The 115,343-nt window shown below is 68.6% G+C and carries 102 protein-coding genes, 2 tRNA genes and 3 pseudogenes (2 of these 107 cut by a window edge); 55 read left to right on the top strand and 52 right to left on the bottom strand.

Translation table 11 applies throughout. From position 1 onward, the window contains the following. Window positions 1-34, bottom strand: the start of a protein-coding gene (locus ACJH71_RS04915; protein ID WP_406756892.1) for a TetR/AcrR family transcriptional regulator. Its footprint begins 656 nt before the window's first position; only the first 34 of its 690 coding nucleotides appear in the window; it begins with the start codon at window positions 32-34; its stop codon lies beyond the left edge, outside the window. Between the two features lie 112 nt (window positions 35-146). Here ACJH71_RS04915 and ACJH71_RS04910 point away from each other — a divergent pair, with 112 nt between their 5' ends. Continuing rightward, on the top strand, window positions 147-584 hold the full coding sequence (locus ACJH71_RS04910) for a nitroreductase/quinone reductase family protein (RefSeq protein ID WP_406756891.1): 438 nt from the start codon (window positions 147-149) through the stop codon (window positions 582-584). Here the strand turns inward: ACJH71_RS04910 and ACJH71_RS04905 are convergent. Continuing rightward, the gene (locus ACJH71_RS04905) at window positions 573-1,562 is read right to left on the bottom strand and encodes a TerC/Alx family metal homeostasis membrane protein (protein ID WP_406756890.1); all 990 of its coding nucleotides are present in this window, start codon (window positions 1,560-1,562) and stop codon (window positions 573-575) included. The genes ACJH71_RS04910 and ACJH71_RS04905 overlap by 12 nt on opposite strands. Window positions 1,563-1,715: 153 nt before the next feature. Between ACJH71_RS04905 and ACJH71_RS04900 the strand changes: the two genes are divergently transcribed. The 4 genes from ACJH71_RS04900 to ACJH71_RS04885 all read left to right on the top strand — a co-directional run bounded on the left by ACJH71_RS04900 (window position 1,716) and on the right by ACJH71_RS04885 (window position 4,324). Beyond that, on the top strand, window positions 1,716-2,915 hold the full coding sequence (locus ACJH71_RS04900) for a hypothetical protein (RefSeq protein ID WP_406756926.1): 1,200 nt from the start codon (window positions 1,716-1,718) through the stop codon (window positions 2,913-2,915). Between the two features lie 27 nt (window positions 2,916-2,942). Then, window positions 2,943-3,641: a glycosyltransferase family 2 protein gene (locus tag ACJH71_RS04895; RefSeq protein ID WP_406756925.1), complete on the top strand. Its 699-nt coding sequence runs from the start codon at window positions 2,943-2,945 to the stop codon at window positions 3,639-3,641. 36 nt (window positions 3,642-3,677) lie between these two features. Beyond that, entirely contained in the window at window positions 3,678-4,031 is a 354-nt protein-coding gene (locus ACJH71_RS04890; RefSeq protein WP_406756889.1) for a DUF2304 domain-containing protein, read from the top strand. Window positions 4,032-4,153: 122 nt separating this feature from the next. Further along, window positions 4,154-4,324, top strand: a complete 171-nt coding sequence (locus tag ACJH71_RS04885; RefSeq protein ID WP_406756888.1) for an Rv1535 domain-containing protein — start codon at window positions 4,154-4,156, stop codon at window positions 4,322-4,324. A 43-nt stretch (window positions 4,325-4,367) separates the two neighbouring features. On the opposite strand, the pseudogene ACJH71_RS04880 reads toward ACJH71_RS04885, so the two are convergent. The 3 genes and pseudogenes from ACJH71_RS04880 to ACJH71_RS04870 all read right to left on the bottom strand — a co-directional run. Further along, window positions 4,368-4,475: pseudogene (locus ACJH71_RS04880) on the bottom strand (hypothetical protein); the annotation flags it as partial. A gap of 84 nt (window positions 4,476-4,559) precedes the next feature. Continuing rightward, window positions 4,560-8,897: pseudogene (locus ACJH71_RS04875) on the bottom strand (HAD-IC family P-type ATPase); the annotation flags it as partial. Window positions 8,898-9,044: 147 nt separating this feature from the next. Further along, window positions 9,045-9,989 (bottom strand): NAD-dependent epimerase/dehydratase family protein, encoded by a 945-nt coding sequence (locus ACJH71_RS04870; protein WP_406756887.1) that lies wholly within the window; start codon window positions 9,987-9,989, stop codon window positions 9,045-9,047. A 32-nt stretch (window positions 9,990-10,021) separates the two neighbouring features. Here ACJH71_RS04870 and ACJH71_RS04865 point away from each other — a divergent pair, with 32 nt between their 5' ends. The 7 genes from ACJH71_RS04865 (at window position 10,022) to ACJH71_RS04835 (ending at window position 22,097) form a co-directional block, all read left to right on the top strand. After that, window positions 10,022-11,815 carry a hypothetical protein gene (locus ACJH71_RS04865; RefSeq protein WP_406756886.1) on the top strand — a complete coding sequence of 598 codons (1,794 nt, stop codon included), beginning with the start codon at window positions 10,022-10,024 and terminating at the stop codon, window positions 11,813-11,815. Window positions 11,816-11,833: 18 nt separating this feature from the next. Beyond that, window positions 11,834-13,117: an APC family permease gene (locus tag ACJH71_RS04860; RefSeq protein ID WP_406756885.1), complete on the top strand. Its 1,284-nt coding sequence runs from the start codon at window positions 11,834-11,836 to the stop codon at window positions 13,115-13,117. Between the two features lie 80 nt (window positions 13,118-13,197). Next, complete coding sequence (locus tag ACJH71_RS04855; protein ID WP_406756884.1) at window positions 13,198-17,127, top strand: Pls/PosA family non-ribosomal peptide synthetase; 3,930 nt, start codon at window positions 13,198-13,200, stop codon at window positions 17,125-17,127. Then, window positions 17,124-18,467, top strand: a complete 1,344-nt coding sequence (locus ACJH71_RS04850; protein WP_406756883.1) for a M1 family metallopeptidase — start codon at window positions 17,124-17,126, stop codon at window positions 18,465-18,467. Before ACJH71_RS04855 ends, ACJH71_RS04850 begins: the two co-directional genes overlap by 4 nt. 106 nt (window positions 18,468-18,573) lie before the next feature. Then, a complete protein-coding gene (locus ACJH71_RS04845; protein WP_406756882.1) occupies window positions 18,574-19,785 on the top strand; it encodes a PPE family protein, SVP subgroup in 1,212 nt (403 codons plus the stop codon). Window positions 19,786-19,812: 27 nt separating this feature from the next. After that, on the top strand, window positions 19,813-20,577 hold the full coding sequence (locus ACJH71_RS04840; protein WP_406756881.1) for a response regulator transcription factor: 765 nt from the start codon (window positions 19,813-19,815) through the stop codon (window positions 20,575-20,577). After that, window positions 20,574-22,097, top strand: a complete 1,524-nt coding sequence (locus ACJH71_RS04835) for a sensor histidine kinase (protein WP_406756880.1) — start codon at window positions 20,574-20,576, stop codon at window positions 22,095-22,097. The genes ACJH71_RS04840 and ACJH71_RS04835 overlap by 4 nt, the downstream gene beginning before the upstream one ends. Here the strand turns inward: ACJH71_RS04835 and ACJH71_RS04830 are convergent. After that, the gene (locus ACJH71_RS04830) at window positions 22,077-23,372 is read right to left on the bottom strand and encodes a TQXA domain-containing protein (RefSeq protein ID WP_406756879.1); all 1,296 of its coding nucleotides are present in this window, start codon (window positions 23,370-23,372) and stop codon (window positions 22,077-22,079) included. The two genes, ACJH71_RS04835 and ACJH71_RS04830, sit on opposite strands and share 21 nt — an antisense overlap. A gap of 287 nt (window positions 23,373-23,659) precedes the next feature. Here ACJH71_RS04830 and ACJH71_RS04825 point away from each other — a divergent pair, with 287 nt between their 5' ends. From ACJH71_RS04825 to epsC, 4 genes are read left to right on the top strand one after another with little or no spacing between them, the layout of a single operon-like run. Beyond that, window positions 23,660-24,583: a family 2A encapsulin nanocompartment shell protein gene (locus tag ACJH71_RS04825; protein WP_220694953.1), complete on the top strand. Its 924-nt coding sequence runs from the start codon at window positions 23,660-23,662 to the stop codon at window positions 24,581-24,583. Further along, window positions 24,570-26,222, top strand: a complete 1,653-nt coding sequence (locus ACJH71_RS04820) for a family 2A encapsulin nanocompartment cargo protein cysteine desulfurase (protein WP_406756878.1) — start codon at window positions 24,570-24,572, stop codon at window positions 26,220-26,222. The genes ACJH71_RS04825 and ACJH71_RS04820 overlap by 14 nt, the downstream gene beginning before the upstream one ends. A gap of 34 nt (window positions 26,223-26,256) precedes the next feature. Next, window positions 26,257-27,192: a cysteine synthase A gene (gene cysK, locus ACJH71_RS04815; RefSeq protein ID WP_406756877.1), complete on the top strand. Its 936-nt coding sequence runs from the start codon at window positions 26,257-26,259 to the stop codon at window positions 27,190-27,192. An 8-nt stretch (window positions 27,193-27,200) separates the two neighbouring features. After that, on the top strand, window positions 27,201-27,788 hold the full coding sequence (epsC, locus tag ACJH71_RS04810; protein ID WP_046300258.1) for a serine O-acetyltransferase EpsC: 588 nt from the start codon (window positions 27,201-27,203) through the stop codon (window positions 27,786-27,788). A gap of 8 nt (window positions 27,789-27,796) precedes the next feature. Here epsC and ACJH71_RS04805 read toward each other — a convergent pair. Together ACJH71_RS04805 and ACJH71_RS04800 are read right to left on the bottom strand one after the other, a co-directional pair. Then, window positions 27,797-28,567, bottom strand: a pseudogene (locus ACJH71_RS04805) (class I SAM-dependent methyltransferase); the annotation flags it as partial. 136 nt (window positions 28,568-28,703) lie between these two features. Continuing rightward, entirely contained in the window at window positions 28,704-29,336 is a 633-nt protein-coding gene (locus ACJH71_RS04800; RefSeq protein ID WP_406756876.1) for a TetR/AcrR family transcriptional regulator, read from the bottom strand. 74 nt (window positions 29,337-29,410) lie between these two features. On the opposite strand from ACJH71_RS04800, the gene ACJH71_RS04795 reads away from it, so the two are divergent. Together ACJH71_RS04795 and ACJH71_RS04790 are read left to right on the top strand one after the other, a co-directional pair. Then, a complete protein-coding gene (locus ACJH71_RS04795) occupies window positions 29,411-30,307 on the top strand; it encodes an alpha/beta hydrolase (RefSeq protein ID WP_406756875.1) in 897 nt (298 codons plus the stop codon). Next, window positions 30,294-30,929, top strand: a complete 636-nt coding sequence (locus tag ACJH71_RS04790) for a maleylpyruvate isomerase family mycothiol-dependent enzyme (protein ID WP_406756874.1) — start codon at window positions 30,294-30,296, stop codon at window positions 30,927-30,929. The genes ACJH71_RS04795 and ACJH71_RS04790 overlap by 14 nt, the downstream gene beginning before the upstream one ends. 24 nt (window positions 30,930-30,953) lie before the next feature. On the opposite strand, the gene ACJH71_RS04785 is transcribed toward ACJH71_RS04790, so the two are convergent. Next, window positions 30,954-31,029: transfer RNA gene (locus ACJH71_RS04785), tRNA-Thr, on the bottom strand. A 29-nt stretch (window positions 31,030-31,058) separates the two neighbouring features. Then, window positions 31,059-32,285: a DNA polymerase III subunit delta' gene (locus ACJH71_RS04780; RefSeq protein ID WP_406756873.1), complete on the bottom strand. Its 1,227-nt coding sequence runs from the start codon at window positions 32,283-32,285 to the stop codon at window positions 31,059-31,061. Window positions 32,286-32,336: 51 nt separating this feature from the next. On the opposite strand from ACJH71_RS04780, the gene ACJH71_RS04775 reads away from it, so the two are divergent. Beyond that, window positions 32,337-33,980 (top strand): adenylate/guanylate cyclase domain-containing protein, encoded by a 1,644-nt coding sequence (locus ACJH71_RS04775; RefSeq protein WP_406756924.1) that lies wholly within the window; start codon window positions 32,337-32,339, stop codon window positions 33,978-33,980. Window position 33,981: 1 nt separating this feature from the next. Here the strand turns inward: ACJH71_RS04775 and topA are convergent, their stop codons facing one another. The 3 genes from topA to ACJH71_RS04760 form a co-directional block, all read right to left on the bottom strand. Next, a complete protein-coding gene (gene topA / locus ACJH71_RS04770; protein WP_406756872.1) occupies window positions 33,982-36,798 on the bottom strand; it encodes a type I DNA topoisomerase in 2,817 nt (938 codons plus the stop codon). Between the two features lie 116 nt (window positions 36,799-36,914). After that, entirely contained in the window at window positions 36,915-37,526 is a 612-nt protein-coding gene (locus ACJH71_RS04765; protein WP_406756871.1) for a hypothetical protein, read from the bottom strand. A gap of 126 nt (window positions 37,527-37,652) precedes the next feature. Continuing rightward, window positions 37,653-37,856 (bottom strand): cold-shock protein, encoded by a 204-nt coding sequence (locus ACJH71_RS04760; RefSeq protein WP_005138711.1) that lies wholly within the window; start codon window positions 37,854-37,856, stop codon window positions 37,653-37,655. Between the two features lie 382 nt (window positions 37,857-38,238). Between ACJH71_RS04760 and ACJH71_RS04755 the strand changes: the two genes are divergently transcribed. Both ACJH71_RS04755 and ACJH71_RS04750 read left to right on the top strand, forming a co-directional pair. Next, entirely contained in the window at window positions 38,239-40,602 is a 2,364-nt protein-coding gene (locus ACJH71_RS04755) for a DEAD/DEAH box helicase (RefSeq protein WP_406756870.1), read from the top strand. 298 nt (window positions 40,603-40,900) lie between these two features. Continuing rightward, window positions 40,901-41,968, top strand: a complete 1,068-nt coding sequence (locus tag ACJH71_RS04750; protein WP_406756869.1) for a PAS domain-containing protein — start codon at window positions 40,901-40,903, stop codon at window positions 41,966-41,968. On the opposite strand, the gene ACJH71_RS04745 is transcribed toward ACJH71_RS04750, so the two are convergent. The 6 genes from ACJH71_RS04745 to ACJH71_RS04720 form a co-directional block, all read right to left on the bottom strand. Then, on the bottom strand, window positions 41,965-42,282 hold the full coding sequence (locus ACJH71_RS04745) for an Rv3654c family TadE-like protein (RefSeq protein WP_406756868.1): 318 nt from the start codon (window positions 42,280-42,282) through the stop codon (window positions 41,965-41,967). The two genes, ACJH71_RS04750 and ACJH71_RS04745, sit on opposite strands and share 4 nt — an antisense overlap. A 16-nt stretch (window positions 42,283-42,298) precedes the next feature. After that, window positions 42,299-42,649: a TadE family type IV pilus minor pilin gene (locus ACJH71_RS04740; RefSeq protein WP_406756867.1), complete on the bottom strand. Its 351-nt coding sequence runs from the start codon at window positions 42,647-42,649 to the stop codon at window positions 42,299-42,301. Window positions 42,650-42,652: 3 nt separating this feature from the next. Continuing rightward, window positions 42,653-42,844 (bottom strand): DUF4244 domain-containing protein, encoded by a 192-nt coding sequence (locus ACJH71_RS04735; protein WP_406756923.1) that lies wholly within the window; start codon window positions 42,842-42,844, stop codon window positions 42,653-42,655. A gap of 90 nt (window positions 42,845-42,934) precedes the next feature. Beyond that, window positions 42,935-43,525, bottom strand: a complete 591-nt coding sequence (locus ACJH71_RS04730; RefSeq protein WP_406756866.1) for a type II secretion system F family protein — start codon at window positions 43,523-43,525, stop codon at window positions 42,935-42,937. Continuing rightward, on the bottom strand, window positions 43,522-44,334 hold the full coding sequence (locus tag ACJH71_RS04725; protein WP_406756865.1) for a type II secretion system F family protein: 813 nt from the start codon (window positions 44,332-44,334) through the stop codon (window positions 43,522-43,524). The genes ACJH71_RS04730 and ACJH71_RS04725 overlap by 4 nt, the downstream gene beginning before the upstream one ends. Beyond that, window positions 44,331-44,507 (bottom strand): hypothetical protein, encoded by a 177-nt coding sequence (locus tag ACJH71_RS04720; protein ID WP_406756864.1) that lies wholly within the window; start codon window positions 44,505-44,507, stop codon window positions 44,331-44,333. Before ACJH71_RS04720 ends, ACJH71_RS04725 begins: the two co-directional genes overlap by 4 nt. Window positions 44,508-44,678: 171 nt before the next feature. Here ACJH71_RS04720 and ACJH71_RS04715 point away from each other — a divergent pair, with 171 nt between their 5' ends. The 5 genes from ACJH71_RS04715 to ACJH71_RS04695 all read left to right on the top strand — a co-directional run bounded on the left by ACJH71_RS04715 (window position 44,679) and on the right by ACJH71_RS04695 (window position 50,548). Further along, window positions 44,679-45,380, top strand: coding sequence for a hypothetical protein (locus tag ACJH71_RS04715; RefSeq protein WP_046284843.1), 702 nt, complete (start codon window positions 44,679-44,681; stop codon window positions 45,378-45,380). Between the two features lie 64 nt (window positions 45,381-45,444). Beyond that, window positions 45,445-46,698, top strand: a complete 1,254-nt coding sequence (locus tag ACJH71_RS04710; protein WP_052741218.1) for an ImmA/IrrE family metallo-endopeptidase — start codon at window positions 45,445-45,447, stop codon at window positions 46,696-46,698. A gap of 22 nt (window positions 46,699-46,720) precedes the next feature. Continuing rightward, window positions 46,721-47,926, top strand: coding sequence for a tyrosine-type recombinase/integrase (locus ACJH71_RS04705; RefSeq protein ID WP_109401152.1), 1,206 nt, complete (start codon window positions 46,721-46,723; stop codon window positions 47,924-47,926). After that, the gene (locus tag ACJH71_RS04700) at window positions 47,910-50,138 is read left to right on the top strand and encodes a tyrosine-type recombinase/integrase (protein ID WP_046284844.1); all 2,229 of its coding nucleotides are present in this window, start codon (window positions 47,910-47,912) and stop codon (window positions 50,136-50,138) included. The genes ACJH71_RS04705 and ACJH71_RS04700 overlap by 17 nt, the downstream gene beginning before the upstream one ends. Then, entirely contained in the window at window positions 50,135-50,548 is a 414-nt protein-coding gene (locus ACJH71_RS04695; RefSeq protein ID WP_046284845.1) for a hypothetical protein, read from the top strand. Before ACJH71_RS04700 ends, ACJH71_RS04695 begins: the two co-directional genes overlap by 4 nt. A gap of 112 nt (window positions 50,549-50,660) precedes the next feature. On the opposite strand, the gene ACJH71_RS04690 is transcribed toward ACJH71_RS04695, so the two are convergent. The 3 genes from ACJH71_RS04690 to ACJH71_RS04680 all read right to left on the bottom strand — a co-directional run bounded on the left by ACJH71_RS04690 (window position 50,661) and on the right by ACJH71_RS04680 (window position 54,830). Beyond that, on the bottom strand, window positions 50,661-53,777 hold the full coding sequence (locus ACJH71_RS04690; RefSeq protein ID WP_082108291.1) for an MMPL family transporter: 3,117 nt from the start codon (window positions 53,775-53,777) through the stop codon (window positions 50,661-50,663). A 69-nt stretch (window positions 53,778-53,846) separates the two neighbouring features. Continuing rightward, window positions 53,847-54,281 carry a DUF6188 family protein gene (locus tag ACJH71_RS04685; RefSeq protein WP_046284846.1) on the bottom strand — a complete coding sequence of 145 codons (435 nt, stop codon included), beginning with the start codon at window positions 54,279-54,281 and terminating at the stop codon, window positions 53,847-53,849. A 90-nt stretch (window positions 54,282-54,371) separates the two neighbouring features. Then, window positions 54,372-54,830, bottom strand: a complete 459-nt coding sequence (locus tag ACJH71_RS04680) for a PaaI family thioesterase (protein ID WP_046284847.1) — start codon at window positions 54,828-54,830, stop codon at window positions 54,372-54,374. Window positions 54,831-55,036: 206 nt separating this feature from the next. On the opposite strand from ACJH71_RS04680, the gene ACJH71_RS04675 reads away from it, so the two are divergent. Beyond that, window positions 55,037-55,726 (top strand): TetR/AcrR family transcriptional regulator, encoded by a 690-nt coding sequence (locus ACJH71_RS04675; protein ID WP_046284848.1) that lies wholly within the window; start codon window positions 55,037-55,039, stop codon window positions 55,724-55,726. Between the two features lie 151 nt (window positions 55,727-55,877). On the opposite strand, the gene ACJH71_RS04670 is transcribed toward ACJH71_RS04675, so the two are convergent. Further along, entirely contained in the window at window positions 55,878-56,912 is a 1,035-nt protein-coding gene (locus tag ACJH71_RS04670; protein ID WP_406756863.1) for a TadA family conjugal transfer-associated ATPase, read from the bottom strand. Continuing rightward, a complete protein-coding gene (gene ssd / locus ACJH71_RS04665; RefSeq protein WP_406756922.1) occupies window positions 56,909-57,973 on the bottom strand; it encodes a septum site-determining protein Ssd in 1,065 nt (354 codons plus the stop codon). The genes ACJH71_RS04670 and ssd overlap by 4 nt, the downstream gene beginning before the upstream one ends. Before the next feature lie 445 nt (window positions 57,974-58,418). On the opposite strand from ssd, the gene ACJH71_RS04660 reads away from it, so the two are divergent. Beyond that, the gene (locus ACJH71_RS04660; RefSeq protein WP_406756862.1) at window positions 58,419-59,285 is read left to right on the top strand and encodes an HAD-IB family hydrolase; all 867 of its coding nucleotides are present in this window, start codon (window positions 58,419-58,421) and stop codon (window positions 59,283-59,285) included. 436 nt (window positions 59,286-59,721) lie between these two features. Here ACJH71_RS04660 and ACJH71_RS04655 read toward each other — a convergent pair whose 3' ends face one another. Further along, window positions 59,722-60,468: an oxidoreductase gene (locus ACJH71_RS04655; protein WP_406756861.1), complete on the bottom strand. Its 747-nt coding sequence runs from the start codon at window positions 60,466-60,468 to the stop codon at window positions 59,722-59,724. A gap of 40 nt (window positions 60,469-60,508) precedes the next feature. Here ACJH71_RS04655 and acs point away from each other — a divergent pair, with 40 nt between their 5' ends. Next, window positions 60,509-62,470 carry an acetate--CoA ligase gene (gene acs, locus ACJH71_RS04650; RefSeq protein WP_406756860.1) on the top strand — a complete coding sequence of 654 codons (1,962 nt, stop codon included), beginning with the start codon at window positions 60,509-60,511 and terminating at the stop codon, window positions 62,468-62,470. A 32-nt stretch (window positions 62,471-62,502) separates the two neighbouring features. Here the strand turns inward: acs and ACJH71_RS04645 are convergent, their stop codons facing one another. After that, window positions 62,503-63,219 carry a serine protease gene (locus ACJH71_RS04645; protein ID WP_406756859.1) on the bottom strand — a complete coding sequence of 239 codons (717 nt, stop codon included), beginning with the start codon at window positions 63,217-63,219 and terminating at the stop codon, window positions 62,503-62,505. Between the two features lie 209 nt (window positions 63,220-63,428). Between ACJH71_RS04645 and ACJH71_RS04640 the strand changes: the two genes are divergently transcribed. Then, a complete protein-coding gene (locus tag ACJH71_RS04640; protein ID WP_406756858.1) occupies window positions 63,429-63,986 on the top strand; it encodes a phage holin family protein in 558 nt (185 codons plus the stop codon). After that, window positions 63,986-64,945, top strand: coding sequence for an alpha/beta fold hydrolase (locus tag ACJH71_RS04635; protein ID WP_406756857.1), 960 nt, complete (start codon window positions 63,986-63,988; stop codon window positions 64,943-64,945). Before ACJH71_RS04640 ends, ACJH71_RS04635 begins: the two co-directional genes overlap by 1 nt. Here ACJH71_RS04635 and marP read toward each other — a convergent pair whose 3' ends face one another. The 4 genes from marP to nth are packed head-to-tail and all read right to left on the bottom strand — an operon-like array spanning window position 64,946 to window position 68,282. After that, window positions 64,946-66,139, bottom strand: a complete 1,194-nt coding sequence (marP, locus tag ACJH71_RS04630; RefSeq protein WP_406756856.1) for an acid resistance serine protease MarP — start codon at window positions 66,137-66,139, stop codon at window positions 64,946-64,948. Then, the gene (locus ACJH71_RS04625; RefSeq protein ID WP_406756855.1) at window positions 66,136-66,939 is read right to left on the bottom strand and encodes an NUDIX hydrolase; all 804 of its coding nucleotides are present in this window, start codon (window positions 66,937-66,939) and stop codon (window positions 66,136-66,138) included. Before ACJH71_RS04625 ends, marP begins: the two co-directional genes overlap by 4 nt. After that, window positions 66,939-67,577 (bottom strand): TlpA family protein disulfide reductase, encoded by a 639-nt coding sequence (locus ACJH71_RS04620; protein ID WP_406756854.1) that lies wholly within the window; start codon window positions 67,575-67,577, stop codon window positions 66,939-66,941. Before ACJH71_RS04620 ends, ACJH71_RS04625 begins: the two co-directional genes overlap by 1 nt. Before the next feature lie 24 nt (window positions 67,578-67,601). After that, window positions 67,602-68,282 (bottom strand): endonuclease III, encoded by a 681-nt coding sequence (nth, locus tag ACJH71_RS04615; protein ID WP_406756921.1) that lies wholly within the window; start codon window positions 68,280-68,282, stop codon window positions 67,602-67,604. A gap of 132 nt (window positions 68,283-68,414) precedes the next feature. Here nth and ACJH71_RS04610 point away from each other — a divergent pair, with 132 nt between their 5' ends. Both ACJH71_RS04610 and crp read left to right on the top strand, forming a co-directional pair. Then, on the top strand, window positions 68,415-68,555 hold the full coding sequence (locus ACJH71_RS04610) for a hypothetical protein (protein ID WP_406756853.1): 141 nt from the start codon (window positions 68,415-68,417) through the stop codon (window positions 68,553-68,555). A 104-nt stretch (window positions 68,556-68,659) separates the two neighbouring features. Beyond that, window positions 68,660-69,334, top strand: a complete 675-nt coding sequence (gene crp / locus ACJH71_RS04605; protein ID WP_013830875.1) for a cAMP-activated global transcriptional regulator CRP — start codon at window positions 68,660-68,662, stop codon at window positions 69,332-69,334. A gap of 79 nt (window positions 69,335-69,413) precedes the next feature. On the opposite strand, the gene ACJH71_RS04600 is transcribed toward crp, so the two are convergent. From ACJH71_RS04600 to ACJH71_RS04590, 3 genes are read right to left on the bottom strand one after another with little or no spacing between them, the layout of a single operon-like run. After that, the gene (locus tag ACJH71_RS04600; RefSeq protein WP_406756852.1) at window positions 69,414-70,190 is read right to left on the bottom strand and encodes an MBL fold metallo-hydrolase; all 777 of its coding nucleotides are present in this window, start codon (window positions 70,188-70,190) and stop codon (window positions 69,414-69,416) included. 7 nt (window positions 70,191-70,197) lie between these two features. Continuing rightward, a complete protein-coding gene (locus ACJH71_RS04595; protein WP_406756851.1) occupies window positions 70,198-70,665 on the bottom strand; it encodes a RidA family protein in 468 nt (155 codons plus the stop codon). Then, window positions 70,662-70,823: a DUF4177 domain-containing protein gene (locus tag ACJH71_RS04590; protein WP_109560444.1), complete on the bottom strand. Its 162-nt coding sequence runs from the start codon at window positions 70,821-70,823 to the stop codon at window positions 70,662-70,664. Before ACJH71_RS04590 ends, ACJH71_RS04595 begins: the two co-directional genes overlap by 4 nt. A gap of 47 nt (window positions 70,824-70,870) precedes the next feature. Here ACJH71_RS04590 and ACJH71_RS04585 point away from each other — a divergent pair, with 47 nt between their 5' ends. Beyond that, the gene (locus ACJH71_RS04585) at window positions 70,871-71,893 is read left to right on the top strand and encodes an ArsA family ATPase (protein WP_406756850.1); all 1,023 of its coding nucleotides are present in this window, start codon (window positions 70,871-70,873) and stop codon (window positions 71,891-71,893) included. Next, window positions 71,890-73,047, top strand: a complete 1,158-nt coding sequence (locus ACJH71_RS04580) for an ArsA family ATPase (protein WP_406756849.1) — start codon at window positions 71,890-71,892, stop codon at window positions 73,045-73,047. The genes ACJH71_RS04585 and ACJH71_RS04580 overlap by 4 nt, the downstream gene beginning before the upstream one ends. A 31-nt stretch (window positions 73,048-73,078) precedes the next feature. On the opposite strand, the gene ACJH71_RS04575 is transcribed toward ACJH71_RS04580, so the two are convergent. Next, on the bottom strand, window positions 73,079-73,411 hold the full coding sequence (locus tag ACJH71_RS04575) for a WhiB family transcriptional regulator (RefSeq protein WP_406756848.1): 333 nt from the start codon (window positions 73,409-73,411) through the stop codon (window positions 73,079-73,081). Between the two features lie 447 nt (window positions 73,412-73,858). On the opposite strand from ACJH71_RS04575, the gene ponA2 reads away from it, so the two are divergent. The 6 genes from ponA2 to ACJH71_RS04545 all read left to right on the top strand — a co-directional run bounded on the left by ponA2 (window position 73,859) and on the right by ACJH71_RS04545 (window position 79,657). Continuing rightward, window positions 73,859-76,279, top strand: coding sequence for a transglycosylase/D,D-transpeptidase PonA2 (gene ponA2, locus ACJH71_RS04570; protein WP_406756847.1), 2,421 nt, complete (start codon window positions 73,859-73,861; stop codon window positions 76,277-76,279). A gap of 38 nt (window positions 76,280-76,317) precedes the next feature. Further along, window positions 76,318-77,283: a metallophosphoesterase gene (locus tag ACJH71_RS04565; protein ID WP_406756846.1), complete on the top strand. Its 966-nt coding sequence runs from the start codon at window positions 76,318-76,320 to the stop codon at window positions 77,281-77,283. Beyond that, on the top strand, window positions 77,280-78,386 hold the full coding sequence (locus ACJH71_RS04560) for a PLP-dependent cysteine synthase family protein (RefSeq protein WP_406756845.1): 1,107 nt from the start codon (window positions 77,280-77,282) through the stop codon (window positions 78,384-78,386). Before ACJH71_RS04565 ends, ACJH71_RS04560 begins: the two co-directional genes overlap by 4 nt. 283 nt (window positions 78,387-78,669) lie before the next feature. Further along, a tRNA-Pro gene (locus ACJH71_RS04555) sits at window positions 78,670-78,743 on the top strand. A 183-nt stretch (window positions 78,744-78,926) separates the two neighbouring features. After that, on the top strand, window positions 78,927-79,184 hold the full coding sequence (locus ACJH71_RS04550; RefSeq protein ID WP_406756844.1) for a DUF3297 family protein: 258 nt from the start codon (window positions 78,927-78,929) through the stop codon (window positions 79,182-79,184). Between the two features lie 71 nt (window positions 79,185-79,255). Then, entirely contained in the window at window positions 79,256-79,657 is a 402-nt protein-coding gene (locus tag ACJH71_RS04545; RefSeq protein ID WP_406756843.1) for a hypothetical protein, read from the top strand. A gap of 364 nt (window positions 79,658-80,021) precedes the next feature. Here the strand turns inward: ACJH71_RS04545 and ACJH71_RS04540 are convergent, their stop codons facing one another. Further along, window positions 80,022-80,486, bottom strand: coding sequence for a GatB/YqeY domain-containing protein (locus ACJH71_RS04540; RefSeq protein WP_406756842.1), 465 nt, complete (start codon window positions 80,484-80,486; stop codon window positions 80,022-80,024). A 25-nt stretch (window positions 80,487-80,511) separates the two neighbouring features. Between ACJH71_RS04540 and ACJH71_RS04535 the strand changes: the two genes are divergently transcribed. The 5 genes from ACJH71_RS04535 to ACJH71_RS04515 are packed head-to-tail and all read left to right on the top strand — an operon-like array spanning window position 80,512 to window position 85,783. Then, window positions 80,512-81,768, top strand: a complete 1,257-nt coding sequence (locus ACJH71_RS04535; protein ID WP_406756841.1) for a hypothetical protein — start codon at window positions 80,512-80,514, stop codon at window positions 81,766-81,768. Between the two features lie 10 nt (window positions 81,769-81,778). Then, a complete protein-coding gene (locus ACJH71_RS04530) occupies window positions 81,779-82,387 on the top strand; it encodes a DUF4129 domain-containing protein (protein WP_406756840.1) in 609 nt (202 codons plus the stop codon). After that, entirely contained in the window at window positions 82,384-83,493 is a 1,110-nt protein-coding gene (locus ACJH71_RS04525) for a DUF4350 domain-containing protein (RefSeq protein WP_406756839.1), read from the top strand. The genes ACJH71_RS04530 and ACJH71_RS04525 overlap by 4 nt, the downstream gene beginning before the upstream one ends. Then, window positions 83,490-84,467 (top strand): AAA family ATPase, encoded by a 978-nt coding sequence (locus tag ACJH71_RS04520; protein ID WP_406756838.1) that lies wholly within the window; start codon window positions 83,490-83,492, stop codon window positions 84,465-84,467. Before ACJH71_RS04525 ends, ACJH71_RS04520 begins: the two co-directional genes overlap by 4 nt. Continuing rightward, a complete protein-coding gene (locus ACJH71_RS04515) occupies window positions 84,464-85,783 on the top strand; it encodes a DUF58 domain-containing protein (RefSeq protein ID WP_406756837.1) in 1,320 nt (439 codons plus the stop codon). Before ACJH71_RS04520 ends, ACJH71_RS04515 begins: the two co-directional genes overlap by 4 nt. A gap of 106 nt (window positions 85,784-85,889) precedes the next feature. On the opposite strand, the gene ACJH71_RS04510 is transcribed toward ACJH71_RS04515, so the two are convergent. Further along, entirely contained in the window at window positions 85,890-86,882 is a 993-nt protein-coding gene (locus tag ACJH71_RS04510; RefSeq protein WP_406756836.1) for a stage II sporulation protein M, read from the bottom strand. Window positions 86,883-86,948: 66 nt separating this feature from the next. On the opposite strand from ACJH71_RS04510, the gene ACJH71_RS04505 reads away from it, so the two are divergent. Beyond that, complete coding sequence (locus tag ACJH71_RS04505; protein ID WP_406756835.1) at window positions 86,949-87,779, top strand: RDD family protein; 831 nt, start codon at window positions 86,949-86,951, stop codon at window positions 87,777-87,779. A gap of 205 nt (window positions 87,780-87,984) precedes the next feature. Then, window positions 87,985-88,770: a PadR family transcriptional regulator gene (locus ACJH71_RS04500; RefSeq protein WP_406756834.1), complete on the top strand. Its 786-nt coding sequence runs from the start codon at window positions 87,985-87,987 to the stop codon at window positions 88,768-88,770. Window positions 88,771-88,779: 9 nt separating this feature from the next. Here ACJH71_RS04500 and ACJH71_RS04495 read toward each other — a convergent pair whose 3' ends face one another. Continuing rightward, window positions 88,780-89,514, bottom strand: coding sequence for an HNH endonuclease family protein (locus ACJH71_RS04495; protein ID WP_406756833.1), 735 nt, complete (start codon window positions 89,512-89,514; stop codon window positions 88,780-88,782). Between the two features lie 2 nt (window positions 89,515-89,516). Beyond that, window positions 89,517-91,034, bottom strand: coding sequence for a glycerol kinase GlpK (glpK, locus tag ACJH71_RS04490; protein ID WP_406756832.1), 1,518 nt, complete (start codon window positions 91,032-91,034; stop codon window positions 89,517-89,519). 294 nt (window positions 91,035-91,328) lie between these two features. On the opposite strand from glpK, the gene ACJH71_RS04485 reads away from it, so the two are divergent. Beyond that, window positions 91,329-93,650: a hypothetical protein gene (locus ACJH71_RS04485; RefSeq protein ID WP_406756831.1), complete on the top strand. Its 2,322-nt coding sequence runs from the start codon at window positions 91,329-91,331 to the stop codon at window positions 93,648-93,650. A 19-nt stretch (window positions 93,651-93,669) separates the two neighbouring features. Here the strand turns inward: ACJH71_RS04485 and egtE are convergent, their stop codons facing one another. The 9 genes from egtE to ACJH71_RS04440 all read right to left on the bottom strand — a co-directional run bounded on the left by egtE (window position 93,670) and on the right by ACJH71_RS04440 (window position 102,060). Further along, on the bottom strand, window positions 93,670-94,752 hold the full coding sequence (egtE, locus tag ACJH71_RS04480; protein WP_406756830.1) for an ergothioneine biosynthesis PLP-dependent enzyme EgtE: 1,083 nt from the start codon (window positions 94,750-94,752) through the stop codon (window positions 93,670-93,672). Further along, window positions 94,749-95,717 (bottom strand): L-histidine N(alpha)-methyltransferase, encoded by a 969-nt coding sequence (egtD, locus tag ACJH71_RS04475; protein ID WP_406756829.1) that lies wholly within the window; start codon window positions 95,715-95,717, stop codon window positions 94,749-94,751. The genes egtE and egtD overlap by 4 nt, the downstream gene beginning before the upstream one ends. After that, window positions 95,714-96,406, bottom strand: coding sequence for an ergothioneine biosynthesis protein EgtC (gene egtC / locus ACJH71_RS04470; protein ID WP_406756828.1), 693 nt, complete (start codon window positions 96,404-96,406; stop codon window positions 95,714-95,716). Before egtC ends, egtD begins: the two co-directional genes overlap by 4 nt. Further along, window positions 96,406-97,704: an ergothioneine biosynthesis protein EgtB gene (gene egtB / locus ACJH71_RS04465; RefSeq protein WP_406756827.1), complete on the bottom strand. Its 1,299-nt coding sequence runs from the start codon at window positions 97,702-97,704 to the stop codon at window positions 96,406-96,408. Before egtB ends, egtC begins: the two co-directional genes overlap by 1 nt. Then, window positions 97,701-98,987, bottom strand: coding sequence for an ergothioneine biosynthesis glutamate--cysteine ligase EgtA (gene egtA / locus ACJH71_RS04460; RefSeq protein ID WP_406756826.1), 1,287 nt, complete (start codon window positions 98,985-98,987; stop codon window positions 97,701-97,703). The genes egtB and egtA overlap by 4 nt, the downstream gene beginning before the upstream one ends. Window positions 98,988-99,051: 64 nt before the next feature. Next, window positions 99,052-99,684 (bottom strand): sensor domain-containing protein, encoded by a 633-nt coding sequence (locus ACJH71_RS04455; protein WP_406756920.1) that lies wholly within the window; start codon window positions 99,682-99,684, stop codon window positions 99,052-99,054. A gap of 22 nt (window positions 99,685-99,706) precedes the next feature. Continuing rightward, complete coding sequence (locus ACJH71_RS04450; protein ID WP_406756825.1) at window positions 99,707-101,155, bottom strand: catalase; 1,449 nt, start codon at window positions 101,153-101,155, stop codon at window positions 99,707-99,709. A 122-nt stretch (window positions 101,156-101,277) separates the two neighbouring features. Next, window positions 101,278-101,640 (bottom strand): hypothetical protein, encoded by a 363-nt coding sequence (locus tag ACJH71_RS04445; RefSeq protein ID WP_406756824.1) that lies wholly within the window; start codon window positions 101,638-101,640, stop codon window positions 101,278-101,280. 81 nt (window positions 101,641-101,721) lie between these two features. Next, window positions 101,722-102,060 carry a hypothetical protein gene (locus ACJH71_RS04440; RefSeq protein ID WP_406756823.1) on the bottom strand — a complete coding sequence of 113 codons (339 nt, stop codon included), beginning with the start codon at window positions 102,058-102,060 and terminating at the stop codon, window positions 101,722-101,724. Between the two features lie 253 nt (window positions 102,061-102,313). On the opposite strand from ACJH71_RS04440, the gene ACJH71_RS04435 reads away from it, so the two are divergent. After that, window positions 102,314-103,057 carry a hypothetical protein gene (locus ACJH71_RS04435; protein ID WP_406756822.1) on the top strand — a complete coding sequence of 248 codons (744 nt, stop codon included), beginning with the start codon at window positions 102,314-102,316 and terminating at the stop codon, window positions 103,055-103,057. On the opposite strand, the gene ACJH71_RS04430 is transcribed toward ACJH71_RS04435, so the two are convergent. From ACJH71_RS04430 to ACJH71_RS04420, 3 genes are all read right to left on the bottom strand, one after another. Continuing rightward, the gene (locus tag ACJH71_RS04430) at window positions 103,050-104,156 is read right to left on the bottom strand and encodes a DUF4185 domain-containing protein (protein WP_406756821.1); all 1,107 of its coding nucleotides are present in this window, start codon (window positions 104,154-104,156) and stop codon (window positions 103,050-103,052) included. The two genes, ACJH71_RS04435 and ACJH71_RS04430, sit on opposite strands and share 8 nt — an antisense overlap. A gap of 90 nt (window positions 104,157-104,246) precedes the next feature. Further along, window positions 104,247-105,293, bottom strand: a complete 1,047-nt coding sequence (locus ACJH71_RS04425; RefSeq protein WP_406756820.1) for an aspartate-semialdehyde dehydrogenase — start codon at window positions 105,291-105,293, stop codon at window positions 104,247-104,249. Next, on the bottom strand, window positions 105,294-106,559 hold the full coding sequence (locus ACJH71_RS04420) for an aspartate kinase (RefSeq protein ID WP_406756819.1): 1,266 nt from the start codon (window positions 106,557-106,559) through the stop codon (window positions 105,294-105,296). Window positions 106,560-106,842: 283 nt separating this feature from the next. On the opposite strand from ACJH71_RS04420, the gene leuA reads away from it, so the two are divergent. After that, window positions 106,843-108,660, top strand: a complete 1,818-nt coding sequence (leuA, locus tag ACJH71_RS04415) for a 2-isopropylmalate synthase (protein WP_406756818.1) — start codon at window positions 106,843-106,845, stop codon at window positions 108,658-108,660. Window positions 108,661-108,698: 38 nt separating this feature from the next. Further along, a complete protein-coding gene (locus ACJH71_RS04410) occupies window positions 108,699-110,519 on the top strand; it encodes a sigma-54-dependent Fis family transcriptional regulator (RefSeq protein WP_406756817.1) in 1,821 nt (606 codons plus the stop codon). Here ACJH71_RS04410 and ACJH71_RS04405 read toward each other — a convergent pair. Both ACJH71_RS04405 and ACJH71_RS04400 read right to left on the bottom strand, forming a co-directional pair. Further along, a complete protein-coding gene (locus ACJH71_RS04405; protein ID WP_406756816.1) occupies window positions 110,501-111,610 on the bottom strand; it encodes an alpha/beta hydrolase fold domain-containing protein in 1,110 nt (369 codons plus the stop codon). The genes ACJH71_RS04410 and ACJH71_RS04405 overlap by 19 nt on opposite strands. A gap of 107 nt (window positions 111,611-111,717) precedes the next feature. Next, a complete protein-coding gene (locus ACJH71_RS04400; protein ID WP_406756815.1) occupies window positions 111,718-112,716 on the bottom strand; it encodes a DEDDh family exonuclease in 999 nt (332 codons plus the stop codon). A gap of 74 nt (window positions 112,717-112,790) precedes the next feature. Here ACJH71_RS04400 and ACJH71_RS04395 point away from each other — a divergent pair, with 74 nt between their 5' ends. The 3 genes in view from ACJH71_RS04395 to ACJH71_RS04385 are tightly spaced (at most 14 nt apart) and all read left to right on the top strand, a layout consistent with a single transcriptional unit that may run on beyond the window. Then, on the top strand, window positions 112,791-114,017 hold the full coding sequence (locus ACJH71_RS04395; RefSeq protein WP_406756814.1) for a MurT ligase domain-containing protein: 1,227 nt from the start codon (window positions 112,791-112,793) through the stop codon (window positions 114,015-114,017). Next, complete coding sequence (locus ACJH71_RS04390; RefSeq protein WP_406756813.1) at window positions 114,010-114,726, top strand: type 1 glutamine amidotransferase; 717 nt, start codon at window positions 114,010-114,012, stop codon at window positions 114,724-114,726. The genes ACJH71_RS04395 and ACJH71_RS04390 overlap by 8 nt, the downstream gene beginning before the upstream one ends. 14 nt (window positions 114,727-114,740) lie before the next feature. Beyond that, window positions 114,741-115,343: the 5' portion of a PucR family transcriptional regulator gene (locus ACJH71_RS04385; protein WP_406756812.1), read on the top strand. 660 nt of this gene lie beyond the right edge of the window; the window shows 603 of its 1,263 coding nt (coding positions 1-603); it begins with the start codon at window positions 114,741-114,743; its stop codon lies beyond the right edge, outside the window.

The raw sequence follows: 115,343 nt of genomic DNA, 5'->3' as shown, positions 1-115,343 counted from the left end.
CGATACGTTCGCGCGATTCCTGCCGTCGGCCCATCGCGCCAGTCTGACAGATCCGAGAGCACCGCTCTTGTTTTGATCCGCCCAGTGTGTCACCCTCAAATAAACAAGAGCGGTGCTCTCGAAACTTCCGCTAAGGGGGACGACCCATGGCCGCCGGATACGACCGACCCAATGCAGCCGCCCGATTGGCCAACGCACTGATCCGCAAGCTGGCCGAGGCAGGGATCAGCATTGCCGGCACCCGCGCCCTGTCCGTACGAGGCCGCAAGAGCGGCAAGCGCCGCGGCGTCGTGATCAATCTCCTGACCGTCGACGGGGTGGACTACCTGGTGTCGCCGCGCGGCAACACCGAGTGGGTGCGCAATGTGCGCGCCGCCGGCGAAATCCAGATCGGGCCGCGGTGGCGTCCGAGGCCAGCCCGGGTCAGCGAGGTGGCCGACGATGACAAGCCGGCGGTGCTGCGGCGGTATCTACAACGGTGGTACTGGCAGGTCAAGGGTTACGTGGCGGGGCTGACGCCGGATTCCAGCGACGACGAACTGCGGATCGCGGCGCCGTCCATTCCGGTCTTCTCACTCCACTGAGGTCGATCCGCGGGTCCGGTACAGGCTCGCACCCGTCGTCAGCAGCAACACCCCCACCACCACCCCCAGACTGACCGGGGTCGGAATCTCCGGGACGTTGAAGTTGCGGCCCCCGTTGATGAACCAGACGTCGTTGGTGCGCAGCGCGTGCAACACCATCCGCACCCCGATGAAGCCCAGGATCACCGCCAGCCCCTGCGACAGATACACCAGCCGGCTCAGCAGCTTGCCGAGGATGAAGAACAACTGCCGCAGCCCCATCAGGGCGAACACGTTGGCGGTGAACACCAGGTAGGGCTGGCGAGTCAGCCCGTAGATGGCCGGGATGGAGTCCATCGCGAACACCAGATCGGTGGTGCCCAACGCGAGCGCGACCAGAAACATCGGGGTGACGGCCCACGCCCCGGCGTTGTCCCGGACGAAGAACCGCACGCCGGCCCACCGATCAGTGGCGTTGAAGTGGGTGCGTGCAAACCTCACCACGGCGTTGTTGCCGCCCTCGCCCGCACCCTCACCGGTCGGGTCCTCGTGGCGCAGGAGTTTGATCGCGGTGTAGGCCATGAATGCGCCGAAAACATAGAACGTCCACGACAGCCGCTGCACGGCGACTCCGCCCAGCGCGATGAACACCGCCCGGAACGACAGCGCAAGGATGATGCCGACGAACAGCGCCTCCTGGCGGTACTTCTTGGGCACGTTGAAGCTGTTCATGATGATCACGAACACGAACAGGTTGTCCACCGACAGGCTGTACTCGGTCAGCCAGCCCGCGTAGAACTGCATCCCGTACTTTGCGCCGTGAAAATGCCACACCCAGACGCCGAATGCCACCGCCAGCCCGATGTAGCACGACAGCCGGATCGCGACCTCGCGCATCGTGGGCTCGTGTACGCGGCGGGCCACCAGGAAAAGGTCGAAACCGAGCACCGCGCCCAGGCCCGCGAATGTCACCAGCCATTCCCACAGCGACGGGTCCATCGGGGAGCCTCCGGTCGTCGAGTCAGTTCAGCGGGCTGACCGACCGTACCCCGCGACCCGCTTAGTATTTTCGCCGTGGTGACCGATGTCGGTGGTACCGGATCCCCCGGGTTCCCTCGTGGGGTGGCCACGGGCCCCGTCGCCCGAGCCAGTATGGCCCGGGTCGGCACCGCAACCCTGCTCAGCGCCCTCTGCGGCTACGCGGTGCTGTACCTGGCGGCACGCGACCTGGATCCGGCAGGTTTCTCGGTGTTCGGCGTCTTCTGGGGCGCCTTCGGCCTGGTCAACGGCGCCGCCAACGGCCTGCTGCAGGAGACCACCAGGGAAGTCCGGCGCGCCGGCGAATCCGAGGCCGGGCCCTCCGCCACCGCGCACACTCGCCCGCTGCGGGTTGCCGGGCTGACCGGGCTGGTGGCGGCCGGTGTGGTTGCCGCCAGTTCGCCACTGTGGAGCGGCCACGTGTTCGTCGAGGCGCGCTGGCTGTCGGTGGGGCTGCTGTGCTTCGGTCTGGCCAACTTCGCGGTGCACGCCACGTTGCTCGGCGTGCTGGCCGGCGCCAACCGGTGGACGCAGTACGGCGCCCTGATGGTGACCGATGCGGCCATTCGGGTGGCGGTGGCCACCGCGACGTTCGTCATCGGCTGGGGCCTGCTCGGGTTCTTGTGGGCCACCGTGGCCGGCGCGCTGGCCTGGCTGCTGCTGCTGGCCGCCTCGCCCGCGGCCCGCTCGGCGGCGCGACTGCTGACTCCGGTGAGCACAGCGGAGTTCCTGCGCGGTGCGGCGCATTCGATTACCGCCGCCGGGGCAAGCGCGATCCTGGTGATGGGTTTTCCGGTGCTGTTGCAGGCCACCTACGGCGAATTGGGCGCCGCGGGCGGTGTGGTGATCTTGGCGGTCACGGTGACCCGCGCGCCGCTGCTGGTGCCGCTGACCGCCATGCAGGGCAACCTGATCGCGCACTTCGTCGACCAACGCGGTCGCCGACTGCGGGCGCTGAGCACGCCGGCCGCCGCCGTTGCCGCGCTGGGCGCGGCCGGCGCGGTGGCGGCGGGCCTGCTCGGCCCGTGGCTGCTGCGCACGGTGTTCGGCCCGGATTACCGCGCCGACGGGCTGCTGTTGGCCGGACTGACCACGGCGGCCACCGCGATCGCGCTGCTGACGCTGACCGGGGCAGCGACCGTCGCCGCGGCACTGCATCGCGCCTACGCGCTGGGCTGGGTGGGTGCCACGGTGGCCTCGACGCTGCTCCTGCTGCTCCCGCTGGACCTGCCCACCAGGACCGTGGTGGCCCTGCTGTGCGGTCCGCTGGTGGGAATCGCCGTGCATCTGGCCGCGTTGCGCACCGATTCCTAAGCCGGACGGGCGTGTATTTTCTAAACCATCGATACCCGCTACCCCGATGTCTGGATCATCGTCCCGGCGTTCAACGAGGCGACCGTCATCGGTGACGTGATCGCAGGGATCCGTTCGGTTTTCGACTACGTGGTCTGTGTGGACGACGGAAGCGCCGACGACACCGCCGTCACAGCCCGACGTGCGGGCGCCTATGTCGTGCGCCATCCGGTCAACCTCGGCCAGGGAGCGGCCATCCAGACCGGGGTCGAGTTCGCCCGCCGCCAGCCCGGCGCCCGGCTGTTCGCCACCTTTGACGCCGACGGCCAGCACCGGGTGGCCGATCTGGTGCGCATGATCGACCGTCTCGACGCCACCGACCTCGACATCGTTATCGGCACGCGGTTCGGCGCACCCGAAGCTGCCGCGTCGGTGCCTCCGCTCAAACGAGTGGTGCTGCGGGCCGCCGTGTTGCTCAACCCGCGGATCCGCCGGCTCGGGCTCTCTGACGCCCACAACGGTCTGCGGGTGTTCAACCGGCGGGTCGCCGATCGACTCGACCTCACCATGAACGGCATGAGCCACGCCGGGGAGTTCATCGCCCTGATCGCCGAGAACCGCTGGCGAGTAGGGGAAGAGCCGGTCGAGGTGCTCTACACCGACTACTCGAAGTCGAAGGGTCAGCCGCTGCTCAACGGCGTCAACATCCTTTTCGACGGGTTGCTACGCAAGAGGATGTCGCGATGAACAGGATCGCCATTCAATGAATAGGATCGTTTTTCAGTGAATTGGATCAAGGTGCTGTTGATCGCGGCGGTGCTGGTGCTGCTGATCTACCTGCTGCTGTCGCGACGGTCCGCCCAGTCGCGGGCCTGGGTGAAAGTCGGCTACCTGGTGTTCGTGGTGGCCGGTATCTATGCGGTGCTGCGTCCCGACGACACCACCGTGCTGGCCAATTGGCTCGGGGTGCGCCGCGGTACCGATCTGATGCTGTACGTGCTGATCATGGTTTTCGCGTTCACCACACTGAGCACCTACATGCGATTCCGCGATCTGGAGCTGCGCTATGCCCGGCTGGCACGGGTGATAGCGCTCGGGCAAGCCCAACCACCCGAGCCGGCCGAACCGGCGGTTTAGCGAGGCTCGACGCAGGAGAGGCGAAGCTGGAACCGCCTGAAACACAGTAATTCGGCAACAGTTGTCCCTGTGGTAACAACGGGTTTGCCGCTCGTCCGATTCGAGCCCGCACCGTTGCAGGTATGCGGGGGACCGACATCCTGGCAGAACCTCTGGCCGACGCCACAGCGGCACTGCTGACAGTGCCGATGGTCGAGTTGTACGCGGTGCTCTGGCGCGCCGGGCTGCTCGAGGCGCGAGTTCGCGCATCCAAACGACCGCTTTCGCAGGTGCCGGTGCTTCAGCCGGCGTAACGGGACAGCCTCAGCGCACCAGCTCCAGCTTGGCGGAAGACTTCTTCGCGGCGGCCTTTTTGGCCGGTGCCTTCTTGGCCGGCACGGCCTTCTCGGCGGGGGCCTTCTTGGCAGCCGGAGCTTTCTTGGCAGCCGGGGCCTTCTTCGCCGGGGCCTTCTTGACCGCGGCCTTCTTGGCAGCCGCGGCCTTCTTGGCAGCCGGGGCCTTCTTGGCAGCCGGGGCCTTCTTCGCCGGGACCGCCGCCACCGCCTTGGCGGGGGCCGCAATCTCCTTGGCCGGGGCAGCGATCTCCTTAGCCGGGGTCGAGAACCTGCTCGCCACGGCCACCGCGGCGGTGGCCGCCGCGGCCGTGCCGAGACCCTGCGCCCAGCCGATCGGGCCGACCGGCGTGCAACCCAACAGCTGGCTGACTCCGGGGGTGGAGACTATCGCCGCGAACAGCGCGAACGATCCGGCCGCGGTCGCCAGCACCATCGGCGCCCGTGAGTCGACCACGGTCTGACCGAGTTCGGTGGTCACCAGCGAGATCAGCGCCACCGTTGCGGCCCGCTGCGGCAAACCGGTTGCTGAGGCCATCGCCCAGGCGGCGGTGCCCGCCGCGGCGGTGACACCGCCGCGGAACGCCACCGCACGCCACAGTTTGCCCTCGTCGAGTCCGGGCACCGCGTCACCGATCGGGCCGGCCGGCGTGCTCACCGCCACGGCGGTGGCCGGCAGTGCGTCAGTCAGGGTGTTCATCAACAGCAACTGCCGGGTGTTCAGCGGTGAATTCCCGGTGATCGCAGTGCCGATCACCGAGAACATCACTTCGCCGGCATTGCCGCCCAGCAGCCCGGAGATCGCCAGTTGCACGCCCCGCCACAGTCGCCGGCCCTCGTCGATCGCGTCGACCAGAGCGCCGATCTTGCCGTCGGTCAGCACCACGTCTGCGGTGGCGTGCGCCGAGTCGCTGCCGTGCGCAACGACACCCAGCCCCACCGTGGCGGCCCGGATCGCGGCGGCGTCGTTGGCACCGTCCCCGACCATCGCCGACACTCGGCCGGCGCGCTCCAGGGTCTGGACGATCTGCACCTTGTTCTCCGGTGACATCCGGGCGAAGATCACCCGCTCGCAGACCACGCGCTCTTGTTCCTTGCGGTTCAACGCATTCCACTCCGAGCCGGTGATCACCTGCTCGGCGGCTACGGTCACACCCATCTCGGCGGCGATCGCGGTGGCCGTGATCGGGTGGTCGCCGGTGATCATCCGGATGTCGACGCCGCGGGCGGCCAGATCGGCCAGCAGCTGCGGAGCGTCGGCCCGGGGTGTGTCGGCCAGGCCGAGGAACCCGATCAGCGTCAGCCCGGCGGCGCTGACCTCCGAGAGACGGTCGGAATCTTCCTGCACGGCCCGCACCTGGGCGGCGGTCAGCTTGCCCTGGGCGACCGCGATCACCCGCAGCCCCTGGGCCGCCATCGCGGCCACCTGCTGCTCGACCGCGGCGCCGGCGTTCTTGCAGGCTCCCAGCACCACTTCCGGTGCCCCCTTGACCAGCAGCTCCGATCCCAGCACCGATGCCGAGAAGGCTCGCCCGGAGCGGAACGGCAGGTGCGCGTCGGGTTCGATCCACGGCCGGGAACCGGCCGCGGCCGCCGCGCCTTCCACGATGGCCTGGTCGGTGGCGTGCGCGTGGGCCGCACCGTCGGGGGCCGGCGCCGCCTGCGCGGCGGTGCCCAGCACGTCCTCGTCGGAATACCCCGCGAGCGGGCGCACCGTGGCGACCCGCAGCCGGTTCTCGGACAGCGTTCCGGTCTTGTCGAAGCAGACCACGTCGACCCGGCCGAGTGCCTCCACCGACCGCGGGATCCGCACCAGCGCACCGGTTTTGCTCAACCGCTGCGACGACGCATGCTGGGCCAGGGTGGCCATCAACGGCATGCCCTCCGGGACGGCGGCGATCGCGACCGCGATCGCGTTGCCGAGCGCGACGCGCAGCCCGCCCTGGCGCAGCAGGCCGAGCGCACCGACCGCCACACCACCGGCGGCGCTGTAGGGGAAGGTCCGGTACATCAGCTGGGACAGGTGGTGCTGCAGACCGACCTCGGGCAGCTCGCCGGAGGCCAGTTCGGAGGCCCGGCGGGCCTGGGTGTCGGCACCCACCGCGGTCACCATCGCCAGCGCCTTGCCGGCGATCACCGTGGTGCCCGCGTAGAGCATGGAGCTGCGCTCGGCCAGTTCGGCGCCGGGAGTCGGGTCGAGCTGCTTGCCGACCGACAGCGATTCGCCGGTCAACGCGGACTCGTCGACCTCGAGGTCGGACACCTCGATGACGCGCGCGTCAGCGGGCACCACCTCGTTGCTACGCACCTCGATCAGGTCACCGGGCAACAATTGCTCGGCGACGATCTCGTGGTAATTCGGTGTTCCGTCGGCACCCATCTGCACGACCCGGGCGGGCGGGGCCTGCTGGGCCAGCAAGATGTTCAGGCGGCTCTCGGCCCGCAACCGCTGGTAGGCGGCCAGCATGGCGTTTCCGGTGAGCACCGTACCCACCATCACCGCGTCGATCGGCGAACCCAGCATGGCAGTCGCCGCCGAGCACAGCGCCAGGATCGGCGTCATCGGGTCGGACAACTCCTCACGCACGGCGTGGAAGTACGGCCAGAACATGCCTTGGGTTTCCGTGTCGACCGGCGCGCGTTCGGCAAGCGGCGTCACCGCGTCCGGCGTCAACAGCTCGCGCGCCTGCTCGACCGTCATGGCGTGCCACTCGTAGGCCGGGGCCGGCTTCGGTGCGTGCGCCCGCAGCACCCGGCGGGCCAGCAGATACCCCGAGAGCATTCCGGCGCCGGCACCAACGGTCACTGGCCCCGGACCGCGGCTCTGCCCCGCCCCGACCCCCGGGATGGTCGCCCGGACCCCGCGGACCAGCAGCAGCCCGGCGATAGACGACGCGCCGATCGAGATCGCCACCCCGCGCTCGGTGGCTGACCGGGCGGCCGGCAGCGCGCGCAGCACCTGCCATGCTCCGGCCAGGTCAGCCAGCAACAGGTCGGCATAAAAGGGTGGTGGGGTGTCGGCGTGCTCGCTGGTCGGCATCACACCCAGCGCCAGATCCGCCGACGCCAGCGCCCGCGCCGCCGAGGTGGACAGCACCGCGACGGTGCGGCCGGCCTGCTGCAGGTCGGTCACGGCCGCAGCCAGCGCGGCGTCCAGATCGTCGCCGGAGACCGGGCGGATGTCGTCGAAGCCGGGGCGCAGCTCACCGAGGATCTCGGTGTCCACCGTGACCAGCTCGACGCCCGCGGCACGCCCTTCGAGCACCACCGCCGACGCCAGCGCGTGGTGCGCGGGCAAGATCAGCGCGTCCACCGGCTCCTTGCGGGCCGACCCGCGGACTGTCATCCCGGGAACCCGGTGCCAGCCCGGACGCAGTCCGGGCTTGTCAAGCAGGCTCTGCGCGCTGTTCCAGGCTTTCGGCAGCTCGTGCTCGCTCGCGCCGCGGATCTGCACCACCCGGCGTTGCTCACCGGTCAGCGCCCGCGGGTCGATGACCACGGTGTCGATCTTGTCGAGGCGGCGCAGGCTGTCCGGCCGCAGCGGGAGCACTCCGTGCGTGTCCGCCAGCCCCTGCCCGAGAGTCGCGGCGAACGATTCGCAACTGGTGCGCACCGCCTTCGGCGAGGTGGCCAGGATCGCACTCGAGGTCATGTCCAGATTGCGGGTCAGCGCGCCCACCGCCCCGGCCGCCACCACCTGCGCCACCGCGGTGCGCTTCAGGTAGCGCTCGGCCGCACCGGCCGGCCGCGGGACAGGTCGCGCAGAGGGGTGCACGTCCGGATGGTCCGCGTAGCGGGCCAGCTCCGGCTCGTAGCGGTTCCAGGCCAGCGCCCCGGCGCGGGTCTCGGAGGCTTTCAGCCCCTCCACCATCAGGTCCACCGCCAGAATCGCCGGGGACATGGTGATGACGTGCGACCCGAGCGAGACCAGGGAAAGCACCCTCTCGGTCTTGGCCGGGCCGATCCGGCTTTCCAGCGCGCTGCGGACCAGCGGCTGATAGCGGGCCACCGACGCCGCGGCGTCGAAGATCTTGGGCGCGGCGGGCAGGCGCATCGCGCTGCCCAGGGTCGCGATCGCCAGACCGACCGCGTTGGCGCCCACCATCGCGCCCTTGGTGGCGAGCAGCAGTCCGTCGCCCGGCAGCGCCGCGGTTTCGGTCAATTCGGCATTCTTTGCTTCCTTTTCCAGGGCTTCCACCTTGGCGCACAGATCGGCCAGCGAAACGTGGTCGCCGATCTCGACGACCACCCGGGACAGTGGTCGGTTCAGCCGCACCGAGGTGACACCGGGCTCGGCCCGCAGGGCTTCGAGAACCTCGGCACCGATGTCCACGCCGTCGGGGTCGTCGAGCCCGTGCACCTCGATCCAGGCCCGTCCGGCGCCGCGCCAGCTGCGGCGGCTGGTCAGATCGGAGGGCTCACCGGCCAGGATCTTGGCGCCTTCGCGCAGCGGGATGGCGGCCAGGTCCAGGCTGGCCGATGCGACGGCGCCGACGGCGTCCAGTCCGAAACGACCGATTGCGAACACATCCATGGATTGCCTCCAGCGTTATTGCAGCGCTGGAGGTCTCTTCCGCCGGTTGCCCGGCCCACAGCCCCGGTCACCCGATGACGGGCGACGTGATGACGACACTGCGAATTGGGGAATACTCCCCTCCGACCGGCCAGTATGCCACAAACTTCAGGTGGTCTTCATCTGCCGGAAATATGCGACGGTGCGTGTCACGCCGTCGTCCAACCCGACCTGCGGGCTCCATCCCAGTACTTGTTGCGCCCGCTCGATGTCCAGGCAGGAGCGTCGCAAATCGCCGAGCCGGGCCGGGTGGAACTCCGGGTCGTCGGGCGCTCCGACCGCGGCGGCCACCGCCGAATGCAGTTGCCGGTCCGAGGTTTCCACGCCGGTACCGACGTTGAACCGCTGCCCGTCGCCGTGCTCCCCCGAGGCCCGCACGAAGGCGTCCACCACGTCGTCGACGAATACGTAGTCGCGGGTGTTGGATCCGTCCCCGAACACCTTGGTGGGCCGGCCCTCCAGCAGCGCCTGGGCGAAGATCGCCACCACCCCGGCCTCGCCGTGCGGGTCCTGGCGGGGGCCGTAGACGTTGGCCGGCGCGATGGCCGAACACTGCAGCCCGTAGAGGTGGCGATAGGTGTTGAGGTAGATCTCACCGGCCACCTTGCCGGCGGCATAGGGCGACGCCGGATCAGTGGGGACGTCCTCACCGGTCGGATAGCGCGGCGGGGTGCCGTAGATCGACCCGCCCGAGGAGGTGTGCACGATCTTGCGCACCCCCGCGGCGCGCGCGGCGTCGGCGACCCGGATGGTCCCGATGACGTTCACCGAGCCGTCGAAGACCGGGTCGGCCACCGAGTGGCGCACGTCGATCTGGGCGGCCAGGTGAAAGATCACCTCGGGTCGGTGTTGGGCCACGATCGCGTTCAGGTCGGCGGAGACGATGTCGGCCTCGACGAAGCTGAAGTCGGCGTCGTCGGCCAGGTGCTCGATGTTGCCGGCACGCCCGGTCGCGAAATTGTCCAACCCGACTACCTGGTGTCCGTCCGCCCGCAGGCGGTCGACCAGCGTCGATCCGATGAATCCGGCTGCCCCGGTGACCAGTGCTCGCACCGGCCCACCATACCGACAGGTAAGAAAGACCCATGCGCACCCGGACTGCCGCCCTGCCCTGGGTCTGTTGGGCGGCGCTGGCGCTGATCGCCGCCCAGTTGGTAGTGCGGGCGGTGGTGGCGTTCGGGGGCTACTTCTACTGGGACGACCTGATCCTGGTCGGCCGGGCGGGCACCCATCCGCTGTGGTCGCCGGCATACCTGTTCGACGACCACGACGGTCATGTGATGCCGGGCGCGTTCCTGGTGGCCGGGGCGCTGGCCAAGCTGTGGCCGCTGCAGTGGGCGGCGCCGGCGGTCAGCCTGGTGGTGCTGCAGCTGTTGTCGTCCTGCGCACTGCTGCGCGTGCTGTGGGTGATCCTGGGCTGGCGGCCGGTGCTGCTGGTGCCGCTGACCTTCGCGTTGTGGACTCCGCTGGGCCTGCCGGCCTTCGCCTGGTGGTCGGCGGCGCTGAACTCCCTTCCGCTGTGCGCCGCGATGGCCTGGGTGTGCGCCGACGCGATCCTGTTGGCGCGCACCGGCAACCGGCGCTATGCGTACACCGCCACGCTGACCTACCTGGGCGGCTTGCTGTTCTTCGAGAAGTCTGCGGTGATCCCGTTCGTCGCGTTCGCGGTAGTGGCGCTGCTGGGGTACGTCTGCGGATCGCCGCTGACCAGCGCGATCGCCGGGACGTGGCGGGCCGGTTCCCGGATGTGGACGGCGATGCTGGCGGTGACCGCGGGATGGATCGGGGTCTATCTGGCGGTGGTCAATCAGAAGCGGTGGAGTTTCGATCTCGAGATGACCCGCGACCTGCTGCTGCGCTCGATCACCCACGGCATCGTCCCGAGCCTGGCCGGCGGCCCTTGGACGTGGGCACGCTGGGCACCGGCCTCGCCGTGGGCGCTGCCGGGGCCGGTGGTGATGGCACTCGGCGCTCTGGTGCTGGCCGCGCTGGTGGCGGTGTCGCTGGCGCGCAAGCACCGCTTGGCCCCGGTGTGGCTGGCTGCGGCCGGCTACGCGGCGGCCTGCCAGGTGCCGATCTATCTGATGCGGTCCTCGGCGTTCACCGCGTTAGAACTGGCCCAAACCCTGCGCTACCTGGCCGACCTCGTCGTGGTGCTCGCGATCCTGGGGGCCGTCGGGTTGTGCGCCCCCAACCGGGACTCGTCGCGGTGGCTGGACGCCGCCCGCCCGCGCACCGTGGCGGTGACCGGCCTGGCGGTCGCGTTCACTGCGAGCAGCCTGTACTCGACGGTGACGTTCTTGACCTGTTGGCGGGACGATCCGGCTCGCGCGTATCTGCAGAACGCCCGGCACGGCCTGGCCGCCGCCCACGCCGCCTCCGACGCGCCGATGCTGGATCAGGAGGTCGACCCGCTGGTGCTGCAGCGGGTCGTCTACCCGGAGAACCTGGCCAGCCACATGTTCGCCCTACTTCGTGACCGTCCCGAGTTCGCCTCGGCGACAACGCAGTTGCGGATGCTGACCAACTCGGGAACGGTGACCGACGCCCAGGTGACGTGGGTGCGCTCCCTGGTGGCCGGACCGGTGCCCCGCTGTGGGTATCTGGTGCAACCGGACCTGCCGGCAACACTGGCACTCGACGGCCCGCTGTTGCCCGCGGACTGGACCGCCGAGATCAACTATCTGGCCAACGTCGACGGTGCGATGACGTTGTCATTGTCCGATGGCCCCGACGTGCGGGTCCGAGTGCGACCGGGCCTCAACCGTGTCTTCGTGCGGCTGCCGGGCGCCGGGCACAACGTGTCCGCGCGCGCCGACACCGCAGCGCTGTCGGTCTGCATCGCCGTCGGCCCGGTCGGCTACCTCGCGCCGCGATAGCGACAGTGGGCTGGGTTGATGGAGGATCACGCCACACCTGACCGGCAGCGCAATTCCGGCGAGCTGCGCCGGCAGCTGGGCATGTTCGACGCGGTGACGATTGGACTGGGCTCGATGCTCGGTGCCGGAATTTTCGTGGCGTTGGCGCCTGCGGCACGGGCGGCCGGTGCGGCGATGCTGATCGGTCTGGTCGTGGCAGCGGTGATCGCCTACTGCAACGCCATTTCCTCGGCGCGGCTTGCCGCACGGTATCCGGCCTCGGGCGGTGCCTACATATACGGGCGCGAGCGGCTGAGCCCGTTCTTTGGCTATCTGGCCGGGTGGGGATTCATCGTCGGTAAGACCGCGTCGTGCGCGGCGATGGCATTGACCGTGGGTTTCTACGCGTGGCCCGCGCACGGACACGCGATCGCGGTGGCGGCGGTGCTGGGGCTGACCGCCATCAACGTGCTGGGCGTGCAGAAATCAGCGTGGCTGACCCGGCTGATCGTGGCGGTGGTGCTGGTGGTCCTGACAGCGGTTGTGGTGACCGCCGTGGACACTCCGGGTCTTGCCCCTCTTCGGTTCGACCACTCGCCGGTGTCGGTCCCGGGGGTGCTGCAGGCAGCGGGCCTGCTGTTCTTCGCGTTCGCCGGCTACGCCCGCATCGCCACCTTGGGAGAGGAGGTCCGGGAGCCGGCGCGCACCATTCCGCGCGCGATCCCGATCGCCTTGGCCATCACCCTGGTGGTGTACGCGCTGGTGGCGACGGCGGCACTGAATGTTCTTGGCCCAGAAGGTCTTGCCGGCGCTTCGGCGCCCCTGGTGCAGGTGGCGACGGTCGCCGGGGCGGGCAAGCTGGCCGTGGCAGTCCAGATCGCGGCGGTACTCGCGGCGACCGGGTCCTTGCTCGCCCTGATTCTGGGGGTGTCGCGTACCACCCTGGCCATGGCCCGTGACCGGTATCTGCCCGCGTATTTGACCGCGGTGCATCCCCGGTTCGGGGTGCCGCACCGCGCCGAGATCGCCGTTGGTCTGGTAATCGCCGTTCTGGCCGCCACTACCGATATCCGTGGCGCCATCGGTTTTTCCTCGTTCGCGGTCCTGATCTACTACGCCGTGGCCAACGCCGCGGCCTGGACCCTGACCCCCGCCGAAGGCCGTCCCCCGCGCCCGATCCCCATCATCGGCATGCTCGGCTGCGTCGTTGTCGCTTTCGCCCTGCCCCTCACCTCGGTCCTGGCGGGCCTTGTGGTCTTCGCGGTCGGTGTTGCCGCCTACGGCGCCCACCGCCGGTTGGCGCGGCTCGGCGGGCGCCGGTAGACCCGAGCGCCCGCGAACAACGCGCCGAGCGGACGGTGACGCGCTGCACGCCCCGACCGTGCTGGGTACGTTCTACAGTCGTGCCCTCACTGCAAGTCCCCGCGCAATATCTGCGCGGCTCCTCGGCGCCGCAGCCCCGCACCCTGATCGACATCCTGCAAGAGACCGCTGCCCGCTACCCCGATGCGCCCGCCATCGACGACGGCAACGTGGTGTTGACCTATGGCGAGCTGATCGAGGACATCGCCGACAGCGTCGCGTGGCTGGCCGCCCGCGGACTGGGCCGTGGCGATCGCATCGGCATCCGGATGCCGTCGGGCAATTACGCGCTGTACGTGGCGATCCTGTCCGCGCTGGCCACCGGCGCGGCCTACGTGCCGGTGGACGCCGACGATCCGCCCGAGCGCGCCGAGCTGGTGTTCAACGAGGCCCAGGTCGCGGCGGTCATCACCGAACAGGGCCTGACCCGCGGCCCCGGCGCGTCCCGCGGCTGGCGGGCCACGGCACCGCAGACCAGCGACGACGCCTGGATCATCTTCACCTCGGGATCGACCGGCACCCCGAAGGGCGTGGCGATCACGCACCGCAACGCGGCGGCCTTCGTCGACGCCGAAGCTCAGCTGTTCTTGCAGGACAACCCGATCGGGCCCGGCGACCGGGTACTGGCCGGACTGTCGGTCGCGTTCGACGCGTCCTGCGAGGAGATGTGGCTGGCCTGGCGCTACGGCGCCTGCCTGGTGCCGGCACCGCGATCGCTGGTGCGCAGCGGCATGGATCTGGGCCCGTGGCTGGTGGCGCGGGACGTGACCGTGGTGTCCACCGTGCCCACCCTGGCGGCACTGTGGCCCGCCGAGGCACTGGAAGCGGTACGGCTGCTGATCTTCGGCGGCGAGGCCTGCCCGCCGGAGCTGGTGTCTCGGCTGGCAGTGGACGGCCGCGAGGTGTGGAACACCTACGGCCCCACCGAGGCCACCGTGGTGGCCTGCGCGGCGCAGCTCGACGGCACCGGCCCGGTTCAGATCGGACTGCCGCTGTTGGGGTGGGACCTGGCCGTGCTCGGCCCCGACGGGGCGCCAGTGGCCACCGGCGAAGTCGGCGAGCTGGTGATCGGCGGTGTCGGACTGGGCCGCTACCTGGACCCCGACCGAGACGCCGAGAAGTACGCGCCGCTGCCCACCCTGGAATGGCCGCGGGCCTACCGCAGCGGCGATCTGGTGCGGCTGGACGCCGACGGACTGGTGTTCTGCGGCCGGGCCGATGACCAGGTCAAAGTCGGCGGCCGCCGCATCGAACTGGGCGAGGTGGACAGCGCGCTGGTGACACTGCCCGGCGTCAGCGGCGCCGCGGCGGCGGTGCGGACCAGTGCCGCCGGGACCCCACTGCTGGTCGGCTACCTGGTCAGCACCGATCCGGACTTCGACCTCGCAGCCGCCCGCGCCGAGCTGGGCCGGCGGCTGCCCGCGGCGCTGGTCCCCCGGTTGGTGCTGGTCGACGAACTGCCTACCCGCACATCGGGCAAGGTGGACCGCGAGGCGCTGCCGTGGCCGGTGGGGCCGGAGCCGGGTGCCCCGGCCGGCTGCGGAGTTCTCGGGGACGACCCGGACAGCACCCTGGGCTGGCTGGCCGGACTGTGGCGCGACGTGCTGGGCGCCCCGGTCGACGACGAGCAGGCCGACTTCTTCGCCCTCGGCGGCGGATCGCTGCAAGCCGCACAGCTGGTGGCCGCCGTGCGGCAGCGTTACCCGCAGACCACCGTCGCCCAGCTCTACGACCGTCCGCGCCTGGGCTCTTTGGCCGGCTTTCTCGATGACATGGGCCGCAGTGATCCCGGCGCGGAGGGGCCATCCCGCGCGGTGGAGCCCACGCCGTGGCAGACCCAAGCCGCACAGGTGCTGCTGTCGGTGCCGCTGGCCACGCTGACCGGGTTGCAGTGGGTGACCTGGCTGGCACTGATCAACAACGTGGTGGCGGCGGTGCACCCGTTGCCCTGGCTGGCGCGGCTCGACTGGTGGTGGGTGATCGCTGCCTTCGTGCTGTTCGTCACCCCGCTGGGCCGGATGGGCATCGCCGCGCTGGGGGCGCGCGCCCTGCTTTCCAACCTGCAGCCCGGAACCTATCGGCGCGGCGGTCCCGAGCACCTTCGGGTCTGGATCGCCGAACGGCTCGCCACCGCCGGCGGCGCCGAGAATCTTTCCGGCGCACCGTGGCTGGTGTATTACGCGCGAGCGCTGGGTAACAAGATCGGCGAGGGTGTGGATCTGCACTCCGCCCCACCGGTGACCGGGATGTTGACGCTGGGCCACCGGTGTTCCATCGAGCCGGAGGTGGACCTGACCGGGCATTGGATCGACGGCGATACGTTCCACGTCGGTCCCGTCACGGTCGGCAACGACGCCACCATCGGTGCCCGCACCACGCTGCTGCCCGGTGCCTCGGTCGGCAAGGACGCCGATGTCGCTCCCGGCTCCGGTGTGGTCGGCGAGGTGAAGAAGGGCCAGTACTGGACCGGCTCGCCGGCGGTGAAATCCGGTAAGGCGCACCATCCCTGGCCGGATCACCGGCCGCCGCCGCGCCCGGTGTGGGCCGCGGTGTACGGACTGACGTCGATCCTGCTGGCCGGCTTGCCGTTGTTGGCTTTAGGTGTCGGGCTGGCGGTGCTCGGCTGGGCGGTGCGCGATTGCGCCACGCTGGCCGACGCGATCCGGCCGGCGGTGCTGGCCACCGCGCCGGCCGCGCTGATCGCGATGCTCAGCTACGCCGCCTTAACCGTGATCGGGGTGCGGTTGTTGTCGATCGGGCTGACGGAGGGCTACCACCCGGTGCGCAGCCGGGTGGGTTGGCAGCTGTGGGCCACCGAACGTCTGATGGACGCCGCGCGCGACTACCTTTTTCCGGTGTACGCCAGCTTGATCACGCCGTGGTGGCTGCGATTGCTGGGGGCCAAGGTGGGCGACGGTACCGAGATCTCCACCGCGCTGGTGATCCCGAAGTTCACCACGATCGCCGACGGCGCCTTCCTGGCCGACGACACCATGGTGGCCTCCTACGAGTTGGGCGGCGGCTGGATCCACGTCGCGCCGGCCACCATCGGCAAGCGCGCATTCCTGGGTAATTCCGGGATCACCCAGCCGGGCAGGCGGGTCCCCGACAACTCCTTGGTGGCGGTGCTGTCGACGGCACCGCACAAGGCCAAGACCGGCTCGTCGTGGCTGGGCAGCCCGCCGGTGCGCCTGCGGCGCAAGGCCGCCGACCTCGACGCCGAGCGGACCTTCGAACCACCGCTGCGGCTGAAGATCATGCGCGCCGTCATGGAGACGTTCCGGCTGATCCCGGTGGTGGTCACCTTTGCGATCGGGGCCGCGGTTTTGGGCACGTTGCAGTGGGGGGCAACACGGTTCGGCTACGGCTGGACCGCGCTGGGCAGCGGTGTCACGCTACTGGCCGCGGGCGCGGTGGCCGGCGGCAGCGCGGTGGTGGCGAAATGGCTGATCGTGGGCCGGATCCGGGCGTCACAGCGCCCGCTGTGGTCGTCGTTCGTGTGGCGCAACGAGGTCTCCGACGCTTTCGTCGAAACCGTTGCCGCCCCGTGGTTCGCCCGGGCTGCGACCGGCACCCCGGTGATGAACCTGTGGTTGCGGGCCCTCGGCGCCACCATCGGCCGCGGCGTGTGGTGCGAGACGTACTGGCTGCCCGAAGCCGACCTGGTGACGCTGGGTGCCGGCGCGACGGTGAACCGCGGCTGCGTGGTGCAGACCCACCTGTTCCACGACCGGATCATGCAGATGGACACCGTCACACTGGACGCGGGCGCCACCCTGGGGCCCAACTGCGTGGCATTGCCCGCGGCCCGGGTCGGCGCCGGCGCCACCGTCGGGCCGGCCTCGCTGGTGATGCGCGGTGACGAGGTGCCGGCGGCGACCCGCTGGCAGGGCAATCCGATTGCGCCGTGGCAGGTGTCGGGCAAGAAGCGCGGCTCGTCGGCCGCCGCGAGTCAGGAGCCCGCGGCATGAGCAAACCCACGAAGGCAGCCAAGGCCCCGGTGCCTGTTCTTGACCCCTATCTGCCCAGCAGCGGCAACAGCGGCTACCGGGTCTCGCGCTACGAGCTCGACCTGGAGTACAAGGTCAGCAGCAACCGACTCTCAGGCACCGCGACCATCACCGCAGTCGCCTTGGTAGCACTGCGCGAGATCACCCTGGACCTTGCCGACGCACTGTCGGTGGCCAAGGTGTGGGTCAACGGTCGCCCCCCCGCCCGGTTCGCCACCTCGTCGGCGAAGCTGCGAATCACGCTGGCCGCCACGGTGCCGCCCGGTGCCGCGCTGGTGATCGTCGTCCGGTACGCGGGGTCACCCCGCCCCAGCGAAACACTTTGGGGTGAAGTGGGTTTCGAGGAGCTATCCGATGGCGCGCTGGTCTCCGGACAGCCCAACGGAGCACCGTCGTGGTTCCCCTGTGACGATCACCCCTACGCCAAGGCCAGCTACCGGATCCAGATCAGCACCGACAGTCCCTACTACGCGGTCGCCAACGGCGAACTGATATCGCGGCGGACCCGGGCGACTCGTACCACCTGGACCTACGAGCAGCCCGAGCCGACGCCGACCTATCTGGTCACCCTGCAGATCGGCCGGTACGTGACCCGGCAGCTGCCCGGGTCGGCGGTGGCAATCCGTGCGGTGCTGCCCGCCCGGCTGCAGACCGAGTTCGAGCGCGATTTCACCGACCAGGCGCAGATGGTGGAGCTGTTCGTTCGGCTGTTCGGTCCCTACCCGCTGGCGGCCGGCTACACGGTGCTGGTGACCGACGACAACTTGGAGATCCCCCTTGAAGCACAGGGGATTTCGATCTTTGGTGCCAACCACTGCGACGGCACCGGGGCATCGACACGACTGATCGCCCACGAACTGGCCCACCAGTGGTTCGGCAACAGCGTCACGTTGCGGCGCTGGAGCGATATCTGGCTGCACGAAGGCTTCGCCTGCTACGCCGAATGGCTGTGGTCCGAGCATTCCGGCGGGCCGAGCGCCGACCAATTGGCTCGGCGATATCACCGGCAACTGGCAGGGCTGCCACAAGACCTGCTGTTGGCCGATCCCGGGCCTGCCGACATGTTCGACGACCGGGTCTACAAACGCGGCGCGATCACCCTGCATCTGCTGCGCGGACGGCTGGGCGACGATGCCTTCTTCGCCCTGCTGCGCGACTGGACGTCGCGCTACCGCCACGGCAACGCCGGCACCGAAGACTTCACCGCGCTGGCCGCCGGATACGCGGGCGAACCGCTGCAGTCGTTGTGGCAGGCCTGGCTGTATTCCACTGCAGTTCCCCCGCTGGCAGCGCCGCGTTAACCAAACCCGCCCGGCAGATATGTGTTTCGTATGAGTCATCGCTGCAGAGTTGCCCGGTCGTAGCGGCCGAAAATAGCGTCAGATATCGGCGATCGAGGAGTAGCCGATGAATTTTGCAGCGCTGCCACCTGAAGTCAACTCCGGGCTGATGTACACCGGAGCGGGCTCAGGACCCATCCGCGCCGCCGCAACAGCCTGGAAAACCATGGCCGCCGAACTCGAATCAGCCGCCAACAACTACCGCACCATCATCGCCGGACTCACCGACCAAACCTGGCAAGGGCCCTCCGCAGCAGCCATGGCAGCCGCCGCAACCCCCTACGCCACCTGGATGAGCACCACCGCCACCAAAGCCGGCCACGCCGGCACCCAAGCCGCCGCCGCCGCGGTCGCCTACGAAACCGCCTACGCCATGACCGTGCCCCCCGCCGTCATCGCCGCCAACCGCGCCCAACTGGCCACCCTGATCGCCACCAACTTCCTCGGCCACAACACCCCCGCCATCGCCGCCACCGAAGCCCACTACAGCGAAATGTGGGCCCAAGACGCCACCGCCATGTACGACTACGCCACCAACGCCGCAGCAGCCACCCAACTGCCCACCTTCACCGCACCCGTACCCAACACCGCCGCCGACACCGGCGACGGTGCGGTGTCGCCGGGCCTGCTGTTCGACATGATCAGCGCGGTTTTCGAGGTCGGCAGTGTCGGGCCGTTCGGGGCGATCGGCCTAGGCGGCGCGTTCGGCGGCTTGGCGATGACGCTGGGAGAACTCGCCCTTCCCGAAGGAGCCGAACTGGGAGCGCTGGGCCTGATCGGTGAAACCGCGCCCGCCCTAGGCGGTTTGGTTCCTACCGCGAGCCTGGCCGGGACTGGCACGGCCTGGGCCAGTACCGGCAAGGCGATGCCGCTGGGCGGGATGTCGGTGCCGCGAGCCTGGGCGGCGGCCGTTCCCTCGGCATTGCGCGAAGCCACCCTGGTATCGGCACAAGCCGGTAGCGCCGCCGCGGCAGCGGGGCCGATGGCGACCGCCGCCAAGCTCCCGTACTCCCAGATGGCCCTGGCCGGTGCGGCCGGGGGCGCCTTGACCAACCCAGTCGGGACCGAACGCCGAACCACCCGGCCCCATCTCACCGCAACGCCCACGCGGGCAGCAGAGCCCGAAGATCCGGACGACTCGGTCAAGCTCGGCAAAGCCGACAAGTCGAAAGCCATCGGTGTCGTCGCCGAACTGCGCGCGCTGGTCGAATTGCGGGACTCGGGCATTCTGTCGCCGGAGAAATTCGCCCAGCGAAAGCAACGTCTGCTCGGCGAATGACCCCGAATCGGTGGAAAATGGCGACCGATGGCGGGTAACACGGACGGTCAGCCTCCGCGCAAGGCGATCCTCGGGCAGCTTCCGCGGATCTATCGACACGACGGATCACCGATTCGGGTACTGCTGGTTGACGACGAGCCGGCCCTGACCAACCTGGTGACGATGGCCCTGCATTACGAGGGCTGGGTGGTCGACGTCGCCCATAACGGACGCGATGCCGTCGCCAAGTTCCACGGCGGTGCTCCCGATCTGCTGGTTCTGGACATCATGCTGCCCGATATCGACGGGCTGCAGATTCTGCAGCGGGTTCGCGAATCCGACCCCTACACGCCGACACTGTTTCTCACCGCCCGCGACTCGGTGACCGACCGAGTGACCGGACTGACCTCGGGCGCCGACGATTACATGACCAAGCCGTTCAGCCTGGAGGAGTTGGTGGCCCGCCTGCGCGGGTTACTGCGCCGGTCCGGCCAGCAGACACCACCGGTGAACGAAGTCCTCACCGTCGGCGATCTGACGTTGGACGGCGCAAGCCGTCAGGTCACCCGCGGCGGCACCGCGGTGGCGTTGACCACGACCGAGTTCGAACTGCTGCGTTTCCTGATGCGCAACCAGGGGCGGGCGTTGGGTCGTGCGGAGATCTTGGACCGGGTCTGGAACTACGACTTCGCCGGCCGCACCAGCATCGTCGACCTCTACATCTCCTACCTGCGTAAGAAGGTCGACGCCGACCGGGCGCCGATGATCCACACCGTGCGCGGTGTGGGGTACATGTGCAAGCCGCCGGAATGACCGCCGCTCCGAGCCCACCCCGCTGGCGTCCGCGTGGCTTACGCCGTCAGTTGGTGTTGGGGGTGTCGGCGGTCGTCACGGTGGTGTTCGTGGCGGTGGGCGCGGTGTCGGTGTTGAGCCTGCGCACCTATGTCACCGCCACGATCGACGCCGATCTCTACGAGTCGCTCAACGCCTTCGGCCACTATTTCGCCGACTATCGCCACGTCGACAACGTGGTGGGACCCGACGGCCAGTCGAACATCGGTGCGGCCATGCTCGGTTTCAGCGATCAGACCCCGGGCAACGTGCTCGCGGTGCTGCGCGACGGCGTGGTGATCGGGGCGGTGGTGTTCACCAAGCGCGATCCGTATCCGGCGCCCGCCGACGTGGTGGCCACGATTGCCGAGCGGCACTGGACGAGTGGTCCGCCGCAGACGGTGGAGCTGGGCAGTCTGGGCTCCTATCGGGTGAGCACCCGCGCGGTCGACGACGACGACCTGTTGTTCATCGGCGGATCGATGCACCTGGCAAACCGTACCGTCGATCGCCGAATGGCCGCTGCCTCAGCGCTTTACACCTTGGCACTGTTGGTCACCGCAGGGTTGACCATCACGGTGGTCAGCTACGCGTTGCGGCCGCTGCGCCGGGTCGCGGCGACTGCCGCCTCGGTTGCGGCGATGCCACTGGCCGAGGGTGACGAGCGCATCACCATCAGGGTGGCCTCCGGCGACGTCGACCCGAACAACGAGGTAGGAATCGTCGCCGGCGCCCTGAATCGCTTGCTGGACAACGTCGACAGCGCCCTGGCCTATCGCAGTGATGCGGACCGGCGCATGCGGCAGTTCATCACCGACGCCAGCCACGAACTGCGGACACCGCTCGCGGCGATCCAGGGCTACGCCGAACTGACTCGGCAGGACAGCGCGGCCCTGCCGCCGACCACCGAGTACGCCCTGGCCCGCATCGAGTCCGAGGCGCAGCGGATGGCCTCGCTGGTGGAGGAGCTGTTGTTGCTGTCACGGCTCGGCGAAGGCCAGGACCTGCAGCTCGAAGATGTCGACCTGGCCGATCTGGTGCTCGACGCGGTCAACGACGCGGCCGCCGCCGCACCGAACCACCACTGGATCAACGACCTGCCCGAGACCCCGGTATGGGTTCGCGGCGATCGCGCGCGGCTGCACCAAGTCGTCACCAACCTGTTGAAGAACGCCTGGGTGCACACACCACCCGGGGTAACGGTAACGACGGCCATCACCGCGGACCACGGCGGAGTCGGTGGGCCTGCCGCGGAGTTGACGGTGGCCAACGACGGGCCCGGTATCGACGCCGACCTGGTACCGCACCTTTTCGAGCGGTTCGTCCGGGCGGACAAGGCCCGCTCCGGCGAATTGGGCAGCACCGGGCTGGGTCTGGCGATCGTCTCCTCGATCGTCGACGCCCACCGTGGCTCGGTGGGTGTGGAGTCGACCGACGGCTGGACGGTGTTTCGGGTGCGACTGCCGCTGGTGGATCCGCCGCTAGGCGGATCGGGCCGCTGACCGCGGCCGTCGCGACCGGTGCGGCAAGGCCCGTTGGGACCAGGTCAGGTCGAAGTCGACGACCAGCGCGGCCGGAACCGCCAGCGCCACCGGGGTGAACATCTGCGAGTCCTGTTCTCCGGCAATGCCAGTGAGGACCCGGCCGCCGTAGCCGTCGTCGGTACCGGGCACCGTGACGCGTACCCGCGCCGACACCGCACCCGGGCGCGGGCGCAGGTAGAAAACGCTGCCCGGCTCCACCGGGCCGGTCAACTCGTTGCCGTCGGCGTCCAGCAGCACCGCACCCTCGGCGCTCAGGGCGGCAGAGTCGGCGACGGACAGGCGCAGCGGCCCCACCAGACCGTCGGACAGGGTGGCAGAGGAGACGTTCAATCCGGGTGCGGTGGTGCGCGCCCGGGCCGCCCCGGCCAGCAGATACCGGTAGAGGGCCACGATGCGGTCGGCGTTGCGATAGGTGCTGGTGCCGTTGAGCCAGAAGTCGACGTCGCCGAGGGTGGCCGACGTCCCGGGCCCGGCCACCGACAGGCGGTAGAACCGGTGGCCCCCGACGGTGGCACCCACGCCGAGCGCCTTGCGATGAGCGCCGGCGGCCGGGGCGGCCAGCCGCGACGAGGGCACCTCTCGCCAGCTACGGCCGTCGTCGGACTTGTGCAGGGTCACCGTCACCGGCTCCGAGGCGACCAGTTCCAGGGTGTAGCCGCCCAACTCGAGGGCCTCTTCGAACTCGACGGTCACCCTGTCGGCGTCGCGCAACACCCGCACCGGCTCGGTGCGGGCACGGGTGTCCAGCTTCAAGCCGTTGGTCAGCCGCCAGATCGCGGCCTGGGTGCCGGCTATCGCCTCGTGCTCGGTGATGTTGCCGCGGCCCAGCCGGTGGCCGGCCTCCCGCAGCCGTCGACTCAACTCGACGGTGGTCAGCCGCGGAACCGAGTTGCGCAGGATCCAATCGACCTGAACTTCGCGGGGGTCCCGGTCCCCGGAGCGCAGATTCGGAACCGCCGACCAGGTATCGATCCGGTAGGCCGACGGGCGGGTCGGGGCGATTCCGTGAAAGTCCAGCGAATAGGCCGCGATGCCGGGGTTCAGCCGAATCAGATCGGTGCGCGCGCTCGTCCCGTCGGTAAACACGATCCGGTCGACGGTGTGCGAATACGTGCCGCCGTGATAGCGGGTCATTCGGTCGATATCGACGGCCGGGCGGGGTTGCACCCTGCGGCGGACGGTCACCGCGGGCTCGGTGTCCAGAACGGGAAAAAGGGAGGTTGAAACGGTCATGCCGAGTCGACTTTCTGGTCTGAAGCGCGCACGGCAGCATCTCGCCGAGAAAAGGGGCGGGCTGCGACGCTAAGGAATCAGGGCGTCAGAGAATCAACAACAACAACACGCGGCGAGGCGGCACAAAGCGTGCGGCTGTGGCAGCGTGATGTTCGACATACACATACCCTACGACATGTACCGCAGCGGCGCGAACTGCGAGGGATTCAATTCGCCCTGAGCGCAACTGGTGGGCAAACCCGGACCATGGTCCATGATTGGCGCCGTCACTCATCAGGAGGAAAGCAATGACGTCCGCTCAGAACGAATCTCAGGCGCTCGGGGACCTCGCCGCACGGCAACTCGCCAACGCGACCAAGACTGTCCCGCAACTGGCCACCATCACGCCGCGCTGGTTGCTGCACCTGTTGAACTGGGTCCCGGTCGAAGCCGGTATCTACCGGGTCAACCGGGTGGTCAACCCCGGCCAGGTCGCCATCGCAGCCGAGCAGGGCGCCGGTTCGACCGAACCGCTGCCGCAGACGTTCGTGGACTACGAGACCAGCCCGCGCGAGTACACCCTGCGCTCGATCTCCACGCTGCTTGATGTGCACACCCGGGTCTCCGACCTGTACTCCAGCCCGCACGACCAGGTCGCTCAGCAGCTGCGCCTGACGATCGAGACCATCAAGGAACGCCAGGAGTTCGAGCTGGTTAACAACCCGGAGTACGGCCTGCTGGCCCAGGTCACCCCGGAGCAGACCATCTCCACCCTGACCGGCCCGCCCACCCCCGACGACCTGGACTCGCTGATCACCAAGGTGTGGAAGACCCCCGGGTTCTTCCTGACCCACCCGCTCGGTGTGGCCGCCTTCGGCCGCGAAGCCACCCGCCGCGGAGTGCCGCCCGTGGTGGTGAACCTGTTCGGTGCCCAGTTCATCACCTGGCGCGGCATTCCGATCGTGCCCAGCGACAAGGTGCCGGTGGAGGACTCCAAGACCAAGATCCTGCTGGTGCGCACCGGCGAGGAGCGCCAGGGCGTCGTCGGGTTGTTCCAGCCCGGCCTGGTCGGCGAGCAGGCCCCGGGCCTGTCGGTCCGGTTCACCGGCATCAACCGGTCGGCGATCGCCTCCTACCTGGTCACGCTGTACAACTCGCTGGCCGTGCTCACCGACGATGCACTCGCTGTGCTCGACGACGTCTCGGTGGACCGTTTCCATGAGTACAAGTGATCGCGGGCCGGTAAACCCACCGGTCAGCGCCGCTGAGCTGGAGGTACTGGCCAATCAGCTGTATGCCGCCCGGCCCGGCCCGGACTCACCGCCGCAGACCACCGCGGTGGCACCGCGGGGCGGTGTGCCCGACCCGTCCGGGCTGCTGCCGCCCGGGTTGGCCGACCTGTCGGCGTTCGCGGTGCCGAGCGGCATCGTGCCGACCGTGCCCGGGGTGCTGGCCGGCTTCCCGGCCGGGGCTGTCCCGGTCGCGCCGCGCGGATCGGCCCCCGGCTGGCCCGGGGGCGCCCCCGCGGTTCCCCAGCTGAACTGGCACGACACGCCCGCGCCGGCCGCGGGCGGCGACGAGGCGAACTACGCCTTCTTGTCCCCCTCCGTGCCGGCCGCCGAACCGGCTCCGACGGTGCCGGACTCGCATGAGGTCTTCGACGTCAACGCGGTGCGGGCCGACTTCCCGATTCTGCGCGAGACGGTCAACGGCAAGCCGTTGATCTGGTTCGACAACGCCGCCACCACACAGAAGCCGCAGGCCGTGATCGACCGGCTGTCGTACTTCTACGCCCACGAGAACTCCAACATCCATCGGGCCGCACACGAACTCGCGGCCCGCGCCACCGACGCCTACGAGGACGCCCGCGACACCGTGCGGCGGTTCCTGGGGGCAGTGCGCAGCGAGGACATCGTCTTCGTGCGCGGCACCACCGAGGCGATCAACCTGGTTGCCTATGCCTGGGGCGGCAAGAATCTGGGCCCCGGCGATGAGATCGTCATCACCCATCTGGAGCACCACGCGAATATCGTTCCGTGGCAATTGATCTCGAAGCAGACCGGGGCGATTCTGAAGGTGGCCCCGGTGGACGACGCAGGCAACCTGCTGCTGGGCGAATTCGAGGACCTGCTGGGCCCACGGACCAAACTGGTTGCCGCCACGCATGTCTCCAACGCGCTGGGCACCGTCACCCCGGTGCACGACATCGTCGAACTCGGACACCGCTACGGCGCGCGGGTGCTGATCGACGGGGCGCAGTCGATCCCGCACATTCCCATCGATGTGCAATCACTGGGCGCGGACTTCTTCGCGTTCTCCGGACACAAGATCTTCGGTCCCACCGGTATCGGAGCGCTCTACGGCACCGCCGAGGCGCTGGCCGAGACGCCGCCGTGGCAGGGTGGAGGCAACATGATCGCCGACGTCACCCTGGAACGCTCTATCTATCAAGAACCGCCCAACAAATTCGAGGCGGGCACTGGAAACATCGCCGACGCGGTCGGCCTGGGCGAAGCCCTGCGTTATGTGGAGCGGGTGGGCATCGAACGCATCGCCGCCTACGAGCACGCCCTGCTGGAGTACGCCACCCCACGCCTGGCCGATATCCCCGGGGTGCGGCTCGTCGGTACCGCCGACGAGAAGGCCAGCGTGTTGTCGTTCGTGCTGGCCGGCCACGACCCGGCGGAAGTGGGCAAGGCGCTCAACTCCGAAGGCATCGCGGTGCGCGCCGGTCACCACTGCGCGCAGCCGATCCTGCGCCGCTACGGCCTGGAGGCCACCGTGCGACCGTCGTTCGCGTTCTACAACACTTTCGAAGAGATCGACGTCTTCATCAAGGCCGTACGGCGTATCGCCGAAGGGAGCGCCTAGCACCTATGGCGGCCTTGGCAGGAAAGGGCATTTGATGGGCAGGATCTACGACAACGTCACCGAGTTGATCGGTCATACCCCGCTGGTGCGACTCAACCGGCTGACGGAGGGCCTGGGCGCCCAGGTGGCGGCCAAACTGGAGTTCTACAACCCCGCCAACAGCGTCAAGGACCGCATCGGCGTCGCGATCATCGACGCCGCCGAGCAATCCGGCCAGCTACGCCCCGGGGGCACCATCGTCGAGGCCACCAGCGGCAACACCGGCATCGCCCTGGCGATGGTCGGCGCCGCCCGCGGCTACAAGGTGATCCTGACCATGCCGGACACCATGTCCACCGAGCGCCGGGTGATGCTGCGCGCCTACGGCGCCGAGATCGTGCTGACTCCCGGCTCGGAGGGCATGGCCGGTGCGGTGGCCAAGGCCAAGCAGATCGTCACCGACACCCATAACGCCCTGTCCGCAGACCAATTCGCCAACCCGGCCAACCCGGCCATCCACGAACGGACGACCGGCGAAGAGATCTGGAAGGACACCGACGGCGCGGTCGACATCTTCGTCGCCGGCATCGGTACCGGTGGCACGCTGACCGGCGTCTCGCACACCCTGCGGGCCCACAAGCCCGAGGTCCAGATCGTCGGCGTGGAACCCAAGGACTCCGCGATCCTGCACGGCGCCGACCCCGGTCCGCACAAGATCCAGGGCCTGGGCGCGAACTTCGTCCCCGAGGTGCTCGACCGCGACTGTTACGACGAGATCATCGACGCGCAGTTCGACGACGCCATCCGGGTGGCTCGCGCGCTGGGCACCGAGGAGGGGATCCTCGGCGGAATCTCGGCCGGTGCCAACGTGTGGGCCGCCCTCGAGCTGGCCAAACGCCCCGAGAACGCCGGGAAGCTGATCGTGGTGGTGGTCCCCGACTTCGGCGAGCGCTACATCTCCACGCCGCTGTTCGAACACATTCGGGAATGATCACACCTATGAGTGGTGTGTTGGCGCGGCTGCGCGAGGACCTGCGCAACGCGCGCGAGCATGACCCGGCCGCGCGCGGGGACTTCGAGAACGCGCTGGTCTATTCGGGTCTGCACGCGATCTGGTCGTATCGAATCGCGCACCGGCTGTGGGCCAGGCCGGCACTGCGCGGGGTAGCCCGCCTGCTGGCTCAGGCCACCCGATTCGCCACCGGCATCGAGATCCACCCGGGCGCGACCATCGGGCGGCGGTTCTTCATCGACCACGGCATGGGCGTGGTGATCGGCGAGACCACCGAGATCGGCGATGACGTCATGGTCTACCACGGCGTCACCCTCGGCGGACGTTCGCTGAGCCACGGCAAGCGCCACCCGACCATCGGCAACGGTGTCACCGTGGGCGCCGGCGCGAAGGTCCTCGGTCCTATCACCGTCGGAGACGGCAGTGCGATCGGCGCCAATGCCGTTGTCACCCAGGATGTCCCGGAGGATTGCATCGCCACCGGAATCCCGGCTGCGGTGCGCCATCGCACCGAGAAACAGCGGGAGCCGCTGGTGGACCCGACCAGTTACATCGACCCGGCGATGTACATCTAAAGCCACGTTCAGGGCAGCGGTTCCGCGGCGATCACGTAGTCGTGACCGTGCCGCAGGCCACCGTCGCGCGCGAGGACGATCAGCGCTCGAAGCCGTAGCTCTTCGACATACTGGAGCATCGCGCTGCCGACTGCAGAGGAATTGAAGCGTTCAAGTCGCCTGCGGCACATATCAAGCTGGCCGTTGACATGACGGGACCCGTATCGGATCGGAAAACGTCGACTCTCCACGACCCGGAACCCGGCCCGTTCGAGCTGGCGCAGCATCCATTCGAGGGGGTACTCACGGTAGGGCCGCTCGCCGGCCAGCAACAGGCACGCGTCGCGGACCCGGCCGATTTCCCAAATGATGCGGCCGCTTTCGGTCTTGGGCTTGTACTGAACGTAGGGTTCCAGCCCGATGACATAGAGCCGGCCATTGTCGGCGACCAGGGGACGCAATCGGGCGAACACCTGATCCTGCCAGTACGGGGCAAAGCCCTCGATCGCGCCGACGAGATAGTCGACCAGCACGGTGTCGAAGGTTTCGCCGGCGAGCAGGCCGTCATCGATCCAGTTACCGACCAACAGCCGGTCTTGTGACCGGATTCCGTCGCCGAGTGCCGCACGTACCGCGTCGGCCATGCCGGGCGCCGCGGTGATCGCCGTCCAACGGTCGGTCGACAGCGCCTGGATCCACTGCAGGGACTTCACTCCAGCGCCGGAATCCAACATGGCACCCCATGCTCGGTCGGCGTGCAGGGTCTCGACGTAGCGAAACAGTGACGACACTGCGGGCTTGGGATTGGCGTACAAGGAAATCGCTCACTTCGCGTCGTGGTGTCCGCACGTCTACAGCCGTGTGAACCAGGGCCGCGTTGCGCGGTCTCAGCGTAGCGCGATTTGACCCTTATTGACAATCATTATCAATAATGGCTCAGGCGCGCGTTTGGATTCCGGCCAGCAGGAGCTCCAAGGCGCCGGCGAAGTCGGCGGTCGCCGTCGTGCGTTGACTGACTCTGCTCAGCGCGGCGATGTGGCGATGCTCGTCGCCGGCCAGCTCACCGATCCGCCCGGCGACCTCGCGCTGCCGTTGATCGCGATCGCCGCCGGCTGCCGGACCGGCCAGCTCGACCTGCGCACTGCCCATCACCAGGCTCAGCACCGCCCGAAATGCGACAAGCAACCGATCCTCGGACAACCCGCCACGACTCAGCGCCTCGATCAGACAGTCAGCCGCGGAATAACTCGACGGCGACATCGTGCGGCGGGTGAGGACCAGCGGTATCGCGTTGGGGTGACTGCGAACTGCCCGCCACAGCGCCGTGGCGATTGACCGCACATCGTCGACCCAATCGTCGCTCGCCACCGGAATCTCGACGCCGGCGATGACCGCCTCGGCAACCAGATCCTCTAGGCCTTCACGGTTGGGCACGTAGTTGTAGAGCGTCATCGGGCCGGTGCCCAACGCTGTCGCCAGCGACCGCATGCTCAGGCCGGACAAGCCTTCGCCGTCGACGATGCGCAGCGCGGCCGCCTGAACTTGAGCCAGCGTGAATCGGGCTCGCATCGCCACCTCCCCTCTTGACACGTACGGTGTACGCAATATACAACACGTACAGCGTACGTATAAAAGGAGGCGACATGTCGTGCACCACTGTCAGCATCGGATTCGACTCGGAAGGAACTCACTGCGCGGCCTGGCTCACACTGCCCGACGGGCCCGGCCCACACCCGGTGGTAGTACTCGCGCACGGGTTCGGCGCCAATCACACGATGTCCCTCGGTCAGTACGAGCAGCACTTCGCCGGGGCCGGTATCGCGACGCTCGCGTTCGACTACCGCCACACCGGTGGATCCGGCGGGTTACCTCGGCAGCGTCTCAGCCTGAGCCGCCACCGTCAGGACATCCGCGCGGCGATCGACTTCGCGCGGAGCCGTACCGAATTGGACTCCGCCCGGATCGCATTGTGGGGCACCAGCCTGGGCGCGATGCACGTGCTCAAAGTCGCGGTCGGGCGGGCCGATCTGGCCGCGGTCGTGGTGCAATGCCCCATCGTCGACGGACCGGCGACGCTGCAAAGGTTTGGGCTCGGGGCAGCGCTGCGACTCGGGCCGGCGATGCTCGCGGATGCGGCGCGGCGACTGGTCGATGCCACACCGCATTACGTGCCCATCGTGGGCCCGCCGGGGAGCACCGCCGCGGTGACCGCCGCCGGGTCCTTGCAGGGCTGGAACGGCGTCGTGTCGCCAGGCGGGTCATTCGACAACCGGGTCGGCGCCTCGGATGTACTCGGTATCGCGTTCAGCAGTGCCCTGCGATCGGCCCGTGAGATTGCGGCACCGTTGCTGGTGTGCATCTGCGAGCGTGACAACCTGATGGACCCGCGTCACGCCGTCACCGTGGCAGAGCGCGCCCCGCGCGGACAGGCCCGCCACTACGACAGTGATCACTTCGAGGTCTACCACCCTCCCCTGCTGGACAGACTTCTGATCGATCAGACCGACTTCTTGCGGGAGTGCTTCCATGCAATCGCGTAAGTTGCTGTACCAGAACGACATCGGCTTTCTCGCGGCAGCCGGGGAATGGACACCGGCACAGTGGGCGCAGCCGAGTCTGTGTACGCACTGGAGGAACCACGATGTGTTGGCGCATCTGGCACTGGGCTATCGCGCCTCGGGCACCCAAATGGCGGTGTCGATGTTGCGCCGTGGCGGCTCGTTCGACCGGGCCAATGCGGTTCTTGCGCAACGACTTGCCCAACGTCGGTCACCGGCGGAGCTGCTCGAGGACTTTGCCATCGGGATGTCAGCCCCGCGCGGCTTGGGCAGGATCTTCCCCAGAAGGCTGCTGCTGGGCGATCACGTGATCCACGAGTTGGACATCCGGTTCGCGCTGGGACTGGACTCCACCGTCGGGCCGGTGCAACTGGCCGCGGTGCTCGACACCCAGGTGCACCTACCGAATCCGTTCATCCCTTCACGGGCGTGGGCCCGGGGACTGTCACTGCGGGCCGAAGACCTGGACTGGAGGCACGGCGACGGGCCCACCGTCGCCGGGAACGCCGCACACCTGGCCTCGGTACTCGCGGGCCGCCCGTGGGCGCTTCAGCATCTCCACGGGGACGGAGTCGATGTGCTGCGGGATCGATTGGCCGGCTGACGACGGCCGGAACTGGAAGAAGAATGGAGCCACCTAGGAGAATCGAACTCCTGACCTATTCATTACGAGTGAATTGCTCTACCGACTGAGCTAAGGTGGCGCGCCCCGCCTAAACCGGGCCGGGTCAGTCTACAGGTCGTCTCGCAGTGCCTGCCCCACGGTGGCCACCATGGCTCCCACGGCAAAGCGGGGCTTGACGTTGGCCGCCAGGGCGTCGCGGCATTCGAGCACCGCCTCGATGCAGCGCAACAGCCGATCCGGCGACGCGTGGGCAGCGATCGCCGCGACCGCATCGGTCATGTCCGGGTGGTTGGGCCGGGCGACGCCGGCCGAGGCCGTGGCGGCCAGCAGGGCGTCGCGGAAGTAGGTGGCCAGATCGATCAGGGCCCGGTCCAGCGCATCGCGCGAGGCCCGGGTCTGACGGGACTTCTGCCGGCGCTCCAGGTCCTTGATCACCCCGGCGGTGCCGCGCAGTGTTCCGGCGGTGCCCTTGCCGGTGCCGCCGGCCCCCAGCGCGGTGCGCAGTTCCTCGGTTTCGACCTCGGCGCGTTCGGCGGTCAGATCCCGGGCCTCGGACTCCGCCGCGGCCACCAATTCGTCGACCGCGGTGAACGCCCGCGACGGGGTCGCCGCGTCGCGCGCCAGTGACAGCGCGCGCTGGCGGCGCTGGCGGGCCTCGGAATCGGTGGCCAGCCGCCGGGCCCGTCCCACGTGGCCGCCGCTGACCGCGGCCGCCCAGTCCGCCGTCTCGCGGTCGAGCCCGTCGGCCTCGATCAGCACCTGGGCGATGGCCGCCGGCGGCGGCGTCACCAACGCCACGTGGCGGCACCGGGACCGCAGCGTGATCGCGATGTCCTCGGGGTCGATCGAGGGGGCGCACAGCAGGAACACCGTCGAAGGCGGCGGCTCCTCGACGACCTTCAGCAGGGCGTTGCCCGCGCCCTCGGTGAGCCGGTCGGCGTCCTCGACCACCACGATCTGCCAGCGGCCGGTGCCGGGCCGGCGGGAGGCGGCCTGCACGATCGCCCGCATCTCGTCGACGCCGATGGACAGTCCCTCCGGCACCACCCGCCGCACGTCGGCGTGGGTGCCGGCCATCGTCGTGGTGCAGGCCCGGCACTGTCCGCAGCCGGGCCCGCCGTCGGATTCGTCGGCGGTGCACTGCAGCGCCGCGGCGAAACACACCGCCGCGATCGACCGGCCCGAACCGGGCGGGCCGGTGATCAGCCAGGCGTGGGTCATACCGCCGGCGGTCGTGCCACTGTGTGCTGAATCACGTCGCGATGCCCGCGCGGCAGCCAGCAGGTCGGCTTCGACCGACTGCTGGCCCACCAAACGCGCGAAAACCCCGGACATCATCGGTCACAGTAGTGGCTTGACCGGACATTCGGACTCGGGCTTTGTCGGCTGGCCCGATACGGTGTGCTGGTGAGCACCACGACCCTGGTCGGGCGGATCAACCGATTCGTCCGCTGGGTCGTGCGCACACCCTGGCCGGTTTTCACACTGAGCATGCTGCAGGCCGACATCATCGGTTCGCTGTTCGTGTTCGGTTTCCTGCGCTTCGGCCTGCCCGAGGAAGACCGGATCAACCTGCAGGACCTGCCGCGGCTGAACCTGGCGCTCTTCGCGATCGTGCTGCTGTGCCTGTTCGGCCTCGGGTTCTCGATCAGCACCGCCTTGCTGATGCCGGTGTTCCGCTGGCAGCGCCGGGAGGCGCTGCTCGCCGATCTCGAGACCAACGGCGACTCCGATCCCGCCGATACCGAGCTGGCCCGGTCCCGGGCGCTGCGGATGCCGTTCTACCGCTCCCTGATCAGCATCTGTTACTGGACGGTCGGCGGGGTGGTGTTCGTCGTCATCAGCTGGCAGGTGGTGCACGACGTGGTGCCGGTCGTGGTCACCGCCACCGCCCTGGGTGCCGCCGCCACCGCGATCATCGGCTACCTGCAGTCCGAGCGCGTGCTGCGGCCGGTCGCCGTTGCGGCCCTGCGCGACGGCACCCCCGAGAAGCTGCGGGCGCCCGGAGTGATCCTGCGCCAGCTGCTGACCTGGCTGCTGTCGACCGGGGTGCCGGTGCTGGCGATCGTGCTGTCGGTGCTGGCCGGCAAGGCGTCGTTGCTCAACGCCTCACCGGACAAGCTGTTCACCCCGATCCTGCTGATGGCGCTGGCCGCACTGGTCATCGGGCTGGCCGGCACCGTGCTGGTGTCGATGTCGATCGCCGACCCGCTGCGCCAGTTGCGCTGGGCGTTGGGCGAGGTGCAGCGCGGTAACTACAACGCGCACATGCAGATCTACGACGCCAGTGAGCTCGGCCTGCTTCAGGCCGGGTTCAACGACATGGTGCGTGACCTGGCCGAGCGGCAGCGGTTGCGCGACCTGTTCGGCCGCTACGTCGGCGAGGACGTAGCCCGGCGTGCACTGGAGCGCGGCACCGAGCTGGGCGGCCAGGAGCGCGACGTGGCGGTGCTCTTCATCGACTTGGTGGGTTCCACCCAACTGGCCGCGACACGGCCGCCCAGCGAGGTCGTCAACCTGCTCAACGAGTTCTTCCGGGTCGTGGTCGAGGCCGTCGGACGCCACGGCGGTTTCGTCAACAAATTCCAGGGTGACGCGGCGCTGGCCATCTTCGGTGCGCCCATCGAGCACCCGGACGCCTCGAGCGCGGCCTTGGCGGCGGCCCGCGAACTGCATGACGGCCTGCTTCCGGTGCTCGGTTCCGAAGAGTTCGGCATCGGGGTGTCGGCCGGGCGGGCCATCGCCGGCCACATCGGCGCCCGGGCCCGTTTCGAGTACACCGTGATCGGCGACCCGGTCAACGAGGCCGCCCGGCTGACCGAGCTGGCCAAGCTGGAGGACGGCCACGTGCTGGCTTCGGCGGTCGCGGTCAGCGGCGCGGTCGACGCCGAGGCGCTGTGCTGGGAAGTCGGCGAGATCGTCGAGCTGCGCGGGCGCGCCGCTCCCACTCAGCTGGCGCGGCCCCTGAATCTCGCAGCGCTGGAAGTGATCCCGGCCGAGGGCGCCGAGACCGCAGCCGCCGCGGACTGACTCAGCTCTTCGAAGCCTTCTTCGCGGCTGCCTTCTTTGCCGGTGCCTTTTTCGCGGGCGCCTTGCGGGCGGTCTTCTTGGCAGCCTTCTTCGCCGGTCCCCGCGCCCGCCGGTCGGCGAGCAGCTCGGCGGCACGCTCATCGGTGATCGTGGCCACCTCGTCGCCCTTGCGCAGGCTGGCGTTGGTCTCACCGTCGGTCACGTACGGACCGAACCGGCCGTCCTTGATCACCATGGGCTTGCCGCTCGCCGGGTCAGCACCCAGCTCCCGCAGCGCCGCAGTCGCAGCTGCTTGGCGGCCACGGCGTTTCGGCTCGGCGTAGATCTTCAGCGCCTCTTCGAGGGAGATCTCGAAGATCTGCTCTTCGGTGGCCAGCGACCGAGAATCGGTGCCGCGCTTCAGGTATGGCCCGTAGCGGCCGTTCTGAGCGGTGATCTCATCGCCGGACTCGGGGTCGACGCCGACCACCCGCGGCAACGACAACAGCTTCAGGGCGTCGTCGAGTGTCACGGTTTCCAGGCTCATGCTGCGCAGCAACGAACCGGTGCGGGGCTTGGGGCCGACCGGCTTCTTGCCCTTCTTGGCGGTGCTGCCGGACTCGTCGTCGGGCGGCGGCGGCAGAACTTCGGTGACATACGGGCCGTAGCGGCCGTCCTTGGCGACGATCTCGTGCCCGGTGGCCGGGTCGACACCGAGCGGTCGGCCCTCCTGCGGGGTGGCGAAGCGTTCCTCGGCCAACGCCAGAGTCAGCTCATCCGGCGGCAGCGAGTCATCCAGGTTGGCCCGCTGCGGGGTCGGCTCGCCGTCGTCACCGGTGACCATGCGCTCCAGGTAGGGCCCGTTCTTGCCCACCCGCACGTAGACCGGTCGTCCCTCGGCGTCGTCGAACAGCTTGATCGAGTTGATCTCGCGGGCGTCGATGCCCTCCAGGTTCACCCCGACCAGCTTCTTCAGGCCGCCGGCCCGAGAGATCGAGCCCTCCACCCCGTAGTCGCCGCCGAAGTAGAAGTTGTGCAGCCAGTCCGTGCGACGCTGGCGCCCGGCGGCGATCCCGTCAAGCTCGTCTTCCATCGCCGCGGTGAAGTCGTAGTCGACCAGGCGGCCGAAGTGCTGCTCGAGCAGGCCTATCACGGCGAACGCCACCCAGGTCGGGACCAGGGCGCTGCCCTTCTTGTAGACGTAGCCGCGGTCCTGGATGGTCTTGATGATCGAGGAGTACGTCGAGGGCCGTCCGATGCCCAACTCTTCGAGCGCCTTGACCAGCGAGGCCTCGGTGTAGCGCGCGGGCGGGTTGGTGGCGTGGCCATCCGGGTTCGCCTCGCTGGCGTCCACTCGCTGGCCCTGGGTCAGCTGCGGCAGCCGGCGCTCGGCATCGTCGGCTTCGCCGCCGGCCAACTCGTCGACGGTCTCCACGTAGGCCTTGAGGAAGCCGGGGAACGTGATGGTGCGGCCGCTGGCGGCGAACGTCACCTGCTCGCTGCCGGACTGCCCCCCGATCCGCAGACTGAGCGTGGTGCCGCGGGCGTCAGCCATCTGCGAGGCGACGGTGCGCTGCCAGATCAGCTCGTAAAGCCGGAACTCGTCGCTGCCCAGCTCGTTGCGCACCGCGTCGGGGGTCGCGAACGTCTCGCCGGCGGGCCGGATCGCCTCGTGGGCTTCCTGGGCGTTCTTGACCTTGCGGGTGTACTGCCGCGGCGACGGCGAGACGTACTCCTCGCCGTAGAGCTGGCGGGCCTGGTTCCGTGCAGCATCAATGGCCGACTGCGACAGCGTCGTCGAGTCGGTACGCATGTAGGTGATGTAGCCGTTCTCGTAGAGCCGCTGGGCGATACTCATCGTCCGCTCGGCGGAGAACCGCAGCTTGCGGCCGGCTTCCTGCTGCAACGTCGAGGTCATGAAGGGTGCGTAGGGCCGCCGGGTGTACGGCTTCTCCTCCGCGGACGTCACCGACAACGACGCGCCCTGCAGCCCTGCCGCCAGGGCGGTGGCCGCGGCTTCGTCGAGCACTCGGACCTCGGCGGGCTTCTTCAGTGCCCCCAGCGAGTCGAAGTCGCGTCCGCTGGCCACCCGCAGTTCGTCGACGGCGACCAGCCGGGCGGTGAAGTTGGGCGGGGACGCCGTCGGGTCGGAGACACTGGCGTCCAGTTGGGCGACCACGTCCCAATAGGAGGCACTGCGGAACGCCATCCGTTCGCGTTCACGCTGCACGATGATGCGGGTGGCGACCGATTGGACGCGGCCCGCCGAGAGCTTCGGCGCGACCTTCTTCCACAGCACGGGGCTGACCTCGTAGCCGTACAACCGGTCCAGGACGCGCCGGGTCTCCTGCGCGTCCACCAGGTCGATGTCCAGGTCACGGGGGTTCTCGGCGGCGTTGCGGATCGCCGGTTCGGTGATCTCGTGGAACACCATCCGTTTGACCGGGATGCGCGGCTTCAGGGTCTCCAGCAGGTGCCAGGCGATCGCCTCGCCCTCCCGGTCACCATCGGTGGCCAGATAGAGCTCGTCGACGTCCTTGAGCAGGCCCTTGAGCTCGGCAACGGTGCTCTTCTTGTCGGGGCTGACGATGTAGAGCGGTTCGAAGTCGGCGTCGACGTTGACGCCCAGGCGCGCCCACGCTTCGGTCTTGTACTTCGCCGGCACGTCGGCGGCGTTGCGCGGCAGGTCCCGGATGTGCCCTCGGGAGGACTCGACAACGTAGTTACGGCCCAGGTAACCCGCAATTTTCCGTGCCTTGGTGGGCGACTCGACAATGACGAGCCGCCGCACGGGTGTCTTATCGCCATTGCGGGCGCTCACCGTTTCAGAGTCAGCCACCTTGCGCTTACCACTCCACTTCTGTCCGCACCGCCGCGTCACGCCGCCAGTGGACACCTGACAATCTCGCACTCACGACCGCGCCGATGCAAACCGGCGTTCAGCAGTGCATTCTCTCAAAACCCGTCCGCATAGCCCGGGATCGTGGCTCCGACACGCGGCCATTGGCTCAACGCCTCGGGGTCCGCGGGTGATTCCCCGACGTTTTCTACCAGCCGCGACAACCTACGGCGGCCGGTGATCCGCAACGCCGGATGACCCCCGCGGGTGCCGATCAGGGTGGGCGCGATGCCCACCCGCATCATGGCCGAAGCCAGCGGCTCGAAGGTGTCCGGCGCGTGCGGGTCGAGCCCGAGCAGGTATCGGTCGCCTTCGGCGGAGCCGGCCGCCAGCGTCCACGCCCGCAGTTCACGCGGACCCGGCAGCCATTGCGGCGGGACGGTCTTGACCGCACCGCGGGTCCACGCCTGGGCCAGCACACGCAAGCGTGTGTCGACCGCGGTCCGCACCAGCGGGGTGTCCTCCTCGGTGCGGGTGACCTCGGACAACAGACCGGCCTGGCCGATCAGCTCGGCCAGCGCCACAGCTCGCCACTGGGCGTCGACCACGACCGACAGTCGCGCTCCATCGCCCGCCACGACGATCTGCCCCGGGCCAGCCAGCACCCCGGTGAGGTCGGCGACGCTGGGCGGCACCGACTCTGCCGAAAAGAAGGAAAGCTGGCTCACGTCACCGACAGTAAGCCGGTCCACCGTCCGGCGGCATCCGGGGAGGTCTTACCCGCCCGAAACGAAACCCCCCGGCTTAGCTCCGTTGGCGGGAGCTGCCCGGGGGGTGACGTCAAATTCCGTGGCTCAGACGGCGCGGACGCCCGTGGCCTGGGGGCCCTTGGGGCTCTGCCCGACCTCGAACTCCACCCGCTGGTTTTCCTCAAGGGTGCGAAAGCCGCTTCCCTGGATCTCCGTGTAGTGGACAAACACGTCTGCCGAGCCGTCCTCTGGTGCGATGAAGCCGAAGCCCTTTTCCGCGTTGAACCACTTCACAGTTCCCTGTGGCATTTGTCGATCTTTCCTTACTCTTCTTGCCCGGTGCGGTACGCACCGTTGTTCGGGGCACCGCATTTCGCTGCCCCGGGCCTGTTCCGACCGCCGTACCCTGGCGGTCGGCCGGTGCGGACACCGACACTCCCTCGCGGGCACTGCGGCCGCAACCACAGATCCTGCGAAGGCTTAACACGAACACAGAAGCTACGACCGCCCATCAGTCAACCATGTTCGTGGCCCTTAGGACAGACTGCGGTGCCTAAATGACCTGTCGAAGGTTTGAGGCAGGGTGAACAATACGGCGGCGGGCATTCGAGGCCGGCGGTTCAGCGAGACTCGACGTAGGAGAGGCGAAGCTGGGACCGCCGCATAAACCAGGCAATTGAGGACGGGGCCAATGACGGCGAGTTTCGGTGGTGAATTGCTGGCCGCCGCGCTCGCCGGGGTCGAGTCCGGTGAAGACCCGCTGCGTCACGTCGCCGATCTGCCGGCGTCAGCGGGCCGCACCAGCGCCTGGCCGGACTGGGCCGAGCCCGACGTGATCACTGCCTTCACCGAACGCGGGATCGAGGCGCCGTGGTCGCATCAGCTGGCCGCCGCCGAACTGGCGCACGCCGGGAGTCACGTGGTGATCAGCACCGGTACGGCGTCGGGGAAATCGCTGGCCTATCAGCTGCCGGTGCTGCAGGCGCTGGCAACCGATCCCCGCGCCCGGGTGCTGTATCTGTCGCCCACGAAGGCACTGGGGCACGATCAGCTGCGCGCAGCGCACACGCTGAGCACGGCGGTTCCGCGACTCGGTGGCGCAACCGGAGCGGTGGCCCCCACCGCCTATGACGGCGACAGCGCCGCCGAGATCCGCCGGTTCGCCCGGGAACGATCCCGCTGGGTGTTCTCCAACCCGGACATGATCCATCTGTCACTACTGCGTAACCACGCCCGCTGGGCGGCCTTCCTGCGCGGGCTGCGCTTCGTGATCGTCGACGAATGCCACTACTACCGGGGGATCTTCGGTTCGCACGTGGCGATGGTGCTGCGACGGCTGCTGCGACTGTGTGCGCGCTACTCGGCACCGGGGGCACCTGCCGGTCCCACCGTGATCTTCGCCAGTGCCACCACCGCATCGCCGGGAGCCAGCGCGTCGGCACTGATCGGACAACCCGTCGCGGAGGTCACCGAGGACGGCTCACCGCACGGGGCCCGAACGGTGGCCCTGTGGGAGCCGGCGCTGCGCACCGACCTGACCGGGGAGAACGGCGCACCGGTGCGTCGCGCCGCCGGCACCGAGGCGGCCCGCGTGATGGCCGATCTGATCGCCGAGGGCGCACGCACCCTGACCTTCGTGCGCTCGCGCCGAGGAGCGGAGCTCACCGCGCTGGCGGCCCGCACCCGGCTGGAATCGGTTGCCCCGGCCCTGGTCGAGAAGGTGGCCTCCTACCGGGCCGGATACCTGGCCGAGGATCGTCGCGCCCTGGAACGCGCGCTGGCCGACGGCCAGTTGTATGGCCTGGCCACCACGAACGCACTGGAACTCGGGGTGGACATCGCCGGGCTGGACGCGGTGGTGATGGCCGGCTTCCCCGGCACCGTGACCTCGTTCTGGCAGCAGGCCGGCCGGTCGGGACGACGGGGGCAGACGGCGCTGATCGTGCTGGTAGCCCGCGACGACCCGCTGGACACCTATCTGGTGCACCACCCCGCGGCGCTGCTGGACAAGCCGATCGAGCAGGTGGTGATCGACCCGGCCAACCCCTACGTACTGGGACCGCAGCTGCTGTGCGCGGCCGCCGAACTGCCGCTGACCGCCGCCGAGGTGGCGCAACTGGGCGCCGAGCAGGTGGCCGACACCCTTGTCGACGATGGATTGTTGCGACGGCGGTCCGACCGATATTTCCCGGCGCCCGGACTGGAACCGCACGCGACGGTAGAGATCCGCGGTTCGGCCGGCGGGCAGGTGGTGATCGTGGAGGCCGACACCGGCCGACTGCTGGGCAGCGTCGACGCCGGGCGGGCGCCGGCCACGGTGCACACCGGCGCGGTGTATTTGCATCAGGGCGAGAGTTATGTGGTCGACTCGCTGGACACCGAGCGCCAGATCGCGTTTGTGCACGCCGAGGATCCCGGCTACGCCACGTTCGCGCGCGAGATCACCGACATCGACGTGACGGGGGACGGTGAGCGTGCCTGGTTCGGCCCGGTCAGCCTGGGCCTGGTGCCGGTCACGGTGACCCGCCAGATCGTCGGCTACCTGCGACGGCTGCCGACCGGGGAGGTGCTGGACTTCATCGACCTGGACGTGCCGCCGGCGACGTTGCCCACCATGGCCGTGGTCTACACCATCACCGCCGACGCGCTGGCCGCCTGCGGAGTCGCCGAACCTGCGATCCCGGGGGCGCTACACGCCGCCGAACATGCGGCGATCGGGCTGCTGCCGCTGGTGGCCAGCTGCGATCGCGGCGACATCGGCGGGCTGTCCACCGCGGTGGGTCCCGAAGCGCTGGGCGCCTTGCCCAGCGTCTTCGTCTATGACGGCCACCCTGGCGGTGCCGGCTTCGCCGAGCGGGGATTCCGCGCGGCGGCCACCTGGCTGACCGCCACCGCGGAGGCGATCGAATCCTGCGAATGCCCGCACGGCTGTCCGTCGTGCGTGCAATCACCCAAGTGCGGCAACGGCAATGACCCGTTGGACAAGGAAGGCGCGGTGCGCGTGCTGCGATTGGTGCTGGGCAAGCTCGACGGCTGGCGCATCAGTGCGGAATGACTGCGGGAGTCGGCCGACCCCCCGAACGGCCGACTCCCCCGAGCCCTTACCCCGGTAACTGCGTCGCAGTGACGGGCGTCACCACGCGAAAAGGCGCGCGGGACCAGTAAGACGAACGGTCGAGAGATGCGATCCGTTCCCAACCCGATACATGATCGGATGCGGCCGTAAGTTACCGGCTGCACCGGATCCTCCGCAACTTGGCAGGGCGCCGGCCTGGGAGAAGCGCTCGTCGGATCCGGGAAATAATTCGCTGTTGACGCTGGTAGAAGCGCGGTGGCCGTAATATCGGTGGATTATGGCGCACGACTGGTTGCTGGTGGAGACCCTCGGGGGTGAACCGGTAGTCGTCGCCCAAGGCCGTCAGCTGAAGAACCTGGTGCCGCTCACCCAGTTCCTGCGACGCAGCCCACACCTCGCGGCGATTCAAACCGCGATCGCCGAATCGGTGCGGACCGGGCAGCCGCTGGCCAGCATCACACCCCGCCGCGATCGGGTGATCCGCACCGAACCCGTGGTGATGTCCGACGGCCGGCTGCACGGAGTGCACGTCTGGACCGGGCCGGCCGACATGGAGCCGTCCGAGCGCCCCATCCCGGGACCGCTGAAATGGGACCTGACCCAGGGAGTGGCCACCGACACCCGAGAGTCGCTGATCAACAGCGGCAAAGACCCGGAGGTGGAGGCCACCCACGGACGGGCGTTCGTCGAAGAGTTGCCCGCCCGCGAGTTCAGCCCCAACGAGAACAAGGTGCTGGCGCTGGCGATCCGGGCAGAACCCGGCCAGACCATCTGCAGCAGTTGGGATGTCACCGATTTCAATGGTGAGAACATTCGGGTGGGCTTCGTGGTCCGCACCGCCCGCGAGGCCGTCCCCGGCGGGCGTGAGCATCTGGTGACACGGGGGATGAACTGGCGCGGCCAGTTCGACGGCGCAGTGCAGCGCCCCGACTTCCTGGCGCAGCAGATCCTGCACGCGTTGGCCCAGCCGGGCGTGCACCGGGCCCTGGTCGATCTGGCCACCCGACGGCTGTTGAAGTGGCTCGACGACCCGTGCCCGTACTACGACTGGCGCGGTCCGGCGGACGTCTCGCGGGCCCATCCCGACGACCAGGTGCAGATCGCCCGCATGGAAAGCGACCTGGCCCGTTCCCAGGCCCCGGCAAGCGGAGTGCTGCGACTGCGCCAGGCGGACGGCGGTTGGGCGCCGGTGCACGTGACGGTCAACCGGGTGGATCTCGACGAGGGCACCGTCGCCGGACTGATCGCGCTGCGCCTGCCCACCGATGCCGAACTCGCCGAGGCGGGGTTGGGCCCCACCGATTCTGATCAAGCCGGTTTGGAACAGGCGCTCGAGGCTCCCTAGGCCGTCGCGATCGGCCCGGCGCGAGCCGCCGCCCGGGCTGGGCCGAGCCCCCAGCCTGGCACTGGCATCGCGACCGCGATCACCACATCGAGTCCGTCGACCGCGCAGGTGATTTCAGCGGCATGCATCCGCGAGCCCAGCATGGTGGCGTGCGCGCAGGCCGTCGCGGGCCCGGCGGGAATCCGGGCCGCACCGGCCAGAGCTGCCAGGTCGGCAATGGCCTGCGCGCGATGCCGGGCAATGACCGCGGCGCCGAGGATGAAGCCGCCGCCGGTGACGCTCAGCAGCACCGCGATCATCGCGGCGGCCGCCACGGTGGCCCCGCCCGATTCACCGCGGCGGCTCGGCTGCCGAGACCGCCTCGGCGGTGATCGCCATGCCGGGCAACAGAACCGGCCGAGCGGTGACGCGGGCAACCACCAGGTCGCCCTCGGAGCGCAACCGGACCGTCGCACCGTCGGGTGCGATTCGCCGCACCACCGCGGTGACCGCGGAAGCGTCTCCGCGCGCCGCAAGCCGGGCCGCTTCCCGGGCGGCGTCGACGCAGCGGATCTGGGCGGACACCGCGGCGATCCCGGCCAGGCACAGCACCAGCACCGAGACCAGGGCCGCCAGCGCGAACGCCGCCTCGACCGTGCTGGCGCCGGCATCCTCGGCAAGTGGCGCACGGCCGGTCGCCACCCGTCAGACCTTGGTGTTCAACGCGCGTCCGATGACGCGGTTCAGTGCCGACACGATCGAATCACCGGTGACCACGGTGTAGAGGATCGCGCCGAAGGCCGCAGCAGCTATCGTCCCGATGGCATATTCCACCGTGGACATCCCGGAATCATCGGATGCCAGCAGCACCATCTTCAGCGAGATGACACGAAACATGTTGCGCGCCTGAAATACCCGCGTTCTCATAAAGCCTCCCTCATCGGTAACCCTCTTCGGCCTTCGCGGCCTGTCCGCGAAGCTCGGCGATCACAGCAGCCCCGACCGCAGCACGTCGCCGGCCAACCCGGCCACCACCGGCACGATGCCCAGACACACGAATGCGGGCAGAAAGCACAGCCCGAGCGGCCCGGCGATCAGCACCCCGGCCCGCTCGGCAGCGGCCGTGGCCGTGTGCGCGGCCTCGTCACGGGACTGCGCGGCAAGTTCGCCGAGCCCGGCGGCCAGCGCAGCGCCGGATGACCCCGACCTTCGAGCCAGACGCAATACCGCGGTGGTGGTCGGGTCGAGTGCCCCGGCAGCCGGGCCCTTCGGCGCCGACCAGGCAATGGCCGGTTCGGCCCCCAGCGCCAGCAGGTCGGCGCCCCGGCTCAATGCCCCCGCCAGTGGCGGCGGCGCGTGCCGGGCGGTGGCCACGGCCGCACCGGAGACGGACATCCCCGCAGTCAGGCAGAGCGCGAACACATCCAGGTCGGCGGCCAGCGCCAGCGCGTCCCCGCCCGCGACGGGCCGACCGGGCGGCGGACTGACTGGCCGGGGCAGCCCGGCGCGGGTCCGCACCGTCGCCGGTCCGGCGGCGGCGAGCACCGCCACAGCCAGCAACATCGCGGCGGCAGTCATGTGACACCACCTGCCCGCGTGGTGATCCGGTCGGACCACAGCAGCCCGGCGCAGACCAGGCTCACCCCGATCAGGGACAGCACCCCACCCGTTCCGCCAAGTAGAAAGCCGAACGGCCGCGCGCCGATCAACTGCCCCAGCAACACACCGAGCAACGGCAGACAGGCCAAGAGCGTTGCCGAGGCGCGGGCGCCGGCCATACCGGCTTCGGCGCGCGCCGTGAACCTGTGCCGGGCGGTGATATCGCGTTGCGCGGCCTGCATCAGGGTGGCGATCGCCAAGCCGTGCTGTCCCCCGAGCTCCCAGTAGGCGGCAAGCCGCTCCCACTGCGAGGGCAGCGCCGAGGATCCGGCTGCATCACGCAGGCCGGTCGCCACGTCGGCGCCCAGGCGGGCCCTGGCGGCGACGCCGCCCAGGCCGGCGGCCACCGCGGGGTGGTCGGATTCTGCCGCCGCAACGGCGAACGCGCGCACCGGATGTGCTCCCACCCGCAGCTCCGCGGTCAAGACATCCAGGGCGGTTTCCAAGGCGCGCGATTCCGCGCCGGCCCGACGGCGGCGCAGACCGCGACGGTGGCGCACTGCGACAGTGGCCGCCAACACGACCCCGGCCAGCCACGTGCTCGGCGGCAGTGCCAGTGCGGCCAGCGCAGCGGCTCCGGCCGCCGCGCCGATCAGGCTCCACCGGCCGGCCCGGCCGACGATCGGAGCGCCGGGGCGGCGAACGATCGGTGCGATGCGGCCGCGCGGTGAAACACCGAGCAGCGTCGCCGCGGCCAAGGCCAGCGCTGCGGCCGCGGGGCCGCTCACGCGGGCATCCGATCGCGCAGCATGCCGCGGAATTCGACGGCGTGGTCGACCAGACCACGCCCGGCCTGCCATACCGGCGCGGCCTGCACCTGCCCGCCGGCGGCGCGGCGCAGCATCGAGATGTCGGTCAGTCGCCGCCTGCCATCGCGATCCCGCGCCACGTGCACCAGCACCTGGCGAACTTATCAGAGGTTTAACACGTTCTATTGGTCAATCAGCGTGTTTACCTGCACATTAATCATCGTATACATGTATCCTCTTAGGTATGGTTGGCCAAACATTTTCCAAGTTTGCACGGCGTGGCGCGCCGGCCGATGTGGGATACCGGGGTAAAAATTCACCCCATGGACCTACACGACAATCCACAACTGCTGGTGGAGAAGTTCGTCGAGCAGCATGCTCTCGTGTTGGGCGAAACGCATGGCGATCTGTGTGCGAGGTTGGCGGAGGTTCCGGACCGGTACGTCGATCAGGGGAACGATCCCCGAGGAATCACCGTGTCATGCACGCTGCTGGAGACGTTGCTGTTCTCGAGGTGGCGTCGCCAGACCGAGGACTCGACTTTGAAGGCGATCAAGGGCAACGGGTTTGGGATTGTTCTGGTCGACGGGAAGGGGTCTCGTATCGGGGTGCGCAAACATCCACGCAACTGGGACGGCAGCCTGCTCGAATCGGTGGAGTATGTGCCCGGCGAGCATCAGCTGAGTATCGAGGAGGAATTGGGGTACCCAATCGGCGGCGGGGATGGCATTCCGGAGCCTCCCGGGTATCGGCAATACGTACTGTGGTGGCCAGGCAATCTGGGCTTGGGTGGTGCGGTCTTGGCTGCGGGCATACTCACCGACAAGGTTCAGGTACTCTACGCCAGCACTCCGCTGCCGCCACCGATCATGGAGCAGCGTGCGAAAACGGCACCCACCATGGATCCGTTCACGCAGGCTACCGAGGTTGCAATGCCCGGAAAGCGGCGCCGGGACGAGGACTTCGCGGATGCCGACGGCGTCACCGAGGAGACACTGAACGAAGCGCCGCCGGAATCGTCGTAGCCCTCGTGCACACTGCTGGGTGCATGCGGGGCTCCCACTCGGGTGATGTTGAATCGAGCGCACGATGATCGAGGTTTTTGGTGCACGGGTCCGGCAGGCCCGGCTATTGCGGCGCATGACGGCAACTTCTGTGGTGGGCCTGGTTGGCTGGAGCAATGCCCGCCAGACGAAGATCGAGAAGTCTTCGACGATCATGTTGTCCGTTGATGAGGTTGCGGGGCTGTCGGAGTTGTTCCGCTTTCCTGCACGGTTTTTCAGCTCGGAACCGCAGTCTCGCGTATCGGCGGGTGAGTTGCTTTTCCGGGCGCCAAAGTCGATGACTGTTGGCGAGCAGGACTTCTTGGCGACGTTCGCTTCGCTCGCCGGCGATTTTCTCGGCGACCTGGATGAGCGGTCGAAATTGCCTCATGTGAAGGTCCCGTCGATCTGCGGCAAGGATCATCACCGGCCGAGCGCGGTCCAGGCCGCAGGGTGGCTGCGCGAGGCGATGGGGCTAGAACCTCATGAGCCACTGGATGATTTGATGTATGAAACTGAGCGATTGGGTGCACCGGTGATCGTCCGGCGGCGCACTCCGGGTGAGTGGGAGAGCGAGTTCGCGGCCACACCGGGGAGAGCGCGTGACGAGAAGCACTTGGGTTATTCGAGTTGGGTGGGACGACACCGGGATCGCCCGCTCGTAGTGTTGCGCGAATCCGAGTCGTGGGAACGGACCCGATTCACCGTTGCCCATGAGTTGGGGCATTTGGTGTTGCACAGCCGTGGGCACTGCTCGGTGAACTCGGGCGAGGAGTTGGAGGCCAACCGGTTCGCCACCGAGTTGTTGGCGCCCGTCGCCGCGCTGGCGCCGGAGTTGCCACAGGTGATGTCACTGTTGAACCTCAAACCGCTCAAGGACAAGTGGGGCTTGTCGTTGGGTTCGCTGATCATGCACATGCGTGACTCGGGATTGATCGACGCTGATCGCGCAAAAATGCTTACCACACAACTGTATTCACGGATCAATCCTGAGACTGGGCATACCTGGGGTATGACGGAACCCGGATGGAACGAACGTGACCCCGAGCGGCCCAGGCTGCTGCGCAAGTGGGTGGAACGCTGCTACGGGGATGCCTCGGTGCCGATGCTGGCCGCACGCGAGTCAATGATATTTCCATCGGATCTGCTCGAATGGTTCCTGGCTACGCAACGGCCTTCACCTGCATCTGACAGGCGCCCGATGGCTGCCGTCGGGATGCGCGGTGCTAGCGGATCAGCCCCGGAAGAGCGGCATCAAGTGGTCCGCCTCGACGATTTCCGTCGCGGTAAAACTCCATGAACGGCGCGAGAGGCTGCTGAACGTGGCGCGGGTGCAGCGGCTGTGTTTCCCGGACCGGCCTGATACCTACACGGTGGTCGGCGCCGATCGGCTACCCGTTGCACCTGCCCGAGAGTACTTGCGGTTCCTCGCAGATCAGGGCGCGTCTCCAAATACGGTGCGTGCCTACGCATACGGGCTATCGGCGTGGTGGACGGTGCTCGAACACACCGGCGCGGCCTGGGATGATTTTCCCACTAGCCTGTTTGGCGAGTTCCTGTGTTATCTGCGGACTGGGGATCTGCCGGGCATGGTCCGTATCGGTGAGCCCGGGCCTGGGATGGCCGAGTCGTCGTTGCAGCCGCGGGGGGCTGCGGTGTTGTCGATGTACCGGTACTTCGCCGACGCCCACGATTTGACCCGCCCGTACCGCCGCTTGTTTTCCTCCCACGCCCGATCCTCGCGGCGCCGCTATGCCCCCACCCTGGCTGGTGTCGGACCGCGACGTGATCAGGAGGTGCCTGTGCACCGCCGGCGTGCACCCAATCGCAGCGAGACGCCGGTGTTGTTGCCCGATCAAGTCAACGCCATCCTGGATGGCTGCAGTGTGCAGTCGCCGTCGGGTGAGTGGACCGGCAGCGAGGCGGGTTTGCGTGACCGGTTATTCTTCGCCGTCCTGGCCGAGACCGGAATGCGAATAGGTGAAGCATTATCTTTGCGCCACAATGATTTCCATATCACCGGGGGTGAGACTCCGTCGATTCTGGTGGCCGGCCGCGACGATCACCCCCATGGGGTACGAGCCAAGTCCGGTGCACGCCGGATCTACATCGGCGATGATCTGGTAGCCCTCTACAGCGAGTACGTGTGGCAGCTGATCGGGTGGGCCGCCGACGTCGCGGTTGCCGATCTGGCGTCGCACTTCGTGTTCGTCAATCTGGCACGCGGCCAGCGCTATGCACCGTTGCGCCCGGAAACCGTCTACGACAAGGTGGACACCCTCACGGCCGCCCATGCTGATGTGTTGCCGCAGGACTGGACTCCTCACTGGCTGCGCCACACCCACGCTACAGCTCTGCTGTTGTCTGGGGTGCCTGAACACGTGGTGATGCGCCGTCTCGGCCACGCCGATGTGCAGACCACGCTGTCGATCTACGGGTGGGTGACCGCCGACGCCGAGATGCGCACGGTCGCGCAGTGGAAGAGCTTCGTCGCCGGCTGGAAGGTGAGCCATGACTCAACCCCGTAACAGTCACGTCGATTCTGCAGGATCCGCGGCGGCCACCGTGTGGGATCGGCAATGGCAGCAGGTCCCTGAATCGTGGCGAACTTTGCACTACCGCATCGACGCTGCACCGTTCGACGCCGTGTTCGTGCGCAACCAGCGCTACCTGAACAATCCCGACGGCCACGACTTCACCCCCGCCGATGTCCCAGAACGCTTTCGCCAAGAAATGGCGTGGTGGGTGTGGTTGTGCGGCCACGAAGGAATCCGCAAGATCGAGCCGTTCCTGCTGAAGTGGACGGCCGTCGCCTTGACCGACGCCGCCGCCGAGCACCAGCAGCGGTATCACCGGCCTCCAGTGAGCATTGCAGACCTCGCGGCCGAGGATGTCGTACGTCACGCCGTGGTGCGCTTTGAGCGCCGCAACGCCCGCCTGCCCTCCGCGGGGGCTCGGCGCCAGGTCGTGGCCTTGATCGAGCACCTGCATCTTTACGTATCGGTGCGCTGCACCGATGCCCCGTGGTGGGCCCATGACATCTGGGATCTACGGGCTGATCCCCGCATACCACAGCGCGAACATGAACCCAGCCATGACCAAGTCGTCAAACTTGCCGCGATCCACCCGCCCTGGCTGCGTGAGGGCGTGCGGTTCTGGCTGCGCACCTCCATAACCGCGGAATTGCTGCGCTGGTCATCGGTAGCCGATCGTGCTCGCAACATGGCCAGGCACCTCGGCCCGTTCTTGGCCGCCCGCAACATCAGCACCCCACTGTTGGCCGATGACCGCGCCGCCCTGCGGTTGTTGTTCACCGAGTTCTCCAACTACCTGAAATCCCCATCCGCACAGTTCAAACCAGACCGGCCGTTGTCAGCATCCGCGGTGGACTCGACCCAGTCGCAGGCCCAGGTGTTCTACGCCTTCATGGTTGATCACGCCGAGGAAGCCGCTGCGGCGACCGGCGACCCCCGGTGGGCTCAGATCACCGACACCTACACGCGTCTGTGGGGCGCGGCGTTTCGAACGCGCCGCGCCAACCGGCAGCGGGAGCTGACGTGGTTCTCCACGTCGGAATTGCAGCAGATGCTGTGCTACCTCGATGTGCTGGCGGCCGATCGCGGTATGCCGGTGGCCATCACTCACCCTGATGCAACGATCTCGGTTGTCGCCGGCCTCGGAGACCCGCAAGCCGCGCGCGTCTGGCTGCTGCAGGCGCTGACCGGACGCCGAGCCTCGGAGATACTGATGCTCGACTTCGACCCTCTGACCGCTATTCCCGGCCCGGAACGCCCCACAGATTCCGATGACCCCAACGCATTCGTCGCCAAGTTGCGCTACCAGCAGACCAAGGTCGACGGGGTACTGCCGTCGATCCTGGTTGAGAAGGCGGTGGTCAACGTGATCACCGAACAGCAACAGTGGGTTCGCCGCCGCTACCCTGGGCTGAGCCCGAAGTACCTGTTCCTCGGACTGCGCCACCAGCATCAGGGCCACCGGGCCCGCACCTACCAGTCCTACGGTGTGGCACTGAACAAACTCGACAAGGTTCACGGCCTGGCCGACTCGGCCGGGCGTCCGCTGCGGTTCAGCCAGACCCATCGGCTGCGCCATACCCGGGCCACCGAGTTGCTAAACGACGGCGTTCCCATTCACGTGGTACAGCGATACCTTGGGCACGCATCCCCTGAGATGACCCTGCGCTACGCTGCGACGCTTGCTGCAACAGCTGAGTCAGAATTCCTGCGGCACAAGAAGGTCGGCGCACACGGCACCGATATCGCAATCAGTCCATCCGATATTTATGACATGACTCAACTGGCGGCCCGCACGGATCGGGTACTTCCCAACGGCGTGTGCCTGCTTCCTCCGCTGAAGAGCTGTGACAAAGGAAATGCTTGTCTGTCATGCGGGCATTTCGCCACCGACGCCACTCATCTCGACGAATTGATCGCGCAGCGCGCCAAGACCGTCAACTTGATCGAGGTCCGCCGCGAACAGTACCGGCGACGTAGCGGGCGGGAACTCACCGACGACAACGTGTGGATTCACGAACGGCGCCGGGAGATCGCCTCTCTGGACGCGATCATCGAGCGTCTGCACACCGACACCGAGGGCCTCGCGAACGGAGCCAGTGTGGGCGGTGCTGGTGCCTCAAACCGGTTGCCGCTGTTGAAGGTCAAGACCCGCGGCAGCCACGAATCTGTTCTACGCAAAGCCGACCCCAACGCACCCGGATGAGGCAACGCCCCCCTCCCCCTTCGGATAACGCCCGCCGCGCCCTGGCCGACTACCGTAAGAACATCTCCCAGACCAAGCGCCGGGATATCGAACGCGCCATCAAACACCTGCGCAAGACCAACGCCATCATCAACATATCCACCGTCGCTGCCCGCGCCGGCGTAGAACGCAAGACCGTCTACAAGCACCGCGACCTCGTCGCGATCATCGACGCCTACCGACGCCAGCCGCCTTCGCTCGACGCCGCGACGGGCCGCGAGAGCACCGTCGTAGCCGCCCTACGTGCCCAACTGGTCGCCAAGGACGGTGAGATCCGCGCACTGAGAACCAAGCTTGCCGAACAAGAATCGACAATCGCACTGCTCTACGGACAACTCGACGCCGGAAACGGTGCAGGGGGCGGCGGCTAATGGGTGCCATCGCAACAACGGCTTGGGGCACCGCCTGCACTTCACTCGCGATTCCAGCCATTGTGGCGCCGAAACCACGCACCCGTAGCCGTAATCCCCCAATCTGCGGCGGTTACAGGGTGCCTGTGTCGTAATACGGATCGCTCAGGCGGGCCTGACGGTGTGGAGGTGGGATAGAGCGCGGCGTGTTGGGCCACCAGCTGGCTTCGCGCAGGAGTGTGGCGATGGCGGGGACGGTGAGGGTGCGAACGAGGAATGTGTCGAGTAGGAGTCCGCAGCCGATGATGAGGCCGACTTGGATCATGATCGCGATGGAGCCGAACATCAGTCCGAACATGCTGGCGGCGAAGATGATTCCGGCCGAGGTGATGACCGAGCCGGTGCGGGCGACGGTGCGCAGTACCCCTACGCGAATGTTGTGTTTGGATTCCTCCCGCAGCCGTGAGACGAGCAGCATGTTGTAGTCGGCGCCGACGGCTACCAGGATGATGAAAGCCAGCAACGGGACGGGCCAGGCGATTTCGTAGCCGAGTCCCCATTGGAAGACCAGCACTCCGATGCCCAGTGAGGCCAGGTAGTTCAGCACGACCGTCCCCAGCAGGTATAGCGGGGCGAGCAGGGCGCGCAAGAGCAGGATGAGGATGAGTCCGACGATGACCAGGGTGCTGATGGCCAGTTGGGTGAAGTCAGCCGACAGGAGCCGTTGGATGTCGGAGTTGACGGCGGGGAACCCGGCAACGGCGATAGTGGCGTTGGCCAGGGTGGTGTTGGGGCGGGCGGTGTCGGCGGTCTCGACGATCTGGCGGGCGAGGGTGATCGCCTGCGCGCTGTAGGGGTCGTAGCTGGATTCGACGACAAAGCGGGCGGTTTTGCCATCGGGTGAGAGGAATTGTTTGGCAACGTCGGTGAATTGACGGTTATCGAAGGCACTGGCGGGCAGGTAGAAACCGCTCGCTGCGTCAGAGCCGGCGCTGGCGCGGGCCGAGTTCTGCAGTTGGGCGGCGACCTGGCCCATCCGAGCCAACATTTCGATGTTGCTGTCGGCCAGGGCGTGCACACCGGCGGCCAGCGCTTGCGCCCCGGAAGCGAGTTGGCCGACGCCCTCTTGGAGCCGGCCGATGTTGCCGGCCGGGTCCGCGGGATCACCCTGAGTTCCGAAGGCCTTGTCAAGTGCTGCGGCAGCGGCTTGTATGTCGGCAAGGGTGCCAGCAATGGTGGCGTCGGTGTCAGGGTTGTAGCGATCGCCGAGGGTGGCGACTTCGGTGAAGAATCCGTTATCGCGCAAACTCACCAGGATCCGGACCTGGTTACGGATTTGCGCGCATTGCGGCGTGGTGGCACACCACTCGGAAGTGTTCAGGCCATCGACGAGGGGGGCCAGCACGGCGAGGGCGGTTTCGGCTTGATCCGCCCGCGACCGCAGCCCGGGGCCGGATTGGATGGCTTGGTCGACGGTGGGTGCGGAGGCCGAAAGTTCTTGCAGCAACGGTCGAGATGACCACAGCAGGGTGTCACCGGATTGGGCTCGGGCCAGTACGCCCGACAGCGGGGTCAAGATCGCGTGCAGGGCGGCATCGAGCTGGGCCAGGCCGCCAGCGAGTTGATCGGCGCCGTCGGTGAGTTGAGTGAGGTCGCCTTTTCGTGCGTCGCCATCGGCGACGGCGTCGGCCATCTTGTCGCCGATCTGCCTGTTCTGCCAAGACAGTTGGGCTTGTTCGAGACGGGTGCCGGTGGGGCGGGTTATCCCGATGACTTTGGTGACCCCGGATACTTGGGCGACCCGGGAGGCCATCTCGTCGAGGTCGGCCAGACCTTTGCTGGTGCGCATGTCGTCGGGGTTCTCCACGACGAGAAATTCGGTGATGACGACGTCTTTGGGGAAGTGGCGATCCAGCAGTTGGTAACCCTGGTTGCTGGCGGTGGTGGCAGGCTGGCCTTTGCGGTCGTCGTAGCTGATCTTCATCGTGGTGGCGATGGCCGAGAGGGCCAGCAGGATCACCAGGCTCACGGCCAACAGTGGCACCGGCCGGCGGACCACCGCGACAGCGACACTGTTCCAGTAGCGGCGGGTTCGATCGGATTTCGGCTCGCCGATTCCACGGCGGGCGGCCAGCGCCAGCACCGGCGGCAACAGGGTCACGGTGGCCAGGAATCCGACCAGCACGGCGACCGCGCAGGCCGGGCCGAGCCCGGCGAAAACACTGAGGCGAGCGAAAACCATGGCAAAAAAGGCCAGCGCAACGGTGGCCGCCGAGGCCAGGATCACGCGCCCGATGCTGGCGGTGGCATGAATGACGGCCTGATCGGCGGGGACATGTGCGCGGCGCTGTTCGTGGTAGCGGCTGATCAAAAACACCGTGTAGTCGGTGCCCGCCCCGAGCAGGATCACGGTCATGAACGCCACGGTGAACTGCGAGACGGGCATGCCGCTCTCGCCGAGGACAGACAGCACACCACGGCCGACGGCCAGGCTGACCCCGATCACCAGCAGGGGCAGCAAGGCGGTGAACACCGACCGGTAGACAATCAGCAGGATCAGTGCGATCAGCGCGGCGGTGGCGATCGAGATCAGCAGCAGGTCGTGTTCGGCGGCAGCGATCTGGTCGTTGAAGGTGGCCGCCGGGCCCGTCACGTGCACGGTCGTCGGTGAACCGGCGAATAAACCGGCGGCGATGTCGCGCACGGCTTGGACGGATTCGGCGGCCTTGGGGTCACCCAGGGTGCCGGCCACACCCACCGGCAGATACCAGGCTTTGCCGTCATTGCTGGTCGCATGCGCCGCGGTGACCGGGTCGGCGAGCAGATCTTGAACCAGCAAGACGTGGTCGGTATCGGCGCGCAGCTGCACCACCAACTGCTCATAGCGGTTGCGCACCGGCGCGGTTAAGCCGTCGGGGTCTTCCATCGCCACGACCAGCATCGTTTTGGAGCCCTGTTCACCGAAGGCCGCGCTCATGCGGTCCACGGTTTGAAACGACGCGGCGTCGCGGGGGATCAGGTTCACCGATTGCTGCCGTACCACCGTTTCCAGCTGCGGGAACACCAGTGCAAGCAGCACGGCGACGGCGATCCAGCCGCCGATGACCAGTGCTTTATGACGCACCGTGAACCCGGCCAGTGTTGCTAACCGGCTGCTGTACTCACTGGATTGGCCCGGATCGGCCACCCCGTTGCGGGCCCGCACAGGCAGGGTTGCCGTGCCCGCACCGCCCGGGTTGTCCGCACTCACCGCGCCTGCGCCCACGAAAGACGCTGCCGCCGGTCACAATGACTCGGCTGCCGGCGATGACGAAGATCCTTAGTTGGGGGTCGTTGCACCGGCATTGTCGTCCTCGTCGTAGGGGATGTCATGGCGGACCACCTTGACCCTGCCGTGCGGCAGGCACGCCATGTAACCGTGGTGTTTGCCGTAGAGCTCCCAGGCGGTGGCGCGCTCGTTGGCGCTGACCTCGATGCGCAGGCCGTTGGAGAAGCTCAGGAGTAGCCGACCGGAATCGTCGTGGCATGCCTTCGTGCACACCGCACCCGCCAGATCCAGTAGCGGACGTTGGTGGGCGGCGACCTCGCGCGGGTCGATGAGCACTTCCTCGGCCGGAAACTCACCGCTAGCCGGCAGGGCAAGCCACAGCAGGCAACTGATGACTACCTCGTTGGCGTCATCAAAGCTCAACACCAGATCACCCTGCAACGACATCCGCTGCACGGTGCAACCTTCGATCCACGTGGTGTACATCGCGCACCTCCGTCGACGCCCAACCGGTCTGCACTGAAATGGTACGGCAAGTAGCGCTGCGCTACTAGTAATAGCGTTACGGGTTGCGGGTCAGGATTCCGGATCGCTCGGCGCCCCGTTGTCCCCGAGCCGCCGAAGAAGATGTTCGAACGCTGCTACGTCGCCATAGGCGGCGAAGTGATCGGCGGTGACCACGACGAACACCGCATTTGCGGTGAATCGGGTGGCCCCCTCGGGGTCGGTGCCGGTTGCGCCGATGTGCAGCACGCGGCCTTCCCGGGAGGCAATGTGCGCGGTGATGCGGTGGGATCGATGCAGCACGACCGGCTGGAGGTATTCGACGGTCAGGCTGCGTGTCACAGCGGGCGCGCCGGCAATCCACAGCGCGAACCCCAGCACGTCGTCGCAGGCGGCGGCGACCGCCCCGCCGTGCGCCAGACCGGGCGCGCCGACGTGGCGTTCGTCGAAAGTCACGTCCGCGTACACCGTGTCGCCGCTGCGGTAAACCACCAGCTGCAGACCGTGCGGATTCTGCGGTCCGCAACCCATACACGTCCGAGTATGTGCGGGCAGCAGCTCAGGCCGTGCCGCACCCGAGCGGCCGGACGCGACATCGTGATGCGGTGAGTGATCGGCCACCAACGACACCTTCGGTACACATAGTTTCGCTGCGCTACCGTTGGTACGGTACCCGTTACGGGCGGTGACGCGGGTAATTGGTCGGGAATCTGGAATGAGGCGAGGGGTGAGTGGGTGTGAGCAGCGAGCAGGTACCGCCGGTGCCCGATGACGACGATATTGACCCCCGCCGGACCCGGTCGCGCAACCGCTTGCTCGACGCCGCGACCGCGCTGCTCAGCAGCGGTGGCATCGAAGCCGTCACCATCGAGGCGGTCACCAAAGCTTCCAAGGTGGCCCGCACCACCCTCTACCGCCATTTCGGCAGCTCATCGCAGTTGCTCGCGGCCACCTTCGAGCGACTCTTACCTCAAGTAACCCCACCCGGGCCGGCCAGTGGGACATTGCGCGAACGACTCATCGAACTGCTCACCCGACAGTCTGCGCTGTTCGCCGACGCCCCAGCACACATCACCATGCTGGCCTGGCTCGCCCTGGGCCCGACCACAATCGATCACGCCAGCACCGAACATGCCCCGCAGGCGCTGCGAGCGCGGGTCATCAACCAATACCGGCAGCCCTTCGACGCCATCCTGCAAGACATTGAGGCCGCTGCTGAATTCGACGGCCTGGACCCGGATCTCGCACTGTGCCAACTCATCGGACCACTCGCGTTCGCACGAATGACCGGCCTGCGATCCATCACCGCACACGACTGCGCCCGCATCGTCGACGACTTCCTGGCCACTCACCGGACCCAGGAAGCCCAATCCGCAGTTCCACAGCCCGACGGTCAAAGGGGCACAGACGACAACCGCCCGGGGTGAGCCCTCTCCCGGGGCGCAATCAGTGCAACCGGGCAGGCGACAGGAGAAACGGGCCGGGATGGCAGCCGCGCAATCCCTAGGCGGGCACACCGTGCGATTCAATCGTTCCCGATTAGGCTGATCGGCACGGGACGCACCTAATCGGTAACAGTCATACACACATGCTCGCGACACCAGATAAGACGGCCGCCGCCAACTGGCTGTGCAGGCCCGCACGGTCCAGACCACCCAGTGCGGCAAGCGCTTCCAGGCGGGCCGGGACTTCAGCGGGGTTGTTGGCGTGCACGGTCCCGGCGCCGCCGTCGTGTCCGGTGTTCAATGCGGCGAGCAGGTCGACCACTTCTGCGCCCCGGACCTCGCCGACCACCAACCGATCCGGCCGCATCCGCAGCGCCTGCCGGACCAGCTCGCGCAACCCCACCTCGCCGGCGCCTTCAACGTTCGCCGCGCGGGCCACCAGCCGGACCAGATGCGGGTGGCGGGGTTGCAGTTCGGGGGCGTCCTCGACGCAGACCACACGCTCGCCTTCGTTGACCGCGCCGAGCAGGGCGGCCAGCAGGGTCGTCTTACCGGCGCCGGTACCGCCGGAGACCAGAAACGCCAGTCGTGCGGCGATGATGTCGGTCAGCAGCGCCGCTGCCGGCGGCGCAATGGCGCCCGCGGCGGTCAGTGCGGCGAGGTCTTGGGTGGCCGGGCGCAGCACCCGCAGCGACAGGCAGGTGCCGTCGGCAGCGACGGGCGGCAGGATCGCGTGCAGGCGCACGGTGAACTCGCCGGCGCCTCCGACGTTGAAGCCGTGCAGCTGCCCGTCGACCCAGGGTTGGGCGTCGTCGAGCCGGCGGCCCGCCGCCACTGCCAGTCGTTGAGCCAGCCGGCGCACGGCCGCTTCATCGGCGAACCGGATCTCGGTGCGCCGCAGGCCTCCCCCGTCGTCGACCCACACGGCATCGGGCGCGGTGACCAGGACGTCGGTGGTGCCCGACGCGCACAGCAGTGGTTCCAGCACCCCGGCGCCGGTCAGTTCGGTCTGCAACACTCGCAGGCTGGACAGCATCTCGGTATCCCCGAGCACCCCACCGGATTCGGCCCGGATCGCCGCGGCCACCGCCTGGGGGCGTAGCTCCGACGATCCCCCGGACTCCGACGCCAGCCGCTCCCGGACCCGGTCGATCAACGAATCCCTCATGATGCCAAAGCTTTCCGCTGGGGCAACATTTCGAGAACTCGTCCGGCCGCCGCCGCCAGTGCCGAACGCCGATGCAACTGCAGGCCGGCATGTTCGAGTCGCTCGGCCAGTCGCGGCTCGGCCCGCAATGCGGCCAGCAAGGGCAGTCCGACGATCTCGGCCACCTCCGCGGCTCGGAGTCCGCCGGGAGCCGGCCCCCGTACCACCAGGCCGACATTGGGGTTCAGCGCGCGAAGACGCGGTGCGATCGAGGCACCGGCCGCGCACGACCGCACGTCGCAGGGACTGATCACCACGACGAGATCGGCGGCGCTCAGCGCGGTCTCGACCGGATCGGCCCACGTCCGGGGCAGGTCGCAGATCACCGTCACCCCGCCTCGACGGCCGGCATCCACGACGGCATCGACGGGGCCGGTTTCGACTCCAGGGGACTCCTGGGCCGCGTCGCCCCGCCGAGCGCCGGACAGAACGCTCACCCCGTGGTGTCGGGGCAGGGCTCCGCGCAGCGCCGGCCAAGTCAGCCGCCCGCTGTGCTGCGTCAGGTCGCACCAGCGCAGTCCGGCGGCGTTCTCGGTACCGGCGAGCAGATCGATACCGCCGCCCCAAGCGTCCAGGTCGACCAACAGCGCATCACCGGCCTGCTGGGCCAGCGCCGTTGCCAGCAACGATGCGCCCGCTCCCCCACGTGCGCCGATCACCGCGATGACGTCGCCGCGGCGCGCCCCATCCCGCACCGACTCGGCGGCTTCGGCCAGCTCGGCCACCAGCTCGTCAGCTTCGGCGGGCAGCGCGAGGACCCGTTGCGCCCCGACGACCACGCCGGCTTGCCAGGCGACGGTGGTGGGCCGGCCGGTGGTGAGCACGACGACGTGGGGGCGGCGCGGCAGCCGGGCCGGGCCGCAGCGGGCGGCAGCCTGCTCGTCGAGTACTACGGCGGCAGCAGCGGACCAGGCCCTGCGGTTCGGTGTGGCGGCGCCCAGGTGAATCACGCGGACACCCACGGCCGCGGCCACCCGGTCCACTTCGTCGCGTAATGCCGGTTGGGTGACGAGGGCCAACAGGCCGGTGGCGGTGCTCACCGCCTCACCGTGGTGCGGCACACCCCGCGACGCCAGCCAATTCACGCCAAGTGTGGATGAAATTCCCGACTGTGGATAACTTGAAGTAATGCGTTATCGAAAAAACCAAACTAATGGTATGAGAAGCCGGATCTGTAACACGTTCCAGTCAGCGAGAGGGGGCTCCGGCGAACAAATTACCGGTTAAAAAAGACGACCCCCGCCAGGGGGGGAGGAGGCGGAGGTCGTCGCGTATCAACCCCGGGGGGTCGGGCCGATACACCCTCAGCATAAGCCGAGTGATGCCACTATACACACGACAGGGTGGTCCGGCGCAAGTGTTTGCGAGTGTTGCTATCGAATGGCGACTCAAATCTCGCACTACGTGTGAAGTGCTCTTTCTGCCGTAGCACCGGGTTGGTCGGCCTCCCGGACCTATGCTGTGGCGGTGTCCGCACCCACCCCGCAGCCGCAGTCACCGCCTACCTCACCTGCGGCATCTGGCGACCCTTCCGGGGCTCCACGAACCCGCACAGCCGCCTTCTTGGACCTCGATCAGACGGTGATCGCCAAGTCCAGCGCGCTGGCCTTCAGCAAACCCTTTATGGATCAGGGACTGATCAACCGTCGTACCGTGCTCAAGTCGAGTTACGCGCAATTCCTGATGCTGTTGTCCGGCGCCGACCACGATCAGATGGAGCGAATGCGCGCCCACCTGACCAACATGTGCACCGGCTGGAACGTGGAACAGATCAAGGCCATCGTCAACGAGACGATGCACGACATCGTCACGCCGCTGATCTTCGCGGAGGCGGCCGAGCTGATCGCCGATCACAAACTCTGCGGCCGCGACGTGGTGGTGGTCTCGGCCTCCGGGGAGGAGATCGTGGCGCCCATCGCCCGGGCGCTGGGCGCCACCCACGCCATGGCGACCCGGATGGTCGTCGCCGACGGCAAGTACACCGGCGAGATCGCGTTCTACTGCTACGGCGAAGGCAAGGTGCAGGCCATCCGCGAACTGGCCGCCCGCGAGGGCTACCCGCTGGAGCACTGCTACGCCTACTCGGACTCGATCACCGACCTACCGATGCTGCAGGTGGTCGGACACCCATCGGCGGTCAACCCCGACCGCGCGCTGCGCAAAGAGGCGATCGCCAACGGCTGGCCGGTGCTGACCTTCTCGCGGCCGGTGTCGCTGCGTGACCGCATCCCGGCGCCCTCCGGTGCCGCGCTGGCCACCACCGCCGCGGTCGGCGTCAGCGCACTGGCCGCCGGCGCGCTGACCTACTCCCTGCTGCGCCGACTGGTGCCCTGAACTCGCTTCCAGCAAACATCGCTGATCACAATCCGATGACACGACACACGCGGTATGCGATTGACCCTTGCTGTGTCGTGCGTCACGTAGTACAAAGGAAGCACGGAAGCCGGTAAGGCCAGGGTCGACCCGGAAGAGAAGGATCGACCTCCCGAACCGCACTTCCCAGTACGGAGAGCGGTACCCACGCGGAGCCACAGCCGCGAAGATGGCAGAAGTGTTGCGGGCCTGCGTAATTGCGGAACGTGATCGGTGTTGTCAGCCCTTTGGGTGGGGTTGCAGCCGAAGAACACCGCAGGAGCGCCGAGGCCACCCACGCAGCCCAAGTTGGACGCTTGGTAACCGTGTACCGTGCTAGCGGGCGGCGAGCCGAATCATTCGGCACGCCGCCCGCTTCGTTCGTTCTGCGTCCGCGTCCAGCGGCCCGAATCGGGGCCTAGCGACCCGCCTCAGCTATCCCCAGCGCATCGAGCGCACCGGTGCGCATCGCGCCGCAACACAGCAGCAGCCAGGCGGTGACACCCTCCGCCGAACCGCTCGCGAATTCCGTCGCCGCCCGTCGATAGTCACGGGCGTTGCGCATCCAGGTCACCTCGGGGACGCCCAGCCCGTGACGGTCCAATCCGCTGGCGATGGTGACCAGCCGGGCCGCGCCGCGGGCCACCACACCGTCGGCGCTGCCGAACGGCGCCAACGTCAGTAGTTCGCCGTGCACCACCGCGGCGAAGACCGGGGCGGCCACCGAGGTGCCGCCGGTGGCCAGGTCGGCCAGCATCTCCAGCCGGCGCCCGACGGCCGCGCCGCCTTCCGGCCGCCCGAGGCGCTCCTCCTCGACCAAGTCCGCGGCGGCCAGCACATGCAGCCGAGCCAAGGCCTGCAGCGGGGCACGCCGCCACACCTCGACCAGCGTGGTCTCGCCGCCTTCCAGAGCCTGGGCCACCCGCAGGGCACCGGCGAACACCGGATCGGAGGTTGAGGCGGCGTCCACCGCCGCAGGGCCCCCGTCGAGCACCGACGACGCCCGGGCCGCCCGCAGCGAAGCCTCCGCGGCGCTGACCGGCCAGCCCCGCATGTTGGTCTTGTGCCGGTGCACCCGAGCCAGCTCGTCGCGAACCTGCTCACTGGCCTCGGCGACACCGGGCAGCGCAGCTAACGGGGCCAGTGGATCCTCCGCAGTGGTCACGGGCTGTGACACTACCGGCGAGGTGATTAGGCTCCTGACCGTGACCGCAACACCCGCCGCTTCAGCGCCGTCGTACCCACCCGCCGCCGAGTTCGTCGCCCAGGCCAACGCGGGTCCCGAGTTGTACCGCGCAGCCGAATCCGATCGGCTCGCTTTCTGGGCCGAGCAGGCCAACCGGTTGAGCTGGGCAACGCCCTTCACCGAGGTGCTCGACTACTCAGACGCTCCGTTCGCACGCTGGTTCGCCGACGGCAAACTCAACGTCGCCTACAACTGCGTGGATCGCCATGTCGAAGCCGGCCACGGCGACCGGGTGGCGATCCACTGGGAGGGCGAGCCGGACGGCGACGCCCGCACCATCACCTATGCGGACCTGCTCGCCGAGGTCTCCCGGGCGGCCAACGCGCTGACCGGGCTCGGCTTGGTGGCCGGTGACCGGGTGGCGATCTACCTGCCGATGATCCCCGAGGCGGTCATCGCGATGCTGGCGTGCGCGCGGCTGGGCGTTTTGCACACGGTGGTGTTCGCCGGGTTCTCCGCGCACGCGCTGCGTTCCCGCATCGACGACGCGCAGGCGAAGGTGGTCATCACCTCCGACGGGCAGTTCCGCCGCGGCCAGCCGGCGCCGCTCAAACCTGCCGTCGACGAGGCTTTAGGCACAGCCCCGGAGAAAAGCAGTGTCGAGCACGTGCTGGTGGTGCGCCGCACCGGTGACGAAGTGGCCTGGGACCCCGACCGCGACCTGTGGTGGCACGAGGTGGTGGATCCGGCCGCACCGCAGCACACCCCCGACGCGTTCGAAGCCGAGCAGCCGCTGTTCCTGCTGTACACGTCGGGGACCACGGGCAAGCCCAAGGGCATCGTGCACACCAGTGGCGGTTATCTGACGCAGGCGGCCTACACCCACCACTACGTCTTCGACCTCAAGGCCGCCTCCGACGTCTTCTGGTGCACCGCCGACGTCGGCTGGGTCACCGGCCACACCTACTCGGTATACGGGCCGCTGGCCAACGGCGCCACCGAAGTAATCTACGAGGGGACCCCGGACTTCCCGGACCAGCACCGGCACTTCCAGATCATCGAAAAGTACGGCGTGACCATCTATTACACCGCGCCCACGTTGATCCGCACGTTCATGAAATGGGGCCGCGAGGTCCCCGACGCCCACGACCTGACCAGTCTGCGACTGTTGGGTTCAGTCGGTGAACCGATCAACCCGGAGGCCTGGCGCTGGTACCGACGTGTGATCGGCGCGGACGCCGTCCCGGTGGTCGACACCTGGTGGCAGACGGAGACCGGCGCTGCCATGATCACCCCGCTGCCCGGTGTGGCCGCGGCCAAGCCGGGTGCCGCGATGACCCCGCTGCCCGGGATTTCCGCTCGCATCGTCGACGATCACGGCGACCTGCTGTCTCCGGATGACGCTGCCGGGGAACCGGTTTCGGGCTACCTGGTCATCGATCAGCCGTGGCCGTCGATGACCCGCGGGATCTGGGGTGACTCGGAGCGTTTCATCGAGACCTACTGGTCACGCTTCGCCGAGCAGGGCTGGTACTTCGCCGGCGACGGCGCCCGCTACGACGCCGACGGCGACATCTGGGTGCTGGGCCGGATCGACGACGTGATGAACGTCTCCGGGCACCGCATCTCCACCGCCGAGGTGGAGTCCGCTCTGGTCGGTCACGAAGCGGTGGCCGAGGCCGCCGTCGTCGGCGCCATCGATGAGCAGACCGGCCAACGGATCTGCGCATTCGTGGTACTGGCGGCATCCCACAGCCACGTGGGCGGCACGATCGTGGACGACCTGCGCGAGCGGGTCACCGTGGAGATCTCCCCGATCGCCAAGCCCCGTAACGTCCACATCGTCCCGGAGCTGCCCAAGACCCGCAGCGGCAAGATCATGCGCCGGCTCCTGCGCGACATCGCCGACGGCCGCGAACTGGGCGATACCTCAACCCTGGTGGACCCCAGCGTGTTCGACGCGATCCGGGCGGCCGACTGAGCCGATAGGCGACCCGCCGCGCTTGCGATCGCCTAGCCGATCGGGACGAAGCCCGCGCCCGGCCGGTCGTTGGCGTTGATGTCGCCCAGCACGGCGTTGATCGACACCACGACCGCGGGTGTGTGCAACGGGATGTACTTGACCACGCACGTCGGCAACGCATCGCTGAACGCACCGTGGATCATGCCGACCAACATGTTGTTCACCACGACCGGCCCGCCGGAGTCACCAGGCCGCCCGCACACCTGCATCACAATGGTGCCCGGGTCTTGGCCCGGCCCCCAGGTGACGCCGCAGGAGTTGCCGGTGGTGCGGCCTTGCTTGCAGGCGATCTGACCGAACATGGGGTCCGGCCCGATGCCGCCGATCACGAAGCCGCCGAAGTTGGGCACCGGCGTCACCTTGTTGGGGTCGAACTCGATCACGGCGTAGTCCAGGCCGTCGTTGCCGGCGACCATGTGGCCGATCGTGCCGTTGCCCTCGGAGCCCTCGGCGGCCACCAGCGCGCCGGGCCCGCCGCAGTGTGCCGAGGTGAAACCGATCAGCGCACCGGTCTTGTCGTGGCCGATCGAGGTCAGGGTGCACAGCGTGTCCTCGTCGACCACGATGCCCGCGCCGCCGCCCATCACCACCTTGTCGTCGGCGGCTACCCGGCCCGCCGGTGCGGCGACTGTGAACAAGCCGGCACAGGTCACCCAGGCCAACAGCACCGTCGCGGCACGCAACGACCAGCGGTGTGCGATCTGCACAGCGGTTCTCCCGTCGATCAACTCCACCCCCGGTGGTAGAGAAACAGCCTAACGGCGGTAGGTGACGTGGCGGGGCTGGGCGCGCCGCGGGCCAGCGCCGTCGGGGGCGCGGTGGCTCGCGATCTGCCGCAGCTTTCCGGGGTCACTCGTCGGGTCGGCTACCGCATGGCAACATTAAGCCGCGACGACGGCGAACGGGAGGACAGCCAGTGAGCAAGGGCGACCGCAGGAATGCATCACGCGCCGCAGCTAGGGCGGACCGCAACGGCGTGCCCAACACCTTGGCGACCATCCCGCTGGCCGACCCGCACGCGCTGCCCGCCGACCCATCCCTGGGCGAGCTGGTCAAGGACGCCACGGCGCAGATGTCGACGCTGGTGCGCGCGGAGGTCGAGCTGGCCCGCGCCGAGATCACCCGGGACGTCAAGAAGGGCCTGACCGGCAGCATTTTCTTCATCGCGGCCCTGGTCGTGCTGTTCTACTCCACCTTCTTTTTCTTCTTCTTCGTCGCCGAGCTGCTCAACATGTGGCTGCAGGACTGGGCGGCCTACCTGATCGTGTTCGGGATCATGCTGGTGGTGACGGTGGCCCTGGCGCTGCTTGGCTTCCTACGGGTGCGCCGTATCCGCGGGCCGCGCCAAACGATCGAATCGGTGCGTGAGACCCGCGATGCGCTTCGCCCCGACCCGGACCGCCTGCACGGCTCGTCGGCGTCACCGGCGGGCTCGCCCGACGGCGGGCCGACCACCGATCCCTCGGGCTGGTAGTGCCGCCACCGGATCCGTCGATCACCCGCATCGACGGGCCGTGGCGACACTGGGACATCCACGCCAACGGCATTCGCTTCCATGTCGTCGAGGCGACAACGGTCGGCAAGGACACGGCCAACGCCGCCGACGCCCCGCCGACCTCACGGCCGCTGGTGATGCTGCTGCACGGGTTCGGCTCGTTCTGGTGGACCTGGCGTCATCAGTTGCGCGGGCTGAGCGACGATGCCCGGGTCGTCGCAGTCGACCTGCGCGGCTACGGGGGTAGCGACAAGCCTCCCCGCGGCTACGACGGCTGGACCCTCGCCGGTGACACGGCCGGGCTGATCCGCGCCCTGGGGCACTCCTCGGCGACCCTGGTCGGCCACGCCGACGGGGGCCTGGTGTGTTGGGCCACCGCGCTGCTGCACCCCCGCCTGGTGCGCGATATCGCCGTGGTCAGCTCACCGCATCCGGCGGCGTTGCGTCACTCGGCGCTGACCCATGCCGATCAGGGCCGAGCGCTGTTGCCGTGGTTGCTGCGCTACCAGGTGCCGTTCTGGCCGGAGCGCTCCCTGACCCGCCGAGGCGGAGCCGAGCTCGAGCGACTGGTGCGCAGTCGGGCCGGCGCGAGCTGGCAGGCGAGTCAGGATTTCGCCGAAACCATCGGGCACCTGCGCACCGCGGTACAGATTCCGTCGGCGGCGCACTGCGCGCTGGAGTACCAGCGCTGGGCGGTGCGCAGTCAGCTCCGCGCCGAGGGCCGGCGGTTCATGAAGGCGCTGGACCTGCGCACGCTGAACATTCCCCTGCTACACCTACGTGGTGCGAACGACCCCTATGTGCTGGCCGACCCGGTCAACAAGACCCGGCAGTACGCGCCCCACGGGCAGTACGTGTCGGTGCCCGGCGCGGGGCACTTCGCTCACGAAGAGGCGCCCGAGGTGGTCAACGAGCACCTGCTGCGGTTTCTCGCCTGATCACTCTCCCCCGACACAGGTCTGTGTCGAGACCGGCTGGGTGTCGCCGATGCGGGCGAGTTGACCCGCCACCTCCTCGGCGGTCATCACGAACCCGGTGTCGGCGTCGTCGACCGCGGCACCGAACACCACGCCGATCACCCGACCGTCCATATCGATCATGGGACCACCGGAATTGCCTTGCTGCACAGTGCCTCTGATGGTGTACACCCGGCGGGTGACGGTCGTGTTGCGGTAGATGTCGGGGCCCTCGAGATTGATCACGTCGCGGATTCGCGCCGGGGTGGCCTCGAAGACGCCGCCGCCGGGGTAGCCCAGCACCAGTGCGTCGGTGTCAGCCTGGGCGGGCGAGGAGGCGAACGCCAACGGCGGCAGCGGCAGATCGGGCACCGCCAGTATGGAGATGTCTTCCTTGGGGTCGAAGGAGATCACCGTGGCCTCGTACGACTTGGTGCCGCTTTCCACGGTGACGCTGTCCGAACCGGCCACCACGTGCGCGTTCGTCATCACCCGAGTAGGTGAGATGACGAATCCGGTGCCCTCCAACACTTTCTGGCAGTTGGGCGCCACGCCGCGGATCCGCAGCACACTCGGCGCAGTGGCTTCCACGACCGGGCTCGCAGCCAGTTCCGGGTCCGGCGCATCCACCGCAGCGATCGGGGCGCGATTGAAGGGCTCCAACACGGCGGGCAGCCCGGAGTCGTCGAGCACCGCCGATAGCCGCCGAGGCACGTTCTTGAGCCAACGCGGCGCGAGGTCGTCGACCTGACGCAGCACGCGTGAATCATTGACGGCAGCAGCCAGGTTCGGCTGATCGGACGCGGTCAGGGGGGTGGCCAGCAACCAGGCCGCGATCAGCACCACGCCCAGCTGCAACACCACGCCCACCACGGAGTCGACTCCCCGGACACCCGGGCTGCGGATCGCCCCGCGCACCGCCCGCCCCAGCACCACGCCGGCGACCTCACCGATGACGACCATGGCCAGGATCAGAAACAGTGCGGCGAACAGTTTCAGCCGAGCACCCGAGACGCTCTCGATCAGGTGCGGGGCCAGCAGCACGCCGGCCATGGCCCCCAACGCAACACCGACGAAAGAGAGCAGGGAGCCCAGCGCGCCGGAGCGCCAGCCAGACACTGCGGCAACGAAGGCGATCGCCAGGACGGCGATGTCCAGCCACTGCGACGACGTCATATCTCGCCTTCTCCTCCAACCTGCGCCATGGCCTCGTCCAGCCCAAGCACCTCGCTGGTGTCCCAGGGCTGTGCCCAGCCGGCCACATCCAGCATCGCCGAGATCACCTGGGCGGTGAATCCCCAGACCAGCATCTGATTGAGCCGGAACGCCGGCATGGCCCATCGCCGACTGCGCGCATCACGGTAAACCATCAACCGGTTCTCCGGGTTGATGAATGCCCGGACTGGAACGCGAGCGACGATAGCGGTCTCGCCGGGGTCCACCGCGGTCACCGGCCCAGGATCCTCGGAGTACGCCAGCACCGGCACCACCTGGAATCCCGAGGGGGCGATGAAGATCTTGTCCATCGTGACCAACGGATGCACCCGGACCGGGTCGATTCCGGTCTCCTCGTTGGCCTCCCGCAGCGCCGTGGCAACCGGCCCGTCGTCGCCGGGATCGACTGCCCCACCCGGAAACGCGGCCTGGCCGGCATGGTGGCGCAGCGTCGAGGCCCGCACCGTGACCAGCAGGTCAGCCGATTCCGATATCGCCTCCGGTGGGCCTCCCGGCGGCCCGGAGAACAGCACCAGTACGGCCGCGTCGCGCCCGCGACCGGTGACGCTGGCCTTGGCGTTGGCCGCCGTGATCATCGCGCGAACATCGGCGGGCAGCCGGTGCAGGTAGGCCGTCGGCACCTTCTCGACGTTGTCGACGAGCGGGCGGAGCCAAGACGGGGCGCGCGACGGGGCCCACGACTGGGACTCGCCAGCGCTCACCGCGCCTCCCTTGCGTGCCGGATCCTGATCGCCCCACATCAGCGGCCGCTGTTCTCGACGGCAGCGGCGATCTCTTCGGCATTGGCGAAGGGCTGCGGCAGGATGCGGGCAACGCTACCGTCCGCGGCCAGCACCACAGTCGCGGGCATCACATTGGGCACCCGCAGCGCCGCCGCAAGCTGCCGGCGGCCGTCTTGCAGGGTGGGCAGCCGCACGCCCAGTTCGGCCAGCAGGGCCAAGCCCGCCGCTTGGTTGTCGTCTTGGTGCACCGTCACCACCGTCACGGTCGGCCCGACCCGGCGCTGGTATTCGGCGAACGCCCGCAATTCGTCGCGGCAGGGCCCGCACCAGTACGCCCACAGATTGAGCACCACCTTGCGGCCGGCGAACATCGCAGCCACGTCGACGGGCGAACCGTCGGCGGCACACTCGACGGTCACGCCGCGCAGGGCGCTCGGCCCGGTGTCTCCCGGCCCCACCTGACAGGGCGGCAGGTCGGCGCGCTGCCGCAGCGAGGTCAGGTCCGCGCCGGCGGCCACGGCTGTGCTGGATCGATGCGGGTCGGCCCGCACGGCGGTCGGCTCACGGCGCAGTTCGGTCACCAGCCCAGTGAGCAGCGCGGCCACCACCGCCAGGACCGCTATCCCGGTCAGGGTCCATCCTCGCGACCCGCTCATCGGCGCCATCTGATCCAGGGACCCCTACAACCCGGCCAAAGCCAGCAGATGCTCGGTTTCGGGGCCTTTGACCAACGCAGCGGCCTCCATCGGGGCGGTAGGCCCGATCCCGAACGACGGGCAGTCCTTGGCCAGCACGCACACTCCGCAGGCCGGTTTGCGGGAGTGACAGACCCGTCGGCCGTGAAAAATCACCCGGTGGGACAGCAACGTCCATTCCTTGCGCTCGATGAGCTCACCAACCGCATGCTCGACCTTGACCGGGTCTTCCTCGCTGGTCCAGGCCCAGCGCCGCACCAGCCGGCCGAAGTGGGTGTCGACAGTGATGCCCGGGACCCCGAACGCATTGCCCAGAATCACGTTGGCGGTCTTGCGGCCCACTCCGGGCAGGCGCACCAGCTCTTCCATGGTGTCGGGCAGTTCCCCGTCGAAGCGTTCGACCAGCATCTGGCCGAGGTTGATCAGGGAAGACGCCTTGTTGCGGTAGAAGCCGGTGGGCCGAATGAGCTCTTCCAGCTCGGTGCGGTCGGCCTGGGCGTAGTCCAGCGCCGTCGGATACCGGGCGAACAACGCCGGCGTCGTCAGGTTCACCCGCACGTCCGTGCATTGGGCCGACAGCACCGTCGCGACGGCCAGCTCCAGCGGCGTGGTGAAGTCCAACTCGCAGTGGGCGTCGGGAAAGGCCTGCGCCAGAGTCCGATTCATCCGACGAGCACGCCGGACCAGTCCGGTCCGGGTCTCCGTCCGCGCCCCGCGGGAGGCTTTGTCCACTGTCACCTCCGACAGGGTACTAATTTGTGACCCCAACGAGATCTTGCCCATGTTTACTGACGACTTGTGTCCTGGTTGCTGATCACCGCCATCCCGACGCTGCTGATGCTGTCAGCAGTCGGGCTGGAACGCATCGAAACGGGGCTGAGCCAGGAGCAGAAGGCCAATCCGCAGTTTCCTCCGAATCGGCATGCCAACCGTGTATAGCGTTGTAATCTCGCTTGACGCGTGGCTCTAGACTCAGGTGGCTGGCCGGGTAGCGGCCCGCACTTACGATTTCAAACCTTCATCAAAAACATCTAAGGGGCATCGTGGACGAGATCCTGGCGAGGGCCGGAATCTTCCAGGGAGTTGAGCCCAGCGCCGTAGCCGCGCTGACCAAGCAGCTTCAGCCCGTGGACTTTCCGCGCGGACACACCGTGTTCGCCGAGGGAGAGCCCGGCGACCGGCTGTACATCATCGTCTCCGGGAAAGTGAAGATCGGCCGACGGTCTCCCGACGGCCGGGAGAACCTCCTGACCATCATGGGCCCCTCGGACATGTTCGGTGAGCTGTCGATCTTCGACCCGGGCCCCCGGACCTCGAGCGCGACCACCATCACCGAGGTGCGCGCGGTCTCGATGGACCGTGACGCCCTGCGGTCGTGGATCTCCGATCGGCCCGAGATCGCCGAGCAGCTGCTGCGGGTGCTGGCCCGCCGGTTGCGTCGCACCAACAACAACCTGGCCGATCTGATCTTCACCGACGTGCCTGGCCGGGTCGCCAAGCAGCTGCTGCAGCTGGCGCAACGGTTCGGCACCCAGGAAGGCGGGGCCCTGCGGGTCACCCACGACCTGACCCAGGAAGAGATCGCCCAGCTGGTCGGGGCCTCGCGGGAGACCGTGAACAAGGCACTGGCCGACTTCGCCCACCGCGGCTGGATCCGGCTCGAGGGCAAGAGCGTGCTGATCTCCGACTCCGAGCGGCTGGCCCGCCGGGCGCGCTAGGTACCTGCTCGCCGAGCCTGTAGTTAGCGTGGCCGCTGCTCGCACTTTCCCGCGTTAACTACAGGCTCGCGGCGGTGAGTCAGCCCCGCAGGTAGTCCAGCTGGGCCTGCACTGACCATTCGGCGGCACCCCACAGCTCTTCGTCGACGTCGGTGTAGACGTGTTCGACCACCTGACGGGCGGTCGCGTCCTCACCCAGCGCGGCCAGCGCCGAGCGCACCTGGTCGAGCCGCTGTTCGCGATGCTCCAAATAGCCGGTGGCCACCGCCTCGATGTTGGGCAGCTCCGGCCCATGCCCGGGCAGCACCGTGCGCCCACCCAAACCGCGGAGGCGCCGCAGCGAGTCCAGGTAGTGCGTCAGGTCGCCGTCTTCGGTATCGATGACGGTGGTGCCGCGGCCCAGCACGGTGTCGGCGGTCAGGACGGCGTCATCCAGCACGAACGACAGCGAGTCCGCGGTGTGGCCGGGGGTGGCGAAAACCTTGATGCGCAGTCCGGCTGCGTCGATCACCTGACCGTCGGCCAGGCCGCCGCCGAGCCGGCGCTGAAATCCGCTGCCCGCCGAGTGCACCGGCACACCGACCGCGTCGGCCAGCTTGTCGATGCCGTCGGTGTGATCGAAGTGCCGGTGACTGATCAGCACCAGGGCGATCTTGCCGACCTCGGCCAACCGGCCGATGTGCTGGTCGTCGTCGGGCCCCGGATCGACGATCACCACCTCGTCGCTGCCCGGGCCACGCAACACCCAGGTGTTGGTGCCCTCCAGCGTCATCAAGCCCGGGTTGTCGGCCAACAGCACCGACGCGGTCTGGGTGACCGGCCGCAACCGACCGTAGGCGGGGTGACTGGCGGACACCGCTCGACTACTCCGCCGCGGCCTTCAGCTCGACGATCAGTTCGACCTCCACCGGGGCATCCAGCGGCAGCTCGGAGACGCCGACCGCCGAGCGGGCATGCTTGCCGGCGTCGCCGAACACCTCACCCAGCAGCTCGGAGGCCCCGTTGATCACGGCGGGCTGCCCGTTGAAGTTCGGCGCCGACGCGACGAATCCGACCACCTTGACCACTCGGGCCACCGCGTCGAGCCCGACCAGGGCATCCACGGCGGCCAGCGCGTTGAGAGCGCAGATCCGCGCCAGCGCGTGGCCCTCCTCCGGGCTGACCTGCGCACCGACCTTGCCGGTGTGCGGCAACGCCCCGGACTGCATCGGCAGCTGACCGGAGGTGTAGACGAGGTTGCCGGTGCGAACTGCCGGCACGTAGGCCGCCAGCGGCGCCACCACGTCGGGCAGCTCGATCCCGAGCTCGGTCAGCCGGGCCCGCCAGCTCATTTCGGGCGCTTCAGGAAGGCGATGAGCTGCTCACCGGACGGCCCCGGCAGCACCGAGACCAGCTCCCAGCCGTCTTCGCCCCACTGGTCGAGGATCTGCTTGGTGGCGTGCGTGATCAAGGGGACCGTGGCGTACTCCCAGACCGTGCGTTCACTCATGGGAGCGAGCTTATCGCTAGGACGTCCAAGCGTTTGGTTAGCATGCAGTGGTGACAGCCACATCCAGCAGCGAGCCTGCTCTCGGCTGGCCTTCGCGATTGACGAAGGCCCGGCTGCATTTCGTGACCGGCAAGGGCGGTACCGGCAAATCGACCGTGGCCGCCGCGTTGGCGTTGTCGCTGGCGGCCGGCGGACGTCGGGTCCTACTGGTGGAAGTCGAAGAGCGCCAAGGCATTGCGCAGCTCTTCGACGTACCGCCGCTGCCTATCACCCCACTCAAGGTCGCGACCGCCGAGGGCGGTGGGCAGGTCGACGCGCTGGCGATGGACATCGAGGCCGCCTTCCTGGAATACCTCGACCTGTTCTACAACCTGGGGATCGCCGGGCGGGCGATGCGGCGCGTCGGGGCGGTCGAGTTCGCGACCACCATCGCGCCCGGCCTGCGCGACGTCATCCTCACCGGCAAGATCAAGTACCACGTGATCCAGACCGACAAGAACAACAAGCCGGTCTACGACGCGATCGTGGTGGACGCGCCGCCGACCGGCCGGATCTCCCGATTCCTCGACGTCACCAAGGCGGTGTCGCAGCTGGCCAAGGGCGGCCCGGTGCACTCCCAGGCCGACGGCGTGGTGAAGCTGCTGCACTCCGATCAGACGGCCATTCACCTGGTGACGCTGCTGGAGGCCCTGCCGATGCAGGAGACCCTGGAGGCCATCGACGAGCTGCGGGCGCTGGACCTGCCGATCGGCAGCGTGATCGTCAACCGCGACATCCCCGCACACCTGGATCCCGCCGATCTGGCCAAGGCAGCCGAAGGCGTCGTCGACGCCGACGCGCTTCGCAGCGGACTGGCCGCGGCGGGGATCACGCTGACCGACGACGACTTCGCCGGCCTGCTGACCGAAACCATCCAGCACGCCACCCGCATCAGCGCCCGGACCGAAACGGCCGAGCAGCTGCAGCAGTTGGACGTGCCGCGCCTGCATCTGCCGACGATCACCGACGGGGTCGACCTCGGCAGCCTCTATGAGCTCTCCGAAGTTCTCGGCCAACAGGGGGTTCGATGACACCCGATACGACCGGCAAGCCGCTGGCGCTGGACTTGGCGGCCATCCTGGCCGACACCTCCAACCGTGTGGTGGTGTGCTGCGGCGCCGGCGGCGTCGGCAAGACCACCACCGCCGCGTCGATGGCGCTGCGGGCCGCCGAATACGGCCGCACCGTGGTGGTGCTGACCATCGACCCGGCCCGCCGGCTGGCGCAGGCGCTGGGCATCGACGACCTGGGCAACAACCCGCAGCAGGTGACGCTGCCTGCGGAAGTACCTGGTCAGCTGTACGCGATGATGCTCGACATGCGCCGCACCTTCGACGAGATGGTGACGCAGTACTCCGGCCCGGAGCGGGCCGAGGCGATCCTGGGCAACCAGTTCTACCAAACGGTGGCCACCTCGCTCTCCGGCACGCAGGAGTACATGGCGATGGAGAAACTCGGCCAGTTGCTGAGCGAGGACCGCTGGGACCTGGTGGTCGTCGACACCCCGCCGTCGCGCAACGCCCTGGACTTCCTGGACGCACCCAAGCGGCTGGGCAGCTTCATGGACAGCCGGCTGTGGAAGCTGCTGCTGGGCCCCGGCCGGGGCATCGGCAAACTGGTCGCCGGCGCTGTCGGTCTGGCGATGAAAGCCCTGTCGACCGTGCTGGGTTCGCAAATGCTTTCCGACGCAGCGAATTTCGTGCAGTCCCTCGACGCCACCTTCGGCGGCTTCCGGGAGAAGGCCGACCGCACCTATGACCTGCTCAAGCGCCGCGGCACCCAGTTCGTAGTGGTGTCGGCGGCCGAACCTGACGCGTTGCGGGAGGCGTCGTTCTTCGTCGACCGGCTCTCCCAAGAGCACATGCCGCTGGCGGGGCTGATCCTCAACCGCACCCATCCGATGCTGTGCGACCTGCCCATCGAGCGCGCCATCGACGCGATCGAGACGCTGCAGGAGCCCGAGGTCAGCGCGTCGCTGCCCGAGGGGACGAAGTCGCTCACCACCGCGGCGCTGCAGATTCACGCCGAACGCGGCGCTACCGCCAAGCGTGAAATCCGACTGCTGTCGCGTTTCACCCGGGCCAACCCGCGGGTTCCCATCGTGGGGGTGCCGTCACTGCCGTTCGACGTCTCCGATCTGGAGGCGCTCGGCGCGATCGCCGATCAGCTGACGGCGAAGAAGTAGAAGTAGAAGCGAAGAGGGACTCAGCCGGGCGTCAGCCGGCGTCACGCTGCTTGCGCTGAGCTGCGAAGTACTCGCCCCAGGAGGTCACCTCGGGGTGCTGCTTGAGCAGTGCTCGGCGCTGCCGCTCGGTCATGCCGCCCCACACACCGAACTCGACCCGGTTGTCGAGGGCGTCGGCCAAACACTCGAGCACAACCGGGCAGTGCCGGCAGATCACTGCCGCTTTGCGTTGTGCCGCACCACGTACGAAGAGTTCGTCGGGATCCGCACCGCGGCATACGGCCTTGGAAACCCAGGCGATTCGCCCCTCGTCCTGCACGCCGCGCAGGACGGTTCGGGGGGGTTGGGATGAATCCGTTGGCATGCTGGCGTTATGAACCGCTGTCCCCGTAACAGACACTGACGATCCTCCGTCCCGGCCGCCCCGGCAGCCACCTATTCAACATCGACGCGATCCAACATTGCGATCTACGCCACATCGTGTCATCAGTGTTACCTGAATCGCACTTGATGTCCAAGTTAGGTGGTCAGGTGCTGTCTGCGCAACAGGTTGATCGGCACATTTTTGGGACAACCGTGCCGTCCGATCATGATCTGCGCCGCGGTCAGCAGCAAAGCCTTGCCTGAACACGACAGTTTTTGACGCCTATGTCAGTTAAATCGGCCCGGGGCGCCCACGGTGTTCGGCGTCTTCGGCGAGCGCCCGCCTGCCCCCGGGGCTGGGTTGACGGCGGTGGCCCGTCCCCCGCAAGCGGGAGCCGCCCCCATCGCCCGGCTCAGCCGCGCTTGCGACCACCGCTAGTGTGTAGCCATGTCGGAGCGCCCCCCGACCGGCCCTACTGTGCTCAAACTGGCCGGGTGTTGTCTGCTCGCCGCCGTACTGCTCGCGGCGCTGCTGTTCCCCGTCGCCGGCGGTGTCGGCCTGATGTCCAACCGCGCCTCCGACGTGGTGGCCAACGGATCGGCCCAGCTGGTCAGCGGTGACGTGCCCGCGGTGTCGACGATGGTCGACGCCAAGGGCAACACGATCGCGTGGCTGTACTCGCAGCGCCGGTTCGAGGTGCCCAGCGACAAGATCGCCGACACGATGAAGCTGGCGATCGTCTCCATCGAGGACAAGCGGTTCGCCGAGCACAGCGGGGTGGACTGGAAGGGGACGCTGACCGGGCTGGCCGGCTACGCCTCCGGGGACATCGACACTCGCGGCGGGTCGACACTGGAGCAGCAGTACATCAAGAACTACCAACTGCTGGTACTGGCCCAGACCGATGCCGAGAAGCGCGCCGCGATCGAGACCACCCCCGCGCGCAAGCTCCGCGAGATCCGGATGGCGCTCACCCTGGACCGGACCTTCACCAAGCCGCAGATCCTGACCCGCTACCTGAACCTGGTCTCGTTCGGCAACAACTCGTTCGGCATCCAGGACGCCGCCCAGACCTACTTCGGTGTCGACGCCATAGACCTCAACTGGCAGCAGTCGGCCCTGCTGGCCGGCATGGTGCAGTCGACCAGCACGCTGAACCCCTACACCAATCCCGAGGGCGCACTGGCGCGACGGAACCTGGTGCTGGACACGATGATCGAAAACATCCCCGGCGAGGCCGACGCACTGCGAGCGGCCAAGGCCGAGCCACTGGGCATCCTGCCGCAGCCCAACGAGCTGCCGCGGGGCTGCATCGCGGCCGGCGACCGGGCCTTCTTCTGCGACTACGTGCAGGAGTACCTGACGCGCGCGGGGATCAGCAAGGAGCAGGTAGCCCGCGGCGGCTACGTCATCCACACCACACTGGACCCCGACGTGCAGGCGCCGATCAAAGAGGCGATCGACAGCTTCGCCAACCCCAACGTGCAGGGCATCGCCAGCGTGATGAGCGTGATCAAGCCCGGCAGCGACGCACACCCGGTGCTGGCCATGGCCAGCAACCGTACCTACGGGCTCAACGCCGACCTCGGCGAAACCATGCGGCCGCAACCGTTCTCACTGGTCGGCGACGGCGCCGGATCCATCTTCAAGACGTTCACCGTGGCAGCGGCACTGGAGATGGGCATGGGGATCAGCGCCGATCTCGAAGTCCCCGGCCGGTTCCAGACCAAGGGCATGGGCTCCGGCGGCGCCAAGGGCTGCCCCAAGGAGACCTGGTGCGTGGTCAACGTCGCCCCCTATCGGTCGCCGATGAACGTCTCCACCGCGCTGGCGACCTCGCCCAACACCGCGTTCGCGAAGCTGATCTCCCAGGTCGGCGTCGGCCGCACCGTGGACATGGCGATCAAGCTGGGCCTGCGTTCCTACGCCGATCCGGGCACCGCCCGCGACTACGACCCGGACAGCAACGAGAGCCTGGCCGATTTCGTCAAGCGACAGAACCTGGGCTCGTTCACCCTGGGCCCGATCGAGGTCAACGCGCTGGAGCTGTCCAACGTTGCCGCCACCTTGGCCTCCGGCGGCGTCTGGTGCCCGCCGAACCCGATCGACAAGGTCTTCGACCGCAACGGCAACGAGGTGGCTGTGACCACCGAGACCTGTGAGCGCGTGGTTCCCGAAGGGCTCGCGAACACCATGGCCAACGCCTTGAGCAAGGACATCCAAGGCGGCGGCACCGCGGCGCCCGCCGCGGGTTCGGTGGGCTGGGATCTGCCGATGGCGGGCAAAACCGGCACCACCGAGGCGCACCGCTCGTCGGGTTTCCTGGGCTTCACCAACCGGTACGCCGCAGCCAACTACATCTTCGACGACTCCAGCTCACCGTCGGACCTGTGCTCGTTTCCGCTGCGGCACTGCGGAGACGGCGACCTCTACGGCGGCAACGAGCCGGCCCGGACCTGGTTTGCGGCAATGAAACCGATCGCCACCGACTTCGGCGACGTCATCATGCCGCCGACCGAACCCCGGTACGTCGACGGCGGCCCCAACTCACGGGTGCCCAGCGTCACCGGCCTGGACGTGGACGCCGCCCGGGCGCGACTCAAGGAAGTCGGGTTCCAGGTCGCCGACCAGCCGAACTGGGTCAACAGCAGCGCCCGTTCCGGTGCCGTCGTCGGTACGTCACCGAGTGGGCAGACCATTCCCGGTTCGATCATCACCATCGACGTCAGCAACGGCATCCCTCCGCCACCGCCACCGCCGCCGGACGGCCTGCCGCCGCTGGGCCCGGTCGGGTCGACGGTGGTGGAGATTCCCGGCTTGCCGCCGATCACCATTCCGCTGCTGCCGCCCCCTGCGCCGCCGCCGTAATCGCGGCCACACGGTCCGGGCGCAGTAGTCTGAACGCCATGGCTGCCTCACCTGCTCTGACCCGGTCCGTCGTCGCCGCTTCGGCGGCGCTCGGGCCGGCGGCCCTCGCTATCGGCTATGGCGCGATCATCGAACGCAACGCGTTCGTGGTGCGCGAGGCGACGATGCCGGTGCTGGCTCCCGGCTCCTCACCGCTGCGGGTACTGCACATCAGCGACATCCACATGCGTCCCGGCCAACGCCGCAAACAGGCCTGGCTGCGGGAGCTGGTGCGCCTGGAGCCGGACTTGGTGGTCAACACCGGCGACAACCTCGCGCATCCGAAGGCGGTGCCGGCGGTGGTGCAGGCCCTGGGTGATCTGCTGTCGGTGCCGGGAGTGTTCGTGTTCGGCAGCAACGACTACTTCGGACCGCGGCTGAAGAACCCGGCGAAGTACCTGACCAAGCCGACGCATCGGGTCCACGGCGTTCCGCTGCCGTGGCAGGACCTGCGCGCGGCTTTCACCGAGCGCGGCTGGCTGGACCTGACCCACAACCGTCGCGAATTCGACGTGGCCGGACACCGGATCGCCGCGGCCGGCGTCGACGACCCGCACATCGAGCGGGACCGTTACGACACCATCGCCGGTCCGTCCGACCTGACCGCCGATCTGCGCTTGGGGTTGACCCATTCGCCGGAGCCACGTGTGCTCGACCGATTCGCCGGCGACGGGTATCAGCTGGTGATGGCCGGTCACACCCACGGCGGCCAGCTGTGCGTGCCGTTCTACGGCGCACTGGTGACCAACTGCGGACTGGATCGCTCTCGGGTGAAGGGACCGTCGCAGTGGGGTGCGCACATGCGCCTGCACGTCTCGGCGGGCATCGGCACCTCGCCATTCGCGCCGGTGCGGTTCGCCTGCCGCCCCGAGGCGAGCCTGCTGACCCTGGTGGCCGCCCCGACCGGCGGTGACGATTCGCAGCTCATCCGCGGCTCGACCCAGCCCTCCGTGTCGGCCCGTTGACTGGGCGGATCGCCGACCACGGGCATCCACGGCGCTGGGCCGACAACGCGATCCGGCTGATCGAAGCCGACGCACGGCGCAGCGCCGACACCCATCTGCTGCGTTACCCGCTGCCCGCTGCGTGGGCCGCCGAAGCCGACGTAGCGCTGTACCTCAAAGACGAGACCACCCACATCACCGGCAGCCTCAAGCACCGGCTGGCCCGCTCACTGTTCCTCTATGGGCTGTGCAACGGCCGAATCGCCGAGGGCACCACGGTGGTCGAGGCGTCGTCGGGGTCCACCGCGGTGTCCGAGGCCTACTTCGCGGCCCTGCTGGGGCTACCGTTCGTCGCGGTCATGCCGTCCTCGACCAGTGCGTCGAAAGTGGCGCTGATCGAGGCGCAGGGCGGGCGCTGCCATTTCGTGGCGCATTCGGCCGACGTCTACGCCGAAGCGGAGCGGATCGCCGCCGATACCGGCGGGCACTACCTGGACCAGTTCACCAACGCCGAACGCGCCACCGACTGGCGCGGCAACAACAACATCGCGGAGTCGATGTACTCCCAGATGCGCGAGGAAGCCCACCCCATCCCGGAGTGGATCGTGGTGGGGGCCGGCACCGGCGGCACCAGCGCGACGATCGGCCGCTACATCCGGTATCGCCGGCACGCCACCCGGCTGTGCGTGGTCGACCCGGAGAACTCGGCCTTCTACCCGGCCTACTCACAGTGCCGCTACGACGTCGTGGTCGAGGAATCGTCGCGGATCGAAGGCATCGGCCGGCCGCGGGTGGAACCGTCGTTCCTGCCCGACGTGGTGGACCGGATGATGGCGGTGCTCGACGCCGCCTCGGTGGCCACTGCGCGGCACGTCAGCGCGGTCCTGGGCCGTCGGGTGGGTGCCTCGACCGGCACCAATGTCTGGGGTGCCTTTGCGCTACTGGCCGAGATGGTTTCCGACGGGCGCAGCGGGTCGGTGGTCACCGTGCTGGCCGACAGCGGCGACCGCTACGCCGACACCTATTACAACGACGACTGGCTGGCGCAGCAAGGGCTCGATCCGACGGGCCCGGCGGCCGTTCTGGCCGAGTTCGAGAGGTCCTGCCGGTTCGCGTTCGCCTGAGCCCGCTCTTCGGCTGCGTCGGGGTTGGTGGCTACCAGCCACACCGCAGCCAGAGCGAAGAAACCGGCATACACCGCTCCGCCTAACAGCGTCATGATTCGACTCCCTTTGCACTAAACCTTATTAGTCAGTCTGCCTAAGTCCGCCTATGTTTGCGAGCTCCACACGCCGGAATGTGGGGCGTTTCATGCTCTCGGTAGCTAGTGAGCTGGGCCTCGATGTTGGCTGAACTGGGCGTTTGGGTGACCGGCCGCGCGGTGCGATACGCTGTCGTGGCTTCACACGGGGTGTGGCGCAGCTTGGTAGCGTGCTTCGTTCGGGACGAAGAGGTCGTGGGTTCGAATCCCGCCACCCCGACTCAGGTTGTTGCAGGTAGAGGGCTCTGACTGGTCAATCCAGTCGGAGCCCTTTCTCGTCGGGGGCGACGTATGTCGCGGTGACCTGGGTTGGCCGTGATTTCATCCAGCCAGCCTTGGTCGCGTAGGTTCTTAGCGAATCAAATCCACGAACTTCACGCAGCATTCGACGAAGGCCATCATCTTGTCCGAGGATCCGAACACAGACGTTCCGCCGAATCAGCTCTCCATCGATCCGCGCAGCGCCTTCTATGACGAAGAGACTCTCCGCCGCGATGTCGGTATTCGCTTCAATGGCGTCGAGAGAACGAACGTGCACGAATACAACGTGGCCGAGGGTTGGGTGCGTGTGGAAGTCCCTACCGCCAAGGATCGCCGCGGAAATCCGATGGTCGTCAAGCTCAGCGGCACGGTTGAGCCCTACTTCCGCCAGGCGGAATAGCGGACGCCCTTCGGTTACTGGTTGTATCGAAACCAGTCCCCCAGCCTCCTTGGCCGTAGACAATGTCTGCTGTGGACTTCCCGATGCGCTATGACCGGTGGTATCGACCGCTGGCGACCGTGTTCGGCCTGGGGCCCGGGCGCGCCAGCATCCGGGTGGCCGACGGTCTGCTGCAAGTCCGCAGCGGATGGGCCTTCGCCATGGACATCGCCTTGGACAACATCGAATCCGCCCGGCCGGCACCGGAACGCATGTGGGGCTGGGGGGTCCATCAGGCGTGTAATGGCTGGCTGGTCAACGGATCCCGGCACGGCGTGGTCCAGATACGGCTGACCCACGCTGTCAAACCGAGCAAAGCGCCGACGGCCGGCTGGTTCAACAGGCCGGTCCGCGTTCTCTACGTCAGCGTTACCGACCCCGACAGCTTCATCGCCGCTCTGACGGGCTGGCAGCTGCCGGCAACCGGTTCCTAGAGCCGGTCGCGGACCGCGGCGACCGCGGTGGCGGCCTTCATCACCTGGCCCATGTGCTTCCACTCGGCCGCGCTACCGCCAGCCGAAACCGGCCTATGCTGGTGTGGTGATCGAAGCGGTACTCCCGTGGGCGCTTCCCATCATCGTCATTCTCGTCATCGTGACGATCCTGATTGCGCTTTCGGCACATTTCAACCACGACTGAGCGGTGTTGACGACTCGGCGACATCGATACCGAAATTCGGCCTCGATGGCGACCCGTCCGGGCTCGCGTGCTCCGTGCTGGTTACATCAATCACGGCTTGTGCCCCGAAAATGGTTTGAGCGCTACCGCCTTGATCGGCGCCGATGCCGCGGTCAATCGCTAGAGCCGGTCCCGGACCGCGGCCGACAGCCGCGAACCGTCGGCCTTGCCCGCGGCGATCGCGGTGGCGGCCTTCATCACCTGGCCCATGTGCTTCATGTGCGGCCGCTCCCCGATCGCCTCGGCGACCTGCGCCAGCGCGGTGTCGACGACGTCGGCCAGTTCGGCGTCGCTGAGCGGCGCAGGCAAGTACTCGTCGATGATCCGGGCCTCGGCGTGCTCTTCGGCGGCGAGGTCGCCCCGGCCGTTCTGGGTGTAGATGGTCGCGGACTCCGCACGTTTGCGGGCCTCGCGCGCCAGCACCTTCAAGACGTCCTCGTCGGTCAGTTCCCGGGCCTGTTTGCCGGCGACCTCTTCGGCTTGAATCGCGGCCAACAACATTCGCAGGGTTGCGGTGCGCAGCTTGTCCTGCGCCTTCATCGACGCCGTCAGATCGGTACGCAACTGGGATTTGAGTTCCGCCATGCCCCATAACGCTACGCTCAGCCACATGGTGAATCCGCCTCCGCCCGGCTACCCCGGACCCGGTTTTCCGCCTCCCGGCTACGGCCCGCCACCTCCGGGCTACGGCCCGCCACCTCCGGGCTACGGTCCGCCGCCCGGCTACGGCCCCCCGCCCGGCTACGGACCGTCAGCGCCGGGTTACGGCCCACCCCCGCCCGGCTACGGCCCACCGCCGGTCGGCTATGGTCCCCCGGCTCCGGGCTATGGCCCCCCACCCGGCTACGGGCCGCCGCCGGGATACGGCCCCCCGCAGGGCTATCCGCAGCCGGAACTCAAGCCCGGCATCATTCCCCTGCGCCCACTGAGCCTCACCGACATCTACAACGGCGCCGTCGGCTACATCCGGGCCAACCCCAAGACCGTGCTCGGGCTCACCGCCGTGGTCGTGGTGGCCACCCAGATCATCAGCGGGATCGCCCTGTTCGGCCTACTGTCGGCGCTCGGCCCGTCGGGCCCGGGAAGGTCGTCCTCGGAGCTGTCCGGCGGCGACGTGGCGGCGTGGCTGACCGGTTCTGTCGGCGCGGCCATCGTGACCGCCCTGGGCACCATCGTGCTGACCGGACTGCTGACCGTCGTGGTCGGTCGCGCGGTGTTCGGGTCGCCGATCACCATCGCCGAAGCCTGGGCGAGCGTGCGCGACCGCTTCGGTCCGCTGATCGGCCTGACCGCCCTGATCGGCCTGGCCGCGGCGGTGCTGTGTGGCTTCGCGGCCGCCTTGGTCACCTTCGCCGCCGGGGCCGGCGGCACCGGCGCCGCAGTGTTGATCGCTGTGCCGCTGGTACCGGCGCTGATCGCAGCATTGGCCTACGGCTACACCGTGCTGGTCTTCGCGCCAACAGTGATCGTGCTGGAGCGCCAACCCGTGTTCGAAGCGATGCGCCGCTCGTTCTACTTGGTACGCAACAGTTTCTGGCGGGTGCTGGGCATCATGGCGCTGACCGCGTTGATCGTCTCCCTGATCAGCAGCGCAGTGGCGTTTCCCTTCAACATCTTCGGGATGATCGTCACCCATGGCACCGACGCCCTGACCGGCGGTGCACAGTTGAGCCTGTTCTCCCGGATCGGAACGACGCTCGGTCAGATCATCGTGCTGCCGTTCAGCGCCGGGGTGTCGGTACTGCTGTACACCGACCGCCGTATCCGGGGCGAGGCGTTCGACCTGGTGCTGCGCACCGGCGCAACCGGTGGGCCGTACGGCGCCGGGTGGACCGACAACCTCTGGCTGACCCGGCCCCCGGGGTAAGGATTCTCCGGTGCCCACCGTCGACGTCGACCGCGAAGCCGCCCGCGAGGCGGCCGAACGCGAGCTGGCAAAACCGATGTACCCGCGGCCGTCACCCAAACAACAGTTCCTCGACTTCATCGAGACGCTGGTACGGCGGCTGGTGCTCAAGGGTGCGGAGTTGCCAGGCGGGTGGTTCACCATCAGCCTGTTGCTGATCGTCCTCGCGGCGGCCGTGGTGACTGCCGTCCACGTCAGCCGCCGGATGCTGCACGACGGCCGCCGCGGCGACCCGTTGTACGGCGCAACACAACTCAGCGCCGCCGAACACCGCGCCGCTGCGCAACGGCACGCCGCAGCGGGGGATTGGGTCGAGGCGATCCGGCACCGACTGCGGGCGGTGGCCCGCCAACTCGAGGAGACCGGCGTCTTGCATCCCGCCACGGGCCGTACCGCCACCGAGTTGGCCCGCGATGCCGGTACGGCGCTACCGGGCCTGGCCGGTGAGTTGTTCCGGGCCGCCGAGACATTCAACGACGTCAGCTACGGCGAGCTGCCCGCGACCCCGGAGGGATATCGGATCGTCGCAGACCTCGACGAACGGGTGCGGGCCACAACGCCGGCGCGGCAGTTCCGATGACAAGCCGGCGGCGGACGTGGCTGTGGGTCGCGGCGGCCTTGGCTGTGATCGTGGCGGTTTCGGCGGTGGGCGCCTACCTGACCACGCCGCGGCCGGGCGGCCGAATGGATCCCAATGCCACCGGGCCCGAGGGCGCGCACGCGTTGGTGGCGCTGCTGCGTCACCGCGGAGTGGAGGTTGTGCCCGCCGGAACCGTCGATGACGTCGCGCTGCAGGCGCGTCCCGACACGCTGGTGCTGGTGGCCCAGACCCCACGCATCGCCGGCAGTGAGCTGATGAACCGGCTGGCCGATCTGCCGGGCGACCTGCTACTGGTGGCACCCGATGCCCTGGCCCGCAAGGCCCTGGCACCCGGCATCCGGTCCGGGCCGGCCCGGGCATACACCCACCGGCCCGGTTGCAGCCTGCGCGAGGCGCAACGGGCCGGCGAAGTGGACCTGCGCACCACCGCGACCTACGCTGCGATCCAAGGTCATTCGGTGGACAGCTGCTATGACGGCGCCCTGGTGCGCTATCGGGACGGCAAGCGGACCATCACCGTGATCGGCAGTGAGACCTTCATGACCAACGCCGACCTGGCCCGCGCGGGCAACGCCGCACTGGCGATGAATCTTGCCGGCACCTCAAATCGCCTGATCTGGTATGCGCCCCAACATGTTCAAGGCGCAAAGTCGGGAAAGGCAGCGATTTCCGGCCTGATCCCGTCAAACGTGCGATGGCTGTTCTGGCAGTTGTGTGTGGCACTGGCACTGGCCGCCTTGTGGAAGGGCCGCCGACTGGGCCCGCTGGTCGCCGAGTCATTGCCCGTCGTCGTCCGCGCGTCGGAGACCGTCGAGGGGCTTGGCCGGCTCTACCGCTCCCACCGCGCCCGGGACCGAGCCGCCGCCGCGCTGCGTACTGCGGCGCTGCGCCGACTGGCTCCCCGACTGGGATTGGGCCCGGGGCCAGAGCCACCCGCGCTGATCGCCGCAGTGTCGGCGCGGATTGGCGCCCACCCGGACTGGCTGGGGCACTTACTGTTCGGACCACCTCCGGATTCCGACGAGGCCCTGGTCGCCCTGGCCCACGCACTCGACGACATCGAAAGGCAGGTCACCCACTCGTGACTCACACTCCCGCCGAGAATCCGGCTGCTGCCGCGGCCCGTCAGGCGTTGCTGGCGTTGCGCAGCGAAGTCGCCAAGGTTGTTGTCGGCCAGGACGCCGTGGTCAGCGGCCTGGTGATCGCGCTGTTATGCCGCGGCCACGTGCTGCTCGAAGGCGTCCCCGGCGTAGCGAAAACCCTGCTGGTCCGCACCCTGAGCGCCGCGTTGCAGCTGGACTTCAAACGGGTCCAGTTCACCCCGGACCTGATGCCCGGGGATATCACCGGCTCGCTGGTCTACGACACCCACACCGCGGAGTTCGTGTTCCGCCCCGGCCCGGTCTTCACCAATCTGCTGCTGGCCGACGAGATCAACCGGACGCCCCCCAAGACCCAGGCGGCGCTGTTGGAGGCGATGGAGGAAGGGCAGGTCAGCGTCGACGGTGCGGCCAGGCCGCTACCCGACCCGTTCATCGTCGCGGCCACCGCCAACCCCATCGAGTACGAGGGCACCTATCGGCTGCCGGAGGCCCAGCTCGACCGGTTCCTGCTCAAGTTGACCGTGCCGCTGCCGGTGCGCGAGGCCGAGATCGACATCTTGTCTCGGCATGCGCAGGGGTTTGACCCGCACGATCTGTCCGCGGTGGCCCAGGTGGCCGGCGCGCCGGACCTGGCGGCCGGTCGCGCCGCGGTGCGCCAGGTCCTGGTGGCAGACCAGGTGCTGGGCTACATCGTCGACGTGGTCGCGGCGACCCGGCACTCCCCCGCCCTGCAACTGGGTGTTTCACCGCGTGGTGCGACCGCGTTGCTGGCCACGGCGCGGTCGTGGGCGTGGCTGTCCGGGCGCAACTACGTGACGCCCGATGACGTCAAGGCGATGGCCCGCTCCACGCTGCGGCACCGGGTGATGTTGCGCCCGGAGGCCGACCTCGAGGGCGCCACCGCCGACGGCGTTCTCGATGCCATCCTGGCCTCGGTCCCGGTGCCCCGCTGGTGATTCTGACGGGCCGCACCGCGCTGATCGCACTGCTTTGCGCCGTGCCGATCACGGTGGCGCCCTGGCCGGCGGCGGCGTTTACGGTGCTGCTGGCCGGGCTCATCGCGGCAGTGGTGCTCGACGTCGCGTTGGCGACGGATCCCGCGACGTTGCACATCGAGCGGTCCATGGACAACGCGGTACGGCTCGGCCAGACGGTGCTGACGACGTTGTGGATCGGCAACGGTAGCAGCCGATTCCGCGGTCAGGTACGGGACTCCTGGCCGCCCAGCGCTTGTGCCACGCCGCGCTCCCATCCGCTGGAGCTGGCAGCCGGACAGCAATACCGGCTGCTCACCGAGCTTCGGCCGATCCGCCGCGGCGACCAACAGGCCGCCCGGGTCACCGTGCGCTCGATCGGACCACTGGGGCTGGCCGGACGCCAGCGATCCCGGCAGGTGCCCGGGAAGGTGCGGGTGCTCCCACCGTTCTTGTCGCGCCGGCACCTGCCGGCACGGTTGGCCCGGCTGCGCGAGATCGACGGGAATCTTCCGGCGCTGGTGCGCGGTCAGGGCAGCGAGTTCGACTCACTGCGCGAATACGTCGTCGGCGACGACGTGCGCTCGATCGACTGGCGGGCCACCGCGCGGCGTGCCGACGTCGTGGTGCGCACCTGGCGGCCCGAGCGTGACCGGCGGGTCGTCATCGTGCTCGACACCGGCCGGACCGCGGCGGGCCGGATCGGGGTCGACCCGACCGCGCGGGACCCCGCGGGCTGGCCGCGGCTGGATTGGTCGATGGACGCCGCACTGTTGTTGGCGGCATTGGCATTACGCGCCGGCGACCACGTCGATCTGCTCGCCCACGATCAGGTGACCCGGGCCGGGGTGTTCGGGGCGCCGAGAACCCGGTTGTTCGCCCAGTTGGTCGACGCGATGGCGCCGCTGCAGCCGGCGCTGGTCGAATCCGACGCCGCGGCGATGGTCGCCGCCTTGTCCCGGCGGGCGCGCCGACAGAACCTGGTGGTGCTGTTGACCGATCTCAACGCCTCCGCCCTGGAAGAAGGCTTGCTGCCGGTATTGCCGAAACTGACTGCGGCACACCAGGTGATCCTGGCCGCGGTCGCCGATCCGCGAGTGGAACGGCTGGCGCAAGGCCGCGGCGACGCCGCCGCTGTCTATGACGCCGGGGCCGCCGAGCGAGCCCGCAACGATCGCCGTGCGGTGGCGGCCCAGTTGCGCCGCAGCGGCGTGCAGGTCATCGACGCCCCACCGGAGGACCTGGCGCCGGCGCTGGCCGATGCCTATCTGGCGATGAAGGCCGCCGGGCGGCTCTGATCGCGGCCGCGAGCGTGCGCAGAATGCCATCATTTGCGGCGTGTCGCTGCGCAGACACGCACGTTCGCGCAGGGCCGGGGACCGCCGGCTCGCGCAAGGGCAGGGCCTAGCCGGTCGGGACGAAGTCGGGGGCATCGGCGATGTCACCGGTCTCGTCGGCGGCCACCGCCTTGCGCCCGAAGTACACCACGTAGGCCAGGAACGCCGCCTCGACCAGCACGCCGATGCCGACCCGCAGCCACGTCGGCAGCGGCGACGGGGTCACCACCGCCTCAAGCAGCCCGGCCACGGCGAACACCACGACCAGCCCCACCGCGACCGCGACGACGGCCCGGCCCTGCTCGGCGAGCACCTGTGTGCGGGGCCGATCGCCCGGGGCGATCACCGCCCAGCCCAGACGCATCCCCACCGCGCCGGCCAGGAACACCGCCGTCAACTCCAGCAGTCCGTGCGGGGCAAGCAGTCCCAGCATGAAACCGCCCCGACCGGCGTGGAACATCAGCCCGAGCGCCAAGCCGACGTTGGCCGCGTTGGCGAACAACAGCGCCGGAATCGGCAGGCCCAGCAGCACCGCGAACGCGATGGCGCGGGCGGCCACCCAGGCGTTGTTCACCCAGACCTGTAGCGCGAACGACCCTGCCGGGTGATCGCTGTAGTAGGCGGCGAAGTCATGGTTGACCAACCTGTCGATCTCGACGGGGGTGCCGATCACCGCCTGCACGTCGGGATTGCCGGCCACCCAGCAGGCGATCACCGCCGAGACCGCCAGGAACACCACGGCGGTGCCCAGCCACCACCGCCAGGCGCGGTAGGCGACAACCGGGAACGACACCGTCACGAACCGGACGAACTCCGAGGCCAGCGGCGCATGAGCACCGGTGACGGCGGCACGCGCCCGCGCCACCAGGGCGGAAAGTCGGCCGATGAGCGCCGCATCCGACGACGACGAGCGCACCACCGACAGGTGCGTGGACACGCGTTGATAGAGGTCGACCAGTTCGTCGACCTCGGCTCCGGTGAGCCGCCGCCGATTCTTGACCAGCGACTCCAGCCGATCCCAGGTCGGTCGATGGGTCAGCACGAAGGCGTCGACATCCACGTGGCCGAGCCTAGCGAGGACGGTGAGCTCCTCGCTGAAAGCGGTTCGGCGAGTAGCGTCTGAGCTATGGCGAATCGCGGCCCCGAGCTGGTGACCGGCGACGCCGTCGTTCTCGACATCGCGATCGCGCAGCTGCCGGTGCGCGCGGTCAGCGCGCTGATCGACATCACCGTCGTGATGGTGGGCTACCTCTGCGCGATCGTGCTGTGGGCCACCACCCTCGGCCGGTTCGACGACGCCTTGACCACGGCAGTCATGATCATCTTCGCCGTACTGCTCTTGGTCGGTTACCCCGTCATCATGGAGACCGTCACCCGGGGCCGCTCGCTGGGCAAGATGGCGATGGGCCTGCGGGTGGTTTCCGATGACGGCGGCCCGGAACGCTTCCGGCAGGCCCTCTTTCGGGCGCTGGCCTCGGTTATCGAGATCTGGGGACTCACCGGCAGCCCAGCGGTGATCTGCAGCCTGCTGTCGCCCCGCGGAAAGCGCCTGGGCGACATCTTCGCCGGCACCGTCGTGATCAGCGAACGCGCGCCGGCCTCGACCCCGCCGCCCATGATGCCGCCGGGGCTGGCCTGGTGGGCGTCGACATTGCAGTTGTCGGGCCTGCGTGCCGAATCCGCAGAACTGGCACGGCAATTCCTCGGCCGGGCCGCACAGCTCGACCCGCACACCCGCCAGATGATGGCCTACCGGATCTCCGGTGACGTACTCGCGCACATCTCACCGCCACCGCCCCCGGACGCCCCGCCCGAGCTGGTACTGGCTGCGGTACTGGCCGAACGCCATCAACGCGAACTGGCGCGGTTTGCGGCTCACGCGCCCGGACCGTATTTCCCGCCGCCTCCGGCGCCGTGGCCGCCACCGAATGCGGGCGGCTTCTTTCCCCCGAGCTAGCAAGCCGAGCTCGTGTTCCCTGGCGGTCGATGCGACCGCCAAGTCTTCCGCCAGAGATGGCGCCGCCCCCACCCGTTCCCGCTCGGGATTGTCTCGATCGTTCTTGGCCGGATCGACGCTACCGTTGCATCTCGATAGTTCCCGATATATCGTCAACGTATCGGGAGCGAATCGCGCTCCCCCTTCTAGAGCAATGAGGTACGCAATGAACAACCCCTTCGGTCCGCCCGGCGGACCCTTCCCAGACGATGCCGAACACCAGGTCGGATTCGGCTTCGGCTTCGGTTCTGCGTCGCCACATCAGCGCCGCGCCGCACACATCGCGCGCCGGCAGGCCCGGCGCGAGTTTCGCCGGCAGCTGCGCGACCAAGCCGCCGACCACTGCGCTCCGTTGGGTTTCGGTCCCGGCCACGAGGCCCCCGGCCCCGGATTCGGCCCGGATTTCCGGCACGGATTCGGTCCGGGTTTCGGGCCGGGCTTCGGTCCCGGCGGTCCGGGTTTCGGCTTCGGCTTCGGTCCGGGCGGGCACCGTGGACACCGGCGCGGCAATCGTGGCCGACGCGGCGACGTGCGGCTCGCCATCCTGGCCCTGCTGGCCGAGGGCCCGATGCACGGCTACGAGATCATCCAGCAGATCGCCGAGCGCAGCCAAGGACTGTGGCGCCCCAGTCCGGGCTCGGTCTACCCGACCTTGCAGATGTTGGTCGATGAGGGCCTGATCAGCGGCACCGAAACCGACGGCAAAAAACGCCTTTTCGAATTGACCGAAGAAGGCCGCGGGGTCGCCGAGACGATCGAGACACCACCGTGGGAGCAGATCGCCGACGGCGCCGACCCGGGGCAGATCAATCTGCGCACCGCGACCGGCCAGCTGTTCGGTGCCGTCGCGCAGGCCGGCCAGGCAGCCACACCCGAACAGCAGCAGCGCATCGTCGACATCATCAACAGCGCCCGCAAGGAGATCTACGGCATCCTCGGGGAAACCGACTGATCTCGACCGTCAACAGTGGCGAAGGGCCCGATGCATCGCGGTCTTCTCGTTCGATGAAACCCACAGTCCGTAAGCGGTTTTGACCGTGATCTGACGGGCTACGAATTCGCATTCGAACGCGGCGTTCGCCGGCAGCCAGCCGGCGGCGTCGCGGAATGCTTTGTCAAAGTTGGCTTGGGCGCTGACCGCGAGCAGGTTGCGCGGGTCGTTGGCGAAATCGCGGCGGCGCCGGTCGTCCCAAGACCGCGCTCCCTTGTACCAGGCGTCGGCCAACGACACGAGATGGTCGACCTGCACGGCGTCGGAGGTCTCCGGGCCACGGACGAAGGCGATGGTCTCGCCGGAGTACGGGTCGTGCAGGACGCCGCGCTGCACCAGGCAGGTGCCCCGTCGCAGTTCGATCTGCGCCAAGTCGCGGCGCAAGATGTCGTCGCGGGTGTTGCAGCCGTTGTGGCCGAATTCGACGTCCACGTCATCGCTCCACCGCTCGCCGAACCGGTAGCGCTTGAAGTCCTGCGCTCGATCCCAGCCCTTGACCGGTAGGGCTTCAAGCATGCGGCGGGCATCGTCATAGCCCGGGTCGAGCGGCGCCGCGCTCGGCGTCGGCGGCGTCGGAGTCGGAGTCGGCGAAGGACCCGAGCGCTGCGAAAATCCGTCGTGCTGCCACCACGCCCAGCCGACGGCTGCCACCACCACCAGCGCGACGAGCGCACCGGGCAGCACCCGCCGTTTGCGTGCGGCCATCCTCAGGGCAGCTCGACCCAGTCCAGCGTGCGCTGCACGGCCTTTCGCCACCCGGCATAGCCTTCGGCGCGTTGATCATCCGACCAGTTCGGGGTCCAGCGCCGGTCTTCGCGCCAATTGGCACGAAGTTCGTCGGGCCCCTTCCAGAACCCGACGCCCAGGCCTGCCGCATAGGCCGCGCCCAGCGCGGTGGTTTCGGGCACTACCGGCTTGACCACGTCGACGCCGAGCACGTCCGCTTGAATCTGCATACACAGGTCGTTGGCGGTGATACCACCGTCGACCTTCAAAACACCCAGGTGCACACCGGAATCGGCCTCCATCGCCTCGGCCACATCCCGGCTCTGGTAGCAGATCGCCTCCAGCGTGGCCCGCGCCAGATGTGCGTTGGTGTTAAAGCGGGACAGCCCGACGATCGCACCGCGCGCATCCGAACGCCAGTACGGCGCAAACAGTCCGGAGAACGCCGGCACGAAGTACATCCCGCCGTTGTCGGCGACCTGGCGGGCCAGGGACTCGACCTGGGTGGCGCCGCTGATGATGCCCAGCTGGTCACGCAGCCACTGCACCGCGGAGCCGGTGACCGCGATCGAGCCCTCCAACGCATAGACCGGCTTGGCGTCACCGAACTGGTAACAGACCGTGGTCAACAATCCGTTGTCGGAGCGGACGATCTGCTCACCGGTGTTGAGCAGCAAGAAGTTTCCGGTGCCGTAAGTGTTCTTCGCCTCACCCGCCGACAAGCACACCTGGCCGACCATGGCGCTCTGCTGATCGCCCAGGATGCCGGCGATCGGCACCTCGCCGCGCAACGGCCCGGTGCTCGCGGTGACCGCGTGCCGGCGCCGCGTCGACGACGCCGTGATGCGCGGCAGCATCGACCGCGGGATCGAGAACAACGCCAGCAGTTCGTCGTCCCAGTCCAGGGTTTCGAGGTTCATCAGCATGGTGCGGCTGGCGTTGGTGACGTCGGTCAGGTGCACCCCGCCGCGCGGCCCGCCGGTCAGGTTCCACAGCACCCAGCTGTCGCAGGTTCCGAACAGCGCGTCGCCCCGTTCGGCGTCGGCGCGCACACCCTCGACGTTGTCCAGAATCCACTGCAGCTTGCCGCCGGAGAAATAGGTGGCCGGCGGCAGGCCCGCCTTGCGCCGGATCACCTCGCCGTGGCCGTCCCGCTCCAGAGCCGCCGCGATGGCGTCGGTCCGGGTGTCTTGCCAGACGATCGCATTGTGGTAGGGCTGGCCGGTGTTCTTGTTCCACACCACCGTCGTCTCGCGCTGGTTGGCGATGCCCAGCGCCGCCAGGTCCGAAGCGTGCAGCTTGGTGGTGTTGAGGGCCGAAACCAGCACCGCCGCGGTGTGGTTCCACAATTCGAACGGATCGTGTTCCACCCAGCCGGCTCGGGGCAGGATCTGTTCGTGTTCGAGTTGATGCCGGCCCACCTCCGCACCGTCATGGTCGAAGATGATGCAGCGGGTGCTGGTGGTGCCCTGGTCGATCGACGCGACAAAATCGGCCAAGTCTGACTCCTGTCCATACCGGTGCCCGTCGGTGCCGCGTCCATCATGGCTCACCTGGCCCGATCGGGTGGCGCTACGCGGCAGGATCGCGACGCTCGGCAGCGTCGGTCCACAAAATTAGACATTCTTCACGAACCCATCAGACGCTATTTATTCACTCAGACGCATATTTCGATGTATTGCGAGTAGATCTCGTGATGGTGAACAAACGGTGTCGGAACGCCGCCGATGTCTGTGCCCCCCAGAAGCCGCCGTGGCCGACCGCGTGCAGGTCAGAATTGAATCGGAGAAGACATGGACGTCGTCCTCGGTGTGGCACTTGCGTCGAGCACACCCGCCACCATCCACACCGTGCTGGTCTGCGGAGAACGCGGGGACGGGGTCACGCTGGAAGAGCTCAGCATTGACGTGCCCACCGACGAGTTCGCCGAATTCGCCGCCGTCGACGCGTTGATCGCGGCGATCCTGCGAGCGCGCGACGCCGCGGACTCAGCCGGTCTTCACCTGGTCTCGACCGGGGTGACCGTGACCGATCCACTCGACGCGGCCGCCCTGAGTTCGCGGCTTGCCAGCGGCGCCCTCGAAGGCTTGGACAACGTGGCTCTGGTCTCGCCGGTGCTTGCGGCGGCAAGCCTGACCCACAACCTGGGACAGACCGTCGGCTGCGACCAGATGGGGCTGCTGTCCGTCGAGGCGTCGACCGCGACACTGGCCATGGTCGACTGCACCCACGGCACCATCACCCGGATCTTTCGCCAAGCCCTCGATGACGGCGACGCCACCGCCGCGGTCGACACGGTCGCCGATCGGCTCAACGCCGCCCAGACCTGCCCGGACGGCCTGTTCCTGATCTGCCCCGAGGGTGATTCGACGGCGCTTCGGCCGCGACTGGAGGCGACGGTCGACCACGAGGTGTGCGAACCCGCGGAACCGCGTGCGGCCCTGGCCCGCGGAGCGGCACTGGCATCCGCCCGCCTGGTCGGTGTCGAGGCGCAGTCCGCAGCGCTGGCCTACACGCAAGAACCCGGGTCCGGTGCTGTCGGCCCCTGCTACTACGACATCCCCGATCTGGGAGCCGACGATCTGGCCTACAGCGCGGTGCCCGACGACGAAGCCGAAGCAGCCACCGAGATCTTCGCTCCCGCGGGTCCGCCGGCCCGGCGCCCGCTGCTGGTGGCCGGTGCGGCGCTGGCCTCGGCCGCATTCGCTGCGGCGTCGGCGCTGATGGTGGCCATGACGCTGGACATCACCCCCAACCTCGTCGCGTTGCGGCCGGATCTGGGTCGAGCGCTGACCATTCCGCACCGGGCGCCGAATCTTCAGGTGCCCGCCACCGAGCCGTTCGGGGGGCAACCGCCGGTGATGGGGCAGGCTCCAACGGACTCGATACCGCTGCCGCCGTTGAACCTCCCCTCGGCGCCCGACCTCCCGGCGGCGGTGCCGCTGGATGCCCCGGCGCCCGGCCTGCCGGCACCAATGCCGGTGGCGGCCGGGGCAAGCAGCGGGCCGTTGTTTGTTCCCGCACCGATATTCGGTCCGCCGTTGCCCATGCAGCCGCCGGCGACGCACCCCCTGTCGCCCTTCGTCGTGGCGCCGCTTCCACGGCCGGCCCCCCACCGGCCCGTCCTTTCGGGGATGCCAGACCTGTCATTCCTGTGGGGGCTGCCCGCGAAGAAGCCGACGGCCCCAGTCCCGCCGGTGGTCAAGCCCCAACCGCCCGAGGTCAAGCCCGAACCCCCGGTCGAGCTCCCCACTCCGCCGGTGGTCAAGCCCGATCCTCCGGTCGTGAAGCCCCACCCGCCGATCGAGCTCCCCACTCCCCCGGTCGTGAAGCCGAACCCGCCGGTCGAGCTCCCCGATCCTCCGGTCGTGAAGCCCAATCCGCCGGTGATCAAACCGATTCCGCCGGTGATCAAGCCGAATCCCCCGGTGGTCAAGCCCGATCCCCCGGTGGTCAACCCCGAAATCCCAGTGGTCAACCCGAACCCACCGGTGGTCAAACCCGAGATCCCGGTGATCAAACCGAACCCGCCGGTGGTGAAACTGCCGGATCCGCCGGTTCAGGTCCCGGACCTTCCCGCGGTCAACCCCAACCCGGGCATTCAGCTGCCCGAGCTGCCGGTCAAGGTTCCCGACGCACCCGCGGTCAACCCGGCCCCCGGAATCCAACTGCCGAATCTGCCGATCCAGCTGCCGAATTCAGGACCCCCGGCAGGGCTGCCCGCACCTCAGGCGCCCTCGCTGCCGTCGCTACCGGCGCCGCAGGCGCCCTGGCTGCCGTCGCTACCGGCGCCCAAGGCCCCGTCGCTGCCGTCGCTGCCCGCACCGCAGGCGCCCTCGCTCCCGGCGCTACCGGCGCCCAAGGCCCCGTCGCTGCCATCGATTCCCGCACCGAGCGCGCCCTCGATGCCCAACCTGGGTGGTGGCATGTTCGGCGGAGGCGGCAAGCCCGGCGGAATCTTCGGCGGCGGCGGCAAGCCCGGCGGTGGGCTGTTCGGCGGTGGCGGCGGTGGCGGCCTGTTCGGCGGCGGAGGGTCCCGCGGTGGTGGGCTGTTCGGCGGTGGGGGCGGCGGCCTGTTCGGCGGAGGTCACGGCGGCGGCCTGTTCGGTCATTAGCGTTCGCCGAGAGCGGCCTTCATCGGCCTTGCGGTGCATCGGCTAACGCCGTAGCGAGCACCTGCACGTCGGCCTCGGTGGTGTCGACGTGCGGTGAGATCCGCAGCACGGGCATGGTCAGCTCCAGCGGTGCCCGCTCGACTCCGGCTGCGGTGGTGACGATCCTGCGCTCGGCGATCAGCCACGCCCGCACCGCCACCGGATCAAGGCCAGCCGGCGGGGCCAAGGTGGTGATGGCGCTCGGCTCGTCGAGCGGTTCGACCACCCGCCAGCCGGACAACTGAGCCAACACCCGCCGGCTCCGGGCACCTACACCGGCCAGCGCGGCCCGCACCGCCGCCGGCCCGGCCACCAGATGCTCCCCCAACGCGACGGAGAACCCCACCTGCGCAGCCACATTGACGTCACCGGCCTCCGGGCCCGGCGACGCCAACTCTGCCAACGCCGGCCGCACCGCCAGCGCCCCGACACCGCGCGGTCCGGCAAGCCACTTGCGTGACGACGAATAGACGGCGTCGGCGCCGACGGCACAGTCGATCTGGCCCAGGGCCTGCGCCGCGTCGACCACCAGCGGAACGCCGACGGCCCGGCAGATATCCGCCAGCTGCGCCAGGGGCTGCACCAGCCCGCGGTGACTGCCGACCGGGGTCAGGTGCACCAGGCCGGGCGGGTCGGCGGTAAGTACCGCTGCCGCCTCGTCGAGCACCAGGCGGCCGGTGTCATCCACCGGCAGCGTTCGCCAGCTGAATCCGTGTGCGGCCATCACCGCCAGGTTCGGGCCGTATTCGCCGGGCAGGCAGGCCAGGGTGCGCTGCGGCCCCGGCCACCGGGACAGCAGAAGGTTCAGCGCATTTCGCGACCCGGTGGTGAACACCACGTCGGCGTCGGCCATGCCGGTCAATGCGGCGAAAGCCGCCCGCCCGGCATCCAGCACCGGCGCGGCCGCCTCGGCGGCGACGTAGCCACCGACCTCGGCCTCAAGGCGGGCGTGGCGGGCCGCGGCGTCCAACGCCGCGTAGCTCTGCCGTGAGCAGGCCGCACTGTCCAGGTGCAGCCCGGCGACCGGAGGGCGCGCCGCGCGCCAACGGTCGGCCAGGCTCATTTGATGGCGAGCGACAGGCCGAAATCGCCTGCCGCATCGGTCCACCACCGTCGACGGCGCAGTCCCGCGGCGGCCAGTTCGTCGGCCACCTGCTCCGGCCGGAACTTGCAGGACACCTCGGTCAGCATCTCTTCACCGGCGACGAAATCGACAGCCAGGTCCAGCGCTTTGACCACGACATGCTGGGCACGGCGGGCGCGCAACCACATCTCGATGCGCTGTTCCGCCGCATTCCAGTGCGCCACATGGGCGAACTCATCGAGGTCGAAGTCGGCATAAAGTTCACGGTTCACCACCGCGAGCACGTTGCGGTTGAACGCCGCGGTCACCCCGGCCGCATCGTCGTAGGCACGCACCAGCCTGCCGGTGTCTTTGACCAGATCGGTGCCCAGCAACAGGCCGTCACCGTCGTGCATGATTGCGGCCAGGCCGGCCAAGAAGTCGGCACGTGGGCCCGGTGTCAGATTGCCGATGGTCGACCCCAGGAACACGAACAGCCTTATGCCACCATCGGGGATCTGTGTCAGGTGGTGCTCGAAGTCGCCGCAAACACCTTGGACTCGCACGCCGGGAAAGTCACGGGCGATCGCCTCCCCCGCCGTCTCCAGCACTCCGGCGTCGACGTCGAACGGGATGAACCGGCGCAGGGCCCCGGCGTCCCGCAGCGCATCGAGCAGCATCCGGGTCTTCTCCGAGGTGCCGCTGCCCAGTTCCACCAGGGTGTCCGCACCCGACAGGACCGCCACCTCGGCCGACCGTGCTCGCAGGATCTCCGCCTCGGCGCGGGTGGGGTAATACTCGGGCAGCCGGGTGATCTGGTCGAACAGATCGCTGCCGACGTCGTCGTAGAACCACTTGGGCGGCAAAGACTTCGGACGCTGCGCCAGGCCGTGGCGGACATCGGCCCGCAGTGCGGTGCGGGCCGCGTCGGCGGCCAGGTGATTGGCGATGGTGACCCCCGTCATCGGGACACGCCCAAGGCGGTGACACAGACCTCGCCGTCGTGCGCGTCCACCAGGTGCCGGTCGGGGATATCCACCCAGCGCGGGTCGTCGTCGTAGGGTTCGCTGGCCAGTACCACGCCGTCGGATCCGTGCAACATCGACAAGGTGTCTCCCCAGGTCGTCGCCAACATCCGGGAACCGTTGGCAGCCAGTATGTTCAGTCGCGCATGCGGGTCGGCCGCGCCGATATCGACGATCACCTCGCCCAACGCTTCCACTCCACGATCGAAGATCGACGCGGCCAGGATCGCACTGTCACAGACCGATTCGGCACCATCGGCGGTTTTCAGAACCCCGCGGTCCACCACGCCGTTGTGCGACAGCAGCCAACTGCCGTCGGTGAACGGAGCCGTGGCGCTGGCTTCGATGGGCATCCCGACGGTGGCTGAACGCACTGCGGCCACCACGCAGTGACTGGCGAGCGCCGGAGCGACCGAGGCGAACGACACGTCGCCCCACAGCGGTGCCGCACTGCGCCAACGTCGCGGCACGTCGCCGTCGAAAAATCCAGCGCCCCAACCGTCGGCGTTGAGCAACCCGTGCTGCTGCCGGCGCGGTGCATAGGACTGCACCCGCAAGCCCTGAGGCGGTTCGAGAATCAGCTCGGCCAGTGAACGCGGCTTGCCCAGCCAGCCCAGGTGCCGGCACATCAGATGTCCCAGGCCAGTCGCACACCGGCGAAGATCTGCCGCCGATAGGGATGGTCCCAATTCCGAAAGCTCGGCCGCAGGATCTCGCGGGCGACCGCCCAGGACCCACCGCGCAGCACCCGATAGTCTCCGCCGAAGAACGGCTCCGAATAGCGTTGGTAGATCATCGGAGAAAAGCCCGGCCACGGTCGCAGCGGCGAACTCGTCCACTCCCAGACATCGCCGAGCAGTTGTTGCGCGCCATAGGCCGATGCCCCCTGCGGGTAGGCCCCGACCGGAGCCGGGCGCAGCGCCGCGCCGTCCAGATTGGCCAACTCGGCCGACGGATCGGCGCCGCCCCACGGATAGCGCCGTCGCGCCTGGGTGACCGGGTCCCAGGCGCAGGCCTTCTCCCATTCGATCTCGGTGGGCAGCCTGGCCCCGGCCCACGCCGCGTATGCCTGCGCCTCGAAGTAGCTCACATGCTGTACCGGCTCGTCGTCAGGCAGGTCCTCGACGTGGCCGAACCGCTCCCGGGATCGGTGATCGGGGCCCCAGAACTCCGGCGCCGTCAACCGGGCCTGCACACAGTGGCGCCAGCCCCGTTCGCTCCACCACCGAGGTTGCCGGTAGCCACCGTCGGCGATGAAGGCCCGCCATTCACGGTTGGTCACCGGCACCCGGCCGATCCGGAACGCCGGCACGTCGACGCGGTGCGCGGGGCGCTCGTTGTCGAGCGAGAAGGGCTCCTCGGCTGCGTCGACGCCGAGCACGAATTCACCGCCCGGCACCAGCACCGAGGTTCCCGCCAGGTCGGGCCGCCCGGCGGGCAGAACAGCGCCGGCACCGAGCAGGGGTGGGCCGGCACGCAGGTTCAGCGCCTGCAGCATGGTCTCGTCGTGCTGGTGTTCATGGCTGAGCACCAGGCCGAACGCGAACCCGTCCGAGAAGTCGCCGGCATGGCCCGCGCCAGCGGGCAGCGCCTCCAGCTTTTCGAAAACCTTCGAACGCACGGTGGCGCAATACTTCCGGGCCTGTTCGGGTGCCAACAGCGGAAGGTCGACGCGACTGGCTCGCGGGTGGGTGAAGGCGTCGTAGAGGCCTTCGACGTCCGCCGGCAGCATGCCGGGCCGGGCCGGGTCTCCGTCGCGCAGCAGCCACAGCTCCTCCTGCTGACCGATATGGGCCAGATCCCACACCAGCGGGCTCATCAGCGGGTCGTATTGGCGGTGCAGCTCGGCGTCGTCGAAATCGACGAGCGCCAGCGTGCGTCTCCGCGCCCGGGTCAGGTCGCGGGCCAGGGTTTCCGATGGGGTCATGACTGTCTGCGCGCCATTCGGGTGACCATCGCCGTGGTGCCGGTCCGGGTCACTTCGTCGGTGATGTCGTCGGCCGGGCAGCGGCCCCGTTCGACCATGCCGGCCAGCCGGTCCATCCCGTTGCGCAGGGATGCCGGCGCCCGGTCAACGACCAGGCGAACGCAGCGTCTGGCGGCCGCATGCAGCCGCGGGTCGGCCAGGCCGATCCGGGCGGCGACGTCCCAGGCGGTGGCGACGGGCGCGACGGCTTCGGCTGCGCTGTCGGTGGCGGCCGGGTCATCGAGCAGGGTGGCCAGAGTGAATACCAGTGCCGGCCAAAGGTTGTCGTCAACGCTGTCGAGGTAGCGGATCTCCAGCCATCCGCGCGGGCGCACCGGAGGAAACAGCGTGGTCAGGTGGTAGTCGAGGTCTTCGATGCCGGCGCGGCGGCCACCGAGCCGCACCCGTCCGTCGGCCCAGTCGGCAAACGGCACGTAGCGGCTGACCGGAATCGCTTCGGGAGTGTGCACCAGCATGACGGGCGCCTTGAGCGCATACCGCGCCCAGTCGGTGGCGGGGTCGGTGCCGTCCAGGCCGAGGACGGGACCGCAACGCGCCGAGTCCAGCCGGCTCCAGACCCGCTGCCGGGTGGAACGCCAGCCGGAGAGCTCGCCGGCCAGCAGCGGGGAGTTGGCGGAGATCGCGACCATCGTCGGGCCCAGCGCGTGGGCCAGCCGGACCCGATCGGCCCAACCGGAACGCGCACCGGCATCCAGATTGAGCTGGACCGAGGCCGTCGCCGTCATCATCGCCGCGCCGGCCGAACCGGTGTGGCTGGCGGCGAAGAACTGTTCCATCGCGGCGTAACGCTCGCCGGGGTTGACCCGCTCGGTGGGCCGGAGCGGGTCGGCACCCAGCTGCACCAGCCCCAGTCCGGCGTCGGCGAAAGCCGCCCGCAGCACCGCCTGATCGGCGGTCATCGCTTCGATCGCGGCGAGCGCATCGGCCAGCGGAGGGCCGGAGAGCTCCACTGCGCCGCCGGGCTCGACCGTGACGACACTGCCGCCCGGCAACTCCGGCAGGGACCGCAGCACATCGCCGATCTCGGCCCAGCCCGGGCGACGGTGCGGGTCGGTCGGGTCGAAGCAGTGTGCCTCGATCTCCAGTCCCACCCGGCCGTGCGGGGCATCGGTGAGGCAACGCTGCGTGATGTAGTCGGCGGCCTCGGCGGCACCAGACAGCTCGGGGCCGCCCAGGCAAGACTGATCTCCGCGGGACAGTTGCGTCGCCGCGGCGAACCCCATATCAACCCCTCCGCCCGTTGATCTTCCCGACGCTACCGGAGAGGGCCGACAAGAGGACCGGTGATTACTGACCCAGGGAGTTCTGCATCGCTCCTGCCAGCACGTTCACCGCCGGGCCGGCGTTACCGGACTGACAGACCTTGGCTTGCAGCACGACGTTGGCCCGCAACCGGGTCTGGTTGAAACAGCGCCGATCGGTGCCGGCCTCCTGCTTGCTCCAGGCCGCATCCGTTGCCGTGGCCGGCCCGCCGCCGAACGCCCAGACCTGCGTGGCTCCGTTCTCCAGATGCATCGCGGTGGTGCGGCCCGAGCAGCCGACGGTCCGGTCGACGACACGATGGAACGCCGCGGCGGCAGCATCGTTGGTGGCGAACACCCCCACCGCCTGCTTGACGAAGTGCCCCTGATCGGTGGCCGAGGTCTGGGTGACCGCGCTGTTGTAGGACGCCAGGTCGGGATCGTTGTAGACCTCGGGCAGGCCGATGTCGGCCCAGTTGTTGCATGCCGGGTCGTCGACCCAGAAGGCCTGGAACGGTTCGCCGGAGACGGCTTCGTAGCCCATCGGGGCGCCGACGATGTTGCCGACCGATCCCTTCGGCAACACCGCATAGGAGACCACGCCCGGTTCGGAGGGGCCCGCGCCGGCGACCGGAGCGGCCACTGCGCCGGCAGCGGCCAACCCCAGTCCCGCCAGCAGGGTTGCGGCGGCCCGCCGGCCGTCAGGCAAGGTTGGCCCGCACCCCGGCCTCCACCGCGCGACCCAGATCGGGATCGACGTTGCGCCAGTATTCGAACACCCGGGACAGCACCGGCTCGGTGACGCCGGCCGATACGTGCCCAATAATATTGGCGGCCAACCGTTTCCGTGCATCGTCATCGAGAACGTCGCGGACCAGTGTCCGAGCCTGGCTGAAGTCGTCATCGTCGGGGCGCAGCGTGTAGGCGGCACGCACCATGTCCCCATCGGCGTGCCAGCGCACTTCGGCGGCACGGGCCGGGTCGGCCTTGGGGCCGCCCATCGAGTTCGGCGCATACACCGGGTCCGTCGCGTTGACGAACCGCATGGCGCCGTCCTTGGAATAGCTGTGCACCTCGGATTTCGGTGCATTGACCGGCAATTGGCTGTAGTTCGTCCCGATCCGGGCGCGGTGCGCGTCGGCGTAGGAGAAGCCTCGGGCCAGCAGCATCTTGTCCGGGCTCAAACCTGTCCCGGGCACCATGTTGTTGGGCTGGAACGCCGCCTGCTCGATCTCACTGTGATAGTCGCTGACGTTGCGGTCCAGGGTCAGCTTGCCGACGTCGATCAGCGGGTAGTCGGCGTGCGGCCATACCTTGGTGAGATCAAACGGGTTGTAGCGGTAGGTCTTTGCCTCCTCGAACGGCATGATCTGCATCTTGAGTGTCCAACTCGGATATTCACCACGCTCGATCGCCTCATACAGGTCGCGCTGGTGATAGTCGGCGTCGACGCCGGCCAACCGGTCGGCCTCCTCCTGGGTGAGGGACTCCACGCCCTGGTCACTGATGAAGTGGTACTTGACCCAGAAGATCTCTCCGGCGGCGTTGATCCAGCTGTAGGTGTGACTGGAGTAGCCGTTCATGTGGCGCCAGTTCTTCGGAATGCCCCGGTCCCCCATCAACCAGGTGACCTGGTGCGCCGACTCCGGCGTGAGGCTCCAGAAGTCCCATTGCATGTTGTGGTCGCGCAGGTTGCTGGCCGCGCGACGCTTCTGGGAGCGGATGAAGTGTTGGAACTTCAGCGGGTCACGCATGAAGAAGACCGGGGTGTTGTTGCCGACCAGGTCGAAGTTGCCCTCAGACGTGTAGAACTTCGTCGCGAAACCGCGGGGGTCGCGCCAGGTGTCTGGGCTGCCCCGCTCGCCCGCGACGGTGGAGAACCGCGTCAGTGTCTGCGTCTTGGCCCCCGGCGCGAACACCGCGGCCCGGGTGTACTTGGTGACGTCCGCGGTGACCTCGAAGTGCCCGAAAGCCCCACCACCCTTGGCGTGCGGCTGACGTTCCGGGGTGCGTTCCCGGTTGAACATCGCCATCTGTTCGATCAGGTAGTGGTCCTGCAACAGGATGGGACCATCCGGGCCGATCGTCAGCGATTCGCCGTCACTGGGTGCCGGGATTCCGGCATCGGTGGTGGTGTGGTGCTCGGTCATCTGCCTGTCTCCTCTTGTGGTCAAGACCTTGTGACTCAACGCGTTCCGGGGAGTGTGCGGTTACCTACGCCCGGCATGACCAGTCGCGCAGGAGACCGCACACTCAGCAGCCCTTTGCAGGGTCAGCGGTGCGGTGGAGCCGACGGCGGTGGTGGCGGAGCGGGTGGGCCACCGGGACCACCGGGCCCATTACCCGGGCCGGCCGGCCGGAAGCCCGGCCATTCCGGTTCCTCACCGGGACCTGCGGGCCCGAAGCCGGGGCCGAATCCGGGGCCCATCGGCGGGCCGTGATGCATCATGCCTGGGCCGTGGTGGTGATGGTGCCAGCACCCACCGTTGCCGCTGAGGTAGACACCGGTGCCGAAGATGACGGCCGCGACGAAGACCGTTCCGGCGACGATCACCACCCAGGCCGCGGCTTGGTAGAGCCGGTTCGGCGGTGGTGGCGGAGGCGGCGGTGGCGTGGGGGCTGGCGACTCGCTCATACCGATCAATCATGCCCGAGAACGACGCCGGCCGCCGCCCTTCGGGAGGGGCGGCGGCCGGTTGCTCGTAGCCGGACCGGGTTACCGGCCGGGTGGTGACGGCGGAGACTGGGTGCTCACCGATGGCGGCAGCTCGCCGGGTCCCCGCTGGTCCGGGCCGGGTCCCATCGGCCCCGGTCCGCGGTGGTGGTGGCCCTTGTGGAACATCGCGTGTTGGCCGTGATGCCCGTGATGACCATGGCAGTGGTGTCCGCCCGGGCCGCCGCGGCTGACCCAGACGCCGGCGAAGAAGATCGACGACACGATGAAGACGATTCCGGCGACGATGGCGACCCAGGCAGCCAGCCGGTAGACCCAGTAGGGCTTGGGCTCACCCGGCGGTGCGGGTGGGGTGGTTGTGGTGACAGGTGTTTCGCTCATGTAATGCATCTTGCCGGGGGCAACACCGGGCACCGCTAGGTCTCGGCTATGCATCCGCTATGAGCCGCCGCGCCCGGCCAGGCAGTCCGCCGGATGGCCCGAAGAGCCCGGGGTCACCCTATAAACAGGGTCAGAAAATCCAGGGAAAACCCTGTATCCCCGCCACGCCGCTCGCTCCTAGCATCGCTCTCAACACCAGCCAACAGGGCGGGGAGCAGCAGGGGAAGGCAGAAAAATGGGGAATCTGAAACGTGTGAGCAGCCTTAGCGTATTGGCCGCTGGGCTGGGCATCGGCGCCGCTCTGGCGGCTACGCCGGCCGCTTCGGCCGGGACGAACTCGGTGGACGGCGGAGCCGGTGCGCTGGGCGTCGTGGCCGCCTTTGCGGCCGCAGACATCGGTGACGCGGTCGCCGGGATCGGTGCGGCGGGCTCGATTACCCCGCCGACCGTCCCCACCGATTACGCCAACTTTGCGATCTCGTTCAGCGGGATCCCGTTGTATCAGTCGGGTACCGCGTTTGCCGTGTCGGATTTCGGCAACTTCGCGATCGCCCACGGCGACGGTGCCGTCGCCACCGCCTGGCACGGCCTGTTCAACTACGCCTCGGCCACCGGTGACAACAGTGTGGCCGACGCCGGCTACGGCGGTGGATCGTTCAACACCGCCACCGTGGTGGGCGAGAACAGTGCCGCCTATGCGGGGTGGGTCAACGGAATCACCGCCAACGGCAATGTCGCCAGCGTCACCGGTGACTTCTCCACGGCCTACGCGGGAGTCCCCAACGGGGGGATTGCGGGCGGCAGCTTCAACTCGTCCACGGTTGAAGGCGCGCACTCCTTCGCCACCACCGGCCTTGACGGCAGCAGTGGCAACGTGGCCAGCGCGATCGGGGACTACACCACGGACGTCGTCCCCGCCTCGAGCGTCGCGGACGCGAACCTCCTCGGTGACGGTGGCGGGGACTTCTGGGCCGACCTGTGGCAGCTGTTCAGCTGACCGACCAGGGCTTGAACGGGTTCACCGCGAACTGGATCACCCGATAGGGCGCGCGGTCACGCGGCTGGGTGTTCCATTGGCTGACGAACACGCGCAGCTCATCGAGGGTCGATCCCGGCGAGATGTAGCCGCCGTAGGGCTGGGCCAGCCGGTTGTCGTAGGGCGACGGCAGGGTCTCGACGGGCACCGGCGGATCCGGCCACTCGGCGTGCTGCACCACCGTGGTCACCGGGGCGGTGCCCAACCCGGTCGGCTCGTAGGCCACCCGAACTTCCATGTTCCCGGTGGTGCCGTTGAAGTAGGACAGCACCGGCCTGCCGTCGATCTGGCGCAAGCTGAGCTCGCCGATCTGGTCGTTCCACAGCGGCGTGGGCGCATGGCCCCAGCCTGCGGTGGCCGACCAGCCCTGCCAGGCCGACCGGTCGGTGAACGCGCCCGGAGCGACCCGATACAGCGTCACCGCCGCACTGCGGTCGAAGTTGTTGGCCACGATGTACACCCAGCCGGTGGCCGAGTCCGGGGTCGGAATCGGGTCGTAGTAGCCGCTGATCTGGGACTGCCCGTGATCCTGGTAGGAGGCGGGCCGCACCGATCCCGGCACCGTCTGCCAACCCGGTTGCGCCGGATCGGCTTTCACCAACCGTGTGCTTTGGGGAACCAGCATCTTGGCGGTGGTCACCAGCAGATAGTTGGTCCGGTTGATCGAGACGATCCCGGCCGGCAGCTGCGTACTGCCCGCCGGCGCCGGGTCGGCCAACAGCGGCCTGTCCACCCCGATCACCCCGGTGTAGCGCACCCCGTCGGAGTCAACGACCGAATCGGGGTCGGCGCGCAGCGCGATCGGCGAATACCAGCCGCCATACCCCACGCCCTGGCCTGCGAAGCTGTCCCCGCAGATCTGCAGCACCGCGGTGGGGAACTCCATGAACTCGCACAGGTCGGTGGCGCCGATACCGTAATCCCCGGTGGGCGTTCCGGTTCCGGCACTGGGGCCGATCCGCACCACTTGGCCTTCGGCCAGCGGCCACAGCACCGGACGCGGGATGGGCGCGGGCGGCTCGGCGTGCGCCACCCCGGGCAGAGCCAACAGCAGTGCCATCAATACCGACCCCGCCGAGCGTGCACTCAGCCCGAAAAATCGCGGAGAATTTCGCGCTGAGTGCACGTTCGGCGCCTTGGCAGGGCCGCGTCAGGACCCGGAAGATGCAGCCAGCAGCTCGGCGATCTGAATCGTGTTGAGCGCCGCGCCTTTACGTAGGTTGTCCCCGGAGACGAACAGCGCCAGGCCACGCCCGTCGGGAGCACCCGGGTCGACCCGGATTCGGCCCACCAGCGAGTCGTCGGCGCCGGCGGCGGCCAGCGGCGTCGGCACGTCGGTGAGCGTGACGCCCGGGGCATCCGCCAGCAGCTCGGCGGCCCGTTGCGGAGACAGCGGCCGGGCGAACTCGGCGTTGATCGACAGTGAGTGACCGGTGAACACCGGCACCCGGACACAGGTGCCGCTCACCAAGAGCTCTGGGATGCCGAGGATCTTGCGGCTCTCGAACCGCAGCTTCTGGTCTTCGTCGGTCTCGCCCGAGCCGTCGTCGACCAGCGAGCCCGCCAGCGCGACCACGTTGAACGCGATGGGCGCGACGTACTTGTCCGGCGCCGGGAAGTCGACCGCGCCGCCGTCGTGCACCAATTGCTCGGCACCGTCCACGACCGCACGCACCTGCGTCGCCAGCTCCTGCACGCCGGCCAGCCCGCTGCCCGAGACCGCCTGGTAGGTCGAGACGATCAGCCGGGTCAGACCGGCCTCGTCGTGCAGCGGCTTGAGCACCGGCATCGCCGCCATGGTGGTGCAGTTCGGGTTGGCGATGATGCCCTTGGCCAACTGCTTCCCGCGCACCTCGCGGTCGAAGTTCACCTCGGAGACCACCAGCGGCACATCGGGATCCTTGCGCCAGGCCGACGAGTTGTCGATCACCGTGACACCGGCCGCGGCGAACCGCGGCGCCTGCACCCGCGACATGGTCGCCCCGGCGGAGAACAGCGCGATGTCCAGCCCGGACGGGTCGGCGGTCTCGGAGTCTTCGACCTCGATCTCGGCGCCGCGGAATGCCAGCTTGCGTCCGGCCGAGCGCGCCGAGGCGAAGAACCGCACCTCGTCTGCCGGGAAGTTGCGCTGCTCCAGCAGAGCGCGCATCACCTGGCCGACCTGGCCGGTAGCACCGACCACACCGATGGAAACCATTTAGCGCCCCGTCCCGCCGTAGACCGTGGCCGCCTCGTCGGTGCCGAGGCCGAACGCCTCATGCAGCGAAACGACAGCCTTGTCCAGATCATCTTCGGCGCACAGCACCGAGATGCGGATCTCGGAGGTGGAGATCAGGTCGATGTTGACCCCGTTGTCGGCCAGCGTCTCGCAGAACGTGGCCGTCACACCCGGGTGGCTGCGCATCCCGGCGCCGATCAGCGACACCTTGCCCACCTTGGCGTCGTAGAGCACCTCGGTGAAGCCGATCTCGCCCTTGAGCGACTCGAGCTTGGCCACCGCGGCCGGCCCGTTGTCACGCGGGCAGGTGAAGGTGATGTCGGTCTTGCCGTCCTCGACCTTCGAGACGTTCTGCAACACCATGTCGATGTTGATGTCGGCGTCGGCGACGGCACGGAAGATCTTGGCCGCGTAGCCGGGCAGGTCGGGGATACCGACCACGGTCACCTTGGCTTCGCTGCGGTCGTGCGCGACTCCGGTCAGGATGGCGTCTTCCATGGGGATGTCCTTGATCGATCCGGAAACGATGGTGCCCGGCTTGTCCGAGTAGGACGACCGAACGTGGATGGGCAGGTGGTAGCGGCGGGCGTACTCCACGCAGCGCAGCATGAGCACCTTGGCGCCGCACGCGGCCAGCTCGAGCATCTCCTCGAAGGTGACGGTGTCCAGGCGCTTGGCGTTGGGCACGATGCGCGGGTCGGCGCTGAAGATGCCGTCGACGTCGGTGTAGATCTCGCAGACGTCGGCGTTCAGCGCCGCAGCCAGCGCTACCGCGGTGGTGTCGCTGCCGCCACGCCCCAAGGTGGTGACGTCCTTGGTGTCCTGGCTGACGCCCTGGAACCCGGCGACCAGCACCACCTGGTCTTCGCCGAGCGCGGCCTGCAGCCGGCCCGGGGTGACGTCGATGATCTTGGCCTTGCCGTGCGCGCCGGTGGTGATGACGCCGGCCTGCGACCCGGTGAACGAGCGGGCGTTGCAGCCCAGCTCCTCGACGGCCATCGCGACCAGGGCATTGGAGATCCGCTCCCCGGCGGTCAGCAGCATGTCCAGCTCACGGGCCGGCGGTGCGGAGCAGACCTGCTGTGCCAGGTCCAGGAGGTCATCGGTGGTGTCGCCCATCGCGGAGCACACCACTACGACCTCGTTACCAGCTCGTTTGGTCTCGACGATGCGCTCGGCCACCCGGCGGACCCGGTCGGCGTCGGCCACCGACGATCCGCCGTATTTCTGCACGACGAGCGCCACGGTCGTCCTTTCCGCCGATTTGACTGATCGGGCCTCTACAAGAACCTCAACAAGGATAGGGGAAGGACTTCGCCGGTTCACTCGGCCTCCAGCGCGGCAACGTGCCAGGACATCGCGGTGCGGCCGCCGGATCGGCGTGTAAGCTTCTTCACGTGCAGCGCGCGCTCCTGCTCGGTCGCCGCGACGGGGTCTGACCAGGACCGGCTCCCCGTCGCGGGTTTCGCCGATGCGCCGGTTCTCCAGTCCACTGGACAAGTCCCCTTGACAAGCCGGAGCGAAAATCGTGACTACCTATTCCAGCCCTTCTCACCCGGACGCCTTCACGTCCACCCGCGCCATCACCAAACCCGCGGGACCACCCAACCCCGGCCAGCCCGCTTGGAACCCGCAGCGCGGCTCGGCAATGCCGGTCAACCGGTACCGCAGCTTCGCCGATGAGGTCGAGGCCATCAGGCTGCCGGATCGCACCTGGCCCGACCGCGTCATCGAGCGCGCCCCGCTGTGGTGTGCGGTCGACCTGCGCGACGGCAATCAGGCGCTGATCGACCCGATGAGCCCGGCCCGCAAGCGCCGGATGTTCGACCTGCTGGTGGCCATGGGCTACAAGGAGATCGAGGTCGGGTTCCCGTCGGCCAGCCAGACCGATTTCGACTTCGTCCGCGAGATCATCACCGAGGGCGCCGTTCCCGACGACGTCACCCTGCAGGTGCTGACCCAGTGTCGTGACGAGCTGATCGAGCGCACCTTCGAGGCCTGCGCGGGCGCATCGAGCGTGATCGTGCACTTCTACAACTCGACCTCGGTCCTGCAGCGCCGGGTGGTGTTCCGCGCCGATCAGGCTGCGGTGCAGGCCATTGCGGTGGCCGGGGCGCGCAAGTGCCTCCAGGAGCAGGCCAAGCACCCGGGGACCCGCTGGCGCTACGAGTACTCGCCGGAGTCCTACACCGGAACCGAACTGGAGTACGCCAAGGCGGTCTGCGACGCGGTGGGCGACGTCATCGAGCCGACGCCGGACAACCCGATCATCTTCAACCTGCCGGCCACCGTGGAGATGGCGACCCCGAACGTCTACGCCGACTCGATCGAGTGGATGAGCCGCAACCTGAAGCGACGCGACTGCGTGATCCTGAGCCTGCACCCGCACAACGACCGCGGCACCGCCGTGGCCGCCGCGGAGCTGGGCTATGCGGCCGGGGCCGACCGGATCGAGGGCTGCCTGTTCGGCAACGGCGAACGCACCGGCAATGTCTGCCTGGTGACGCTGGGCCTGAACCTGTTCTCGCGTGGCGTGGACCCGCAGATCGACTTCTCCAACATCGACGAGATCCGCCGCACCGTCGAGTACTGCAACCAGCTGGGTGTGCCCGAGCGTCACCCCTACGGCGGCGACCTGGTCTATACGGCCTTCTCCGGCAGTCACCAGGACGCCATCAACAAGGGCCTGGACCAGATGAAGATCGACGCGGACGCGGCCGACTCCGACGTCGACGACATGCTCTGGCAGGTGCCCTACCTGCCGATCGACCCACGCGACGTGGGCCGTACCTACGAAGCGGTGATCCGGGTCAACTCGCAGTCCGGCAAGGGCGGCGTGGCCTATGTGATGAAGACCGATCACGGCCTGGTGCTGCCGCGCCGGCTGCAGATCGAATTCTCGCGTGTGATCCAACAACTGACCGACGGTGAGGGCGGCGAGGTCACCCCCAAACAGATGTGGGACGCCTTCGCCGACGAGTACCTGAACCCGATCCGGCCGCTGGAGCGCATGCACCAGAAGCTGCTCGCCGCCGAGACCGACGACGGCACCGACCGCATCGAAGCCGTCGTCAAGATCGACGGAACCGAGACCGAGATCGCCGGGTCCGGCAACGGCCCGCTGGCCGCGTTCGTCGACGCGCTGAGCCAGGTCGGTGTACAGGTCCACGTGCTGGACTATTCGGAGCACGCGATGAGCGCCGGTGAGGAGGCTCAGGCCGCGGCGTACGTGGAGGCTCAGATCGGTGACCACACCGTCTGGGGCGTCGGGATCGCACCGTCGATCACCACCGCGTCGCTGCGGGCGGTGGTCTCCGCGGTGAACAGGGCGGCCCGGCTCGGCTGACGCGACCTACGGGGGGCAGGTATGACGCGAGTGACGCGATGTCCGGGGATGACAACCCGCTGCTGAGGGCTGCCGCCGACCGGATGGCATTCCTGGAGTTCGGCAGGCCAAGCGTCGCGGGAGTCTCCGACCTGGTTGTCGCTTCGTGGGAGCGCAGCCGGGATGCCGGGGTGGATGTCGTCCGCCCGATCAGCACGTTCACCGATGAGATCGACACCGACTCGCTGCTGGCGCGCTGCGCGCGACCCGTGCTGAAGCAGTTGGGCGACGACACCTCCCCCGCCGACCTGCCGCTGGCCATCGGCCTGACCGACCGCAGGGTGCGCGTCGTCGAACGGATCGACACCTCGGCGACGGCCACGCGCCTGTTCGATCGAGTCCAGTACGCCCCCGGATTCGACTTCTCGGAGGCAGCCGTGGGCACCAACGGGGCCGGAACCGTCTTCGAGTCGGGCCAGCCCGCCAGCATCGTCGGACCGGAGCATTACAGCGAGAGCCTGGAGAACTTTGCCGCCTGTGGCGCTCCGATCCTCGACCCCGTCACCGGCCGCGTCGAGGGCGTGGTGGCAATCGCCACGCTGACCCAGGCGTGGAACCCCATGATGCACGTTCTGATCAAGAACGCCGCGAAAGAGATCAGCCGCAACCTGCTGCTCGACCGCAGCCAGACGCAACAGGCCGTCTTCGACGCCTACCTACGCGTCACGGCCCGGTCGGCCCGGGCGGCGGTCTTCGCCTTCGGTGCCGCACTGTTGATCGCCAGCCCCGCCGCCCAGCAGATGTTCGACGCCGGCGAACAGCAGGTGCTCCGCGACCACGCGACCTTCCTGCTGGCCCACAAGGAACGCGCCAGCGACACAGTCGTGCTGCCGAGCAGTCAACGCCTGGTGCGCATTCGCGGAACCCGGGTCTTCGCCGGCACCGAGGTCGCCGGCCTGTTGGTGATCGCCGAACCGGCGAGCGCTGGGCGCGCCGGGTCGGCGGTGGCGTCCGCTGAGCCCGGCGTACTCCCGCCCGGGGTGAGCACGTTGTTCGGCTCGCAGAAATCCCTGGCCGGCGGTCGCTCGCCGGCGTGGGTGCGAGCAACCGACGACCTACGGCAGGCGCTGGAGAACACCGTGCCGGTACTGCTGGTCGGCGAACCCGGGGTAGGCAAGTTCACCCTGGCGACGCAGCTTTTTCAGTCCGTCTACCCCGGCGCTCGCAGCATCACCGTCGACGCCGAACAGCTTGCGGCGCACGGCGCGGCCGGCCCGCCGCCCAACGGTCCGGGCGGACCCGCGTTGCACATCGCGCGTGATATCGATCAGGCAGGACCGGCCGGTACCGCGGCGCTGAACGCCTACTTCGCAGCGGTCGAATCGCTCGATCTACCCGGATGGGTGGTCGCCACGGTGTCGCAGGAACCGTCCGGCTCGACGCCCGAGCTCGGTGAGCTCTTGAGCCATTTTCATGCCGCGATCACCGTGCCGCCGCTGCGATACCGCACCGATGATCTGCCCGGCATCACCGGCGCCCTGCTGCGCGGGATCGCACCGGAACGCAAAGTACGGCTCAGTCCGGCGGCGCACCGGCTGATCAGCCGATATTCCTGGCCCGGCAACATCGCTCAGCTGCGGGAGGCGTTGGTGCATGCCCTTCGCCAACGCCAGATCGGCGAGATCGCCGACACCGACCTGCCCGGCTACTGCCAGAGCGTGGCCCGTCGCGCCTTGACTCAGCTGGAAGTCATCGAACGAGATGCGATCGTCGCGGCGCTACGACAGGCAGACGGCAATCGGGCCGCCGCCGCGATGCAACTGGGGATGTCTCGGTCGAGCCTGTACCGGAAGCTGAAGACCTACGGGATCACCACGTAATCGTCGATCCCGTCCGGAACTGCCATCCAATCGGTCACATCACGGATGTACTGGCCGATCTGGCGCAACGAGCGGACAGCCTCCGGCACCATCGGACCGGCGATCTGGAACACGTGCATCTGGCCCGGCCACACCCGCAGCTCGACCGGAACGCCAACCTCGGCCAAGCTGTGCGCAACCAGCCGGGCGTCCTGCAGCATGGCCTCGGAGCCGGACACATGGATCAGGGTGGGGCACATCCCGGATTCGATGTGGTCCAGCGGTTCGAAGACCTCTTCCGGGACGCCGCCTGTGCTGCGGCGGTCGGCGGCGTGGGTGACCAGGTCGATCAACGCGTCGAACGCCTTGGCCGGGAACATCGCATCGCTGCCGCTGTTGGGGTGCGTACGCCGCGAGGTCTTGGCGATCTGGGTCAGCGGCGACATGCAGACCAGAGCCGCGGGTTGTTCGGCCTCGTCGAGAAGCCGTTGGGCCAGCGCCAGAGCCAGGTAGCCGCCGGCGGAGTCACCGGCCACCACGATCTGGTCCGGCGCGTAGCCCTGGCTACGCAGCCACTGGTAGCCCTCGTAACAGTCGTCGACCGCGGCGCCTACCGAGTGTTTGGGGATCTTCCGGTAGTTCACCGCCAATGCGGGGCTGTCCGCGTACTTCGACAACATGGTGATCAGCCGGTCATGGGTGTTGACGCCGCACGTCAAGAAGGCGCCGCCGTGCAGGTAGAGCACGACGCGCCCGGCACCGTCCGCCGGCCGCACGCCGGCGGCGCGGACCAGCCGTGCCGTGCAGCGCGACAACCGAACCGTGTGGCGAACGCTGCCCGGGGCGGAGGGGACGACCCGGGCAGCGTGGTCTACCAGGCCCCAGGGCCATGGCGCCTTCGGCAGCTGACTGCCGATCGCCAGGATGGGCCGGATGCTCAGACGGGCGGCGAGCCCGACCAGTTGGCCGGCGAGGCTGGGACCGTTCTCCACGACCTCGTCCGGCATCGAAGAATCCCGCAGGCGAGCCGGGGTCGACGCGCCTCGGCGAGCCCGGCCTAGCAGCGGGGTCACGCCGGCGGTTGCCCGGTCTTCGCGTACAGCGGTGGTCATCGCCGCAGCGCCGATGACCGCAAATGTTTCGTCACGGTTAACAGCATGGCGTTATCCGTTCACCTGTGGATGTCCCAAATTGGGACACTCCCCGCCTCGGGAAGGCACTAAAACAGCGAGATCTGGTCGCCGGCGACCCCGGTGTCGACGAATTCTTCGATGCCGGTGCCTCCGACGACGCCGCCGATCCCGCCCACGCACGCCATGAAGTCGCGGTCCGAGACCGTCGGCACCCCCAGCTCGCGCGCCAGGTAGCCCTTGCCCTGTTCGGGGCGGTCCTCGTTGCAGATCACCAGCGACGTGTGGGCGTCGACGACGTCGCTGTAGGCCAGCCCGGCGTGCAGGATGCGCTCGACGAGTTCCTCATGCGTGCGGGTGCATTCCGCGGACAACGCCACCCGCATGCCCTGCACCAACGGGCGGCCCCGCACGTAGCGGCCCGGATTGAGGTACGCGCACGGCATCCGCGACGCCAGCGCCTTCAGCGGCCGCAGTTCCTCATGGGTGATCCGGCCGTTGGGCCAGCGGCGCCGAGTCACCGGCCGCACCGGCAACCACACGTCACGCTCCCGGGCGCGCTGCAGGGCGGGCTCCAGCACGCCGGCCAGCACCCGGGCGTCATCGAGTGCGTCGTGCGCCCGAGTCTGGACGACGCCCCAATGCGCGGCCAGCGTCTGCAACCGCAGGTTGGGCAGGCCCAGGTCCAACCGTCGCGCAAGCTCGAGCGTGCACATCACCGAATCGACGGGCAGCACGGCCCCGGCCATCTCCGCTTCGGCAGCCAGGAACGTGTAGTCGAACGCCACGTTGTGGGCCACCAGGGTCCGCCCCGCCAGCAGGGCGACCACCTCGCCGACGACGTCGGCGAACTGCGGCTGGCCGGCCAGCATCTCCGCGGTCAGCCCGTGCACGTGCGTGGGCCCCGGGTCGGTGCCCGGGTTGACCAGGTGCGACACCGATTGCTCTACCCGACCGTCGACATCGAGCGCCAGCGCGGCGACGCTGAGCACCCGGGCCTGTCCCGGCCGAAACCCCGACGTCTCGACGTCGACAACGACCCAGCCGTCGCCGGGTTCGCGGGCCGGACGGCCCCACCGAGCACTCATGTGACGAGGATGGCATGCGGGTCGGACGATGCCGGCCGGCGATGGCCCGTGTCGGGGCACTTTAAACTCACCGGATGATCACCACCCGCGGACGCCTGGCGCTGGCCGCCGGCGCCAGTGCGCGCTGGGCGTCGCGGGTGAGCGGCCGCGGCGCCGGCGCGATGATCGGCGGTCTGATCGCGATGACCCTCGACCGATCGATCCTGCGTCAGCTCGGCGACGGGCGACGCACCGCGATCGTCACCGGCACCAACGGCAAGTCGACCACCACCCGCATGCTGGCCGCCGCGCTGGGCGACCTGGGCGCGGTGGCCACCAACTCCGAGGGCGCCAACATGGACGCCGGGCTGGTTGCGGCGCTGGCCGCCGACCGGACCGCACAGCTGGCGGCACTCGAGGTCGACGAGATGCATGTGCCCCACGTGGCCGATGCGGTGTCGCCGGCCGTGGTGGTACTGCTCAACCTGTCCCGCGATCAGCTGGACCGGGTCGGGGAGATCAACGCCGTGGAGCGCGCGCTGCGCACCGGCCTGGCCCGTCATCCGCAGACGGTGGTCGTCGCCAACTGCGATGACGTGCTGATGACCTCGGCCGCCTACGACTCCCCCAACGTGGTCTGGGTCGCCGCGCGCGCCGGCTGGTCGGCCGACTCGGTCAGCTGCCCACGCAGCGGCGAGGTGATCGACCGCCACGAGGACCACTGGCGCTCCACTGGCAGCGAGTTCAGCCGGCCCACCCCGCAGTGGTGGTTCGACGACGACTCGCTGTACGGGCCGGACGGTCTGGTGCTGCCGATGCGGCTGGCCCTGCCCGGCACCGTCAACCGCGGCAACGCCGCCCAGGCCGTCGCGGCCGCCGTCGCCCTGGGCGCCGATCCGGCCAAAGCGGTGGCCGCGGTGTCCGCGGTCGACGAGGTGGCCGGGCGCTACCGCCGCGTGCAGGTCGGCGACCACACGGTGCGGATGCTGCTGGCCAAGAACCCCGCCGGCTGGCAGGAAGCACTGGCGATGGTCGACAAACATGCCGCAGGCGTGGTGATCGCAGTCAACGGTCAGGTGCCCGACGGTGAAGACCTGTCCTGGCTGTGGGATGTGCGCTTCGAGCACTTCGAGGACACCACGGTGGTGGCGGCCGGCGAGCGCGGAACCGACCTGGCGGTGCGGCTGGGCTACGCCGGTGTGCAACACACCCTGGTGCACGACACCCTCGCCGCGATCGCGTCCTGCCCACCCGGGCCGGTCGAGGTGGTGGCCAACTACACCGCGTTCCTGCAATTGCAGCGGAGGTTGGGTGATGGCTGACGGCACCGTGCGGATCGGGCTGGTGCTGCCCGACGTGATGGGCACCTACGGTGACGGCGGCAACGCGGTGGTGCTGCGGCAGCGACTGCTGCTGCGCGGGATTCCCGCCGAGATCGTCGAGATCACCCTGGCCGAGCCGGTGCCCGAGTCGTTGGACCTCTACACCCTGGGCGGCGCCGAGGACTACGCGCAACGACTGGCCACCCGGCATCTGATCACCCACCCGGGCCTGCAGCGCGCGGCGGAGCGCGGAGCGCCCGTGCTGGCGATCTGCGCGGCCATCCAGGTGCTGGGGCACTGGTATGAGACCTCGGCCGGCGAGCGGGTCGAAGGGGTCGGGTTGCTGGATGTGACCACCTCTCCGCAGGAGTCGCGCACCATCGGCGAGGTGGTCGCCACGCCGCTGCTGGCGGGGTTGTCGGCGCCCCTGACCGGCTTCGAGAACCATCGCGGCGGCACCGTGCTGGGGCCGGACGCCTCGCCGCTGAGCGCGGTCACCAAGGGCGCCGGCAACAAGGCCGGCGACGGCTACGACGGCGCGGTGCAGGGCAGCGTCGTCGCCACCTATCTGCACGGGCCATGCCTGGCCCGCAACCCCGAACTGGCCGATCTGCTGCTGGCGAAGGTGGTCGGCGAGCTGGCACCCCTGGAGTTGCCGGAAGTGGACGTGCTGCGCCGCGAACGACTAGCCGCGCCCCGGCGGGTCTGACTACGTTTGCGACCATGACCGATCAGAGCACCATTGCGCAGGCCGCGATCGGCGTCTCGGAACGGCTCTACGATCGACTCGCCGACACCACCCAGGTGATCGAGGATCTGGTGGCCAGCCAATCGCCGGAGCTGACCGGGGACCCGTCCCTGCTGGGGCTGCTGCACGGCACCGTCGCCGCCAATGTCGACACCTACTTCACCGCGATCCGGCACAACATCCCGGTGGCCGAGATCGCCGCGCCCGCCGTGGCACTCGAACACGCCCGCCGGCTGGCTCAGCGCGGAGTGCCGGTGAACGCGCTGGTGCGCGGCTACCGACTGGGCCACTCGATTGCGCTACAACTGGTGCTCGAAGAGATCCGCGCCGCCCAGCTGGAACCCGACCTGAGCCTGAGCGTGCTCGGACAGATGTCGACGCTGATGTTCGGCTACATCGACGAGATGTCACAGCAGGTGGTCGCCGTCTACCAGGTCGAACGGGAACGCTGGTTGGAGAGCCGAAACGCGGTGCGCGCGTTACGGGTCCGCGAAATCCTGTCCGGCGACGACTTGGACGTCGATGCGATGACGACCGCGATACGCTACCCGCTGCGTCGAACCCACGTCGCGATCGTG

This window comes from Mycobacterium sp. SMC-15, assembly GCF_045310925.1.
GTDB lineage: Bacteria > Actinomycetota > Actinomycetes > Mycobacteriales > Mycobacteriaceae > Mycobacterium.
Note: the sequence above shows the minus strand (reverse complement) of the source record. Positions and strands in the feature narration are given on the sequence as shown.

Bases quoted from the DNA above. Each gene is read 5' to 3' on its own strand.
- ACJH71_RS04710 (WP_052741218.1), top strand. From the start codon at position 45,445: ATGATCGAGGTTTTTGGTGCACGGGTCCGGCAGGCCCGGCTATTGCGG.
- ACJH71_RS04395 (WP_406756814.1), top strand. From the start codon at position 112,791: ATGATCACCACCCGCGGACGCCTGGCGCTGGCCGCCGGCGCCAGTGCG.
- ACJH71_RS04820 (WP_406756878.1), top strand. From the start codon at position 24,570: ATGAGTACAAGTGATCGCGGGCCGGTAAACCCACCGGTCAGCGCCGCT.
- cysK (WP_406756877.1), top strand. From the start codon at position 26,257: ATGGGCAGGATCTACGACAACGTCACCGAGTTGATCGGTCATACCCCG.
- ACJH71_RS04440 (WP_406756823.1), bottom strand. From the start codon at position 102,060: ATGAGCGAAACACCTGTCACCACAACCACCCCACCCGCACCGCCGGGT.
- ACJH71_RS04850 (WP_406756883.1), top strand. From the start codon at position 17,124: ATGAGCAAACCCACGAAGGCAGCCAAGGCCCCGGTGCCTGTTCTTGAC.
- ACJH71_RS04730 (WP_406756866.1), bottom strand. From the start codon at position 43,525: ATGACTGCCGCCGCGATGTTGCTGGCTGTGGCGGTGCTCGCCGCCGCC.
- ACJH71_RS04755 (WP_406756870.1), top strand. From the start codon at position 38,239: ATGACGGCGAGTTTCGGTGGTGAATTGCTGGCCGCCGCGCTCGCCGGG.
- ACJH71_RS04405 (WP_406756816.1), bottom strand. From the start codon at position 111,610: ATGACCACCGCTGTACGCGAAGACCGGGCAACCGCCGGCGTGACCCCG.
- ACJH71_RS04485 (WP_406756831.1), top strand. From the start codon at position 91,329: ATGGACGTCGTCCTCGGTGTGGCACTTGCGTCGAGCACACCCGCCACC.
- egtC (WP_406756828.1), bottom strand. From the start codon at position 96,406: ATGTGCCGGCACCTGGGCTGGCTGGGCAAGCCGCGTTCACTGGCCGAG.
- epsC (WP_046300258.1), top strand. From the start codon at position 27,201: ATGAGTGGTGTGTTGGCGCGGCTGCGCGAGGACCTGCGCAACGCGCGC.
- ponA2 (WP_406756847.1), top strand. From the start codon at position 73,859: ATGTCGGAGCGCCCCCCGACCGGCCCTACTGTGCTCAAACTGGCCGGG.
- ACJH71_RS04590 (WP_109560444.1), bottom strand. From the start codon at position 70,823: ATGAGTGAACGCACGGTCTGGGAGTACGCCACGGTCCCCTTGATCACG.
- ACJH71_RS04885 (WP_406756888.1), top strand. From the start codon at position 4,154: ATGCGGGGGACCGACATCCTGGCAGAACCTCTGGCCGACGCCACAGCG.
- ACJH71_RS04625 (WP_406756855.1), bottom strand. From the start codon at position 66,939: ATGTGGGGCGATCAGGATCCGGCACGCAAGGGAGGCGCGGTGAGCGCT.
- ACJH71_RS04495 (WP_406756833.1), bottom strand. From the start codon at position 89,514: ATGGCCGCACGCAAACGGCGGGTGCTGCCCGGTGCGCTCGTCGCGCTG.
- ACJH71_RS04780 (WP_406756873.1), bottom strand. From the start codon at position 32,285: ATGTCCGGGGTTTTCGCGCGTTTGGTGGGCCAGCAGTCGGTCGAAGCC.
- ACJH71_RS04715 (WP_046284843.1), top strand. From the start codon at position 44,679: ATGGACCTACACGACAATCCACAACTGCTGGTGGAGAAGTTCGTCGAG.
- ACJH71_RS04865 (WP_406756886.1), top strand. From the start codon at position 10,022: ATGCGCACCCGGACTGCCGCCCTGCCCTGGGTCTGTTGGGCGGCGCTG.
- ACJH71_RS04390 (WP_406756813.1), top strand. From the start codon at position 114,010: ATGGCTGACGGCACCGTGCGGATCGGGCTGGTGCTGCCCGACGTGATG.
- ACJH71_RS04685 (WP_046284846.1), bottom strand. From the start codon at position 54,281: ATGTACACCACGTGGATCGAAGGTTGCACCGTGCAGCGGATGTCGTTG.
- ACJH71_RS04910 (WP_406756891.1), top strand. From the start codon at position 147: ATGGCCGCCGGATACGACCGACCCAATGCAGCCGCCCGATTGGCCAAC.
- ACJH71_RS04445 (WP_406756824.1), bottom strand. From the start codon at position 101,640: ATGAGCGAGTCGCCAGCCCCCACGCCACCGCCGCCTCCGCCACCACCG.
- ACJH71_RS04580 (WP_406756849.1), top strand. From the start codon at position 71,890: ATGACACCCGATACGACCGGCAAGCCGCTGGCGCTGGACTTGGCGGCC.
- ACJH71_RS04860 (WP_406756885.1), top strand. From the start codon at position 11,834: ATGGAGGATCACGCCACACCTGACCGGCAGCGCAATTCCGGCGAGCTG.
- ACJH71_RS04410 (WP_406756817.1), top strand. From the start codon at position 108,699: ATGTCCGGGGATGACAACCCGCTGCTGAGGGCTGCCGCCGACCGGATG.
- ACJH71_RS04695 (WP_046284845.1), top strand. From the start codon at position 50,135: ATGAGGCAACGCCCCCCTCCCCCTTCGGATAACGCCCGCCGCGCCCTG.
- ACJH71_RS04430 (WP_406756821.1), bottom strand. From the start codon at position 104,156: ATGGCACTGCTGTTGGCTCTGCCCGGGGTGGCGCACGCCGAGCCGCCC.
- ACJH71_RS04750 (WP_406756869.1), top strand. From the start codon at position 40,901: ATGGCGCACGACTGGTTGCTGGTGGAGACCCTCGGGGGTGAACCGGTA.
- ACJH71_RS04795 (WP_406756875.1), top strand. From the start codon at position 29,411: ATGTCGTGCACCACTGTCAGCATCGGATTCGACTCGGAAGGAACTCAC.
- ACJH71_RS04840 (WP_406756881.1), top strand. From the start codon at position 19,813: ATGGCGGGTAACACGGACGGTCAGCCTCCGCGCAAGGCGATCCTCGGG.
- nth (WP_406756921.1), bottom strand. From the start codon at position 68,282: ATGAATCGGACTCTGGCGCAGGCCTTTCCCGACGCCCACTGCGAGTTG.
- ACJH71_RS04735 (WP_406756923.1), bottom strand. From the start codon at position 42,844: ATGTTTCGTGTCATCTCGCTGAAGATGGTGCTGCTGGCATCCGATGAT.
- egtB (WP_406756827.1), bottom strand. From the start codon at position 97,704: ATGACCCCATCGGAAACCCTGGCCCGCGACCTGACCCGGGCGCGGAGA.
- ACJH71_RS04595 (WP_406756851.1), bottom strand. From the start codon at position 70,665: ATGAGCTGGCGGGCCCGGCTGACCGAGCTCGGGATCGAGCTGCCCGAC.
- ACJH71_RS04425 (WP_406756820.1), bottom strand. From the start codon at position 105,293: ATGGTTTCCATCGGTGTGGTCGGTGCTACCGGCCAGGTCGGCCAGGTG.
- ACJH71_RS04565 (WP_406756846.1), top strand. From the start codon at position 76,318: ATGGCTGCCTCACCTGCTCTGACCCGGTCCGTCGTCGCCGCTTCGGCG.
- ACJH71_RS04680 (WP_046284847.1), bottom strand. From the start codon at position 54,830: ATGGGTTGCGGACCGCAGAATCCGCACGGTCTGCAGCTGGTGGTTTAC.
- ACJH71_RS04790 (WP_406756874.1), top strand. From the start codon at position 30,294: ATGCAATCGCGTAAGTTGCTGTACCAGAACGACATCGGCTTTCTCGCG.
- marP (WP_406756856.1), bottom strand. From the start codon at position 66,139: ATGACGTCGTCGCAGTGGCTGGACATCGCCGTCCTGGCGATCGCCTTC.
- egtD (WP_406756829.1), bottom strand. From the start codon at position 95,717: ATGACGGGGGTCACCATCGCCAATCACCTGGCCGCCGACGCGGCCCGC.
- ACJH71_RS04905 (WP_406756890.1), bottom strand. From the start codon at position 1,562: ATGGACCCGTCGCTGTGGGAATGGCTGGTGACATTCGCGGGCCTGGGC.
- ACJH71_RS04825 (WP_220694953.1), top strand. From the start codon at position 23,660: ATGACGTCCGCTCAGAACGAATCTCAGGCGCTCGGGGACCTCGCCGCA.
- ACJH71_RS04900 (WP_406756926.1), top strand. From the start codon at position 1,716: ATGGCCCGGGTCGGCACCGCAACCCTGCTCAGCGCCCTCTGCGGCTAC.
- ACJH71_RS04400 (WP_406756815.1), bottom strand. From the start codon at position 112,716: ATGAGTGCTCGGTGGGGCCGTCCGGCCCGCGAACCCGGCGACGGCTGG.
- ACJH71_RS04700 (WP_046284844.1), top strand. From the start codon at position 47,910: ATGACTCAACCCCGTAACAGTCACGTCGATTCTGCAGGATCCGCGGCG.
- ACJH71_RS04760 (WP_005138711.1), bottom strand. From the start codon at position 37,856: ATGCCACAGGGAACTGTGAAGTGGTTCAACGCGGAAAAGGGCTTCGGC.
- ACJH71_RS04535 (WP_406756841.1), top strand. From the start codon at position 80,512: ATGGTGAATCCGCCTCCGCCCGGCTACCCCGGACCCGGTTTTCCGCCT.
- ACJH71_RS04505 (WP_406756835.1), top strand. From the start codon at position 86,949: ATGGCGAATCGCGGCCCCGAGCTGGTGACCGGCGACGCCGTCGTTCTC.
- egtE (WP_406756830.1), bottom strand. From the start codon at position 94,752: ATGAGCCTGGCCGACCGTTGGCGCGCGGCGCGCCCTCCGGTCGCCGGG.
- ACJH71_RS04670 (WP_406756863.1), bottom strand. From the start codon at position 56,912: ATGAGGGATTCGTTGATCGACCGGGTCCGGGAGCGGCTGGCGTCGGAG.
- ACJH71_RS04830 (WP_406756879.1), bottom strand. From the start codon at position 23,372: ATGACCGTTTCAACCTCCCTTTTTCCCGTTCTGGACACCGAGCCCGCG.
- ACJH71_RS04620 (WP_406756854.1), bottom strand. From the start codon at position 67,577: ATGAGCGGGTCGCGAGGATGGACCCTGACCGGGATAGCGGTCCTGGCG.
- ACJH71_RS04540 (WP_406756842.1), bottom strand. From the start codon at position 80,486: ATGGCGGAACTCAAATCCCAGTTGCGTACCGATCTGACGGCGTCGATG.
- ACJH71_RS04500 (WP_406756834.1), top strand. From the start codon at position 87,985: ATGAACAACCCCTTCGGTCCGCCCGGCGGACCCTTCCCAGACGATGCC.
- ACJH71_RS04525 (WP_406756839.1), top strand. From the start codon at position 82,384: ATGACAAGCCGGCGGCGGACGTGGCTGTGGGTCGCGGCGGCCTTGGCT.
- ACJH71_RS04845 (WP_406756882.1), top strand. From the start codon at position 18,574: ATGAATTTTGCAGCGCTGCCACCTGAAGTCAACTCCGGGCTGATGTAC.
- egtA (WP_406756826.1), bottom strand. From the start codon at position 98,987: ATGGGGTTCGCCGCGGCGACGCAACTGTCCCGCGGAGATCAGTCTTGC.
- ACJH71_RS04575 (WP_406756848.1), bottom strand. From the start codon at position 73,411: ATGCCAACGGATTCATCCCAACCCCCCCGAACCGTCCTGCGCGGCGTG.
- ACJH71_RS04450 (WP_406756825.1), bottom strand. From the start codon at position 101,155: ATGACCGAGCACCACACCACCACCGATGCCGGAATCCCGGCACCCAGT.
- ACJH71_RS04800 (WP_406756876.1), bottom strand. From the start codon at position 29,336: ATGCGAGCCCGATTCACGCTGGCTCAAGTTCAGGCGGCCGCGCTGCGC.
- ACJH71_RS04835 (WP_406756880.1), top strand. From the start codon at position 20,574: ATGACCGCCGCTCCGAGCCCACCCCGCTGGCGTCCGCGTGGCTTACGC.